At 64.8% G+C, this 115,343-nt stretch carries 92 protein-coding genes, 1 pseudogene and 1 riboswitch (2 of these 94 cut by a window edge); of the genes and pseudogenes, 52 read left to right on the forward strand and 41 right to left on the reverse strand.

Annotated elements, in window-relative coordinates; translation table 11 throughout:
- Together CH274_RS09120 and CH274_RS09125 are read left to right on the forward strand one after the other, a co-directional pair.
- A protein-coding gene (locus CH274_RS09120) for a non-ribosomal peptide synthetase (RefSeq protein ID WP_094657173.1) crosses the window boundary here: on the forward strand, positions 1 to 13,271 show its final stretch. 13,504 nt of this gene lie to the left of the window's left edge; 13,271 of the gene's 26,775 nt are visible here — the last part of the coding sequence; its start codon lies beyond the left edge, outside the window; its stop codon occupies positions 13,269 to 13,271.
- A 100-nt stretch (positions 13,272 to 13,371) separates the two neighbouring features.
- Positions 13,372 to 13,968: a hypothetical protein gene (locus CH274_RS09125; RefSeq protein WP_094657174.1), complete on the forward strand. Its 597-nt coding sequence runs from the start codon at positions 13,372 to 13,374 to the stop codon at positions 13,966 to 13,968.
- A gap of 53 nt (positions 13,969 to 14,021) precedes the next feature.
- Here CH274_RS09125 and pabB read toward each other — a convergent pair whose 3' ends face one another.
- The 3 genes from pabB to CH274_RS09140 all read right to left on the reverse strand — a co-directional run bounded on the left by pabB (position 14,022) and on the right by CH274_RS09140 (position 17,120).
- Complete coding sequence (pabB, locus tag CH274_RS09130; protein ID WP_094657175.1) at positions 14,022 to 16,094, reverse strand: aminodeoxychorismate synthase component I; 2,073 nt, start codon at positions 16,092 to 16,094, stop codon at positions 14,022 to 14,024.
- A gap of 10 nt (positions 16,095 to 16,104) precedes the next feature.
- Positions 16,105 to 16,500, reverse strand: coding sequence for a chorismate mutase family protein (locus CH274_RS09135; RefSeq protein ID WP_230597022.1), 396 nt, complete (start codon positions 16,498 to 16,500; stop codon positions 16,105 to 16,107).
- 281 nt (positions 16,501 to 16,781) lie between these two features.
- Positions 16,782 to 17,120: an RNA polymerase-binding protein RbpA gene (locus CH274_RS09140; protein WP_027497120.1), complete on the reverse strand. Its 339-nt coding sequence runs from the start codon at positions 17,118 to 17,120 to the stop codon at positions 16,782 to 16,784.
- Between the two features lie 192 nt (positions 17,121 to 17,312).
- On the opposite strand from CH274_RS09140, the gene CH274_RS09145 reads away from it, so the two are divergent.
- From CH274_RS09145 to CH274_RS09160, 4 genes are all read left to right on the forward strand, one after another.
- Complete coding sequence (locus CH274_RS09145; protein ID WP_032398096.1) at positions 17,313 to 17,645, forward strand: hypothetical protein; 333 nt, start codon at positions 17,313 to 17,315, stop codon at positions 17,643 to 17,645.
- 90 nt (positions 17,646 to 17,735) lie between these two features.
- Positions 17,736 to 18,191, forward strand: coding sequence for a tellurite resistance TerB family protein (locus CH274_RS09150; RefSeq protein ID WP_032398482.1), 456 nt, complete (start codon positions 17,736 to 17,738; stop codon positions 18,189 to 18,191).
- A gap of 195 nt (positions 18,192 to 18,386) precedes the next feature.
- Entirely contained in the window at positions 18,387 to 20,060 is a 1,674-nt protein-coding gene (locus CH274_RS09155) for a cation:proton antiporter family protein (protein ID WP_082322663.1), read from the forward strand.
- Positions 20,057 to 20,554 carry a DUF6328 family protein gene (locus CH274_RS09160; RefSeq protein ID WP_032398097.1) on the forward strand — a complete coding sequence of 166 codons (498 nt, stop codon included), beginning with the start codon at positions 20,057 to 20,059 and terminating at the stop codon, positions 20,552 to 20,554. Before CH274_RS09155 ends, CH274_RS09160 begins: the two co-directional genes overlap by 4 nt.
- Positions 20,555 to 20,590: 36 nt before the next feature.
- On the opposite strand, the gene CH274_RS09165 is transcribed toward CH274_RS09160, so the two are convergent.
- The 3 genes from CH274_RS09165 to CH274_RS29125 all read right to left on the reverse strand — a co-directional run bounded on the left by CH274_RS09165 (position 20,591) and on the right by CH274_RS29125 (position 23,538).
- The gene (locus CH274_RS09165; protein WP_179275672.1) at positions 20,591 to 21,097 is read right to left on the reverse strand and encodes a GGDEF domain-containing protein; all 507 of its coding nucleotides are present in this window, start codon (positions 21,095 to 21,097) and stop codon (positions 20,591 to 20,593) included.
- A 1,079-nt stretch (positions 21,098 to 22,176) separates the two neighbouring features.
- Entirely contained in the window at positions 22,177 to 23,328 is a 1,152-nt protein-coding gene (locus CH274_RS09175; RefSeq protein WP_094657293.1) for a GNAT family N-acetyltransferase, read from the reverse strand.
- Positions 23,329 to 23,370: 42 nt separating this feature from the next.
- Positions 23,371 to 23,538, reverse strand: coding sequence for a hypothetical protein (locus CH274_RS29125; protein WP_179275673.1), 168 nt, complete (start codon positions 23,536 to 23,538; stop codon positions 23,371 to 23,373).
- A 284-nt stretch (positions 23,539 to 23,822) separates the two neighbouring features.
- Between CH274_RS29125 and CH274_RS09180 the strand changes: the two genes are divergently transcribed.
- Together CH274_RS09180 and helR are read left to right on the forward strand one after the other, a co-directional pair.
- Positions 23,823 to 26,018, forward strand: a complete 2,196-nt coding sequence (locus tag CH274_RS09180; RefSeq protein WP_094657178.1) for a sensor domain-containing protein — start codon at positions 23,823 to 23,825, stop codon at positions 26,016 to 26,018.
- Between the two features lie 134 nt (positions 26,019 to 26,152).
- Positions 26,153 to 28,330: an RNA polymerase recycling motor ATPase HelR gene (gene helR / locus CH274_RS09185; RefSeq protein WP_094657179.1), complete on the forward strand. Its 2,178-nt coding sequence runs from the start codon at positions 26,153 to 26,155 to the stop codon at positions 28,328 to 28,330.
- Here the strand turns inward: helR and CH274_RS09190 are convergent.
- Positions 28,291 to 29,190 (reverse strand): LysR family transcriptional regulator, encoded by a 900-nt coding sequence (locus CH274_RS09190; protein WP_094629452.1) that lies wholly within the window; start codon positions 29,188 to 29,190, stop codon positions 28,291 to 28,293. The two genes, helR and CH274_RS09190, sit on opposite strands and share 40 nt — an antisense overlap.
- Before the next feature lie 72 nt (positions 29,191 to 29,262).
- Here CH274_RS09190 and dapA point away from each other — a divergent pair, with 72 nt between their 5' ends.
- From dapA to CH274_RS09220, 6 genes are all read left to right on the forward strand, one after another.
- Positions 29,263 to 30,207 (forward strand): 4-hydroxy-tetrahydrodipicolinate synthase, encoded by a 945-nt coding sequence (dapA, locus tag CH274_RS09195; RefSeq protein WP_094657180.1) that lies wholly within the window; start codon positions 29,263 to 29,265, stop codon positions 30,205 to 30,207.
- 6 nt (positions 30,208 to 30,213) lie between these two features.
- On the forward strand, positions 30,214 to 32,598 hold the full coding sequence (locus tag CH274_RS09200; RefSeq protein ID WP_094657181.1) for an ATP-binding cassette domain-containing protein: 2,385 nt from the start codon (positions 30,214 to 30,216) through the stop codon (positions 32,596 to 32,598).
- Between the two features lie 4 nt (positions 32,599 to 32,602).
- Positions 32,603 to 33,169: an isochorismatase family protein gene (locus tag CH274_RS09205; RefSeq protein WP_094657182.1), complete on the forward strand. Its 567-nt coding sequence runs from the start codon at positions 32,603 to 32,605 to the stop codon at positions 33,167 to 33,169.
- A gap of 7 nt (positions 33,170 to 33,176) precedes the next feature.
- Entirely contained in the window at positions 33,177 to 33,854 is a 678-nt protein-coding gene (locus tag CH274_RS09210) for a GAP family protein (RefSeq protein WP_094657183.1), read from the forward strand.
- A 23-nt stretch (positions 33,855 to 33,877) separates the two neighbouring features.
- Positions 33,878 to 34,678 (forward strand): HugZ family pyridoxamine 5'-phosphate oxidase, encoded by an 801-nt coding sequence (locus tag CH274_RS09215; RefSeq protein ID WP_094647887.1) that lies wholly within the window; start codon positions 33,878 to 33,880, stop codon positions 34,676 to 34,678.
- 97 nt (positions 34,679 to 34,775) lie between these two features.
- Positions 34,776 to 36,179, forward strand: coding sequence for an NAD(P)/FAD-dependent oxidoreductase (locus tag CH274_RS09220; RefSeq protein ID WP_094647886.1), 1,404 nt, complete (start codon positions 34,776 to 34,778; stop codon positions 36,177 to 36,179).
- Positions 36,180 to 36,281: 102 nt separating this feature from the next.
- Here CH274_RS09220 and CH274_RS09225 read toward each other — a convergent pair whose 3' ends face one another.
- The 8 genes from CH274_RS09225 to CH274_RS09260 form a co-directional block, all read right to left on the reverse strand.
- On the reverse strand, positions 36,282 to 36,950 hold the full coding sequence (locus CH274_RS09225; protein ID WP_094647885.1) for an urease accessory protein UreD: 669 nt from the start codon (positions 36,948 to 36,950) through the stop codon (positions 36,282 to 36,284).
- Positions 36,951 to 36,956: 6 nt separating this feature from the next.
- Positions 36,957 to 37,661: an urease accessory protein UreG gene (gene ureG, locus CH274_RS09230; RefSeq protein WP_032398114.1), complete on the reverse strand. Its 705-nt coding sequence runs from the start codon at positions 37,659 to 37,661 to the stop codon at positions 36,957 to 36,959.
- A 39-nt stretch (positions 37,662 to 37,700) separates the two neighbouring features.
- On the reverse strand, positions 37,701 to 38,357 hold the full coding sequence (locus CH274_RS09235) for an urease accessory protein UreF (RefSeq protein ID WP_094629446.1): 657 nt from the start codon (positions 38,355 to 38,357) through the stop codon (positions 37,701 to 37,703).
- The gene (locus CH274_RS09240; RefSeq protein WP_094657184.1) at positions 38,357 to 40,078 is read right to left on the reverse strand and encodes an urease subunit alpha; all 1,722 of its coding nucleotides are present in this window, start codon (positions 40,076 to 40,078) and stop codon (positions 38,357 to 38,359) included. The genes CH274_RS09235 and CH274_RS09240 overlap by 1 nt, the downstream gene beginning before the upstream one ends.
- Positions 40,078 to 40,710, reverse strand: a complete 633-nt coding sequence (locus CH274_RS09245; protein ID WP_045195131.1) for an urease subunit gamma — start codon at positions 40,708 to 40,710, stop codon at positions 40,078 to 40,080. The genes CH274_RS09240 and CH274_RS09245 overlap by 1 nt, the downstream gene beginning before the upstream one ends.
- Positions 40,711 to 40,795: 85 nt before the next feature.
- Entirely contained in the window at positions 40,796 to 42,076 is a 1,281-nt protein-coding gene (locus CH274_RS09250; protein ID WP_179275674.1) for a DUF6986 family protein, read from the reverse strand.
- A 5-nt stretch (positions 42,077 to 42,081) separates the two neighbouring features.
- Positions 42,082 to 42,543: a PaaI family thioesterase gene (locus CH274_RS09255; RefSeq protein WP_032398118.1), complete on the reverse strand. Its 462-nt coding sequence runs from the start codon at positions 42,541 to 42,543 to the stop codon at positions 42,082 to 42,084.
- Positions 42,544 to 42,767: 224 nt separating this feature from the next.
- A complete protein-coding gene (locus tag CH274_RS09260; protein WP_094657185.1) occupies positions 42,768 to 43,529 on the reverse strand; it encodes a hypothetical protein in 762 nt (253 codons plus the stop codon).
- Positions 43,530 to 43,710: 181 nt separating this feature from the next.
- On the opposite strand from CH274_RS09260, the gene CH274_RS09265 reads away from it, so the two are divergent.
- From CH274_RS09265 to CH274_RS09275, 3 genes are all read left to right on the forward strand, one after another.
- On the forward strand, positions 43,711 to 45,186 hold the full coding sequence (locus CH274_RS09265; protein ID WP_094657186.1) for a FecCD family ABC transporter permease: 1,476 nt from the start codon (positions 43,711 to 43,713) through the stop codon (positions 45,184 to 45,186).
- Positions 45,187 to 45,269: 83 nt separating this feature from the next.
- Positions 45,270 to 46,280, forward strand: a complete 1,011-nt coding sequence (locus tag CH274_RS09270; RefSeq protein ID WP_256993522.1) for a FecCD family ABC transporter permease — start codon at positions 45,270 to 45,272, stop codon at positions 46,278 to 46,280.
- The gene (locus CH274_RS09275; RefSeq protein WP_045195125.1) at positions 46,277 to 47,146 is read left to right on the forward strand and encodes an ABC transporter ATP-binding protein; all 870 of its coding nucleotides are present in this window, start codon (positions 46,277 to 46,279) and stop codon (positions 47,144 to 47,146) included. Before CH274_RS09270 ends, CH274_RS09275 begins: the two co-directional genes overlap by 4 nt.
- A gap of 9 nt (positions 47,147 to 47,155) precedes the next feature.
- On the opposite strand, the gene CH274_RS09280 is transcribed toward CH274_RS09275, so the two are convergent.
- Both CH274_RS09280 and CH274_RS09285 read right to left on the reverse strand, forming a co-directional pair.
- Complete coding sequence (locus CH274_RS09280) at positions 47,156 to 49,723, reverse strand: bifunctional lysylphosphatidylglycerol flippase/synthetase MprF (protein WP_094657296.1); 2,568 nt, start codon at positions 49,721 to 49,723, stop codon at positions 47,156 to 47,158.
- 92 nt (positions 49,724 to 49,815) lie between these two features.
- Entirely contained in the window at positions 49,816 to 51,117 is a 1,302-nt protein-coding gene (locus CH274_RS09285) for an alpha/beta hydrolase (RefSeq protein WP_094629464.1), read from the reverse strand.
- Between the two features lie 200 nt (positions 51,118 to 51,317).
- Here CH274_RS09285 and CH274_RS09290 point away from each other — a divergent pair, with 200 nt between their 5' ends.
- The 4 genes from CH274_RS09290 to gndA all read left to right on the forward strand — a co-directional run bounded on the left by CH274_RS09290 (position 51,318) and on the right by gndA (position 56,325).
- Complete coding sequence (locus tag CH274_RS09290; protein WP_032398122.1) at positions 51,318 to 51,734, forward strand: BlaI/MecI/CopY family transcriptional regulator; 417 nt, start codon at positions 51,318 to 51,320, stop codon at positions 51,732 to 51,734.
- Between the two features lie 23 nt (positions 51,735 to 51,757).
- The gene (locus CH274_RS09295; protein ID WP_045195121.1) at positions 51,758 to 52,714 is read left to right on the forward strand and encodes a M56 family metallopeptidase; all 957 of its coding nucleotides are present in this window, start codon (positions 51,758 to 51,760) and stop codon (positions 52,712 to 52,714) included.
- A gap of 278 nt (positions 52,715 to 52,992) precedes the next feature.
- On the forward strand, positions 52,993 to 54,714 hold the full coding sequence (locus CH274_RS09300) for a DEAD/DEAH box helicase (RefSeq protein WP_045195119.1): 1,722 nt from the start codon (positions 52,993 to 52,995) through the stop codon (positions 54,712 to 54,714).
- Between the two features lie 159 nt (positions 54,715 to 54,873).
- On the forward strand, positions 54,874 to 56,325 hold the full coding sequence (gene gndA / locus CH274_RS09305) for an NADP-dependent phosphogluconate dehydrogenase (RefSeq protein ID WP_094657297.1): 1,452 nt from the start codon (positions 54,874 to 54,876) through the stop codon (positions 56,323 to 56,325).
- A 66-nt stretch (positions 56,326 to 56,391) separates the two neighbouring features.
- Here gndA and CH274_RS09310 read toward each other — a convergent pair whose 3' ends face one another.
- Entirely contained in the window at positions 56,392 to 56,862 is a 471-nt protein-coding gene (locus CH274_RS09310; protein ID WP_094657187.1) for a DUF4262 domain-containing protein, read from the reverse strand.
- A 145-nt stretch (positions 56,863 to 57,007) separates the two neighbouring features.
- On the opposite strand from CH274_RS09310, the gene CH274_RS09315 reads away from it, so the two are divergent.
- The 9 genes from CH274_RS09315 to CH274_RS09360 all read left to right on the forward strand — a co-directional run bounded on the left by CH274_RS09315 (position 57,008) and on the right by CH274_RS09360 (position 69,533).
- Positions 57,008 to 58,312: a DEAD/DEAH box helicase gene (locus tag CH274_RS09315; protein WP_045195113.1), complete on the forward strand. Its 1,305-nt coding sequence runs from the start codon at positions 57,008 to 57,010 to the stop codon at positions 58,310 to 58,312.
- Positions 58,309 to 59,205: a DMT family transporter gene (locus tag CH274_RS09320; protein WP_094657188.1), complete on the forward strand. Its 897-nt coding sequence runs from the start codon at positions 58,309 to 58,311 to the stop codon at positions 59,203 to 59,205. The genes CH274_RS09315 and CH274_RS09320 overlap by 4 nt, the downstream gene beginning before the upstream one ends.
- Before the next feature lie 11 nt (positions 59,206 to 59,216).
- Complete coding sequence (locus tag CH274_RS09325; protein ID WP_032398129.1) at positions 59,217 to 60,653, forward strand: GuaB1 family IMP dehydrogenase-related protein; 1,437 nt, start codon at positions 59,217 to 59,219, stop codon at positions 60,651 to 60,653.
- A 347-nt stretch (positions 60,654 to 61,000) separates the two neighbouring features.
- Positions 61,001 to 62,380, forward strand: a complete 1,380-nt coding sequence (locus CH274_RS09335; RefSeq protein ID WP_032398130.1) for a hemolysin family protein — start codon at positions 61,001 to 61,003, stop codon at positions 62,378 to 62,380.
- Positions 62,373 to 63,509 (forward strand): hemolysin family protein, encoded by a 1,137-nt coding sequence (locus tag CH274_RS09340; RefSeq protein ID WP_094657189.1) that lies wholly within the window; start codon positions 62,373 to 62,375, stop codon positions 63,507 to 63,509. Before CH274_RS09335 ends, CH274_RS09340 begins: the two co-directional genes overlap by 8 nt.
- Positions 63,510 to 64,421 (forward strand): 3-methyladenine DNA glycosylase, encoded by a 912-nt coding sequence (locus tag CH274_RS09345; protein WP_094657190.1) that lies wholly within the window; start codon positions 63,510 to 63,512, stop codon positions 64,419 to 64,421.
- Positions 64,422 to 64,486: 65 nt separating this feature from the next.
- Positions 64,487 to 66,661 carry a malate synthase G gene (locus CH274_RS09350; protein WP_094647995.1) on the forward strand — a complete coding sequence of 725 codons (2,175 nt, stop codon included), beginning with the start codon at positions 64,487 to 64,489 and terminating at the stop codon, positions 66,659 to 66,661.
- A 67-nt stretch (positions 66,662 to 66,728) separates the two neighbouring features.
- Positions 66,729 to 68,390 carry a substrate-binding and VWA domain-containing protein gene (locus CH274_RS09355; protein ID WP_256993510.1) on the forward strand — a complete coding sequence of 554 codons (1,662 nt, stop codon included), beginning with the start codon at positions 66,729 to 66,731 and terminating at the stop codon, positions 68,388 to 68,390.
- A 3-nt stretch (positions 68,391 to 68,393) separates the two neighbouring features.
- Complete coding sequence (locus CH274_RS09360) at positions 68,394 to 69,533, forward strand: metallophosphoesterase (protein WP_094657192.1); 1,140 nt, start codon at positions 68,394 to 68,396, stop codon at positions 69,531 to 69,533.
- Between the two features lie 60 nt (positions 69,534 to 69,593).
- Here CH274_RS09360 and gcvP read toward each other — a convergent pair whose 3' ends face one another.
- The 12 genes from gcvP to idi all read right to left on the reverse strand — a co-directional run bounded on the left by gcvP (position 69,594) and on the right by idi (position 80,151).
- The gene (gcvP, locus tag CH274_RS09365) at positions 69,594 to 72,446 is read right to left on the reverse strand and encodes an aminomethyl-transferring glycine dehydrogenase (RefSeq protein WP_094657193.1); all 2,853 of its coding nucleotides are present in this window, start codon (positions 72,444 to 72,446) and stop codon (positions 69,594 to 69,596) included.
- A 193-nt stretch (positions 72,447 to 72,639) separates the two neighbouring features.
- A riboswitch (glycine riboswitch) is annotated at positions 72,640 to 72,737 on the reverse strand.
- 11 nt (positions 72,738 to 72,748) lie between these two features.
- Complete coding sequence (locus CH274_RS09370) at positions 72,749 to 73,306, reverse strand: MerR family transcriptional regulator (RefSeq protein ID WP_052050517.1); 558 nt, start codon at positions 73,304 to 73,306, stop codon at positions 72,749 to 72,751.
- Positions 73,307 to 73,703: 397 nt separating this feature from the next.
- Positions 73,704 to 74,177 carry a bifunctional nuclease family protein gene (locus CH274_RS09375; protein ID WP_045195099.1) on the reverse strand — a complete coding sequence of 158 codons (474 nt, stop codon included), beginning with the start codon at positions 74,175 to 74,177 and terminating at the stop codon, positions 73,704 to 73,706.
- A gap of 89 nt (positions 74,178 to 74,266) precedes the next feature.
- Complete coding sequence (gene ftsR / locus CH274_RS09380) at positions 74,267 to 75,004, reverse strand: transcriptional regulator FtsR (RefSeq protein WP_032398137.1); 738 nt, start codon at positions 75,002 to 75,004, stop codon at positions 74,267 to 74,269.
- On the reverse strand, positions 75,001 to 75,498 hold the full coding sequence (gene odhI / locus CH274_RS09385; RefSeq protein ID WP_032398138.1) for an oxoglutarate dehydrogenase inhibitor Odhl: 498 nt from the start codon (positions 75,496 to 75,498) through the stop codon (positions 75,001 to 75,003). The genes ftsR and odhI overlap by 4 nt, the downstream gene beginning before the upstream one ends.
- A 213-nt stretch (positions 75,499 to 75,711) precedes the next feature.
- Positions 75,712 to 76,116 carry a glycine cleavage system protein GcvH gene (gene gcvH / locus CH274_RS09390; protein WP_032398139.1) on the reverse strand — a complete coding sequence of 135 codons (405 nt, stop codon included), beginning with the start codon at positions 76,114 to 76,116 and terminating at the stop codon, positions 75,712 to 75,714.
- A 41-nt stretch (positions 76,117 to 76,157) separates the two neighbouring features.
- On the reverse strand, positions 76,158 to 76,907 hold the full coding sequence (locus tag CH274_RS09395) for a DUF881 domain-containing protein (RefSeq protein ID WP_094657194.1): 750 nt from the start codon (positions 76,905 to 76,907) through the stop codon (positions 76,158 to 76,160).
- A gap of 3 nt (positions 76,908 to 76,910) precedes the next feature.
- The gene (locus CH274_RS09400; protein WP_094657195.1) at positions 76,911 to 77,339 is read right to left on the reverse strand and encodes a small basic family protein; all 429 of its coding nucleotides are present in this window, start codon (positions 77,337 to 77,339) and stop codon (positions 76,911 to 76,913) included.
- Positions 77,336 to 78,151, reverse strand: a complete 816-nt coding sequence (locus tag CH274_RS09405; protein ID WP_254923954.1) for a DUF881 domain-containing protein — start codon at positions 78,149 to 78,151, stop codon at positions 77,336 to 77,338. Before CH274_RS09405 ends, CH274_RS09400 begins: the two co-directional genes overlap by 4 nt.
- Positions 78,152 to 78,216: 65 nt before the next feature.
- The gene (locus CH274_RS09410) at positions 78,217 to 78,819 is read right to left on the reverse strand and encodes a CDP-alcohol phosphatidyltransferase family protein (protein WP_094629433.1); all 603 of its coding nucleotides are present in this window, start codon (positions 78,817 to 78,819) and stop codon (positions 78,217 to 78,219) included.
- A gap of 60 nt (positions 78,820 to 78,879) precedes the next feature.
- A complete protein-coding gene (locus CH274_RS09415) occupies positions 78,880 to 79,515 on the reverse strand; it encodes an NUDIX hydrolase (protein ID WP_094638040.1) in 636 nt (211 codons plus the stop codon).
- Positions 79,516 to 79,542: 27 nt separating this feature from the next.
- Entirely contained in the window at positions 79,543 to 80,151 is a 609-nt protein-coding gene (gene idi / locus CH274_RS09420; RefSeq protein WP_094657196.1) for an isopentenyl-diphosphate Delta-isomerase, read from the reverse strand.
- A gap of 44 nt (positions 80,152 to 80,195) precedes the next feature.
- On the opposite strand from idi, the gene CH274_RS29130 reads away from it, so the two are divergent.
- The 3 genes from CH274_RS29130 to CH274_RS09430 all read left to right on the forward strand — a co-directional run bounded on the left by CH274_RS29130 (position 80,196) and on the right by CH274_RS09430 (position 81,977).
- The gene (locus CH274_RS29130) at positions 80,196 to 80,354 is read left to right on the forward strand and encodes a hypothetical protein (RefSeq protein ID WP_179275676.1); all 159 of its coding nucleotides are present in this window, start codon (positions 80,196 to 80,198) and stop codon (positions 80,352 to 80,354) included.
- Between the two features lie 103 nt (positions 80,355 to 80,457).
- Positions 80,458 to 80,718, forward strand: a complete 261-nt coding sequence (locus tag CH274_RS09425) for a BatC protein (protein WP_094657197.1) — start codon at positions 80,458 to 80,460, stop codon at positions 80,716 to 80,718.
- Positions 80,715 to 81,977, forward strand: coding sequence for a cupin domain-containing protein (locus tag CH274_RS09430; RefSeq protein WP_094657198.1), 1,263 nt, complete (start codon positions 80,715 to 80,717; stop codon positions 81,975 to 81,977). The genes CH274_RS09425 and CH274_RS09430 overlap by 4 nt, the downstream gene beginning before the upstream one ends.
- A gap of 6 nt (positions 81,978 to 81,983) precedes the next feature.
- Here CH274_RS09430 and CH274_RS09435 read toward each other — a convergent pair whose 3' ends face one another.
- On the reverse strand, positions 81,984 to 82,745 hold the full coding sequence (locus CH274_RS09435; RefSeq protein ID WP_032398146.1) for an SDR family NAD(P)-dependent oxidoreductase: 762 nt from the start codon (positions 82,743 to 82,745) through the stop codon (positions 81,984 to 81,986).
- A 27-nt stretch (positions 82,746 to 82,772) separates the two neighbouring features.
- On the reverse strand, positions 82,773 to 84,569 hold the full coding sequence (locus tag CH274_RS09440; protein ID WP_094657199.1) for an acyl-CoA dehydrogenase: 1,797 nt from the start codon (positions 84,567 to 84,569) through the stop codon (positions 82,773 to 82,775).
- 341 nt (positions 84,570 to 84,910) lie between these two features.
- Between CH274_RS09440 and car the strand changes: the two genes are divergently transcribed.
- Positions 84,911 to 88,438, forward strand: coding sequence for a carboxylic acid reductase (gene car, locus CH274_RS09445; RefSeq protein WP_094657299.1), 3,528 nt, complete (start codon positions 84,911 to 84,913; stop codon positions 88,436 to 88,438).
- A 42-nt stretch (positions 88,439 to 88,480) separates the two neighbouring features.
- On the opposite strand, the gene CH274_RS09450 is transcribed toward car, so the two are convergent.
- Genes CH274_RS09450 through CH274_RS09465 form a run of 4 tightly spaced genes read right to left on the reverse strand, consistent with a single transcriptional unit; the run spans position 88,481 to position 93,347 of the window.
- Entirely contained in the window at positions 88,481 to 90,061 is a 1,581-nt protein-coding gene (locus tag CH274_RS09450) for a regulator (protein ID WP_094647869.1), read from the reverse strand.
- A gap of 8 nt (positions 90,062 to 90,069) precedes the next feature.
- Entirely contained in the window at positions 90,070 to 90,783 is a 714-nt protein-coding gene (locus CH274_RS09455; protein ID WP_045195078.1) for a cysteine hydrolase family protein, read from the reverse strand.
- Positions 90,780 to 92,615, reverse strand: coding sequence for an allophanate hydrolase (gene atzF / locus CH274_RS09460; protein ID WP_094657200.1), 1,836 nt, complete (start codon positions 92,613 to 92,615; stop codon positions 90,780 to 90,782). The genes CH274_RS09455 and atzF overlap by 4 nt, the downstream gene beginning before the upstream one ends.
- A gap of 57 nt (positions 92,616 to 92,672) precedes the next feature.
- Positions 92,673 to 93,347, reverse strand: a complete 675-nt coding sequence (locus CH274_RS09465) for a GntR family transcriptional regulator (protein WP_045195076.1) — start codon at positions 93,345 to 93,347, stop codon at positions 92,673 to 92,675.
- 102 nt (positions 93,348 to 93,449) lie between these two features.
- On the opposite strand from CH274_RS09465, the gene CH274_RS09470 reads away from it, so the two are divergent.
- On the forward strand, positions 93,450 to 93,746 hold the full coding sequence (locus CH274_RS09470) for a DUF503 domain-containing protein (protein ID WP_032398151.1): 297 nt from the start codon (positions 93,450 to 93,452) through the stop codon (positions 93,744 to 93,746).
- 17 nt (positions 93,747 to 93,763) lie between these two features.
- Here the strand turns inward: CH274_RS09470 and CH274_RS09475 are convergent, their stop codons facing one another.
- On the reverse strand, positions 93,764 to 94,327 hold the full coding sequence (locus tag CH274_RS09475; protein WP_032398152.1) for a dihydrofolate reductase family protein: 564 nt from the start codon (positions 94,325 to 94,327) through the stop codon (positions 93,764 to 93,766).
- Between the two features lie 79 nt (positions 94,328 to 94,406).
- On the opposite strand from CH274_RS09475, the gene CH274_RS09480 reads away from it, so the two are divergent.
- The 5 genes from CH274_RS09480 to CH274_RS09500 all read left to right on the forward strand — a co-directional run bounded on the left by CH274_RS09480 (position 94,407) and on the right by CH274_RS09500 (position 97,147).
- The gene (locus tag CH274_RS09480) at positions 94,407 to 95,558 is read left to right on the forward strand and encodes an NAD(P)/FAD-dependent oxidoreductase (protein ID WP_094647865.1); all 1,152 of its coding nucleotides are present in this window, start codon (positions 94,407 to 94,409) and stop codon (positions 95,556 to 95,558) included.
- 19 nt (positions 95,559 to 95,577) lie between these two features.
- The gene (locus CH274_RS09485) at positions 95,578 to 95,868 is read left to right on the forward strand and encodes a hypothetical protein (RefSeq protein ID WP_032398153.1); all 291 of its coding nucleotides are present in this window, start codon (positions 95,578 to 95,580) and stop codon (positions 95,866 to 95,868) included.
- A gap of 50 nt (positions 95,869 to 95,918) precedes the next feature.
- Entirely contained in the window at positions 95,919 to 96,338 is a 420-nt protein-coding gene (locus CH274_RS09490) for a hypothetical protein (RefSeq protein WP_094629423.1), read from the forward strand.
- The gene (locus CH274_RS09495; RefSeq protein WP_094629422.1) at positions 96,335 to 96,628 is read left to right on the forward strand and encodes a transcriptional regulator; all 294 of its coding nucleotides are present in this window, start codon (positions 96,335 to 96,337) and stop codon (positions 96,626 to 96,628) included. The genes CH274_RS09490 and CH274_RS09495 overlap by 4 nt, the downstream gene beginning before the upstream one ends.
- 96 nt (positions 96,629 to 96,724) lie before the next feature.
- A complete protein-coding gene (locus CH274_RS09500) occupies positions 96,725 to 97,147 on the forward strand; it encodes a VOC family protein (RefSeq protein WP_032398156.1) in 423 nt (140 codons plus the stop codon).
- Between the two features lie 15 nt (positions 97,148 to 97,162).
- Here CH274_RS09500 and CH274_RS09505 read toward each other — a convergent pair whose 3' ends face one another.
- From CH274_RS09505 to CH274_RS09520, 4 genes are all read right to left on the reverse strand, one after another.
- Positions 97,163 to 98,434, reverse strand: a complete 1,272-nt coding sequence (locus tag CH274_RS09505) for an MFS transporter (protein WP_094657300.1) — start codon at positions 98,432 to 98,434, stop codon at positions 97,163 to 97,165.
- 13 nt (positions 98,435 to 98,447) lie between these two features.
- Positions 98,448 to 99,083 carry a GyrI-like domain-containing protein gene (locus tag CH274_RS09510; RefSeq protein ID WP_094657201.1) on the reverse strand — a complete coding sequence of 212 codons (636 nt, stop codon included), beginning with the start codon at positions 99,081 to 99,083 and terminating at the stop codon, positions 98,448 to 98,450.
- Between the two features lie 118 nt (positions 99,084 to 99,201).
- Positions 99,202 to 100,746 (reverse strand): alanine/glycine:cation symporter family protein, encoded by a 1,545-nt coding sequence (locus tag CH274_RS09515; RefSeq protein WP_094657202.1) that lies wholly within the window; start codon positions 100,744 to 100,746, stop codon positions 99,202 to 99,204.
- Positions 100,747 to 100,838: 92 nt separating this feature from the next.
- Positions 100,839 to 102,056 (reverse strand): EAL domain-containing protein, encoded by a 1,218-nt coding sequence (locus CH274_RS09520; protein ID WP_256993511.1) that lies wholly within the window; start codon positions 102,054 to 102,056, stop codon positions 100,839 to 100,841.
- 186 nt (positions 102,057 to 102,242) lie between these two features.
- Here CH274_RS09520 and CH274_RS09525 point away from each other — a divergent pair, with 186 nt between their 5' ends.
- From CH274_RS09525 to CH274_RS09580, 12 genes and pseudogenes are all read left to right on the forward strand, one after another.
- Positions 102,243 to 103,637, forward strand: coding sequence for a serine/threonine-protein kinase (locus tag CH274_RS09525; RefSeq protein WP_094657204.1), 1,395 nt, complete (start codon positions 102,243 to 102,245; stop codon positions 103,635 to 103,637).
- Between the two features lie 30 nt (positions 103,638 to 103,667).
- On the forward strand, positions 103,668 to 105,002 hold the full coding sequence (locus tag CH274_RS09530; protein ID WP_094657301.1) for a flavin monoamine oxidase family protein: 1,335 nt from the start codon (positions 103,668 to 103,670) through the stop codon (positions 105,000 to 105,002).
- Positions 105,003 to 105,316: 314 nt separating this feature from the next.
- Positions 105,317 to 107,380 carry an AMP-binding protein gene (locus CH274_RS09535; protein WP_094657205.1) on the forward strand — a complete coding sequence of 688 codons (2,064 nt, stop codon included), beginning with the start codon at positions 105,317 to 105,319 and terminating at the stop codon, positions 107,378 to 107,380.
- Between the two features lie 492 nt (positions 107,381 to 107,872).
- On the forward strand, positions 107,873 to 108,310 hold the full coding sequence (locus CH274_RS09540; protein WP_094641690.1) for a carboxymuconolactone decarboxylase family protein: 438 nt from the start codon (positions 107,873 to 107,875) through the stop codon (positions 108,308 to 108,310).
- 107 nt (positions 108,311 to 108,417) lie between these two features.
- On the forward strand, positions 108,418 to 108,633 hold the full coding sequence (locus tag CH274_RS09545) for a response regulator (protein ID WP_373453919.1): 216 nt from the start codon (positions 108,418 to 108,420) through the stop codon (positions 108,631 to 108,633).
- Positions 108,609 to 108,701: pseudogene (locus CH274_RS29965) on the forward strand (alpha/beta fold hydrolase); the annotation flags it as partial. The gene CH274_RS09545 and the pseudogene CH274_RS29965, both read left to right, overlap by 25 nt.
- A gap of 18 nt (positions 108,702 to 108,719) precedes the next feature.
- Entirely contained in the window at positions 108,720 to 110,387 is a 1,668-nt protein-coding gene (locus tag CH274_RS09555; protein ID WP_373453915.1) for an MFS transporter, read from the forward strand.
- Positions 110,388 to 110,549: 162 nt separating this feature from the next.
- A complete protein-coding gene (locus CH274_RS09560; RefSeq protein WP_094657208.1) occupies positions 110,550 to 111,974 on the forward strand; it encodes an APC family permease in 1,425 nt (474 codons plus the stop codon).
- Positions 111,971 to 113,206 (forward strand): ROK family transcriptional regulator, encoded by a 1,236-nt coding sequence (locus CH274_RS09565; protein WP_179275677.1) that lies wholly within the window; start codon positions 111,971 to 111,973, stop codon positions 113,204 to 113,206. The genes CH274_RS09560 and CH274_RS09565 overlap by 4 nt, the downstream gene beginning before the upstream one ends.
- A gap of 72 nt (positions 113,207 to 113,278) precedes the next feature.
- Positions 113,279 to 114,169 (forward strand): 6-phosphogluconolactonase, encoded by an 891-nt coding sequence (locus CH274_RS09570; protein ID WP_218829199.1) that lies wholly within the window; start codon positions 113,279 to 113,281, stop codon positions 114,167 to 114,169.
- Complete coding sequence (locus tag CH274_RS09575; protein ID WP_094657210.1) at positions 114,166 to 115,209, forward strand: carbohydrate kinase family protein; 1,044 nt, start codon at positions 114,166 to 114,168, stop codon at positions 115,207 to 115,209. Before CH274_RS09570 ends, CH274_RS09575 begins: the two co-directional genes overlap by 4 nt.
- Positions 115,206 to 115,343, forward strand: partial view of an aldose epimerase family protein gene (locus CH274_RS09580; RefSeq protein ID WP_094657211.1) — the start only. Its footprint extends 966 nt past the window's final position; 138 of the gene's 1,104 nt are visible here — the first part of the coding sequence; it begins with the start codon at positions 115,206 to 115,208; its stop codon lies off the right edge, out of view. Before CH274_RS09575 ends, CH274_RS09580 begins: the two co-directional genes overlap by 4 nt.

Below are 115,343 nucleotides of genomic sequence, written 5' to 3' on the forward strand. Positions count from 1 at the left end.
ATCACGACGACACGCGCGCCGACATCGCCGGTCACTCGACCGCGCCGGTTCTCGACGGCGACCGTATCCGCCCGATGCACATCGATCAGGTCGCGTACCTGATCTACACCTCCGGCTCGACCGGTGTCCCCAAGGGCGTCACCGTCACTCACCGGGGATTGGCGAACCTGGCGGAGGAGGAGCGCACTCGTTTCGAGGTGACCCCGGACGCTCGGGTTCTGGCGTTCGCGTCTCCGAGCTTCGATGCCTCGATTCTCGAACTGCTGATGGTGCTCTCCGGTGCCGCGACGATGGTCATCGCGCCGACGTCGGTCTACGGTGGAGCCGAATTGGCTCAGCTGCTCGCTGCACAGCAGGTGACGCATGCGTTCGTCACCCCAGCCGCGCTTGCATCGGTGGATCCGGAGGGCCTGACGGAGCTGCGAGTCGTCGCGACCGGTGGCGACGTCTGTCCGCCGGAACTCGTCGCCCGCTGGGCACCGGGCCGCCGGATGTTCAACGCGTACGGTCCGACCGAAGCGACCATCTTCTCGTCCGTCAGCGATCAGCTGCATATCGATTCGACGATCGACATCGGTTCGCCGACAATCGGGTTCAGCGAGGTCGTCCTCGACTCGCGACTGCACCCGGTACCCGTCGGTGTTGCGGGTGAGCTCTATCTCGCCGGTCCGGCGCTCGCCCGGGGTTACCACTGCCGATTCGGCCTGACGGCCGAGCGTTTCGTGGCGAATCCCTTCGGCGAACCGGGTGCGCGGATGTACCGCACCGGCGATGTCGTCCGGTGGACCGAGTCGGGAACGCTCGAATACGTCGGGCGCAGCGACTTCCAGGTCAAGGTGCGCGGTTTCCGCATCGAACTGGGCGAGATCGACGCCGTCCTGACCGATGATCCTTCCGTCGAGTTCGCGACCACCGTCGGTGTCGACGGTCCGGCCGGTAACACCATTCTCGTCGCCTACGTCCTTCCGCGGTCCGGCGAGCAGATCGATGCGGTGTCTCTGCGCAGTCATGTGTCGAATTCGCTACCGACCCACATGATCCCGACGGCCTTCGTCGCCCTGGAATCGATTCCGCTGACACCGGCCGGCAAGCTGGACCGCAACGCCCTGCCCGCACCCGATCTTCATCTCGGGGACGATTCGCGTGCACCGCGCAACGACACCGAGCAGGTCATTGCCGACATCTTCGGCGAGGTACTGGGGATCGACGGCGGTGTCGGAATCGATTCGAGCTTCTTCGACCTCGGTGGGGACTCGCTCAGCGCCACCAGACTCACCGCTCGGGTCAATGCCGCCCTGGACACCACGATCAGCGTGCGTGCACTGTTCGAGGCTCCCACCGTCGAGTCGCTTGCGGTGCGCGTACACAGCGATCCGACCGGCACCGAGCGCCGTCCCGCACTCGTGGCCAAGCCGCGACCGGATTCGATTCCGTTGTCGCTCGCGCAGCAACGGATGTGGTTCATCAACCAATTCGACGTCGACTCTGCGGCCTACAACATCCCGCTTGCGGTCCGGCTGACGGGTCGACTCGACATCGACGCGATGAGTGCGGCGGTCGGGGACGTTCTCGAACGGCACGAGTCGCTGCGCACGGTGTTCCCGAGCCACGGTGAGCGCCCCGAGCAGAAGATCCTCGATGCGCAGACGGTGAGAACCGATCTCGCCGTCGTCGATCTGGACGCCGACGAGATCGTTTCGGCCATCTCTGCCTCTGCCGCAACAGGTTTCGACGTCACGACCGATCTACCGTTCCGCGCGGTGCTGTACCGGGTTGCAGCGGACGAATTCGTGCTGTCGATCGTCGTGCACCACATCGCCGCCGACGGTGCCTCCATGGCACCCTTGGCGCGAGATGTCATGGTCGCCTACGGTTCTCGCGTAGCGACCGGCGCTCCGATGTGGGCACCACTCGACGTTCAGTACGCGGACTTCGCGATCTGGCAACGCACCGTCCTCGGCGACGAGGCCGATCCCGCGTCCCTCGCCGCGCAGCAGTTGGATTTCTGGAAGACCGCTCTCGCGGATCTTCCCGACGTACTGCCGTTGCCGCTCGATCACCCGCGGCCCACTCGGCAGTCCATGCGCGGCAACAGTGTTCGGTTCGAGATCGACCGAGCAACCCATTCGGCACTGGTCGAGTCGGCGCGCGCCAACGAGGCGACCGTCTTCATGGCCGTGCACGCGGCATGGTCGATTCTGATGGCACGCATCAGCGGCACCGAGGACATCGCCGTCGGAACGCCGATCGCCGGTCGAGGCGAGGCCGCGCTCGACGATCTGATCGGCATGTTCGTCGGCACGCTGGTTCTGCGTACCCAGGTGACACCGGGGCTCTCGTTCAACGATCTGCTCCGTGCCACCCGCACAGCAGATCTGGCGGCGTTCGACAACACCGATGTTCCGTTCGAGCGACTGGTCGACGTTCTCGATCCCGCGCGTTCGACGGACCGTTCGCCGCTGTTCCAGGTGCTGGTCGAATTCCAGAACAACACCTCGGCCGCGCTCGAACTACCGGAGCTCACGGTCGAGGCCGTCGACATCGACGCGCACGTCGCGAAGTTCGATCTGCAGCTGACCGTCGCCGAGCAGTACGACGAGTCCGGTGCGCCGGCCGGGATGACCGCCGCGATCACCTACGCGGTCGATCTGTTCGAGGAATCGTCCGTCCGGGAGTTCTCGGCACGATTCGGTGCTGTGCTCGCCTCGGTGACAACCGATCCCGAGCGCGCAGTCGGCGACATCGACCTCTTGCTCCCGGGCGAGCTCGATGCCATGACGGGTGAGTGGAACCACGCAGGTCTCGTGGCATCCGACGCGACGTTGGCCGATCGATTCGCCACCGCAGCAGCGCAATTCCCCGACTCGCGTGCGGTCGTCTTCGGCGATCACATGCTGACCTACGCCGAGTTGGACGACCGGTCGAGCCGACTCGCGCGGCTTCTGGTCCAGCGCGGTGTGACATCGGAATCGCTCGTGGCGGTCGCGATGCCGCGCAACGAGCAGCTGATCGTCGCTCTGCTCGCGGTGATCAAGTCCGGTGGAGGCTACCTTCCGATCGACGTGTCCTACCCAGCGGATCGGCTCGCGTTCATGCTCGAGGACGCCTCGCCCGTCTGTGTGATCTCCACGGTTGCCGACAGTGCGGCAGTGCCCGCCTCGGATCTCGATGTCCTCGAGATCGATTCGCCCGAGCTGATCGCCGAACTGGACGTCATGTCGGGTGCCCCGCTGACCGATGCGGACCGCTCGGGTGGCACCAGCGCCGATTCGATCGCGTACGTCATCTACACCTCGGGCAGTACCGGTCGCCCCAAGGGCGTGCAGATCGCGCACCGCAACGTGGCGACGCTGTTCGCGAACACAGCCGATCTCTTCGATTTCGACGATCGCGACGTCTGGACGATGTTCCACTCGTATGCGTTCGACTTCTCGGTATGGGAGCTGTGGGGACCGCTGCTGCACGGCGGAACACTCGTCGTCGTCGACTACTACACCGCGCGCTCCCCGGAGCTGTTCCGCGAGTTGCTGGTACGCGAGAAGGTCACGGTTCTCAACCAGACACCGACGGCGTTTTACCAGTTCGCGGAAGCGGATCGAGTTGCGACCGGAAACCTCGCCGGAACCGCGGACTCCGATCTGTCGCTGCGGTACGTGATCTTCGGCGGAGAAGCACTCGATCTCGGTCAGTTGGCTCGCTGGTACGCCCGGCACGACGAATCCGCTCCGACTCTGGTCAACATGTACGGCATCACCGAGACGACCGTCCACGTGAGTCACCTGGCCCTGACAGAACAGTTCGCCGCCTCGGCCTCGGCCAGCGTCATCGGTCAGGCGATTCCCGCGCTGCACGTCGCGGTTCTCGACACCCGTCTCAATCCGGTGCCGCCGGGCGTGACCGGTGAAATGTACGTCTCGGGGGCACAGCTCTCTCGCGGTTACCTCGGCCGGGCCGGGCTGTCGGCCACCCGTTTCGTCGCCGATCCGTCCGGAGACCCCGGTGCCCGGATGTACCGCACCGGCGACACCGCGCGATGGAATCGCGACGGTGCACTGGAATACCTGGGCCGCAGTGACATGCAGGTGCAGTTGCACGGCTTCCGCATCGAGCTCGGCGAGATCGAGAGTGCTCTGCTGGCGTACGACGGTGTCGCGGCCTCCGTGGTCTCGGTCCGTGACGACGGATCCGGTGATCGCCTGATCGGATATGTCGTCGCCGAGGCGGGTCGAACCCTCGACCACTCCGCCGTTCTGGATTTCGTCGGGCACTCGCTGACGTCCTACATGGTTCCGGCTGCGCTGATAGTGCTGGACGAGCTGCCGCTCACTGCCAACGGAAAGCTCGATCGCCGTGCACTGCCGGCTCCGGACTTCTCGGCCAACGTGACCGAAAGCCGTTTGCCTGCAACCGAAGTCGAGTCGATCCTTGCCGGATTGTTCGCCGACGTGCTCGGCCTCGACACCGTCGGCGTCGACGACTCGTTCTTCGCGCTCGGCGGCGACAGCATCATGTCCATCCAGCTGGTCTCACGTGCCAAGGCGGCCGGTCTGGTCCTGGCTCCGCGCGACATCTTCGAGCGCAAGACCGTTGCGGCGCTGGCCGAGGTCGTCGTTCTCGGGGGCGACGCCGTCGTGCTGGAAGAGCTCGACGGTGGGGGAGTCGGCTCGCTGCCTCTGACACCCGTCGTTCGCTGGATGCTGGACCGCAGCACCGACTTCGGCCGCTACACCCAGACCGCCCTGCTTCAGCTTCCGGTCGGCATCGAGACCGAGACGCTCGAGCGCACCGTCCAGGCGGTGCTCGATCGTCACGACATGCTCCGGTCGAGGCTGTACCAGGATGCCGACGGCATCTGGCACGAGGAAGTATCTCCGATCGGCACCGTGTCCGCCGCGTCGGTCATCCATGCGGTCTCGGTCGATTCCGTGGACGGTGCCGCATTCTCTTCCCGCGCCGCAACGGAGCTCGACGCCGCAGCAGATCGACTGATCCCAGCCGACGGCGTCATGGTTCAGATGGTGTGGTTCCAGGGCCCGAACGGGTCCGGCCGACTGCTCGTCGTCGCGCATCACCTCGTGATCGACGGCGTGTCCTGGCGCATCCTCGTGCCGGATCTCGCAACGGCATGGAGCCAGATCATCGCCGGCGACGCGCCTGCGCTGGCACCGATCGGCACATCGATGCGGCGGTGGTCCACCGGTTTGGCCGAGGTCACGGCGAGCCGCGCCGACGAGATCGGGCTGTGGCAGCGCATTCTGAGCGGTGCCGATCCGACGATCGGTTCGCGACCACTCGACAAGCGCATCGACGTCGACGCCACCGTGCAGCGCATCCGCACATCACTTCCCGTCGAGGTGACCGAGCGCTTGCTGACCACGGTGCCGAACGTCTTCCGTGGCAGCGTCAACGACGGCCTCCTGGCCGGCTTGGCGTTGGCACTGACCGCGTGGCGTCGTGAACGGGGAGCCGCTGTCAGCAGCGCCCTGATCACGCTCGAAGGCCACGGCCGTGAAGACGCCGTGGTTCCCGGAGCCGATCTCGGCAGAACCGTCGGCTGGTTCACCACGATCTTCCCCGTGCGACTCGACCTCGGTTCGGTGGACGTCGCCGACGCGTTGTCGGGTGGCGACTCCGCCGGTGCACTGATCAAGGCGGTCAAGGAACAGCTGCTCGAGATCCCGGATCACGGAATCGGCTACGGCATGTTGCGGTACCTCGATTCGGCTGGAACCGAGGCGCTTTCCGGTTTCGCCGCGCCTCAGGTCAGTTTCAACTACCTCGGACGATTCTCGACCGGCTCCACCGAAGGCATGGCCGACGTTGGTTGGATTCCCGTCGCCGATGCCGAGCTCGGCGACGCGCAGAATCCGGACATGCCCGTGCCGGCTGCGCTGGACATCAACGCCGTCACCACCTCGACGCCCGACGGTCCGCAGCTCGACGCCACCTTCGCGTTCCCGGCGGGCATCCTCGATTCCGACGAGGTCGATCGGTTGATCGAACTGTGGACGCAGGCGCTGACCGCGATCACCGAGCACGCCTCGGTGCAGGGTGCGGGAGGCTTGACCCCGTCCGACCTCGAGCTGGTGGACATCGATCAGCGCTCCATCGAGGTGCTCGAGCAGCAGTTCCCCGACCTCGACGACGTGTGGTCGCTGTCGCCGCTGCAGGCCGGCTTGCTGTTCCACGCGCGCCTCGCCGGCGAGGTCGGCAGTGACACTGCGGGCGTCGACGCCTACATGGTGCAGCTCGGCCTCGAGCTGCGTGGCGTCGTCGATGCCGAGCGGATGCACTCCGCCGTGAACAAGCTCGTCTCTCGCCATCCGAACTTACGAGCAGCGTTCGTGCACAACAGCGCCGGCGAATCCCTGCAGATCGTGCAGAATTCGGTGACGGTTCCCTGGGCCGAGGTCGATCTACGCGGTGAGGCCGACGTCGACTCCGCGCTCGAGGCCGTGCTCGCCGCCGATCGCGGTGTGCGGTTCGAGATGGACTCGGCGCCGCTGCTTCGATTCACGCTGATCACCCTCGCCGACGATCACTGGCGACTGTTGCTGACCAACCACCACATCCTGCTCGACGGTTGGTCGACGCCTCTGGTCGTCAAGGAACTGATCACGCTCTACGTCACCGAGTCCGACGATTCGATGCTGCCGCGTGTGCCCGCATACCGGGACTACCTCGCGTGGATGCGGCAACGCGACGTCGCCATCTCCACGGCGCAGTGGGTCAGTGCGATGGCGGGTGTCGAGGAGCCGACACTGCTGGTCACCGGTGATCGGGGCCGACAGTTGTCCACCGTCTCGAGCGAGACGGAAAGGTCGTTGTCGATCGAGACCACAGCGGCACTGCGCGATTTCGCAGCGCGCCGCGGTTCGACTCTGAACACCCTCGTTCAGACCGCGTGGGGCATCGTGCTCGCCACTCTGACCGGACGCGAAGACGTCGTCTTCGGTGCCACGGTGTCGGGTCGGCCGCCCGAGGTCCCTGGCATCGAAGGCATGATCGGGCTGTTCATCAACACACTGCCCGTTCGGGTCACGCTCGATCGGGCCGAGACTCTGGGTGCTCTGGTCGATCGCGTGCAGGCCGAACAGGCAGCACTGCTCGACCACCACTACCTCGGTCTGACCGACATCCAGCGCGCAGCCGGTGCCGGCGTCGCATTCGACACGCTCACCGTGTTCGAGTCGTACCCGGTCGATCGCGCCGGAGCTTCTGCGGCAACGGATTTCGCCGGCATGCAGGTGACCGACATCCTCGGAACCGATGCCGCGCACTACCCGCTCACCCTGGTGTCGTCGGTGGACGAGCGCTTGAACCTCAAGGCCAAGTACCTGCCCGAACTGTTCGAGATCGAGGACGTGCACGCGATCGTCGATCGGGTCGAGCGGGTACTCGATGCGGTACTGGCCGACGAGCAGCAGCCGCTGGCTCGACTCAGTCTGCTCGCCGATGCCGAACTCGGTTCGCTGGCACCGGTATTCGGACTCGAAGGCCGATCGACTCGGTTGCTGCCGGAGATCTTCTCCGACGCAGCTGCCGTCGACCCGAATGCCGTCGCGGTACGCAGCGTCGACGGCGAGCTGACGTACCGCGAGCTGGATCGACAGTCGAACCGTCTCGCCCGCATCCTGCTCGGTCACGGTGTTCGTACCGAGACGTTCGTGGCGCTCGGAATCGCACGATCCATCGAGTCGGTGCTGACCGTCTGGGCCGTCGCCAAGTCCGGTGCCGCGTTCGTGCCGGTCGATCCGAACTACCCGGCCGATCGCATCGAGCACATGCTGGCCGACTCCGGAGCGTCTTTCGGTGTCACCACCCGCAGTCACCTCGACGATCTGCCGTCGACCGTGCCGTGGATCGTTCTGGACGACCTCGCCACCGATGGCCCGAACGCGGTGAGCGACGAGCCCATCGCCGACGACGAACGCCACGGTCGCGTCACCCTCTCGAGTGCCGCGTACACCATCTACACGTCGGGTTCGACGGGTGTTCCGAAGGGGGTCGTGGTCACCCACTCCGGCCTCGACAATTTCGCTACCGAGCAACGCGAGCGCTATCGAGTCACGAAGGACTCACGCACGCTCCATGTTTCGTCGCCCAGCTTCGATGCGTCCGTGCTCGAGTACCTGCTCGCGTTCGGCGTCGGAGCCACGATGGTGATCGTTCCGCCCACCGTGTACGGCGGAGCCGAGCTGGCATCGTTGCTGGCCGAGGAATCGGTCACTCACGGCTTCATCACCCCGTCCGCCCTCGCCTCTGTCGATCCCGCGGGGCTCGACACGTTCGCCGACGTGGTCGTCGGCGGCGAGGCGGTCCCGGCCGAGTTGGTCACCAAGTGGGCTCCGGGCCGCAACCTGTTCAACGGGTACGGACCGACCGAGGCCACGATCATGTCCAACATCAGTGCACCGATGGTGGCCGGCGAGGCGGTCTCGATCGGCGGACCGGTACGGGGTGTGTACGAGGTGGTTCTGGACTCGCGACTGCAGCCGGTTCCCATCGGGGTGGTGGGTGAGCTGTATCTCGCGGGCGTCGGATTGGCCCGCGGCTACCACGATCGGATGGGGTTGACGGCCGAACGATTCGTCGCCGATCCGTTCGGCGCTCCCGGTGCGCGCATGTACCGCACCGGAGACGTGGTGCGCTGGTCGCCGGATCTGACCATCGAGTACGTCGGTCGCAGCGACTCCCAGGTCAAGGTCCGTGGCTTCCGCATCGAACTCGGAGAGATCGACGCAGCGCTCTCTGCTCATCCGGCGGTCGACTTCGCGGCGACATTCGGAACTCCCGGGCCGACCGGTGCCACCGTTCTCGTGGCCTACGTTCGCCTGACGGGGGACGACCCGGCCGAGACGGTCGATACCTTCGACACGGCCGTTCTGCGCGATCATCTCGCCACCGCGCTGCCGGCGCACATGGTTCCGAGCGCCATCGTCGTGCTCGAGTCGATTCCACTCACACCGGTGGGCAAGCTCGACCGCGCAGCACTTCCGGTACCGGAGTTCGGCACGGCCACGTCGTACCGCGAGCCGAGCACGCCTGCCGAGCTGACGGTCGCGGCGGTCTTCGCCGAGATCCTCGAGGTGGGTCGAGTCGGTGCGGACGACGGCTTCTTCGAGCTCGGTGGCGACTCTCTCAGCGCAACGCGAGTGATCGCTCGCGTCAATGCCGAATTCGGTACCTCGATCGGGGTCCGCACGATCTTCGAGACCCCGACGGTGTCGGGTCTGGCGAGCGCAGTCGGCTCGGCCGACCCACGTACGCAGCGGCCGGCCCTCGTTGCCGCGACGCGTCCGGAGCACATTCCGCTCTCGCTCGCTCAGCAGCGGATGTGGTTCATCAACCAGTTCGACACCTCGTCGGCGGCGTACAACGTGCCGTTGGTCGTCAAACTGACCGGACGGCTCGACACCGCTGCGCTGGCCGACGCGGTGGTCGATGTTCTGGGGCGCCACGAGTCCCTGCGCACGACCTTCCCCGACGGCCCCGAGTTCCCGGTGCAGCTCGTGCACCCGGCTGCCGAGGTCGCGCCCGCGGTCGAATCCGAACGGATCGATGCCGCTGTTCTCACCGATCGCGTGGCTCTGTTGGCCGGTCGAGGTTTCGACGTGACCACCGAGATCCCGGTGCACGTCGAGCTGTTCGAGGTGCTCGACGCCGACAACGACGCGTCGGAGGATCCCGTCTTCGTACTCGCCATGGTGGTGCACCACATCGCCGCCGACGGCGCGTCGATGGCACCTCTCGCTCGCGACGTCGTGCTCGCCTACTCGGCGCGCAGTGCCGGTCAGGCACCGAACTGGCAGCCGCTGCCCGTCCAGTACGCCGACTACACGATCTGGCAGCGTTCGCTGCTGGGTGACGAGCAGGACGCGTCGAGTGTGGCTGCGGCTCAGCTCGAGCACTGGTCCACCGCGCTTGCTGGTCTTCCCGATCTGTTGCCGTTGCCGACGGACCGACCGAGGCCGACCACTCAGGACTTCCGCGGCGGCCGAGTCCGGTTCACCGTCGATGCCGACATCCATCGCGCCCTCGTCGCCGTCACGCGCGAACAGAACGTCAGCATGTTCATGGTTCTGCACGCCGCGTTCGCGGTCGTTCTGGCACGCCTGAGCGGCACCGACGACATCGCGATCACCACCCCGGTGGCCGGGCGCGGTGACGCGGCGCTCGACGACCTCGTGGGCATGTTCGTCAACACGCTCGTGCTGCGCAGCCGAGTGGACGAGTCCGCGACGTTCGACGATCTGCTGAACCAGGTCAAGACACACGACCTCGACGCATTCGATCACACCGAAATGCCCTTCGAGAGAATCGTCGAGGTTCTCAATCCCACGCGTTCGACGGCTTACGCTCCGCTGTCACAGGTCGCGCTGTCGTTCCAGAACAACGAGAAGGCCTCGCTCGAGCTGCCGAACCTACGTGTCGAAGGCTTCGACTTCGACGTTCCGGTGGCCAAGCAGGATCTGCAATTGCTGCTGTCCGAGACCTTCGACGACCAGGGGCGTCCGTCCGGCTTCGAGGCCGCATTCGACTACGCCACATCGCTGTTCGACGCGTCCAGCGTCGAGGCCATCGCGGCGCGACTGATCCGAGTTCTCGATGCCGTCGGACGCGACCGACACACGGTGGTCGGAGACATCGAACTTCTGGGTGCCGACGAGCAGCGCACGTTGGTGCCTGCGCGAGGAAACGCCGACGCGGCAGTTCGGACGTGGCCGGAGTTGCTCGCGGCGGCGGTCGCGCTCGATCCGTACGCAGTGGCCGTGACCTACCGAGGCATCAGCCTGTCCTACGCCGATCTCGACAGCTGGTCCAACCGGATCGCTCGGATGCTGATCGACTACGGGGTCGGTCCCGAAACGTTCGTCGCGTTGGCGCTGCCTCGATCGATCGAGTCGGTGCTGTCGGTGTGGGCTGTGGCGAAGACCGGTGCCGCGTTCCTGCCTGTCGATCCGAACTATCCGGCGGACAGAATTGCGCACATGCTCGAAGATTCCCATGCCGCAATGGGTCTGACCGACATCGACAACAGGGCTTCGCTGCCCGACACGGTCCCGTGGCTGGTTCTGGACGATCCGGAAACCTCCGCGGAGCTATCTCGCTACCCGGCGGACGCGGTGACCGATGCCGATCGCACGGCCACCCTGCACATCGACCACCCGGCCTACCTGATCTACACCTCGGGCTCGACCGGTCGGCCGAAGGGCGTTGCGGTACGGCACCGTGGCCTGGCCAACCTCCAGGCCGAGGTGATCGAGCGATTCCGCCCCACTCGGGATTCGCGTGTTTCGCACATCGCGTCGCCGAGTTTCGACGCATCGATCTACGAGCTGACGATGGCGTTCGGCGTCGGTGCCACCGTCGTCATCGTGCCGCCGGGAGTCTTCGGCGGCGGCGACTTGGCCGACCTGCTCGAATCCGAGCACGTCACGCATGCGTTCCTGACGCCGGCGGCGCTGTCGTCGATCGACGAGACACGTCTGGGCACCGTTCGGGTCCTCGCGGTCGGCGGCGAGGCCTGCACTCCCGAGTTGGTGGCGAAATGGGCACCGGGCCGAACGATGTTCAACGGCTACGGTCCGACCGAAACCACCATTCAGGCAAGTGTCGGTGGACCTTTGGTGCCCGGTGGCACGGTGGACGTCGGCAGGCCAGGAACCGGATTCCGGTTCCTGGTGCTCGACGCACGACTCCGACCGGTCCCGGCCGGAGTGTCGGGCGAGCTCTACATCGCCGGTCCAGGCACCGCCCGCGGATACCTCGGTCGTTTCGGACTGACATCCGAGCGTTTCGTCGCCGATCCCTTCGGCACTCCGGGCGATCGGATGTATCGAACGGGCGACGTCGTGCGCTGGGGCAGTGCCGGGGCCGTCGAGTTCGTCGGGCGCAGTGACTTCCAGGTCAAGGTGCGCGGTTTCCGTATCGAACTCGGCGAGATCGATTCCGCTCTCACCGAGCACGAACAGGTCGGATTCGCCGCCACGATCGGTCACACGGCTGCGTCCGGTGACACCGTCCTCGTGTCCTACGTTCTCGCGGCCGACGGCGAATCGGTCGACACCGAGGCACTTCGCGATCGCGTGGCCAAAGTGCTCCCGCGGCACATGGTTCCGTCGGCGATCATCGAGCTCGACGACATTCCGCTCACTCCGGTGGGCAAGCTCGATCGACGGGCGCTGCCGGTTCCCGAGCTGACCGTGTCGACAACTCCGTACCGGGCACCGGGCACCGATGTCGAAGCCGCGATCGCCGACGCGTTCGCTCAGGTTCTCGGGGTCGAACGGGTCGGCATGGACGACAACTTCTTCGAGTTGGGCGGAACGTCGCTGGTGGCCACGAAGATCGTGCCTGCCATCGAGAACGCCATCGGGGTTCGGGTGCCGCTGCAGGCACTGTTCGTCGATCCGACGCCGGCAGGGTTGGCCGCGCGGGTCGCCGCGGATGCCGACGCGGGGGGCGCCGACCTCGATTCTGTGTTCGGAGTCGTGATTCCGCTGCGCGGCAGCGGGTCCAAGGCCCCGTTGTTCTGTGTCCACCCGGGAATCGGATTGTCATGGGGATACGCCGGTCTCGTCTCACACCTGAGCGACGACCGTCCCGTGTACGGCCTGCAGCTGCCGAGCATCGTGGAAGGGTCGAGCTTCGGATCCATTCGCGATCTCGCCCACCGGTACGCCGACGAGATCCGCGCCGTCCAGCCGGTCGGTCCGTACCACCTTCTGGGGTGGTCGCTCGGCGGCTCACTGGCTCATGCGATAGCGGTGGAACTGCGCAGCACCGGCAGCGACGTCGCCACCCTTGCTCTCCTCGACAGCTACGTGGACGGACACGACGGCGAACAGGCCGAGGGAGCGTTGAGCGTCGAGAATCTGCTCGCCGGATTGGGGCTCGACCTGTCGGCTCAGGCGTCGACAGAGCCACTGACCTACGAACGGGGGGTCGAACTGCTCGACGAGTCGTTGGGTCAGACGACCGGCGTCTCCGCCGATCACCTCCGTCGTATCAATGCGGGATTCGAGAACTCGACTCGAATGATGGCCGAGTTCATCCCGGACGTCTTCGACGGAGATGTTTTGTTCTTCTCGGCAACGAAGGGCGCGAGCGATGGAATTGTTCGATCCCCGCAGGAATGGCGACCGTATGTCACAGGAGATATCGTCATCCACGATGTCGACGTTTTCCACAACGAGATGACCAATGCGGACGCTGCCGACGTGATCGGGCCTGTCGTCGATTCTCATCTCGGAAATACACCCGAATAACGATTGGTGTGTTCTTCACGTCGAAGAGCACATCTGCGAATACCATCGGCATTCGGCACGAATGCCGCCGAAGGCGAATAACCAACACCAGGGGACATAAGTGAAACTGATCAGAACAGCAACGGTAGCGGTGGCGTTGACCGCTGCGGTGGCCACCGGAGCGGGCCATGCTGTGGCAGACCCGTCGTCGGACACGGTGAACTACGAGACGTCGGTCAACCCCGACGGAACGGTCACCACCATCCTCGATGCCGGACTGTTCCGGGTCGACGCCACGAACGAGACCGTGTCCGTCATCGACCAGGCCGGTGCCACGCTTGCATCTGTCCCGCTGGAATACACCGTCAACGGCACCGTCTACTCGATCGCACCGCTGATCGGTGCCGAGGGTCGCGAACTGACATTGACTCCGCAGACGGTTCCCGTCGCCGATGTCGCCGGTCCGCGGACCAAGCAGCAGGCGTTCGACAACATGGTCAACCAGCTCGCGATCGGCTGGAACAACGGTGGTGGTGTCGGCACGGCGATCGGCGCAGGCCTCGGTTTCGCCATCGGCTGTGTGTCGATCTTCCCGAACTTCATCTCCGGGTGCATCATCGGAACCGTCATCGGTACGGTCGCGGGCGCAGTCATCGGTACCAGCAACGGAAACCCCCAGGCTCAGCCTGCAGTGTTCGAGTACTTCACCACTCCGTAGGCACGTCGACCCCGAGTCGGGGAGTGTCGAACAGCGGGTAGGGCGTCAATGCCCTACCCGCTGTTTTCGGTTCTTCCGGTCAGCGCGCGGCGCATCGACACAGCCTTGACCATCGTCTCCTCGAACTCCTCGTCGGGATCGGAGAGAGCGACGATCGCGCCGCCGACGCCGTACGTCACTTCGTGTTCGGTGGCCACGATCGTGCGGATGACGATCGAGAAATCCGCGGTGCCGGTGATCGAGAAGTAACCGATAGCACCCGAGTACACCCCCCGCGGTCCGTCTTCGAGTTTGTCGATGATCGCCATCGTGCGGATCTTCGGAGCTCCAGTCATCGATCCACCCGGAAACGCAGCGCGGATACAGTGCGCGGCCGACGCGTCGTCGCGCAGGCGCCCACGAACCGTCGAGACCAATTGGTGTACGGGAGCATAAGTTTCGACATCGAACAGCTTCGGCACGTGCACCGACCCCGGCACGCAGACCTGGGCGAGGTCGTTGCGCACCAGGTCCACGATCATCAGGTTTTCGGCCTTGTCCTTCTCGTTCGCGACGAGATCGGCCTTCAGTGCGTTGTCTTCCTGCGCGGTGGCTCCGCGAGGACGAGTTCCCTTGATCGGCTTCGACTCGACTATGCGGTCGGCGTCGATGCGCAGGAAGCGTTCCGGAGACGCACTCAACACCGACAGCTCGGGGAACTTCAGCAGGGCGCTGTACGGAGTGGGGTTGATTTCGCGCATGTACGAGTAGGTGGCGGTCGCGTCGATGGAACCGGCCACGGTCGCCGTGTTGGTCAAACAGACCTCGTACGTCTCACCGGAACGGATCTCGGCAAGGCACTGGGAAATCAGATCGAGGTAGTGGGCACGGTCGTGGCGTAGGCGGGGTTCGAGCGACCGATCGGCTCCGAGCAGGGGAGTGCCGGAGGCGGGCACACCCGGACGGTTGTCGGGGGCGACCTTTCGGGACAGACCATGCAGGGTATCGGTGACCGAGTCGAACCACGTCGCCAACACAGGATCCCCGGGGGTGGTCGCCAACCCCATCAGATAGAGGGTGCCTGCCTCGTGGTCGAACACCAACGCGCGGTCTGCGAAGACCATCGACGCGTCGGGAGTCGCAGAGGTGTGCACCAGTTGCCCACCGGTGTCGGCCTTGAGTTCGTAGCCCAGGTACCCCACGTAACCGAGACCGAAAGCGAACGGTAGGTCGTGCCGAGGGGGAGTGGCCCGCTCTCGTAAACGGTCGTCGATGTAGTCGAAGAACGTCGAGTGAATGCGCTCGGTCGTACCGTCTGAACCTTGCACGGTCACCGTGGTCTCGGCAACCGAATAGGTCACGTACTCCGCATGGGGACCCGAGCAGTCGCCCATGACGGTGAATCTGCAGTCGGGTTCGAGAGCCGCGCTGCCGTCCAGCCAGAAACTCTTCGAGCCGTCCGCGAACAGAGCTTCGAAGACCTGCTCGGAGTCGAATGCTCCTTCCAGCGAACGTGTTTCGATGGTGAACATCGAATCCTGAGTACGCGCAGCACTCGATGCGCTCGATCGAGCCAACGTCAGATCGCGGAAATTGGCGAGTAGTTCGCGGCCGTATTCGGTGCTGATCGACTCGGGATGGAACTGAACTCCCCACATGGGCTTGCTGCGGTGACGAACAGCCATGACCAGTCCGTCGGGCGTCCACGCGACTTCCTCGAAGTCGGCAGGGGTGCGGGTCACGACGAGCGAGTGATATCGCACCACGGAGTACGGCGACGGAATCCCTTCGAACAGATCCACACCCGTATGGGTGATGTCGGTGATCCTGCCGTGCATCGGCGCGGGCGCGAGATCGACACTGCCACCGAACAGATGGCACAGACCCTGATGCCCGAGGCACACGCCGAGTATCGGTAGACCCGACTCGAGTATCACGCGGGCACTGATCCCGAAGTCCTGCTCCACATCCGGACGCCCGGGACCGGGCGAGATCACGACGTTGTCGTAGGCGTCGAAATTCAGCGACGTCCACTCGACGTCGTTCTTGACTACAGTGGGCGGTCGGCCGTTCACCTCGGTCAGAAGGCTGTACAGGTTGTAGGTGAACGAATCGTAATTGTCCACCAGGAGCGTATGGATCGTCATCGGAGTGCTTCTACCGTTCACTGTCGAGGCCGGGCCCGGGCGTCGGAGAATCGATGATCGAATCCTCGACGCGACATGCCTCTGCAATCATCGATCGATACAGATCTTCGAGAAAATCGGGAGACAGTCCATTGGCCGACGCGAATTCTCGTGCTCGTTCGGTCACCAGTCCGACGCGGCCTGGTTGCATCATCGGAATGTCATGTTCACGTTTTACGTGTGCAACTCGTACACACACATCGATGCGGTCTCGAATTGCAGCGCGCAGAACCTCGTCGATTCCGTCCAACTCGCGCCTCAACTCCGCAAGCTTCTGCTCGCCGACTGCGCGATGACCTTCCGATTTCGCATCGGAGGCCGCCGTACGCAAGGCGTCGGTCGAGCGCTGATCAGAATCCTGGCTCACGTGTTGATGCCCCCTGGTTTATTCGACTCCGGTGCCTGCTGTTTATCGATATTGTCCGATAACTGTTACGGCAACCGTTCACGAATCGTCCACTTGTGTGACAACCGATACTCGATGATGTCACTTCGGACTCTGACACCGCCAGTCGATCGTATTGGAATCCTCGTTCGGTGGACAATTAATGCGACAAAGCACATCGAAACATTCAGCAGGTTCGAATAGCACAAAAAAACTGCACCGCCGGATTGTTTCCAATCAGGCGGTGCAGTGAGCGGCGACGGTCATGCCCCGCGGCGCTTCACCTTCAGCAGGTCCAAGCGTTCCTTGAGGAGTTCTTCGAGCTCGTCGACCGAGCGACGCTCGAGCAACATGTCCCAGTGGGTGCGGGGAGGCTTGACCTTTTTGGCCTCCGGCGCGGTGCCTTCGATCAGCGACCCTTCCAGGCCGTTGCGGCATGCCCAGGTACCCGGAATCTCGGCATCGTCGGCGAACGGTACGTCGAACTCTTCGCCGTTGTCGCACCGGTAGCGCGCAACGCGGCGGGGTGCCAGGTCGTGATCACGGTCGGTCTCGTAACTGACCGCTCCCAGCCGACTACCTCGAAGTACACGATCTGCCATGGTGAAGTCCTCTCCATCGATAGTAGGTACGTGCGCCAAAGCCATCCGTCGACTTCGAACTACACCGTCTACCCACTGATCTACAACGTCGCCGCACGCCGGTTCGTTCCCGAGCCGATGGTTCCAGGCGCGGTCCGATCGGCGCAGCTTATCGGGCGATCTTACCTCGCGGCCGCAGTAGGCTGAACGACCATGTCCGTCAGAACCCGCCGCGACCAGACATGCACCTGGTGCGGACGCCCGGTCGCCGATTCCGGAACCGGCCGGAAGCGGCGGTACTGCCGTCAATCGTGCCGTCAACGCGCCTACGAGCAACGCAGCGCGACCAAAGGGACATCGATTCCCGACGACGCTGTCGTGTTGACCGCCGAGGAGGTATCGGCGGCGGCCGACAGAGCGTTCGAAGTTCGGTGTGCTGCCGAGGACGTCAGCACTGCGGTGACGGAGGGTGCCGACGCCGCCGAATTGCACCGACTGTGCGTCGAACTGTTGGCCAAGGCGCACGATGCAGAACGGCTGCGCTGAGCTGGAGTTCCTCTCCAGTTCACGGACTACGTGGACAATGGTCGAAGCCCGCGCGACTGTGCGGGCGAGTACCACCTAGTGAGGAGCTCCATGGCGTTCTGGGATCAACTCAAGTCCAAGGCACAGGAATTGAACGGCCAGCTGCAGACGAAGACCAGCCAGTTCAAGAACAAGGAATTCGCCAACGGCAGCATGGCCATGTGCGCCCTGATCGCGGCGGCCGACGGCACCATCGATCCTGCCGAGCGCCAGAAGACGGCATCTCTCATCGCCGGTAACGAGGCACTGCGAGTGTTCGAGCCCGACGAACTTCGGCAGAAATTCGACTGGTACTGCGACAAGCTGCAGGGAGATTTCGATTTTGGGAAGGTCGAGGCGACAGCCACGATCGGCAAACTGAAATCGAAGCCCGACCAAGCACGAGCCGTCATCCAGATCGGCATCATCATCGGCGGCGCAGACGGCCATTTCGACGATCACGAGAAGGCCGCAGTGCGCAACGCGTGCTTCGCGGTCGGAATCGATCCGGCCGAGTTCGAGCTCTGAGAGTTCCCAGCCGAAGTATCACGTAGGAACGGCGGTCGACGAAGCAATCCGCTTCGTCGACCGCCGTTCCCGTCGAGCCTCGTGCGCTGTGAAATCGCGGTCTTGCCGGGATACTGAGGACACTCCGACGGCATGTGCCGATGTCGAACGATCCGTTGGAGATCCGGTTGCAGCCCACCAGCAAAGGGACCGTGCATGACAGTTGCCGCGATCTACCTCGTCATCGCCTTCGGTTTGGGTGGACTTGCCATGGTGGTACGGCTGCCTCCACTGGTCGGATTTCTGGCTGCCGGTTTCGTCATCAATGCACTCGACGTCGGTGAGGTGCCCCAGCTCGAGCTGCTCGCTGATCTGGGTGTGACGCTGCTGTTGTTCGCCATCGGTCTCAAGCTCGACGTTCGTATTCTGCTGCGCCGGGAAGTGTGGCTGACCACCTCGGTGCATCTGGTGATCAGCGTCGTGGTCGGTACCACCGTTCTGTGGCTGGCTGCCGTGGCGGGGTTGGCCATGCTGTCCGGGCAGAGCCTGACGACGATCGCATTGCTCGCCTTCGCCATGTCGTTCTCGAGCACCGTCTTCGTGGTCAAGGTTCTCGAGGAGCGAGGGGAGTCACACGCCCTCTACGGACGGGTGGCGATCGGTGTCCTGGTGATGCAGGACATCGTCGCCGTAGTGTTCCTGACCGTCACCAGCGGCACGCTGCCCAGTCCCTGGGCGCTGATGCTGGTGCTGCTGTGGCCCGTCACTCGCATCCTCCGACGAGTATGGAGCGGACTGGGTCACGGTGAGATGCAATCCCTCTTCGGCATCGTGATGGCGCTGGTGCCCGGTTACGCGCTGTTCTCCGCACTGGGTCTCAAAGGAGACCTGGGTGCACTGATCATCGGTGTGCTGCTGGCGTCGCATCCGGCATCGTCCGAGCTGTCTCGATCGTTGTTCCACATCAAGGAACTGCTGCTGGTCGGCTTTTTCGTCTCGATCGGTCTGTCCGGTCTACCCGACCTGCCCAGTCTCGGCGTCGCACTGCTCATGGTGTTTCTGTTGCCGCTCAAGTCCGTGCTGTATCTCGCGCTGTTCGCCCTGATGAAGTTGCGATATCGAACAGCTCTCCTTGCCGGGTTGAGCCTGATGAACTATTCGGAATTCGGATTGATCGTCGTCTCGGTCGGAGTGACGACCGGCCTGCTGGCACCGGCATGGCTGGTCGAGATGTCGATAGCCGTGGCCCTGAGCTTCGTGGCGTCGGCGCTGGTCAACGGACGAGGGCACCTGATGGTCGAGAAGATTGCAACTCGTTTGCCCGAGCAGGACGAGAACAGTCTGCATCCGGAGGAACGTTCCGGTGACGCCGGCGATGCAGAGGTCGTCGTGATCGGGATGGGGCGTGTCGGGTTCGCGGCGTATCAGCGGCTGACCGACCACTACCGCCTCGGTGTGGTGGGTGTCGACTACGACGGGCCACGCATTCGCCGACTCGCCGACCAGGGCCTGCGAGTGATCGAAGGCGACGCGACCGACCTGGACTTCTGGAACCAACTACGCCACTCCGAGTCGGTTCGAATCGCGGTGCTGGCGATGCCGCGTCACGGCGCCAACGTCACTGCCCTCGCCTGTCTGCGCGAATCCGGGTTCAGTGGCACGGTCGCTGCTGTCGCGCGCTACGACGACGAAGTGCAGTGGGCCAGGGATCACGGTGTCGACATCGCCTTCAACGTCTACGCGGGAGCGGGCTTGGAGCTGGCGGACCAGGTTGGCCATGCGTCCCCGGTCCAGGGCAACGACGCTCTCGCCGACGATCGTGGTACACCCGCCGTCGACGGCGTCACCCGACCGGTGACCGAACCGGCAACACACAAGGAGAGCCCGTGACCGATCGGTCGATACCTCCCAATGCCGAGTGGAATGCACGGGCCAGGGGAGAGACGCCGACTCAGCAGCTCGACAGGAACTGGCTCGGGTTACTTCAGGAACTGCGCGTCGAACAGACCGGGGTTCAGCTGTTGACCGGATTTCTCCTGACCCTGCCGTTCCAACAACGGTTCGACGACGTGTCCACATTCGGCCGAGCGGTGTATCTGATCACCGTCAGTGCGTCGATCGTTGCAACCATCCTGCTGATTGCGCCGGTGGGAATGCACCGAATTCTGTTCCGTCACAAAGAAATCGATGTACTCGTACGGGTCGGCAACCGACTCGCGATCGCAGGCCTGTTCATGCTCGGCATCGCACTGGTGGGAGTAGTGGCTCTCACGTTCGACTTCGTGGTCGGTCCGCTCGTCGGCATCGTAGCGGCACTGGTCGCTCTGACCCTTCTCCTCACGTTGTGGGTGGCACTCCCACGGTGGTATCTGAAAACTCGATGACGTTGCGGTGACGACGAATTCGCTCGGTGTCTGCTCTCACGCCGGCCAGCGACTGCGTTTCGCTCGATACATCTCCGAGTCCGCGATGCGGAGTACGTCGTGTGCGGACTGCCGCACATCACTGTCCGCGTCGACGGGTACCACTGCCGACCCGACACTGACGGTGAGTCCGGACAACATCCGGGCCCGTCCGAGGCGCTCCACGAGCTCTGCAGTTCGGTCGGTGAGGTCGGCAGGTCGCCCGACGGCGATGCACGCGAACTCGTCACCGCCCAGTCGTGCGACGATCCAGCGGTTGGCCGCCAGCGCTCGCATGTGCTGGGCCACATCGACGAGAACCGCGTCGCCGGTGTGATGTCCGTAGCTGTCGTTGACACCCTTCATCCCGTCGACATCGGCGGCGACGGCGCATATCACCTTCGGTTCCACATCCGGCGTCGTGATCGCGGTGGCAGCTACTGCAGCGAACAGCCCGCGACGGTTGTGCAGGCCGGTCAGCGGGTCCACCAGCGACTCCCGTGCCCGAGATCTGAGCTCGCTCACGTACACCCTTCAGAATGAGCGGAGACGCGAACATCAACAGCATGGTCATACTGTGTGCGGCAACGACCCAGCCGCTGGCGACGTCCGCGTGCACGGTGAGCACGGCCACCACCGCAAGGACGCCGGTGGCGAAAACGATGTGCACGAGACAGGGGAGTAGCGGCACCGCCACCACAGCCAGAGTGGTGATGACGGCGAAGAGTACCGTGCCGCCGATCGCAGTCATTGTCGTGTCCTTCAACAACAGACCGGCGGCGATCGATACATCCGAATACACGATGAATGCAGTCAGCAGACGCGGTCCCGGCCATCGACCGAAGAACCAACGCAAAGCGACCGGAAACGCGGTCAGGCTGATTGCTACCACCGCAGGTACTCGCCAACCGCTGTATTCCTCGGACGGTGCGCTCAGTAAACCGATGAGACCAATCGACAACGTCCCCGAGCCGACGAGTAATCGAATGACGCGAGTTCGAGTCGCGTCCAGATCCAACAGCCCCGCCACCGAACCGTCCGCGCGCTGTTGCGACGACACACGTCGACCCGAGGCCGAGATGAACGGACGAACGGCGAACATCGGGTGACCTTCGGCTGGTATCTGCACCGAGCAATTTCACGGACAGTAGCAGAAACGTGCTCTTCGACCACTCGTTCAGCCAATACCGATCGAAATGACCGTTTTCGACATGATCACCGTCGCACTGAGAAGATTCGCGTTCCCACCGCATCACCTCGAAACGTCACTGTGACGTTTCGTAGTAGTGAAAACGGGCCGACCCAGGAGCGGCCCGAGAGGTGGCCTGGATCAGGTGGGATACGCACGTCATCCAATCACAGCGAAGAGCCGAGCCGGCCAACGGCGGATGGCCGACGCGACGCTCGAAAACTGCGCGCACGCCGGTGGAAGAGTCGACGCAGACACACCCGTACATTTCGACTCACACGAATCGGACTGCCGTGCCGACCGGCCAGTCAGCTTCCGAGCTGCGCCATCTTTTTGCCGATAATCAACATTATGTCAAGTAGTCGCAACTGGACCGAGTGCAGGCGCTGCCCCGTGACTGTTCATAGGGATCCGTCTAGACGGATCGAAGAAAACACCGCGCAGCCTCGAGTCGATGGGCGTCGTAGTCATCCCATTTCGCCGCAGGGACATCCCGGTGCCCTACTTCGACAAAATTGCGTTTGACGAAGAACTCCGCGGCTTCACTGCTGACGGTGACCGCAAAAAGGTTTGCGATGCCCCTCGTGCGGCACTCCTCCAACAGTCCGTCCATCAGCAGGCCACCCGCTCCCAGTCCGGAGAACTCGGCGACCGTGATCAGACCCGACACTTCAGCGAATCCCGTTCCTGCGTAACGGTCTATCTCCAGCCCGACGATACCGGCGAGGTGCCCGGTACGCAGTACCCGCGCACCGAGTCCTCCGACCGCCATCCTGGCAATCTCTATCCGACTGCGCTGCTTGAGAACTCCTTCTCGCACTCCCTGTGCGACCAACGATTCGATTGCAGGGAAATCGTCGACCTGCAAGGACGCCAAGTGGAGGTAGCGGCCCTGGGTGAGGACGGTCCCCCGGCCGTCGAATGTGAACAGCTCGAACTCGAGATCCTCGCCGCGGCAAAGGTTTACGCTGTATGCACCGCCGGCAAGTGCCGCCTCGGCCGCGGACGGAAAGTCGTCGAGACCCCGTTCGGCCAGATGAGCGACCAGTCGCTCGCGGTGCAGGTCCATGTCGGCGAAGCTGCGAGGAGGATCGCCCCAACCTCCTCCCGGGTCGGTCAGAACCATCTTCGAAGCCCGCACGCTCGCAGACACGGTGCCTGCGGTGCGCGCGACCGCGGTTGCCTCCGCCCCGATCACGACGCATTCCGAGTCTGCGATAGCGAGCCACAGACGGGCGACGGACTCGTCGTTCCAGACAGTCCCACTCGCCATGGCCACACCACCGACTGCGGCGGCGACTTGCGGAACGTGGTCGACCGGAACCACGAAAATGAATCGCGTATCGCCAGGACCGAACTCCCCGACCGTTCGTTTCACTGCCTCGAGCGCAGCGATGCTCAACACGGGAAGGGCAATCACGATCGTGACCCCGCGGAACTCCTCGATGAAGAAGTCACGCTCGGAAACAGGCACCCCGCTGGACGTCAGTTCGATCGCCGCCTCGCGCGGGACCGCAGGACGCGGCCGCAGTTTTCGTGGATTCGCGCGCAGATCGTAGTTCGTCATGATGGGTCCCAGTTTGGACTGCAGTCTCGCCCCCTGCAACGCTCACGAATTCTCGGGCGTCATGACACTCGACAGCGCGAAGCGCACCGTCAGTTCGACGTCGGCGTCCACCCAGGTGATCGACACCGTGAGCCCGCTCGGCCACCGACCGTGTGGGGCGACTGCGAGATCGTTGTCACGATCAGCTGCGTTCCTCTCCGGGGACGACATCGATTCTTCGGTCGCGTTCGTGTCGAGTACCGGACGATGGTGTGGTGACCGTTCCGCCGTCCGACAGACTCGAGCGGGTCGAGGTCACGATGGCGGCCGACGTGGCGATCTTCGTCGATGAACGTCCCTCGACGCCCACGGTGGACAGACCGACGAGCGGCGACGAGCGAATCCGTCCGCCCCGCCCACACAGGTCTACGTCGTGTTCGTACCCTTGGAACGTGAACCACGAATAACATGGGTGCGATGCGCTCGTATCCCGAGCGAAACGGATCGGAGGGCCGATGTTCGATCTCCCGGACGATCCGGTGAGTCTTCGATCCTTCCTGGAACGTTCTCCGGACTTCGTTGCACTGTCCGACTTCACGGGGAGAATTCTGTACATCAATCCGGCAGGTTCGGAACTGATCGGCGTCGAAGACGTGGCGGATATCGGCCAAGTCTCCGCCTTGGATCTGCTGACTTCCGACGGACTCGATCTGACCGACGACATCGCCGCCGGTCTGCTCTCCGAGGGCAAGTGGGAGGGCTACTGCGAGCTGCGCCATCAGGTGACCGGTGCCGGCATGCCGGTCGTGGTCTCTTCCTATGTGATCAGTCGCGCCGATGGTGGCCCCGACGTGGTCGCATCCACCATTCGGCACCGACACACGGTGGAGCAGCGCAGTGCCAGGATGGCGGCCGACGCAGTCATTGCCGGTCGTCACGCGCTCGAGCAGAAGGCTCTCGCCGATCTGAGCCGATTCGCCGTCGTCGCCGAGCTACCCAGATTGCTCACTGCAGCAACCGACACCGCCGCCACCCTGATCGGCGTGGGAAACTCCGCCATCGCCCATCTCGAGCACCCGACCGACCCGTACTTGACCATGGACGCCGCCAGCGGTGCACTCGGCATGCGTCAGGACATTCCGTCCGGGGACGGTTCTCTGGTGGGATTCGTACTGACTCTCTCGGAGCCTGTCGTGTGCAGCGACAGCCACGCGGAGAAGCGTTTTCGCACCGACACGATGATCTCACTCGGCCTCCGCAGCGGCGTCGGAGTTCCCATCTTCACCGCGGCCGGAAAAGCGTGGGGAGTTCTCTCCATTCACAGCGTCGAGGCCCGTCTCTACCGCGACGAAGAGGTGTCGTTCCTCAGTTCGGTGGCCGGCATCGTATCCGCGGCGATACGACGCATCGACCTCGAACTTCAACTGCGACGACGCAGTACGCACGATGCCCTGACCGGTCTACCCAACCGCACCCTCGCATACGAGGTCATCGATTCGGCACTGAACCGCGCGAGACAACAGTCCGGCACCGTGGCTCTTCTGCTGCTCGACATCGACGACTTCAAGATCATCAACGACAGCTTGGGACACGACGCCGGAGACAGGGCGCTGGTCAAGTTCGTCGAACGGCTCGCCTCGGCGATCCGAGACGCCGACACCATCGCGCGCCTGGGCGGCGACGAATTCCTGATCGTCTGCGAGGGTGTGGACAGCGTGGCTCATGCGGAGGAATTGGCGCGACACATCACGAGTTCCATTGCGGTTCCCTTCTCGGCCGAGGACGTGCCCATTCCATTGAGCGCCAGCATCGGTATCGCGGTGTCCGAACCGAATTCGACTCGGCACGAGCTGATCCACCGCGCCGACTTGGCCATGTACCGCGCGAAGGACAGTGGGACCGGCGGGCATGCCGTTTTCGATCCCACCGATCTCTACGACGCGGATCGCATCAGGTCACTGTCGATAGATCTGCGAGCGGCGCTGCGCGCCGACGAGCTCACTCTCGCGTACCAACCGTTGGTGGACATCGCGTCGCGGAAAATCGTCGCGGTGGAGGCACTCGCCCGCTGGAATCACCATGAGCTCGGGCCCATCGAACCGAGCGAGTTCGTCGGCGTCGCCGAAAGAACAGGTCTTGCAACACCATTGGGCGCATGGGCGCTGCGTACCGCATGCACGGCTGCGGCGCGATGGCGGACGTTCTCCGACATCGTGGTTCGCGTCAACGTCAGCGCGCTCCAACTCCGCGATCCCGACTTTCCCGCCGAGGTCGCTTCCATACTCGCAGAGACGGGACTGCCTGCCTTCGCTCTCGGACTCGAAGTGACCGAGACCGTGTGGGTCGCGGACACCGAGCGCGTGGCCGACACCGTCTCTGCCCTGCACGCGATGGGTGTGGCTCTGCTGCTCGACGACATGGGTAAAGGCCATAGCTCCATGTCGTATCTCGACCGCTACCCCATGTTCGAGTGCTTCAAGATCGACAAGTCGTACATAGCTCGGCTGCCCGCTCCCAGGGCTCGCGCGATCGTCTCGGCGATCGTGGCACTGGCACGCGCATTCGACGTCACCGTCGTCGGCGAGGGCGTCGAGACCGAGGAGCAACTGGAGGCACTGGCCGCTACCGGCTGCGACTTCGCGCAGGGATACCTCTTGGGCCGGCCGGTCGGTGCCGGTGCCATCGCCGATCTGCTTCTCGGTGCCGGATGAATCGCGGAGGAATCGGAAAGCGACGATCACGCCTTTCCACTTTCAACATATAGCGCAACCCGGGGCTTGCGGCAAGACCCCGTGCAGGGCTCAGAATGGCTCGCTGCAACCGAGAACCATTCGATCGGAGTCCTGTGAAGCATGTGCACCCAAGCATTTTCGCCCTACCCGACAGCCTCGCACGCAAACGTGATCCAGCGCTGATCGGCCACGACGAACGACACTTCTCCGCGATACGCTCGAGCATCGAGAAGTCTCGATCCGATACCGCGGCGCAGCTCGCGGCCGCGCAGAAGTCGTCGGGCCGAATGGGCCGAGAGGTGATGGAGCGGGACTTCGAGATTCTTAGGTTGGGCGGACGTCTCCGTTCACTTCGTCGGTACGGGGTGGATCTGTGCCTGGGTCGAGTCGTGGCCTCCGATACGGACGAGCCGGTATACATCGGACGACTCGGATTGTTGGGGACATCGGGTGAACAACTCCTCGTCGACTGGCGCTCCCCCGCGGCCGAACCCTTCTTCGGTGCCACTCACGCCAATCCCATGGGGCTGCGGAGTCGTCGACGATATCGGTGGACGAACGGCACCATCACCGACTATTGGGACGAGGTGTTCGACCTGACCGGACCGATCACCGACGCTGCACTCGACGATCAGTCTGCCTTCATCGCCAGTCTGGGTACGGCACGTTCACCGCGAATGCGTGACGTGCTGGGCACCGTTCGAGCAGATCAGGACGCCATCATTCGAGCGGACGCCCGGGGCGCGCTGGTCGTCGACGGTGGCCCGGGAACCGGGAAGACCGTGGTCGCACTCCATCGCACCGCGTATCTGCTGTACACGCAGTCGCGTCTGGGACACAGCCGCGGCGGCGTGCTGTTCGTCGGCCCACACGAGCCGTACCTCGCCTACGTCTCCGACGTCCTTCCGAGTCTGGGTGAGGACGGTGTGCGGACCTGCACGCTCCGGGATCTCGTCGCCGAAGGCACGGACGTGGTCGAAGAGCCGAATCCTGCTGTCGCGCAGCTGAAGGCATCCGCCGACATGAGCGTGGCGGTAGAGGCGGCCGTTGCGTTCTACGAGCAGCCGCCGACTCGGAACATGATCGTGGAGACGGAGTGGGCCGACCTGAGGCTGACGCCGGACGACTGGGCCGAGGCGTTCGAGGCACCCGATCCCGGCACTGCGCACAACGAGGCTCGCGAACAGGTCTGGGACCTGCTACTGACGATTCTGTCCGACCGCTACGACGGTGACGAGGACCCAACCGAGATACGGAAGTCGTTGCAGAACAACGAGCCTCTGCGCACGGAGCTCGAACGATCCTGGACGATCATCGACGCTGCCGACCTCGTCGCAGATCTGTGGAGCGTTCCGGCGTATCTCCGTAGGTGCGCACCCTGGCTCGGTCCCGAGGAGATTCGTTCACTCCAGCGACCCGATCCGACGCGGTGGACGGTGTCCGATCTGCCACTGCTCGACGCCGCACGAATGCGGCTCGGAGATCCCGAGCATTCACGCCGCACTCGACGTCACGAGTTGGCCGCGGCTGCGGAGCGTGCGCGAATGGACCGCGTGGTCGACGAACTCATGGCCGCGGACGACGACGAGATGATGGCTGCACAGTTGCGGCAGGAGGGAATTCGCGATGCACTCGTCGATTCGGCGGGCTTCGAGGAGATCCCGACGGATCCCTCGGCGGGGCCGTTCGCACACATCGTCGTCGACGAGGCGCAGGAGTTGACCGACGCGCAGTGGCAGATGGTCCGTCGACGATGCCCGTCGGGCAGCATCACCATCGTCGGAGACCGGGCGCAAGCGCGGCAGGGGTTCGCCGAGTCCTGGGTCGAACGGCTCGGACGGGTCGGACTCGACCGGGTGAGAATCGCCACCCTCGGTGTCAATTACCGCACCCCGCGGGAAGTCATGGCCGCGGCCGAGCCGGTGATTCGCGCGGCGCTGCCGGACGCCAATGTTCCGGTCTCCATCCGCAGCACCGGTGTGCCCGTCGAATACGCAGACACGGCAGATCTGGCATCGATTCTCGACCGATGGCTGGACTCGAATCCCTCCGGAATCGCTTGCGTCATAGGCAATCCCGCATTTCCGGAGTCGGAGCGAATCCGATCCCTGACTCCGCAGTTGTCGAAGGGACTCGAATTCGATCTGGTCGTTCTGATCGACCCGGATTCCTTCGGGACAGGAATCGAGGGTGCCGTCGACACGTACGTGGCGATGACACGCGCGACCGGACGGCTGGTGCTGCTGACCACTCAGCGCGAGGCCGCATCGAGGACGTCCAGCACGGCATGAATGGCCGGGCTGGCGTCGGCGCTGCGCCGCCACGCAGCCTGCACCTCACGAGCGGGAGCGTGCTCGAGCGGCACCGCGACGAGACCGGCTCCGAGCAGCGGACGCGCGAGGCGAGGTACCAGAGCGAGAACATCGTCGGCTTCGACCAGCGCGAGTTGCGTGGAGAAGTCGTCGACGAGATGGCGAACGTCGACCTCGGCGGACGCCTCGGCGAACAGCCGACGAAACCACTGGTGACATACCGTCCCGGCCGGGCTCGTCACCCACGGGTACCGAGCGAGGTCGGCATGGGTCAACGCGGTCTTCCGTCGAGCGAGGGGGTGAGTTCGCTTCATGATCACGTCGCCGAAGTCCGTGTGAATCGGTTGCCGAACGACCGAGGGAGGAGCGGGCACCCATACCCCGTCTGCGTCGTGCACCAACGCCAGGTCTGCGGTACCGGAATACACGCTGTGCAGTGCACGATCCGGATCCTCCTCGCTGATGTGCACGGTCAGATCCGGATACCGTCGATTCAGCTCGACCAGCGCGGGCGCCAGCAAGCCGCGCACCGCGGTCGAGAATCCGACCAGCCGAACTACCCCACGTGGTACGCCCTCGTCTGCGGATCGAGCCGCCTCGACGCACCGTTCGAGAGCGTCGAACACCTCCCCCGCGGACTCGACCACCGCCCGACCTGCGGGGGTGAGCACGACTCCCCGACCGGCCTGCGCCAGCACCGGGGTACCGATCTGCCGTTCGAGTCGTTTGATCTGCTGGGAGATCGCCGAAGAGGTGTAGCCGAGCTCGTCGGCCGCCCGCGCAAGAGTGCCCAGGGCTGCGACGGCCCGCAGGGCGTGCAGAGCACTGACATCGATCATGAAGCAAAAATACGCAGTATTACGGAAAATGCATCGCTGGACCTCATCTATCGGGCGGTCCACACTCGGACCATGATCACCACTGCGTCGCCGGCCTCGACGAGCTTCGGCACGAACGTCGTCGCCATGGCGACCCCCATGCACCCCGATGGATCGCTCGACCGAGGGGGCGTCGATGCCCTTCTCGCGCATCTGTCGGCAACACGGTGTGATGGCGTCGTCGTCGCCGGAACGACCGGTGAAGCACCTACCCTGACGCGCCACGAAATCTCGCAGCTGATTTCCCGGAAACGTCGTCATCGCCATCACGCTCTTCGTGTGACCGCGGGAGTCGGCACCAACGACACCTCCACGGGGATCGGGATGGCTCGGTCCGCAGCGGCAGCCGGTGCCGACGCACTGTTGATCACCGCTCCGTACTACTCGCGCCCCACCCAGACCGGCATCGCAGAGCACATCGTCGCCATCGCCGAGGCAGGTGGGCTGCCCGTCATGGTCTACGACGTCCCGGCGCGCACAGGTGTGGCCATCGAGGCGTCGACGCTCGAGGCACTCTCCCGTCACCCCCTCATCGGTGCCGTCAAGGACGCGAAGGGTGATCTGTACGAGGCCATGACCGTCATGTCCTCGACGAACCTCGCCTACTACTGCGGAATCGACGAACTCGCGCTCCCCTACCTCGCCTCCGGTGCAACAGGACTGGTCAGCGTCACCGGCAATGTGGTGGCAGACCGCTACGCCGAGCTGATCGATGCGGTCCGCGCGGGCGACCTGCTCCGGGCGAACGCAGTACAGCGATCACTGCTGCCGTTGACCGATGCCGTCATGCGCACGACGCAGGGAGCCGTCATGGTCAAGGCCGCGCTCGCCAGGATCGGCGTCATCTCCGACGCGACCGTGCGACGCCCACTTCTGGAGTCCTCCGCGGCCGATCTGAGACGACTCGACGCTGCCCTCTCGGCCACCGAAATCGATCAGGAATCGAGAAGCAGGCACGTTCCGGTACGACTAGCCTGACTGCTCATGGCGACGAAGAAGGTCACGCAGGGCTCGGCACCGCATGCTGCCGACAGTCACGATTTGATTCGTGTGCGGGGGGCGCGGCAGAACAATCTTCAGGACATCGATGTCGAATTACCCAAGCGCCGACTGACCGTGTTCACCGGCGTCTCCGGCTCCGGCAAGAGCTCGTTGGTCTTCAGTACGATTGCGGCCGAATCACAGCGCATGATCAACGAGTCCTACAGTGCCTTCGTTCAAGGATTCATGCCCACGCTGGGCAGACCGGATGTCGACGTCATGGACGGACTCACCACGGCCATCATCGTCGATCAACAGCGCATGGGCGCCAATCCCCATTCCACCGTCGGCACTGCGACCGACGCCAACGCCATGCTCCGGATCCTGTTCAGCCGAATCGGAAAGCCGTATATCGGCTCCGCACAGGCCTTTTCGTTCAACGTCGCATCGGTGTCCGGTGCAGGCGCGTACAAGGTGGACAAGGGCGGCAGGCAGACCACCGAGAAGAAGTCCTTTTCCGTGACCGGTGGCATGTGCCCGCGCTGCGAGGGCAGAGGCGCCGTCAGCGACTTCGACCTCACCGCGCTCTACGACGCGAGCAAGTCATTGAACGAGAGCGCGATCACGATCCCCGGTTACAGCATGGAAGGCTGGTACGGGCGCATTTTCCGCGGCTGTGGGTACTTCGACCCGGACAAGCCCATCTCGAAATACACGAAGAAGGAACTCGACGATCTGCTCTATCGCGAGCCGACGAAGATCAAGGTCGAGGGCATCAATCTGACCTACTCGGGTCTCGTGCCTCAGATCCAGAAATCGTTCCTGTCCAAGGACGTCGACGCAATGCAGCCGCACATCCGCGCATTCGTCGAACGCGCGATCACCTTCACGACATGTCCCGACTGCAACGGCACCCGACTCAACGAGGGCGCTCGGTCGTCGAAGATCGACGGCATCAACATCGCCGACGCATGTTCCATGCAGATCAGCGACCTGGCGAAGTGGGTCGGCGGCCTGAAGGAACCGTCGGTGGCACCACTGCTGACCACGCTCGGCGAAACCCTCGACTCGTTCGTCGAAATCGGACTCGGCTACCTGAGCCTGGATCGGCCGTCGGGAACACTGTCCGGCGGAGAGGCCCAGCGCACCAAGATGATTCGCCACCTCGGATCGTCGTTGACCGATGTAACGTACGTGTTCGACGAACCGACCACCGGTCTGCATCCCCACGACATCGAGCGAATGAACAATCTGCTGCTTCAGCTGCGGGACAAGGGAAACACCGTGCTGGTAGTGGAGCACAAGCCCGAGACGATCTCCATCGCAGACCACGTCGTCGATCTGGGTCCCGGTGCGGGAAGCGCAGGCGGGCACGTCTGTTTCGAGGGCACCGTCGACGGTTTACGGCGGAGCGACACCGTCACCGGTCGGCATTTCGACGATCGGGCAGCACTGAAGAAATCCGTACGCGAATTCTCCGAGGTGCTCGAGATTCGCGGCGCGAACTCCCACAATCTGCGCGAAGTGGACGTCGACGTTCCACTCGGTGTACTGGTCGTCGTCACCGGCGTCGCAGGCTCGGGCAAGAGTTCGCTCATTCACGGATCGCTCTCGGGGACAGACGATGTGGTCTCGGTCGATCAGGGGGCGATACGTGGATCGCGGCGAAGCAACCCCGCGACGTACACGGGCTTGCTCGAACCGATCCGCAAGGCGTTCGCCAAGGAGAACGCCGTCAAACCCGCGCTGTTCAGCTCGAACTCCGAAGGCGCGTGCCCGACGTGCAACGGCGCGGGCGTCATCTACAGCGACCTCGCGATGATGGCCGGGGTCGCCACGGTGTGCGAGGAGTGCGAGGGCAAGCGATTCCAGGCATCGGTACTCGAATACCACTTCGGCGGTCGCAACATCGACGAGGTGCTGTCGATGTCGGTCGCCGAGGCCGAGGAGTTCTTCTCCGACGGCGCAGCGAAATTGCCCCCGGCACACAAGATTCTGCAGCGATTGAACGACGTCGGGCTGGGCTACCTGAAGATCGGCCAGCCGTTGACCACACTGTCGGGTGGAGAACGCCAACGCCTGAGACTGGCGACGCACATGGCCGACAAGGGTGGGATCTACGTGCTCGACGAACCCACCACCGGACTGCATCTCGCCGATGTGGACAAGCTCCTCGGGCTGCTCGACCGGCTGGTCGACTCGGGCAAGTCGGTGATCGTGATCGAGCATCATCAGGCCGTCATGGCCCACGCCGACTGGATCATCGATCTCGGACCGGGTGCCGGCCACGACGGAGGCCTCGTCGTGTTCGAGGGAACACCGTCCGATCTGGTGGCAGACGGTTCGACCCTGACCGGCCGGCACCTGGCCGCGTACGTAGGGAGCTGAGTTCGTGACCACCCTGGCCCACCGGAACGCCACCGCACTGGTCATCGTCGACGTGCAGAACGACGTGATGGTCGCCGTCCACGACCGGCAGCCCGTCGTCGACAACATCGTGACCCTGGTATCGCGAGCCCGAGAGACGAGCACGCCGGTGATCTGGGTGCAGCACTCCGCCGAGAAGGAGATGCGCTTCGGGACGGACGGGTGGAAGCTTCTCGACGCTCTGCCCGTGGTTCCAGGCGATCGAATAGTCCACAAGAAGCACGGCGACGCCTTCGAGGACACCGGTCTCGAAGCCGACCTCGCTTCGTTCGGCGTGGGGCACGTCGTCATCGCCGGCGCGCACACGGACTTCTGCATCAGGTCCACGCTGCACGGAGCCTTGGTCCGCGGATACGACGTGACGCTGGTGAGCGATGCCCACACCGCCGAGGACCTGACCGAGTGGGGCGCGCCGCCACCTGCCCAGGTCATCGCGCACACGAACATGTACTGGGACAACCAGACCGCTCCCGGCCGCACTGCCGAGGCCGTCGTCACCGAGAAGGTCGATTTCACCCGACCGATACCCTGAACGCTCCATGGTGACCTTGCTGCTCGCTCTCGTCGGATTCGCGATACTCGATTCGCTCGACGTGTTGTTGATCGGCGTGACCGCAGCCATCGCAGTGCACGCGAGAACCACCCGCCGGTCCCCGTTCCGAGCCGGGCTGGCCTTCGTCGGCGGAGTGTTCACGGCGACGACCACATTCGGCATCCTCACCGTTCTCGGCATCGACTTCTTCACCGATCTGTTCGATATCACCATCACTCCTACGGTCCGGTATCGCACAGAACTCGCGGTCGGGCTGGTACTGATCACACTCGGTGCTCTGCGCACCACCGAGCGCCGCCCACCGGAGTGGGCGGCTCGAGCCGGCTCCAGCATCCCCGTCGTCGCCTTGACCGGACTGACGATCGGTCTGGTGCAGGGCCCGACGGCAGTGCCGTACATCGCGGGGCTGACGATGCTCTCGACCTACGATCCGCGTCCGCCGTGGTGGCCGGCCATCGTGGTCGTCTACTGCCTGATCGGGCTCCTGCCACCCGTCCTCGTGCTGATTCTGGCGTCGAGGAAGAGTCGACGCTCGAGGCGCGCGTTCATTGCGACCGTCCGAGCCCTGATGCGGTACGGCCCTCCGACGGTGCGCGTCGTCTTCGTCGTGCTCGGCGTCGCACTCGTCGCCGACGCCCTGATTCATGCCGGAGACCTCCTGTAGGTCGCCGTCGTAAGCTTCTGCGCATGGCACTCGATCACGGCGATCCCGGTGACGCCCCGTCCGTTCCCCCTCCCCTGGCCCCGGTCGTCGACGACCGTCGTCCCTCCGCGGCCGAAGAAGCGCGCACGATCGCTGCGTCCACCAACACCGCAACTCTCGCGAGCCTGACCGCGGACGGTGATCCCTGGGCCTCGTTCGTCACCTACGGATTGCTCGACGGCGCGCCGGTTCTGTGTGTCTCGCGCATGGCCGAGCACGGACGCAACCTCGCAGGCGATCAACGAATGAGCCTGTCGATCGTGGCACCGCAATCGCAGACCGATCCGCTGGCATCGGGCCGAATCACGCTGGCAGGCGTGGTCGAGCGGCCCGAGGGGGACGAACTGGCCGCGGCCCGCGCAGCGCACCTCGACGGCGTACCGGCGGCGAAGTACTACCTGGACTACAGCGACTTCACGCTGTGGATCATGCGCGTGCATCGTGTCCGGTGGGTCGGCGGATACGGCCGAATGGATTCGGCAACTGCCGAGGCGTATTCCCAGGCTGCGCCCGATCCGGTGTCGCCGACCTCGGGGTACGCGATAGAGCACCTCAACGCCGACCACTCGTCGTCCTTGACTGCGATGGCCCGCGAACTGGGCGGCTTTCCCGATGCCACGTCCGCCGAGTGCACGGCCGCGGACCGCTACGGACTGGATCTGAAGGTGTTCACTCCGCGCGGAATCGCGTACACACGGGTCGGTTATGCGACTCCGATCGACTCGGCCACCGAACTGCGGGCCGCGACCGTGGAACTTGCGAAGCGCGCAGCAGCCGCCCGATAGGTGTGCACTGCCATCAACGACACGACGACCTTGTCGAGACGTCGCGATGGATGGCGACTACCGTTGACCTCACACCGCAATCGTTAGGGAGCAGGTAATGAGCATCCAACCGCTCGAATCGAAGCGTCACCGCGTCGTCGTCATCGGTTCCGGGTTCGGAGGTCTGTTCGGCGTCAAGGCCCTCAAGAAAGCCGACGTCGACATCACCCTCGTCGCCAAGACGACACACCACCTTTTCCAACCTCTCCTCTATCAGGTCGCGACAGGCATCCTGTCCGTCGGCGAGATCGCTCCCACCACCCGCGTCATTCTGCGCAAGCAGAAGAACGCAGAGGTGCTGCTCGGAGACGTGCTGAACATCGATCTCGAGGCCAAGACGGTGACGTCCAAGCTTCTCGAACGCATCACCGTCACCCCGTTCGACAGCCTGATCGTCGCAGCAGGCGCGCAGCAGTCCTACTTCGGCAACGATCACTTCGCCGAGTTCGCACCCGGCATGAAGACCATCGACGATGCACTCGAGCTGCGTGGACGCATCCTCGGTGCGTTCGAGCAGGCCGAACTCTCCGACGATCAGGAGGAGAAGGACCGCCTCATGACCTTCGTGGTCGTCGGCGCGGGCCCCACCGGCGTCGAGCTCGCCGGGCAGATCGCCGAGCTCGCCGATCGCACCCTCGACGGTGCCTTCCGCAACATCGATCCCCGCGACGCCCGCGTCATCCTGCTCGACGCCGCCCCCGCCGTACTGCCGCCGATGGGCGAGAAGCTCGGCCGCAAGGCCGCCGAACGGCTCGAGAAGCTCGGCGTCGAGATCCAGCTCAACGCGATGGTCACCGACGTCGACAACGACGGCCTGACGGTCAAGGAGAAGGACGGCACCACGCGTCGCATCGAGGCGCAGTGCAAGGTCTGGTCCGCAGGCGTGCAGGGCAGCCCGCTCGGCAAGCAGCTCGCCGACCAGTCGGGATCGGAGACCGACCGCGCCGGACGTGTGCTGGTGGAACCGGACCTCACCGTCAAGGGCCACCCGAACGTGTTCGTGATCGGCGACCTGATGTCGGTCAAGGACGTTCCGGGCATGGCGCAGGGTGCCATTCAGGGCGCGACCTACGCTGCCAAGCTGATCAAGGCATCGGTCAAGGGCCAGGACGATCCCGCCCAGCGGGCCCCGTTCAAGTACTTCGACAAGGGTTCGATGGCAACGGTGTCGCGATTCAACGCGGTCGCCAAGGTCGGCAAACTCGAATTCGGCGGATTCATCGCCTGGCTCATGTGGCTCGCTCTGCACCTGTACTACCTCGTGGGCTACCGCAGCCGCATCACGACCGTCATCTCGTGGTTCGTGACGTTCCTCGGCAAGGGCCGCGCGCAGATGGCGTCGACCGAGCAGCAGGTGTTCGCGCGACTGGCCATCGAGCAACTCAATTCCCTCGAGCGTGCGGGGGCCGTCGAGGCAGCCGCGGACGAGTCGGAGCAGGAACGCGAGAAGGCGGCAGGCTGATCGACCCCGAACCGGGAATCGACCGAAACAAGCTCTGACACAACGCATCGGTCGACGGGATACCGTCGACCGATGCGTTGCTCGTTGTCCGAGCGGCCGGTCTCACATCCCCGGTTCGACGGGCAGCAGACGACGCCCCACCGAGGTACTCAGCGAGCCGCCGCCGGCCAACGCCAGCCGGACGGTGCCGTCGGCCAGATCGACCTCGGACGCCCGGGTATCGGGATAGCGCAGAGTACTGGACATCGACAGCGGGGCCGACAACGCGTCGTGCGCAACCGATCCCGCGCCCAGTTCCACTCGATGGCGTAGGAGCGGGCTACCCCCGACATCGCATCGAATCGCACTGCTCCAGTGCCCCGACGCTTCCTCGAAGCGGCCGATCTGGGTACGCTCACGCAGCCGTAGGGTCGAATCCTGTTCCAGTACAACGGTGTTGATCACCGAATGCGAGGCGTCGGAGACGACGACCATCGGTTCGGGATCGAAGATCAGCGACGCGCCTGCACCGACCTCGAAGTGCCACTGCGCGGACGAGTGACGGTGCACCCCACCCGGCATCGCCAACGAGGCTGCGACACTGCGCACCTCCAGATGCGCCCCGGCCGCCACCGAGATTCTCACCACGATGGTGTCACCGCCGAGAGGAGTTGCCGCCGTACCGATCAGGTGAACTGTGTCCGGTCCCGTCTGGCGGCCTGCGAGTCCGCCCACCGAGGTGATACGAGGGCTCCGGCTGCGGCTCGCGTCGATGCAGAGCTCTGTGTGCATCGACGCTCAGTGCGTGTGGGCATGCGCGTCGGCGTCGGCGATCACCTTCAGCTGCTCTCGCACCCACTCGAGCACGGTGGTCGCCGCGGGATCGTCGGTGAGAGAGATCAGCGCAGTCGGCCGCCCCTCGCGCACCTGGGCCGCGTCCCGTTCCATGACACCGAGATCGGCTCCGACGTACGGGGCGAGGTCGGTCTTGTTGACGACCAGCAGGTCGGAGAACGTCACACCGGGACCGCCCTTGCGTGGCACCTTGTCTCCCCCGGCCACGTCGACGACGAATATCTGAACGTCGATCAGACCGGACGAGAACGTCGCCGTCAGATTGTCGCCACCGGATTCCACGAGAATCAGATCGAGGGGCGGGTTGTTCTCGATCAGATCGTCGATGGCGTCGAGGTTGGCCGTGATGTCGTCACGAATCGCCGTGTGCGGGCAGCCACCGGTCTGTACTGCGGTGATCCGCTCGTCGGGCAACACCGCGTGCCGACGCAGGAAGTCCGCATCCTCGGTGGTGTAGATGTCGTTGGTGAGCACGCCGAGTGAGAGCTCGTCGCGCAGCTGGCGGCACAACGCGGCCACCAACGCCGTCTTGCCGGAGCCGACGGGCCCACCGATTCCGACTCTCAGCGCGTCGCCTGCCGCCCGTGCGCGCTTGGGGCGATCCAAACCGTGGTCGTGGGGCTCACCGTCGATCAGGTGCGGGGGCATGTCGAACTCCTTGTCACTAGAGGAAAAAAGGATCCGTGTTCAGGATACGAACAACGGCCGATCGCGGATGGCGTGGGCTTCGGCGAACATGTCCAGCAAGGGATCCGACAACTCCATCAGCTCGGGCAGGCAGTCGCACACCGCGGCGGTCACGTCGTCGCAGAAGTCACCCAACCGGATGGTGGTCGCCGCTACTTCGGCCGGGTCGAGGGCGAGCAGACGCTGCGCGGCGATCGCCGACCCGGTCATGGTGATGTAGACCTGCACCGCGGCCGTGTCCGCCACCGACAGACCCGCCGCGAGTCCGACATGCCCTGCGGCAACAGCGAGGTGCGGCTTTCGTCCGATCGACGACCAATCATGGTGCGGCCAGGCGGACTTGGCCAGCCGGAGCAGTCCGCGACCTTGAGCGCGGGAGGCAGATCTGGCGGCCGGAGACGGGGTTCGTGCGTCGGATTCGGCATCGGCCCGGTCCGTACTCGACGACCCGTGCACCAGCGATGCGGCAATGGACGCCGTCGTCGCTCCGGAGGTTCGGATACGGCGTCGCAGAAACGCTTCGAGCGTCGTGATGTCTCGAACGAACCCCGAGGCGATCGCTTCCTCGACGCCGCCCGAGTGCACGTGGCCACCGGTGGGGAGGCGTGAATCGGCAAGCGAGAGAAGCGTCGTCACCTGGAGGCGGGCATCGGGCATCAGAACAGGAAGTATCGCTGCGCCATCGGCAGTTCGGTTGCCGGCTGCTCGGTCCACACGTCACCGTCGATGCGGACGGTGAAGGTGTCGGGATCCACTCGGATATCGGGTAGAGCGTCGTTCAGTGCCATGTCCGACTTCCTGACACCGCGCACGTTCTTGACCGGAACGAGCCGGCGATCACAGTTCAGACGCCCAGCCAGTCCGTCCTCGATCGCCTGCGGGGCAACGAAATGCAACGACGTCGCGGCCGCAGCCTTGGGTGACGCCCCGAACATCGGACGAGGTAGTTCCGGTTGCGGGGTCGGGATGGACGCGTTCGCATCGCCCATGGCTGCCCACGCGATCATGCCGCCCTTGACGACCATGTGTGGACGGACGCCGAAGAAGGCCGGATCCCACAGCACCAGGTCGGCGAGTTTGCCCGGTTCGATCGAACCGATCTCGTCGTCGAGGCCGTGTGCGACGGCCGGGCAGATGGTGTATTTCGCGACGTAGCGCATGACGCGGTTGTTGTCGGCTCCGTTGTCGCCGGCCAGGAATCCGCGACGAGATTTCATCACGTGCGCCGTCTGCCACGTACGCAGGACGACCTCACCTATCCGGCCCATGGCCTGAGCATCGCTGCCGATCATCGAGATCGCACCCATGTCGTGCAGCAGATCCTCGGCCGCGATGGTCGACGGCCGAATCCGACTCTCGGCGAAGGCCAGATCCTCCGGAATCGATGGACTGAGGTGGTGGCACACCATGAGCATGTCGAGATGCTCGTCCAGGGTGTTGACGGTGTGCGGACGCGTCGGGTTGGTCGAGCTGGGGAGGACGTGCGGCTGTGCCGCCACGGTGATGATGTCGGGTGCGTGCCCGCCGCCCGCACCCTCGGTGTGATAAGCGTGGATTCCGCGTCCCTTGATCGCACCGAGGGTGGTCTCGACGAATCCGGCCTCGTTGAGGGTGTCCGAGTGCAGTGCCGCCTGAACGCCTGCGTCCTCGCACACTCGCAGGCACGCGTCGATCGCGGCCGGGGTGGATCCCCAGTCCTCGTGCAGTTTGAATCCCGATGCGCCGGCGCGCAATTGCTCCCACATCGAGTCGGGATTGACAGTGTTGCCCTTGCCGAGGAGCACGATGTTCATCGGCCAGTCGTCCAGCGACTCGAGCATCCGGGACAGGTGCCATGCGCCCGGGGTGACGGTGGTGGCCTTGCTCCCTTCGGCGGGGCCGGTACCGCCGGCGATCACGGTGGTGATGCCGCCGCCGAGAGCCTCCTCCTTGATCTGCGGGCAGATCAGGTGGACGTGACAGTCGATGCCGCCTGCCGTGACGATCTTCCCGTTGCCCGCGATGATCTCGGTGGACGGGCCGATGACGAGATCGGGATGCACCCCGGTCATGGTGTCGGGATTGCCTGCCTTGCCCAGTGCCACGATGCGTCCGTCGCGAATACCGAGATCGGCCTTGATGATTCCCCAGTAGTCGACCACGACGACCCCGGTGATCACGGTGTCGGGCGCACCGTCGGCGCGGGTTGCCCTGGACTGACCCATCGACTCTCGAATGACCTTGCCGCCGCCGAAGACGGCCTCCTCACCGGCGTTGCCGGGTCCGCCACTGCGGTCCTCGGTGACCTCGATCAGAAGATCGGTGTCTGCCAAGCGGATTCGATCACCCGTGGTGGGGCCGAACAACTGGGCGTATCGACTGCGACTCATGCGCGCCATCAGCTGTCCAACTTTCCGGGAGGTGTCATGCTCAATCCGTGTACCTCGCGCGTGCCACCGAGGGGCACGAGCCGAATCGTCTGTTCGATGCCGGGCTCGAAACGCACCGCCGTGCCCGCAGGGATGTCGAGGCGGCAACCGTGCGCCCTCTCGCGGTCGAACTGCAGCGCAGCGTTGGACTGCGGGAAATGTACGTGACTACCCACCTGCACCGGGCGATCTCCCGCGTTGACGACGGCCATGGATATCACCTCGGCACCTTCGTTGATCTCGATGTCGCCTGCGACGGTGATGATCTCGCCCGGAATCAGGTGACCGTCACCCCGCTTGGGGGAGATCGGCTCGTGCACGGTGATCAGCTTCGTACCATCGGGGAAAGTCGCTTCCACCATCACCTCGGGGAGCAACTCGGGCACACCGTCGAGCACGTCGTCGGCACCGAGAATCTCGCGTCCCGAGGACATCAGGTCGGCGACAGATCGTCCGTCGCGGGCACCCTCGAGGAGGTGATCGGTGATGACCGCGATCGCCTCGGGGTGATTGAGTTTGAGGCCGCGTGCCTGGCGACGCCGAGCGAGTTCGGCCGCGTAGCTGACGAGCAGTCGGTCCTGCTCGTGCGGAGACAACCGCATTGGAGTTCTCCGTCCCGATCGGTGATGGTGCTCGGCAATTCTGACACGCTTGCGACCCGTCGGCAGCGGAGCGCGCCGACGTCTCTCATCCGAGCGGCACGGTCACCGATCGATCGAGCAGTCCCCGCAGCACGTCTCGGTCGATGCCGGCAGCGACGTTCTGCAGCTCGGTGATGCCGAACGCGCCCGAATCCAGGCCTCGGACCACAACGCCTGCCAACGCCTGCGCCGTCGCCGGTTCGTCCATCACCTCACCACCCTGGCGATCGAGATAGCTGCCCAGCCGAGCAGCAGCGACCGGCATGGCCTGACGGAAGAAGCCGAAGGTGGCAAGCCATCGCGTCACCAGATGCCCGGGATGCATGTCCCAACCCTGATAGAAGCCGCGTTCGAGCGATCTGGTCACCAGCTCGAAGTGTCGACGCGCGGATGCCGCCACCTGTGTGGGATCACCGGTCGGCACCACCTGGGTCGAACCGTCGCACACCCACACCCCGGTCTGTGCCGCTGCCACCAACATCACGTTCTTCGCGTGGTCCGCCACCGGATGGGCCAATGATTGCTGCGCAGAGGTGATTCCGCAGGCGGCACTGTAGTCGTAGGTCCCGTAGTGCAGGGACGTACAACGACCGTCCGCCCTGGTGATCGCACGCGCGAGTGTCACCGTTCCGTCCGCCCCGATGACCGCCTGCGGGCTCTCGATCTGCAGCTCGAATCGCAGGGCTCGATCGGGAAGCCCGTGCGCACGCTCGAGTTCTTCGCACAGGGCGACGACAGCAGCTACCTGCGCCGCGGCACGGAGCTTGGGCACGGTGAACACGAAGCCGTCGGGCACTCCCCCGGCCCCGTCCAGGACCAGCTCCAGGGTGCGGATTCCGCGCCGACGCTCATGTGCGGCAAGCCCTTTGGCACGAATCCCCAGCCACGTCGGATCGGCCGCATCCTCTGCCAAGGCGGACAGTGCCGCGCCGACCGCCCTCGCATGGCTGTCCTCGACGGCATCCGATCGCCACCCGTAGCCGTCCTCGAAGTCGAATCTGAGGTCCTGGATCGGCGCACTGCCGAGCCGGTCCCGCACCAGGGGTAGTGCATCCTCGGTGTCGAGTTCGGCGAACGCCTCGGGCTGAGCGTCCAGGATTGCCAGGGCGGCGGCACCCCATTCGGCGGGCACGGAGGCCGACGCATCCGAGGCCGATACGTAGACAGTGTGAGAGGGCTGGCCGCCGACTCGGTCACCCGGATACTGCTGTGCGAGTTCGTCGTCGATGGGACCGAACAGTGATTCGAGGCGATCGAACGCGTCGGAAGTCAGTGCGGTCTCCGTCGACCGTAAGGAAGAGTCGGCGCTGTCGCTGTGTCCCGTCATGGGCATCACTGTCCCAGATGCGCCGTGTTTTCGATATTCGCCAGCCGGACCTTGCCCTGAGCAACCAGGCGTCCGTTCTCGTCCGTCATGTCGACCTGCCAGAGCTGCTGCGTCCGTCCCCGATGAATCGGATGTCCGTGCGCGCTCAGGGTTCCCGACCGAGTCGCGCGCAGGAAGTCGGTGTTGTTGTTGGTTCCGACGACGTGGCCGCGCGAGCCGAACCACGCCGATCCACCGATACTCGCCACCGACTCGACCACCGAACACAGCACACCCCCGTGCATGATTCCGGCCGGTTGGTGGAGCTGCGGGGTGACGGTCCATTCCGCGCGCACCTCGTCGCCGGTCACCTCGAGGTACCGCAGGCCGAGAACCCCGTCGAACCCTCGTGCACACAATTCGGTGAGCTGTTCCGGCGTCATGGTGTCGAAGGTGCTCTCCCCCGTGGTGCCGTTCGAGTCCGTCATAGCTGTGCCTTCCGGTTGCGTCGAGATAATCCGGCCGACTCGGCTGTCGACTCTCGTTCAGAGATACACGACGATCGACCCACGAAAATCGGTGGGCCTCTCGTTCGTCGAGAACGAGAGGCCCACCGTGGCAAGGACCGGGAGTCACTGCAGCCCTCAGGACTCCGGCGCGGTCCGTTGGTACCAAGTCAGCATAGGCATACCTTAGTTCCGGCGCAAGACCGTCACGATGCCCGGAGTCTCGCTCGCCCCGGAACCCCGACTCGCGCGCGGACGGGAGCCCCGGCCGCGACCATGGCGTCGAGCAGCATCTGTCCCCGGCGGGCACCTGCCGACGCGCTCGCTCCCGCCAGAATCGGCACGTATGTCGAGGCCCCGAGGATGGCATCACCGACCAGAGCCCAGAAGACACGCGCATCCAACGGTGCGCGTTCGGCGATCGCACGGAACACCGCGCCGAGCGAGGTCGTGCAGCGATGCGCAGTCCAGACCAACAGTGCTCGTTCACACGGCAGTGTGACCGTGCCGTGCTCACCCGCGGCAGGGTCCTCGGGAAGCACTCGCAGGATCGGCGATGCCACTCCCGCCCAATCGATCCCGCCGTCACTGTCCATGTGGATCCACAGGTTGTCGATGCCCGGGTCCCAGGCTCGTGCCTCCAGGACCAGCAGCGCGGCCACGCGTCCGACGACGGCATGGATCAGGGCCGTGGCAACCTGCACCGCCGCGGCCTCGGGAACGTCGAGATCCTCGAGCGATCGTCGGTACATCTGCTCGACGCGGCCGTCGTCGAGTCCCACCGCCAACTGCCACCAACGGCGTTTGCCCTCGTTCGCCATGGTTGCCACCGCGTACATCCGCGGGTAGTCGGGGTTGAGTGCACGCAGGGTCGCGCACGAGTCGGTCAACAGCGCCGCTCCGCCGGATCGGTTCGAGAATCGATGCACATCGGCCCAGCCCGTGTATGACGCTGTTGCAACTGACACCTGATCGCTCCTTGGGTTCTCGGCGGGTGCTCACGTCGCACCCCTTGCAATCAATGTAGGTTAGCCTAACCAGATCGTAAAGCGGGTCAGGCACCGCTACCCTTACCTCACCTCACATGTCGAGGAAGGGTTCCGTAACCTAAACCGAGTCCCTTCGAACCAGCGAGGAGTCACGAGCACTGTGACCACAGCTCCGCTACTCGGCCCCCACGGCGCACGCCGGTCTTCCGACGAGCCGTACGGGACCGAAGACGTGCCCACCGGGCCGCCGCCGCGTAGCTCCCGCATCGCTGCAGCCGCTATCGACGCACTGATCGTGCTGGTCCCTCTGTTCGTCGGCTGGTCGATCGTCGACGCGCTTCGCGACGACAACGGCGGCGGCCAAGCGGACCGAATCGTGTTCGGCACCATCGCGGTGGGCGTCGCCGTAGCCCTGTTCGTCTGGAATCGCGGCTACCGCGACGGCAACGAAGGCCAGAGCACCGGCCGCCGCTGGATGGGTCTGACACTGCGGGACAGCGCAACGCACGGTCCCATCGGTGTTCGCCGTGCCCTCCGGCGCCAGTTCGGGATCGACGCTTCGTCGTCCGAGATCGTTCGAGAGAAGACCGCGGCAGCGGAGGGATTCGAGCCGATTCCCAAGGACGGTTCGGTCGCCGCGATTCGGCGCCGAAGATTGCTCGGCTTGGCCGTCCTGGTCGCCGCTCTCGTCGCCGGAATACTCGCCAGCATCGCCATCGGCGCGCGACCACTGACCTTCGCCGAAATCGCCCACGCCCTGCTGAATTCGACGGGCACCGACACCGACATCATCGTGCGCACACTGCGAGTTCCCCGCACGGTGCTCGCGTTGGTCGTGGGAATTGCGCTCGGCATCGCAGGCGCTCTCATCCAGGGGCACACCCGCAATCCGTTGGCCGACGCCAGCCTGCTCGGCCTCAATTCCGGGGCGGCGTTCTTCGTCGTCATGGCCATCTACCTGTTCCGGTTCACCTCACCGAGTCAGTACCTGTGGTTCGCGTTCGCCGGTTCGGCGGTGGCGAGCATCGTGGTGTTCGGCCTGTCGTCGATCGGGTCCGGCAGATCGAGTCCGGTCAATCTCGCGCTGGCCGGAGCCGGCGTCGCATTCTTTCTCTCGGCCATGACCAACGCCGTCGTACTGCTCGATCAGACCAGCTTGGACGGCTACCGCTTCTGGGTGGTCGGATCCGTTGCAGGACGCGGCCTCGACGTACTGTGGCAGGTTCTGCCGTTCCTGGTGATCGGCGTCCTCATCGCGTTGGCGAGCACACCCGGCCTCAACGTCATGAGCCTCGGCGAGGACGTCGCACGATCGCTCGGGACCAACATCGCGGTCACCCGCACCGTCGGCATCCTCGCCATCACCCTGCTCACCGGCGCAGCGACCGCAGCATGCGGGCCCATTGCGTTCGTCGGCCTCGTCGTTCCGCACATCGCCCGCGCGGTGACCGGTCCCGACTACCGCTGGCTCGTGCCCTACGCGGGCCTCATGGGCGGAGTGATGCTCATGATCGCCGACGTCATCGGGCGAGTCGTGGTGCGCCCTGGCGAGCTTCAGGTCGGCATCGTTCTGGCACTGATCGGAGCGCCGTTCTTCATCGCTCTCGTCCGACGCCGGAAGTTGGTCAGCCTGTGACCGCCGACCTGCAGTCCCCCACACCGGCACCCGGCCCCGGCGTCGTTCGCACCCGGCCTGCGTTCCGCCTCGGTCCGATCTCGATGGTCCGACGGCCACTGATGGTCCTGACGACCATCCTCCTGGCTGCGGCGCTCTTGCTGGTCATGTGTGTGAACATCGGACGAGGCGACTTCCCGCTGTCGATCACGGCGGTCCTCGACGTGCTGCTCGGCGGCGGTTCGAGAATCGAACGGTTCATCGTGATGGACCTGCGACTGCCCCGTTCACTGACCGGGCTGTTGGTCGGGGCCGCCCTCGGTATCTCCGGCGCGATCACACAATCGATTTCTCGCAATGCCCTTGCCAGCCCCGACATCCTGGGGATCACCGCCGGTTCCAGTGCCGCGGCCGTCGCGCTGATCGTGCTCGGCGGAGGCAGCTTCAGCGGGCTGCTGGCCACCCTCGGTCTTCCTCTCGCTGCACTGATCGGCGGGCTGCTCACCGCGATAGCCATCTACGCCCTCGCCTGGCGAAAGGGCGTAGACGGGTTCCGCCTCATTCTGGTCGGCATCGCCGTCAACGCCATGCTCACCGCCGTGATCGGCTGGCTGCTGATCAGCGCCGACATCAACGACGTCTCCCGCGCTCAAGTCTGGCTCAACGGGTCGCTCAACGGAGCGGACTGGGCCGCGGTCTGGCCGGTTGCCATTGCCGTCGTCCTGGTCGGTGGCGGCACCGTCGTCGCGACGTTCACGCTCGGTGCCCTGCGACTCGGCGACGACAACGCACGATCTCTCGGAATTCGACTGCAACACAGTCAGGCGATGATGCTGCTCGCTGCCGTCGCACTGGCCGCGATCGCCACCGCCGCCGCGGGACCCATCGGGTTCGTGGCGCTCGCCGCTCCCCAGATAGCGCTGAGGGTGCTGCGAACGCCCGGCCCCCCGATCATCGCGTCGGCACTGCTCGGCGGATTGCTCGTCGTGGGAAGCGATCTGATCGCTCGCACGATTCTGCCCGTCGAGCTCCCGGTCGGCATCGTCACCTCGGCCCTCGGCGGACCGTTCCTGCTCTACCTACTCGTTCGCAGTAATCGAAAGGCCTCCGTATGACAACCAGCCACACCTCGCGTCTGATCGCGAACGATCTGAGCCTCGGTTACGGCGACCGCACCATCGTCGAACACCTGGACCTCGAAATACACACCGGTGTCATCACCACGGTCATCGGACCCAACGGCTGCGGAAAGTCCACGCTGCTGCGCTCACTCGGCCGCCTGCTCAAACCCAAGGCCGGCAGTGTGATGCTCGACGGACGAGCGATCTCCTCGATGAAGACCAAGGAGGTCGCCCGCACCCTCGGAATGCTGCCTCAGGCACCGACCGCCCCCGAAGGCCTCACCGTCGCAGATCTGGTCTCGCGCGGTCGTCACCCACACCAGTCGTGGATCAGGCAGTGGAGCTCGGACGACGAGGCCGAGGTGGCGAACGCACTCGAACTGACCGGAGTCGGCGACCTCGCCGACCGACCCGTCGACGAGCTGTCCGGGGGCCAGCGGCAACGCGCCTGGATCTCGATGGCACTGGCACAGGGCACCGATATTCTGTTGTTGGACGAGCCGACCACCTACCTCGATCTGGCGCACTCCATCGAGGTCCTCGATCTCGTCGACCGCCTGCACGACGAACTGGGCCGCACCATCGTCATGGTCCTGCACGATCTGAACCTGGCGATTCGCTACAGCGACCGGTTGATCGTGATGAAGCAGGGAGAGATCATCACCGCGGGTCGGCCGCAGGATGTCATCTCCGAGCAGCTTCTGCTCGACGTGTTCGGCCTGGAGGCCGCAGTCATCGACGATCCGATGTCCGACCGTCCCCTCATCGTTCCGATCGGAACCCGGCACGTGTACGGATCGGTCGGCGGGCCTGTGAGATCTCGGAATCGTTCTGCCACAGGCCCGTTCACCGCTATCTGACGACGCTGCTCACCGCTCGATCATCGTGCGCACCAGCTTGAAGCCCTGACCGATCGACACGTCCGGCAGATACGCCCGACCGATTGCATTACCGATGCTGGGAAGTGCGGCCGGATCGGCGAACGTCATGTGCATCGGTTCGTAGCGAGGCTGGAACTTCGACTTGAACGCCAGTAGTGAACGGAATCCGTATACAGGTTCGAGGGTGCGTCCGAGGACGTCGAGCAACCGTTCGAGCAAGCCCGACAGCGTCGACTGCTCGGCACTCGAGACATGTTCGGGTTGCTTCTCGTCGACCTTGGCCAGGGGTGCTCCCGACAGACTGAGGAATCGAGCCCCCTCCTGTTCGAGCAGCAGAGCGGCCGAAGCGATGAGGAACTCCATCGTGGGCCGGAAGCCCTCGGATCTCCGTCTCATGAAATCGAGTGTCCATCCGACGATGACGCCGTCCTCGTACACCGGCATCCACGAGGTCACGCCGTGCACGGTCCGGTGCTCGTCGACGGCGATCAGGCACCGCACGTTCTCGTCGTCGACCTCCTCGAGACCGCCGAGAGTGAAGCCCATCTCGGGCATGCCCTTGTCCGCGACCCATTCCTCCGAGATCGCCGTGATCTGGTCCGTGATCGCCAGCGGAGCAGAAGGAAAACGAATCCACTCGGCGACGACGCCGGCCTTCTTCGCTCTGTTCAGCGCAGTCCGCACGTCCTGGAATCGCTTACCTGTGAACGCAATTCCGTCCAGGTCGAGAACCGTTTCCTCACCGACCTGGATTCCACCCCAACCGAGGGAGTCGGTGATGCGGCGGACCTCGGGAGTGACCGAGTAGAAGCACGGTATCCATCCGTTCTCGGACGCGAACTCGGCGAAGTCGACGACGTTGTCCCGCAAGGACTCCCGCGGACCGACGGGATCCCCGGTGGTCAGCGCCACGCCGGAGATGACCCGGTAGGCGACATAACTGCGGCCGTCCGGACCGAACCAGTACTTGTTGCCGCGCCAGGTCGTCATCCACGACAGAGCAGACCCACTGCTCGACATGAGCAATCCGCGAGCGCGTTCGGTGGCGTCGGTCTCGCTGCCGTACACCGGGGTCAGGAAGGTACTCGCGGCGAGCACACAGACCACCACCCAGAACACCACGCCGGTCCACTCGAAGAGCAGAGTGGTCGGCGTGTTCTGCGGTAGCAGGGAGGGCTCGAGCCACTGCAGGTAGACCGGGGGAATCAACCGTTGCGGGAAGTCCGCCAGCAAGCCGCCGAACGATGGCGAATCGGCGAATCCGCCTCGTGCCAGATACCCACCGATCGAGTAGATCAGAGCGAGTCCGACCGCCACCCCGACCACCGAGGCCGCCCATCGCCGATAGGTTCCCGAAGGTGCCGACACGTCGAAGAACTTCCGGGTGACGAACAGGACCAACAACACGATCAGCGGCAGCAGGAACGGCACCGCAGTGCGGTACGCCGTCGGCGACTCCAAACCGTAGAACAGGGACTGGTCGTCACCGGACTCGAGGAACCGGATCGCGAAGTTGGCCACCGACAGCGCGAGCAGAATTCCCTGCGAGACCACCGCCATCGCCCACGCGAATCGCCTGCCTCGGCGCAGGCCGTCACTGACCACCAGCAGGAACAGCGACGGCATGATGCTCAGGATGGTCGGGCCGACTCCCCCGAGTCTGAGATCGAGCAGACCACGACGGCATTCGACCGGGTCGGTGGTCGCGTCGGCGCAGATCTCGCGCACCTCCGCCGCCGTGTACGGAACCCCCCGCACCACATCTCGAAGTACCGCGAACGGCCCGACAGCGTTGGGGCTCAGTGCCGCCAGCACCGGGCCGAGGGCACTCGCGGCGACGATCAACGCAACCAGCACCCGACCTTCGCGTTGGGTACCGGCCAATCGTGGGCCACGCGCCGACCGACCGACGATCCACGGGCCCACGATCAGACCGATCACCGCCGCGGCGAGCCGAACGACGTCCTGCAGGTGCCCACCGAACAGAGCCAACGTCACCAACAGGGCCAGCACACCGACACGAATACGCCTGCGCCACAACGTATCCATCCGCGAGGTCGCGACCAGGACGACGCCGAAGATCCAGGTCGTCGGACCCACAGCGGTTCCGACGTGCAACCGGAACCCCCAATCCGCGTCGAAGGTCTTGGCCAGGACCGCAAGACCGAGGCCGAACAGCGAACCGGCCACCTGCGTCACCAAGGCCGCGACGGCGAAGCGACGGGATCCGATCCGGCGCTCGATCGGAGCGGCGGCGACCAACACCCCGATCGTGGCCACCACGCACCCCGCGATGTTGGGTGCCGCCAGACCCGAGGTGAGCGGGGTCCACAGGTGCCAGTGCTCGAAGGGCATGATGCCCACGGCGAAGTACCTGTCCATCTCGCCCCGGTCGTCCACGACAGCGGCGACGATGCCCATCACCCAGACGACGGCGAGCAACGCGAAACTGACCGGTGCTCCCACGGCACCGAACACGATGAGCGACCACAGCCGGCGAAGCTGGCGCATCACCGCAGACGCACCCGACCTCAGAGACTCGGTGCGCGTGCGCATCCAGGACGGTTCGCCGGGATCGTGCGCGCCTGCCACACCCGAAGCCGGTGCCTCGGCGTCGGCCGCGGACGGTCGTTCCGGATCGGTCACGTTCACGAAATCAACCCTGTCCTCGTCGCCAACCATGGGAGCTCACGTCGGAGGCCCTCCGACCACACAGCGAAGCTGTGCCCGCCCGGTACCTCCACGTACTGCACATCCATTCCGGCGGCCTTCGCCGCGTCGTACATTTCCTGTTGGCCCGGTTTGTAGTCGTTGTCGTCCGACCCCACGACGAAAATACCGGCCGAGTCGGGGTACCGACGTGATTTCAGCAGGTCGAGCGGATTGACGGCAGTGAACGCCGCGGAGTTTCCTCCGAAGGCCTGCTGCACCGTTCGGTCTCGATCGCCGAGAGTCGGCTCGCGCTGACCGGACAGGTCGAGAAACGTGGGATAGACATCGGGATGATTGGTCGCCATCTGTATCGAACACGTACCGCCGTAAGACAATCCACCGATCGCCCAGTGCGCGCGATTCGGATCGACCTGCAGCGCAGTGTCGATCCAGTCGGGAACGTCGCGGGAGAGATACGTGTCAACGTTGCCCAGGGGTGAGTCGACACAGAGCGGATTGGCCATCGACGACCCGGTTCCGTCCGCGACGACGACGACCGGCGCGAGACCCGCGTGATCGCGAGCGAAGTTGTCCATGGTCTCGGCGAGCTTTCCACCGTTGAGCCAATCCTCGGGTGCTCCCGGCTGACCGGCGAGCAGCACGAGGACCGGAAGGAGCGGACGAGGATCGGCGAAGTAGGCGGGCGGCAGGTAGATCTGCGCATCTCGTGCGGAGAAGTTCGACGCAGTGGCCGGAATGGAGGCGGAGGTGATTCTCCCGGCGGACGCCAGGTCGGCGGGCGCGGTCCAGACCGAGTCGAGCGGCGTGCCGGTGACGGTCTGTGCCACCGCAGCGGGCACATCCGAGAACTGAATGCGCGCCGCGGACTCGGCCCCGAGAGCGTTGCCCACGGTGGGGTAGGCGTCGAACTCCAGGTTGACGTGCAGGGCCGACGCCGCCACCACGAACACCGTCGCCAGCACGGACGCCGAGGTGCCCAGCACCCCTCGAGCGGCCAACGACCTGGGAACCATCGTGAACAACGCAGCGAGACCGACGCCGATCCACACGTAGATCGCGGTCTCTATCGGGTCCGGGAACGGTCGCCACACCTTCTCGACCACCACGTAGCCGATCGTCGTGGCGACGATCGATGCCGTCGCGGCGATCGGCAGCGCACGCGTGGCGTATCGCCGCGATCTCGACAAGAGCAACCACAGACCACCGAGGGCACCGAGAACGGACACGATCACCGGTACCGGGCCGTCGATCAACGACAGGGAATCGAACCAGTCCACGCCTTCGTCTCCGCTCACTTCTCGAAAGTCGGGCCGAGGGGCGGCACGATCACAGCACAGAATATTCGCCGCCGGATTCCCGCGGTCGAGACCCGCCGATTCGTCGCGACACCGCCTATGACCGATCCCACACCTGCCGACAGGTCGGTACTACCACGAGTAGTACGCATCCGCGTCGGAGTAGCCGTAGACTCGGACGAATGGCTGGTCTTGGTGAACTAGAGCGTGCAGTGATGGACCATCTGTGGGAGTCGTCGGATCCCCAGACCGTTCGACAGGTGCACGAGGCGCTGGCGACGCATCGCGAACTCGCGTACACGACAGTGATGACGGTGCTGCAGCGGCTGGCGAAGAAGAAGTTGGTCGTGCAGCAACGCGACGACAGAGCGCATCGCTATGCCCCGTTGCACGGCCGCGACGAGCTGGTCGCGAGCCTGATGGTCGACGCGCTGTCGCAGGCACCGGCATCGGGTGGACGCGCAGCGGCACTCGTCCACTTCGTCGGACAGGTCGGGGCCGACGAAGCCGCCGCCCTCCGTGAGGCGCTCGCCGCTCTGGAAGTGGCACAATCGACATCGAAGTCCCCTTCGGCTGGAGATGGCCGTCCGACGGACTGACGCTCGCGGCAGTAAGTGAGGACATGAACTCGACGACTGCGCTGGTATTCGCAGTACTCGCGCTGATCCTGGCTGGGCCGGTTCCGGCAGTGCTCGCCCGCGCGAGCTGGCCGTACCGGTCACCACGCGCGGCTCTGGTGCTCTGGCAGGCAATTGCCCTCGCTGCTGTGCTCTCGGCCTTCAGCTCGGGCCTCGCGATCGGCGGACTGCTGCTGGTCCCCGGTCCGGACGGTCGGCCCACGACGGCACCGACCGACGAGATCGACGCTCTCGGCCTGCCCCTGTGGATCCTCTACGTCGTCGTCCTCGCCATCACGCTCGGCATCGGCGCCAAGCTCATGTTCTCCGTCGTTCAGGTAGCGGTCAGAACCCGTCGTCGACGTTCCAGGCATCGCGTGCTCGTCGATCTGCTGGATCGAAGCGATCGGGGCGAGAACCCTTTCCGTGGTCTCCGCGATGCAGACATCCGCGTGCTCGACGCGGCGGAACCGATCGCGTACTGCCTACCGGGTCTGCGTCAGCGGGTGGTGCTCAGTCGTGGAACGTTGGCCAGTCTCTCCGAGGCGGAGGTCACTGCCATCCTCAGTCACGAGCGGTCACACCTGCGCGCCCGCCACGACCTGGTCCTCGAAGCATTCACCGCCGTGAACGAAGCGTTCCCTCGGATCGTCCGCAGCAAGTCGGCGCTCGGCAGCGTGCAGCTGCTGGTCGAGCTGCTCGCCGACGACTCGGCGGTCAAGGTCACCGGACCCACGCCGTTGGCCAGGGCCCTGGTCACCTGCGCCGGGTCAACTGCACCGCGTGGTGCGATGGCGGCCGGAGGGCCGCACACCCTCATCCGTGTCCAGCGCTTGAGCGGCCCGGGTGCCGATGTGCGCATCGCTGCGGCTGCCTACGCTGCGGCCGTGGTGATCCTCGTTCTTCCCACGATCTACGTCGCCATGCCGTGGCTGGAGGAATTGAGCAAGCTCGTCGGGTGAGTCCCGCGGGCGATCGGGGTCGCACAGGTCACATCGACTCGAGTCGAACAATCGGCGGTACGTCCCGTACAGTAGAGACCGGTCGCCATCGCGGCCTAGCAATCGAAATGGCACAAACAGCCCCACTTTATGCAGTTCTCGTCTGCATTCTGATGGCCAGGTGACAGTGCCCTGGCTCGTATCAATGTGTTCTGGCTGTTTTTTGTGTTTCCCGGTTCTTCGGGTGCTCTCAGCTTCGGGCTTATTGGCGTGCCCGCAATCCGGAGAGGCTTTACTGCGTGACCCACGCTGTTTCCAACACACCCGTTTCCACCGCTTCCGACACCACGGCAGTCCCGACGCCCGCAGCGGCACCGGCATTCACGTTCGCCGATCTCGGACTGCCCGAGGCAGTCGTCGCCGCATTGGCGCGCAACTCGATCACCGTGCCCTCCCCCATCCAGGAGAAGGCACTCCCCGACGCCATCGCCGGTAAGAACGTCCTCGGCCGTGCGCAGACCGGCTCGGGCAAGACCCTCGCCTTCGGCCTGCCGATCCTGCAGCGCCTGTCGTTGCACACCGACCGCCCGGCGGCCAAGCGCCCCCGTTCGCTCGTATTGGTCCCCACGCGCGAGCTCGCTTTCCAGGTTGTCGAATCCCTCGCTCCCTACGCCAATGCGCAGGGCCTGCGCGTTATGCCCGCCGTCGGCGGCACCCCGTTCAACAAGCAGGTCGAGCAGCTCCGGCGCGGAGTCGACGTCCTCGTCGCCACCCCGGGTCGCCTCGCCGACCATCTGCGTCAGGGCACCTGCATCCTGGACTCCATCGAGATCACCGCGCTCGACGAGGCCGATCAGATGGCCGACATGGGCTTCCTGCCCGAGGTTCGTGCCGTCCTCGCCGACACTCCGGCAGATGGACAGCGCATGCTGTTCTCGGCCACCCTCGACCGTGAGGTTCAGTCGCTGGTACGCCAGTTCCTGCCCGATCACGTCGAGCACTCCACCCAGGACGGCAAAGCCAGCGTCCGCACCATGGATCACTACGTGCTCATGGTCGACCGGGGTCAGAAGGATCTCGTTCTGTCCGAGATCGGTGCCCGCGAAGGCGGTCGCACCATCATGTTCGCGCGTACCAAGCTGGGCTGCGACGGAATCACCGACCGCCTGCGTGCGCTCGGTATCGCCGCGGAGTCACTGCACGGTGGCAAGGCTCAGAATCAGCGCACCCGCGTTCTCGAGCGCTTCAAGAACGGCCGTACACCCGTCCTCGTCGCCACCGACGTTGCTGCTCGTGGAATCCACGTCGACGGTATCGACCTGGTCGTCCACGTCGATCCGCCCGCAGACCACAAGGACTACCTGCACCGCGCGGGACGTACGGCACGCGCGGGAGAGAAGGGCACCGTTGTCGCGATCGTGCTGCCCAACCAGCGTCGTCAGGTTCTGCGTCTGACCGGGATGGCCGGCGTCAAGGCCACCGCCGTCAACGTCTCGCCCGGTTCGGCCGAGCTGAACAGCATCACCGGAGCGAAGAAGCCGACCGGTGAGCCCCTGCGCGCCGAGTCCGCTCCCCGCGACCGGAACAGCCGTCCCGGCTACCAGGGATCCAACCCGCGCAGCGGCGGCGGATACCAGGGCTCCAACCCCCGCAGTGGTGGCGGATACCAGGGCTCCAACCCCCGCAGCGGTGGCGGATACCAGGGCTCCAACCCCCGCAGCAGCGAGGGCTACCAGGGCGACCGTCCCCGCACCGGCTACCAGGGCTCCAACCCGCGCAGCGGCGGCGGATACCAGGGATCCAACCCCCGCAGCAGCGAGGGCTACCAGGGCGATCGTCCGCGTCGCTCCGATTCGGGCTCGTACCGCGGCTCCGAGGGTCGTGGATACGAAGGCCGTGGCTCCGACAATCGCCGTCCGGCATCCGGTCCCCGCCAGGACGAGCACCGGTCCGGTGGCTTCCGCAGTCGCACGGAACGGCGTTCGTACGACGGTTTCGACGGTCCGGCTCGCAGCCACTGATCGGTTCGTCACCGTGAGGTCGTGATCCGACCCGAAATGCACGAACGGGTGCCGCATTCTTCGCGAATGCGGCACCCTTCGTCGTTGGCGGTGGCCGGCTTCGACACCGGCCGGGGGGGTTGGCTCGCGCGAAATCTCGCGGCAAGGAAAGCTGTCTGTATGACCTCAGCAGCAGAACCGACAGAACTGGCTCAGATCGGAGTCACCGGACTCGCCGTCATGGGCTCCAACATCGCCCGCAACTTCGCCCATCACGGTCACACCGTCGCATTGCACAACCGCAGCGTGGCCAAGACCGATGCCCTGATCGCCGAGCACGGCACCGAGGGCAACTTCATACGCACCGAGACCATCGAGGAGTTCGTCGCCGCCCTCGCGAAGCCGCGCCGAGTGCTCATCATGGTCAAGGCAGGCGACCCGACCGACGCCGTGATCGAGGAACTTGCAGGCGCGATGGAGGAGGGCGACATCATCATCGACGGTGGCAATGCCCTATACACCGACACCATCCGGCGCGAGGCAGCCATGAAGGAGCGCGGACTGCTCTTCGTCGGTGCCGGTATCTCCGGCGGCGAAGAAGGCGCGCTCAACGGACCGTCGATCATGCCGGGCGGACCCGCGGAGTCCTACAAGGCCCTCGGACCGCTGTTGGAATCCATCGCAGCGCAGGTCGACGGCACGCCGTGCTGCACCCACATCGGGCCCGACGGCTCCGGCCACTTCGTCAAGATGGTCCACAACGGCATCGAATACGCCGATATGCAACTCATCGGTGAGGCCTACAACCTGTTCCGTGACGCGCTCGGATACACGCCCGCTCAGGTAGCGGACGTGTTCACCGAGTGGAACAACGGAGACCTCGAGAGCTACCTCGTCGAGATCACCGCCGAGGTTCTCCGCCAGGTCGACGCCAAGACCGGTCAGCCTCTCGTCGACGTGATCGTCGACGCTGCAGAGCAGAAGGGCACCGGTCGCTGGACCGTCAAGGCGGCTCTGGACCTCGGCGTTCCCGTCACCGGTATCGCCGAGGCCGTGTTCGCTCGGGCTCTGTCGGGGTCACGCGCTCAGCGCAAAGCAGCCGTCGGACTCGCCTCCGGAACACTCGCCGACAAGCCGACCGACGCAGAGCAGTTCACGCACGACATCAGTCGGGCTCTCTACGCGTCCAAGATCGTCGCCTACGCACAGGGCTTCGATCAGATCTCCGCGGGCAGCACCGAATACGACTGGAATCTGCATCCCGGTGACCTCGCCACGATCTGGCGTGGTGGCTGCATCATTCGCGCTCGGTTCCTCGATCGCATCAAGGACGCGTACGACGACAACGCCGAACTGCCCAGTTTGATCCTGGCCCCGTACTTCCGTGATGCCATCGAGAACGCCATCGACAGCTGGCGTCGAGTGGTCATCACCGCGGCTTCACTGGGCATTCCGGTCCCTGCGTTCGCGTCCTCGCTCTCCTACTACGACGCGTTGCGGGCAGAGCGTCTACCTGCCGCTCTGACACAGGGTCAGCGGGACTTCTTCGGGGCGCACACCTACGAGCGAACCGACTCGGAAGGAAAGTTCCACACCCTGTGGAGCGGCGATCGTTCCGAGATCGAAGCCTGACCGAGAAGCTTCCGCCGGTGGCGCTGCGTTCACCACGCAGCGCCACCGGTACAGCACGGGAACCGGTCAGCCGGGTACCGGCCCGAGAATCGGTTGGACCACCGTCGACGGGATCCCTTCCCACGGCAGTGCACCTTCCAGGTCCTTCCACACCGCCTGCACCGCACTGAAGCACCCCTGGCCGTAGACGTCGGAGGCTGCGTACAGAATTTCCGCACAGTCCGGTACGTCGATGGTGAAAAGCTCGAATCCTGCTGCAGTGCAACCGATTCCGGATTCGAGCTCGATCATTCCCGAGGCCACCGCGGCGCCCAGCGAATTGAGAATTCGCGAGGACTCATGTGGCCCGCGTCCGGTCATGACGATCTCCGGGCTGCCGAAATTCGTAAGACCGACCGTGTAGCAGAACGCCGGATGGATACCGTCGAGATCGATTTCCGATTCCACGTACTGCAAGGCCCACCCACACCTGTCGATGGTGCGTTTCACACCTTCGATGTACTCGTCGACGCTGTAGCCCTGACACATCTTGCACATAGCTCCCCCACACTCTGCGTGCGATCGCCCCCTCGGCGATCACGGTGCCGAACGCCGATCGAACGTGCGTTCTACTCGAAGTATTGCGCGGGGCACCGACAAGAAGATTCCGACGGGTGGTCGACGCAGCGGTAGGGTCACAGCCATGCCGGGTCAATCCGTTCGATCGTTCGCAGAACTGGGACTGCCCGTGGTTCTCGTCCACTCGCTCAGGAAAGCGGGTGTCTCGGAGCCGTTTCCGATCCAGTCCGCGGCCCTGCCCGATGCGCTCGAGGGCCGCGATGTACTCGGCCGTGCTCCGACCGGATCGGGAAAGACTCTCGCGTTCGGGCTTCCGTTGCTCGTGCGGCTTGCCGGTCGTCGCAGTGAGCCAGGTGCTCCGCGTGGACTCGTGCTTGCTCCCACTCGCGAACTCGCGCTCCAGATCCAGGAAGTCCTCGACATCCACGGTGCGACGTTCGGCCTACGCAGCGTCGGTGTGGTCGGCGGCGTCCCGCTCGAGCGCAATGTCCGAGAGATCCAGCGCGGAATCGACATCGTGGTTGCCACCCCCGGGCGCCTCAACGACCTGCTCGCCCGACGCTCGATCACGTTGAATCGCGTGGAGGTGACCGTGATCGACGAGGCGGATCGCATGGTGGACATGGGATTTCTGCCCCAGGTCGATTCGCTCCTCGCCGCGACACCGGCCGGCGGGCAGCGACTGCTGTTCTCGGCGACCCTGGACGAGGACGTCGACCGCCTGGTCGAGAAGTTCTTGAACGATCCGGCCGAACATTCGACGGCGGAGTCGGTCGGCGAGCCCGACATCGCGCACTACGTGTTCAGGGTCGACGCTGCCCGCAAGACCGAAGTAGCTGCCGCACTTGCCAACAGGGACGGTCGCACGCTGCTGTTCGTCCGGACCACTCACGCGGTCGACCGACTCACCGACGACTGTCGCCGTCTGGGTGTATCGGTATCGTCGTTGCACGGCAACAAGACTCAGGCTCACCGCACACGCTCGCTGGCCGCTTTCGGCGACGGCGAGTCGACCGCGCTGATCGCCACCGATGTCGCAGCACGGGGGGTTCACGTCGACGACGTCACCCTCGTGGTTCACGTCGACCCACCGTTGGACTCCAAGGACTACGTGCACCGCGCGGGCCGCACTGCGCGCGCCGGAGCCAGCGGAACCGTCGTGACGTTGGCCACCGCCGATCAGCTCGATCACGTGCGTGCGATGGCCGGCGACGCCGGTGTCTCGGCGACGGTGATCGACACCGAGACCGATCCCACCTCGTGGCGTCGGTTGACGGGGGCGCGTACCCCCATCGGCCGACCGCTCCCGGCCGAGGCGGCGGAATCACCCGCCCCTCGTAGTTCGCGGCGTGGTGCCGCACCCGCCCGACACGAGCGACCCGGGCGTTCCGGAGGCAGGCGAGGCGGCACCCGAGGACGACGCGGGTGACCGCCTCCTGGTTGTCGATCCTGCTCGCGCTGGTGTCGGCATTCCTGTTCGCCTCTGCGTCGGTGGCACAGCAGAGCGCCGCCGCGTCGGTTCCGGAGGGAACGTCGCTGCTCTCGGCTCTGATCCGAAGCCCGAGATGGTGGGTGGGCGTACTCGGGGACGGCGGCGGCTACGCGGTTCAGATCGCTGCACTGTGGGTCGGTTCGGTGTTGGTCGTGCAGCCGTTGCTCGTCACCGCCCTGCTGTTCGCACTCCCGATGTCGGCGAAATTGGCGGGCCGGGCACTCCCGGTTTCGACGTGGGCACTCGCCGTTCTCCTGGCCACCGCTCTTGCGGTGTTCATCGTGGTCGGCGATCCCAGTGAAGGCAATACCGACGCCCCGCTGGCCGATTGGATCATTCCGCTGATCATCGCCGCGGTCGTGATCGGTGGCGCCGCGGTGGGCGGGCTCGTACTGCGAGCGCCCGGCGCGCGGGCTCTGTTGCTCGGAGCCGCGGGAGGGCTGCTGTTCGGTCTGGCTGCGGCTCTGACGAAGTTCGTCGCCGATCTGGTGGAGAGCGACCTGCTCGGGACCCTGGCAGCCTGGCAGACCTACGCGCTGGTGGGATCCGGAGTTCTCGGGTTCTATCTGCAGCAGCGAGCCTTCCAGGTCGGTCCGCTGTCCGCGTCACTACCGGCGGTCACGATCGGCGAACCACTCGGCGCGGCGTTCATCGGCATCACGGTCCTGGACGAGCGAATCAGAACCGACGGGACGTCCCTCGCCGTCATCGCCGTAGCGGTGTTCGTCATGGTGGTGACGACGATTCGACTGTCTCGGACCCAGGCGTCGACCCGCATCGAAACGGAGACAGGGGACGGGGCTTCGGCCCCGAATGCGCCCGACCGGTAGTCTCGATCAACGTGCAGTTCCTCGATGGTCACCTTCCGCCCTACGATCTCACCTACGACGACGTCTTCCTCGTCCCCAACCGAACCGACGTCACGTCCAGGTTCGACGTCGACCTGAGCACGGTCGACGGTTCGGGCACCACCATCCCGATCGTCGTGTCGAACATGACCGCGGTGTCGGGACGGCGGATGGCAGAGACCGTCGCACGTCGCGGAGCGATCGCCGTGATCCCGCAGGACCTGCCCACCGAGGCCGTCGCCGAGACCGTCGCATTCGTCAAGAGCCGTGACCTGATCGCGGACACACCTGTCGTCCTCGGCCCCAATGCGTCCGTGTCCGACGCCTTGGCGCTGGTGCACAAGCGCGCACACGGGTCGGTCGTGATCGTCGAACACGGCAAGCCGATCGGAGTGGTGACCGAGAGCGCCTGTGCCGACGTCGACCGATTCGCTCGACTCAGTTCCGTGGCGTCGGCCGATTTCGTGCGCGCTCCTCGCCATGCGTCGCCCCAGGAAGTCTTCGAGCTGATGGAAGCGGCACATGCCCATCTCGCCGTTGTCGTCGAGAACGACGGCTCCCTGGCCGGTGTCGTGACCAGGACCGGTGCCGTTCGGACCGGTATCTACGCGCCCGCGGTCGACGCGTCGGGACGCCTGCGCATCGCTGCCGCCGTCGGTATCAACGGCAATGTGGCGGAGAAGGCGACCGCACTGGTCGAGGCCGGTGCCGATGTGCTCGTCATGGACACCGCGCACGGCCATCAGCAGAAGATGCTCGAAGCCCTCGCTGCTGTGCGCTCTCTCGATCTCGGCGTTCCCCTGGCGGCCGGCAACGTGGTGTCCGCCCAGGGGACACGCGATCTGGTGCAGGCCGGCGCGGACATCGTCAAGGTCGGCGTAGGACCGGGCGCGATGTGCACGACGCGAATGATGACCGGCGTCGGACGCCCCCAGTTCTCGGCTGTGGCCGATTGTTCGGCTGCGGCAGCCGAACTCGGGGCTTCGGTGTGGGCCGACGGCGGTGTGCGCCATCCCCGTGACGTTGCTCTCGCGCTGGCCGCCGGTGCTGCGAACGTCATGATCGGCTCGTGGTTCGCCGGCACCTACGAGTCGCCCGGCGACCTGCGAGTCGACGCATCCGGCAATCGGTACAAGGAGAGCTTCGGCATGGCGTCCAAGCGAGCCGTTGCCGCCCGCACCGCCACCGACGGCGCGTTCGACCGGGCCCGGAAAGCCTTGTTCGAGGAGGGCATTTCCAGTTCGCGGATGCGCCTCGATCCCGATCGGCCGGGTGTCGAGGATCTGATCGATCACATCTGCGCCGGAGTTCGCAGTACCTGTACGTACGCGGGAGCCCGTTCGCTCCCGGAGTTGGCCGAACGAGCCGTTCTGGGAGTCCAGTCCGCCGCCGGATTCGCCGAGGGGCGGCCCCTGCCCTCCGGGTGGTGACGATCGGACACGGTTAGACTCTCGCCTACAGCAGACACAGTTGTTCGCGCTCGTCACTCGTCGACAATTCGAGCAATCGATTCTCGGCGTGTGGCCTGACGTCGGCTTCCCATGAACATGGACCGCAACGCGAACCGACAGAAGGGAATCAGGTGCCCGAGGCACCCACTATCTCGGTTGCCGTCACGGCAACCGCAGAACAACACGACGACGGTTCCACTTCGGAGGGATCCTCTATCGAGCCGGGAGAGAAACCCGGCGAACACGATTTCGGCAGCCACGTGCACTCCGGCGGCGCAATGCTCCTGTCTCAGCTTCGACGGCCTCGGCTCAGGCGGAGTTGACGCGTGGAACTTCTCATCACCATCGCCAGCCTGCTCGGTTTCGTGGCCTTGACGGCCGGCACCGCGCTGTTCGTCGCGGCCGAGTTCTCCCTCACTGCCCTCGAACGCAGTGCGGTCGAGTCACAGGCCGACAACGGTGACCTCCGCTCACGCCAAGTTCTGCACGCCCACAAGACTCTGTCGTTTCAGCTGTCCGGTGCCCAACTCGGCATCACCATCACCACGCTGATCACCGGTTATCTCGCCGAACCGGTGCTGGCCGGTTTCATTCGGCCGGTGGCCGACGCACTGGGCGCATCCGAGACCCTCGCCGCCGGCATCTCGCTCGCAGTGGCGCTGATCCTGGCGACCTCGTTCTCGATGATCTTCGGTGAGCTGGTTCCCAAGAACATCGCCATCGCTAAACCGATGTCGACCGCTCGCGTCACCGCCGGTGCGATGGCCGGGTTCTCACTGGTGTTCAAGTGGGCCATCAACGGACTCAACGGCTCGGCGAACTGGCTGGTGCGCCGGCTCGGAATCGAACCGGCGGAGGAACTGAGATCCGCTCGGTCGCCGCAGGAGCTGGGTTCGCTGGTCCGCACGTCGGCGCGGCAGGGGTCGATCGACGAGAACACCGCCCGACTGGTGGACCGGTCGTTGCAGTTCGGCGATCGCACGGCCGAGGAACTGATGACGCCGCGAGTGAAGATAGAAACACTCGCCACCGACGCGACCGTGGCCGATCTGATCGAAACGGCTGCGCGGACCGGCTTCTCACGTTTTCCGGTGGTCGACGGCGACCTGGACGACACCGTCGGCGTCGTTCACATCAAGCACGCGTTCACCGTCGCCGGGGCGCACCGACGGTCGACGACGGTCGAATCCCTGGCCCGCGACGTTCCCGTCGTACCGTCCAGTCTCGACGGCGACGCAGTGATGGAGCGGGTACGCGCCGACGGTATGCAGGTCGCGCTCGTCGTCGACGAGTACGGCGGCACCGCGGGCATGGTCACCATGGAGGATCTCATCGAAGAGATCGTCGGTGACGTGCGCGACGAACACGACGAGCCGGAACTCGATGTCTCCAGATCGGGCGACGGATGGGACTGTGCAGGGCTGCTGCGTATCGACGAGGTCGCGTCGGCCACGGGGTATTCGGCACCCGAGGGCGAGTACGAAACCATCGGCGGTCTCGTGCTGACGGAGTTGGGTCGTATTCCGACCGAGGGGGATGCAGTTCTGTTGCCTTCCCCGGCGAACGAGGATCCACTCGAACGAGACGGCGGCTGGGTGGCCCGGGTGCTTCGGATGGACGGCCGCCGCATCGACCGGGTGGTTCTTCTGCCCGTCGACGCGGCTGCGGTGGCTCGGATGAGGTCGGAGGGTGAGATCGATGGGTGATCTCCTCGGCGTCGGTCTAGCCGTCCTGTTGCTCGCCGGCAACGCATTCTTCGTCGGGGCCGAGTTCGCCCTGATCTCGGCCCGGAGGGACCGCCTCGAAGCCTTACTCGCGCAGGGCAAGAAGCGTGCGCAGAGCGTCATCGAGGCCGGTCAGAACCTGTCGCAGATGCTTGCGGCGGCCCAGCTCGGCATCACGATCTGCTCGATTCTTCTCGGACGCGTGGCGGAGCCTGCGGTGGCACACTTGATCGAGGTGCCGCTCGAGGCAGTCGGTATTCCCGAGTCCTTCCTGCACCCGATCGCCTTCGCCATCGCGTTGACGCTCGTGGTCGTTCTGCACATTCTCATCGGCGAGATGGTGCCCAAGAACATCGCCATCGCGGGTCCGGAGAGCACTGCCATGGTTCTGGTGCCCATCCATCTGCTGTTCATCAAGGTGGCACTGCCGCTGATCTCGTTCTACAACATGTGCGCCAACCTGACCCTTCGGCTGCTGCGGATCGAACCCAAGGACGAGCTGAGTTCCTCGGTGTCTGCGGTCGAGTTGTCGCAGATGATCGGCGAATCACGATCCGAGGGGCTGATCGATGCCGAGGAGCATCGACGACTGCGGCAAGCCCTCGAGACGTCCGGACGGACCGTGGCCGAGGTCCTGATTCCCTCTCACCAGGTTCGCAGCATCGAGTTGTCCGGACCCGAGCACACCCTCGGACCCACACTGGGCTCCGTCGAACGCGCCGTCATCGAAACGGGATTCTCTCGTTATCCGGTCCGCGACGCCTCGGGGGCACTCGTGGGCTACCTGCATCTGAAGGACGTACTCGAAGCCATGGCCGACGAATCGGCAGGACCGGACACGGTCATTCCGCGCAGCGACGTGCGAGCACTACCGGTGGTCTCCATCGACACCGTGCTCGACGACGCACTGACCAAGTTGCGTCGGGCCAGCAGCCATCTCGGTGCCGTGCACGACGCGACGGGTGCCACGGTCGGCATCGTCGCGCTCGAGGACCTGGTCGAGGAGTTCGTCGGAACGGTTCGGGACGGCACGCACCGGGTGGCCGGTCCGCGTCCGGGTCAATCGTCGTCCAGCTTCAAGTCTGCGGCCGCTCCCCCACGGAACGTGTGAATGCCCGACTCGACGATGAGCGAAGGACAGTGGACCTCCCGCCGTGCCGCGCACGCGGCACGGGTGGAGGACCTCGTCGGTGACTATCTGACGGACCGGGGCCACGGCGGCGTGCATCCGGTACTCGATTTCCTGTTCACCTACTACAGCCACCGCCCGGGTCAGCTGCGTCGATGGAATCCAGGTCACGGCGTCGTCCTCACCGGTGATCGCGCGCAGGATTTCGCGGCGTTCGCGTCCTACGAGGAGGTCGACACCGACGACGGACCGGGCTTTCGGGTGCGGTCGGATCTGGTGGAGCGTCGACGATCGAGCATCGAATTCACCCTCGGCCTGCTCGCCGCAACCCGAGACAGGCAACCGGTGCTCGGCTGTTTCGGACTGCACGAGTGGGCGATGGTCTACCGCGGGGGCACCTCGGCACAGCGGCACGAGCAGGTGCCACTGCGCCTGGGGCACGAGGGAACCGACGCCGTGGTCGATTCGATGACGTTGCGCTGCACCCACTACGACGCCTTCCGGTTCTTCACCCCCGATGCAGCGCCGCGCAACGCTCTCCCGCTGTCACCGGAGTCGCGTCTGACATCCGAGCAACCCGGTTGTATTCATGCCTCGATGGATCTCTACAAGTGGTGCTACAAGCTGGGGCCACTGATCGATTCCGAGTTTCTCACCGATTGCTTCGAGCTGGCCCTGCACGCGCGAACGATCGACATGCGCGCGAGTCCGTACGACCTGAGCGGCTTCGATCTCGAACCCATTCGGATCGAGACACCGGCCGGACGAGCCGAATACGTGCGCGCGCAGGGAGAACTGTCGAGCGAAGCGGCACCTCTGCGCTCGGCGTTGATCGCTCGATGCCAGAATTTACTGGTCGGCGGCGAGTTCGGCGTCGGACCTACCGCCGAGTAACATCGACAGCGTTGTCGTGGGGACACCGGTCACCGGTGTCCGTGACCGGAAAGAGTGAGGAATTCATGACCGATCGTGTGCAGGCTGGTGGACTTCAGGTCGCCAAGGTCCTATTCGATTTCGTCGAGAAGGAGGCGCTGCCGGGTACCGACGTAGAGTCCGATGCCTTCTGGGCCGGTGCCGCGTCGGTGATCGCCGATCTCGCTCCCAAGAACAAGGCACTGCTGGCGGTCCGCGACGAGATCCAGGGCAAGGTCGACGCCTGGCACGGCGAACACGCGGGCCCGAACTACGATCGCGCCGCCTACAAGGCATTCCTGAAGGAGATCGGCTACCTGCTCGACGAGCCGGCAGACTTCCAGATCAGCACGTCCGGTGTGGACACCGAGATCACCACGACCGCAGGCCCGCAGCTGGTGGTGCCGGTCCTCAATGCCAGGTTCGCGATCAACGCGTCCAACGCACGGTGGGGCTCGCTGTACGACGCTCTCTACGGAACCGACGCCATCCCCGAGACCGACGGTGCCGAAAAGGGCACCAGCTACAACAGGGTCCGTGGCGACAAGGTCATCGCCTTCGCGCGGAACTTCCTGGACGAGGCGCTGCCCCTGAGCTCCGGCTCGCACGTCGGTACCACCGGATACGTCGTCGATGCCGCCTCGCTTACGGTGACCCTCGCCGACGGCAGCACGGTCGGGCTGAAAGATCCGGCACAGCTGCTCGGCTACCAGGGCACCCCGGACGCACCGTCGGCAATCCTGTTCGTGCACAACGGCTTGCACTTCGAGATCCAGATCGATCCCGAGAGCCCGATCGGCGAGACCGACGGGGCAGGCGTCAAGGACGTCCTGCTCGAGTCCGCTGTCACCACCATCATGGACTTCGAGGACTCCGTCGCGGCCGTCGACGCAGACGACAAGGTTCTGGGGTATCGCAACTGGCTCGGTCTGATGAAGGGCGATCTGACCGAGGAAGTCTCCAAGGGAGGCAAGACCTTCACCCGTGCGATGAACAAGGACCGCACGTACACCTCGGTCGACGGTTCGGAACTGACGCTGCACGGTCGCTCGCTGCTGTTCGTCCGCAACGTCGGTCACCTGATGACCTCGGATGCGATCCTCGATGCCGACGGCAACGAGGTGCCCGAGGGAATTCTCGATGCTCTGTTCACCTCGCTCGCCGGCATGCACTCGCTGACCTCGGACAATGTGCTGTCGAACTCGCGCACCGGTTCGCTGTACATCGTCAAGCCCAAGATGCACGGACCGGACGAGGTCGCGTTCACCGCGGAGCTGTTCGGCCGTGTCGAGCAGGTTCTCTCCCTGCCGGCCAACACGCTCAAGGTCGGCATCATGGACGAGGAACGCCGCACGACGGTCAACCTCAAGGCGTGCATCCAGGCTGCGTCCGAACGAGTCGTGTTCATCAACACCGGCTTCCTCGACCGCACCGGCGACGAGATCCACACCTCGATGGAGGCAGGTCCCGTCGTACGCAAGGGAGCAATGAAGGGCGAGAAGTGGATTGCCGCCTACGAGGATTTCAACGTCGACACCGGTCTCGCCGCAGGCCTCGAGGGCAAGGCGCAGATCGGTAAGGGTATGTGGGCCATGCCCGATCTGATGCACGACATGCTCGAGCAGAAGATCGGCCACCCCAAGGCCGGGGCCAACACGGCGTGGGTTCCCTCGCCCACCGCTGCGACCTTGCACGCCCTGCACTACCACAAGGTCGATGTCTTCGCCCGTCAGCACGAAATCGCACAGGCCAAGCGCGCCACCGTCGACGACATTCTCGAAATTCCTCTCGCACCGTCCACCGACTGGACCGACGAGGAGAAGCAGAACGAACTCGACAACAACTCGCAGTCGATCCTGGGCTACGTCGTGCGGTGGATCGACCACGGCGTCGGCTGCTCGAAGGTTCCCGACATCAACGACATCGCACTCATGGAAGACCGTGCGACGCTGCGCATTTCGAGTCAATTCATCGCGAACTGGCTGCGCCACGGCATCGTCACCGAAGATCAGGTGCGCGAGTCGCTGAAGCGGATGGCCCCGGTGGTGGACCGTCAGAACGAATCCGATCCGACGTACAAGCCGTTGGCTCCCGACTTCGACACCAACATCGCTTTCCAGGCTGCCAGCGACCTGATCTTCCAGGGCACCAGCCAGCCCAACGGCTACACCGAGCCGATCCTGCATCGTCGCCGACGGGAGTACAAGGCCGTCAACGCCTGACGGACTTGTCGATCACGTGGGTGAACATCGGAACACAGGGCGCGGGCGTTCGATAGCCGCCGGACCCGTGATCGTCGTGATCACGATCGCGGTGCTCGCTGCGGCCGTGTTCGGATGGTTTCAACTGCGGGATCGAATCCTCGATCAAGGGGTCGAAGCTGCCGACACCTGTGTGGAGGGATCGGCGGTGCTCACTGTCGCCGCCGATCCCGACATCTCCGGGCCGGTCGAACAATTGGCTGCTCGGTTCAACGACACCGCACCGGTGGTCCGTGATCACTGTGTGACGGTGCAGGTTCGAGCCACGGCCTCCGATGCCGTCCGGATGGCCTTGAACGCCGGTATCGACAACTGGGACGTCGGAGCACTCGGCGCTCGGCCGGGCCTGTGGATACCTCAATCGTCGGGCGACGTCGCGGCCGTGACCGACCGAGGAGCCCTCGACGGCACCCCGCGGCCACTCGCGGCGAGTCCGGTGGTACTCGCGGTGCCGTCCGCCCTGGCCGACTCTCTCACGTCGGTGAGTTGGGCCGACCTGGTCCGCCTGCAACGCGACCCACAGGCGCTCGGCCTCGGCGAGTGGGGCGCACTCCGTCTCGCACTGCCGACCGGATCCGATGCCGGCGCAACCACACTCGCGCTCGCCGCCATCGCTGCCGGGGTACGCGGCGATCCGGCCACTGCACTGACCGTCGACCAGGTCTCGTCGAGAGAACTGGTCTCGGCCGTGTCGGAGCTTGCCGTCACCGACACCGGAGCCTCCGCAACGTCTGCATCCACAACCTACGACTCACTCGCCGCCCTGGAGAGTTCGCCCGGCCCCGACGCCCCCGTCCACGCTGTTCCGGTCACCGAACAGCAACTGGCGTCGACCGATTCGTCGACGTTGACCGCCGTTCGACCTCAGGGCTTCACTCCCGTTGCCGATCATCCCGCGGCCGTACTCTCGGGCGACGAGACCTCGACCAGGGCGGCCGCCGCATTCGTCGCTTTCGTCCGCCAGCCGGACGGCGCGCAGCTGCTCACGGATGCGGGCTTCGGCGTCGGCGAAACACAGAACTCCGGCACCGTCGCTGCTCCCTCCGGACCGGTTGCCGACGCGCTGCTGGACGTGCTGCGAAATCCGGTCCTGCCGCGTCGAGCCACCGTATTGCTCGACGTGTCCGAGTCGATGGGCACGAGCGAGGGCAGTGCGACTCGGCTGCAGAACACGGTTCGCGCCCTCGGCGAGCAGTTCCAGCGAGTACCCGATTCCACCGAGCTGGGCCTGTGGAGCTTCAGCGAGGATCTGGACGACTCGCTCCCCTATCGCGTCGACGTTCCGACCGGCCCGATGGCGGCTCAGGTCGCGGCGGCTTCCAGGCGCGACGCGCTGAATTCCGGTGCAGCGGCGTTGACACCGGAATCCGCGTCGTATTCCGCCCGGTCGTTGCTGGCCGCCTATCGCGATGCCGTGGCCGGGTTCGTCCCCGGACGCGTCAATTCCGTGGTGCTGATCACCGACGGTCCCAACGACGACCCATCGCTGTCCACCCAAGACCTGCTCACCGACCTGAACTCGGCATCCGATGCCGAACGTCCGGTCGCAGTGAACGTGGTGATGATCGGCGACAACACCGACGCGACCGCGTTCACCGACATCTCGGCCCGGACGGGCGGCACCGCGACGACCGTGCCGACGTCGGATTCTCCGGATTTCTTCGATCTACTCGGAAAGTTGTTGTACTAGAACATGTCTCGCGTAATTTTCGTCGGTGTCTTCTTGCTCCTCGTCACCCTGTTCCTACACTGGCGATTCCTTTCCGTCACCGGAATGCCGACACGTCCCAAGAGGGCTGTCGATGCTGTGCTGGCGCTGTTGTGGCTGTGTGCGGTGATCGGCTTCGGCAGCGGCGTCGCATTCGATCCGTCCTGGGCACGGGGCCCCGCGTTCGTCGGGCTCACGTGGCTCGCCGTGGTGCTGTACCTGTTCCTGGGAACCGTACTGGTGGCCGTGATCTGCACCGTCGTGAGAGTGGTTTTCGCGGCGCGGCATCGCGATTCGTCCACGGCTCGACTGCGTGTGTCGAGGATCGGCTCAGCGGCGGTGTCACTCGTCAGCGTGGTCGCAGTGGGGTACGGACTCGTCGAGGCGGCAACTCCGCGGGTGACGAACACCGCCGTTGCGCTCGACAGGCTACCGGCCGAATTCGACGGCGTCCGAGTGGCATTGGTATCGGACCTGCACGCGGGCCCCTCCCGCGGTGCGGGGTTCGTACGGAAGGTCGTCGATTCGATCAACGCTCGAAATCCTGATGTCGTGCTGCTCGACGGCGATCTCATCGACGGCACGGTTGCTCTGGTGGGAGAAGACCTGGAGCCGCTCCGCGACCTCGACGCCCCGCTCGGTGTGTTCGCCGTCAGCGGCAACCACGAGTTCTATGCGGGTGACGGCGGCGAATGGCTCGACTTCTGGTCCACGCTCGGCATCGACGTTCTACGCAACGAGCGCACGACGATCACTCGTGGTGACGCCGCGATCGATATCGCCGGCATCAACGACGCCACCGCACCGGCACCGTACGAACCCGATCTCGCCGCGGCATTGGACGGGATCGACCCGGATCGATTCGTATTGTTGATGGCGCATCAGCCGTTGCAGGCGGTGGAGGCGTCCGACTTCGGAGTCGACATGCAGGTGTCCGGGCACACGCATGGGGGTCAGATCTGGCCGATTCGGTACCTGGTGCCGCTCCAGCAGCCGAGTGTCGAAGGGCTGGACACGATCGGCAACACCACGCTGTACACCACCAGGGGTGCGGGCGCGTGGGGTCCACCGGTTCGCGTCGCCGCTCCGCCCGAGATCGCGATGCTCGAACTCACCCGGGGCTGAAGCCTCCGACACGGGTAGAACAGAGCCCGCCACGTCGACGTGGCGGGCTCTGTTCCAGGCTCAGGCGAACGCCTCGATCGGTGGGCACGAGCACACCAGGTTGCGATCACCGTGTGCACCGTCGATGCGTCGCACCGCGGGCCATACCTTCGGACGGTCGTAGCCCGCGGGGTAAGCAGCGAGTTCCCGTGAATACGGGTGATCCCATTCGACGGCCAGGCTCCGAGCGGTGTGCGGTGCGCCTCGAAGTGGGTTGTCCTCGACGGTCCATTCGCCCGATCCGACGCGATCGATCTCTCCCCTGATGGCGATCATCGCGTCGCAGAACGCGTCGATCTCCTCGAGGTTCTCGCTCTCGGTCGGCTCGACCATCAGTGTTCCGGGCACCGGGAAGCTCATCGTGGGCGCGTGGAAACCGTAGTCCGCCAATCTTTTCGCAACGTCGTCGACAGTGACTCCGGTGTCCTTGGTCAACCCTCGCAGATCGAGAATGCACTCGTGGGCGACCATGCCGTTGTCGCCGGTGTACAGAACCGGGAAGTACTCGTCGAGGCGGCGGGCGATGTAGTTGGCCGACGCGATGGCAGTCAACGTCGCCTGCCGAAGTCCCGTCGCACCCATCATCGCGATGTAGGCCCAGGTGATCGTCAGGATCGAGGCACTGCCGTACGGGGCACCGGACACAGTCGGTCCCGAACCGAGCTGTGGGGCCAGTGGATGCCCCGGCAGGTACGGCTGCAGATGCGACCGCACACCGATCGGTCCCACACCGGGCCCGCCGCCTCCGTGTGGGATGCAGAATGTCTTGTGCAGGTTCAGGTGGCTGACGTCGCCGCCGAATCGGCCGGGGCGCGCCAGACCGACGAGGGCGTTGAGGTTGGCACCGTCGACGTACACCTGACCGCCTGCGTCGTGGACCGCTGCACAGATCTCGGAGATCTCGTGCTCGTACACGCCGTGGGTCGAGGGATAGGTGATCATGATCGCGGCGAGGGTGTCGGCGTGCTCGGCGATCTTGGCGCGCAGGTCGTCGACGTCGACGTCACCGTTGGGACGGCAGGCCACGACGACGACGCGCATACCCACCATCACCGCCGAGGCTGCGTTGGTGCCGTGGGCACTCGACGGGATCAGGCAGACGGTGCGTTCGGCGTCGCCGTTGCCGAGGTGGTAGCGACGTATGGCGAGCAGTCCCGCGTATTCGCCTTGGCTGCCGGCATTCGGCTGCAGGCTGACCGCGTCGTAGCCGGTGATGTCCACCAGCCACCGTTCCAGGTCGGCGATCACCCTCAGGAGACCGGGCACGTCCGAGGACGGAGCGAAGGGGTGCTGACGGGCGAACTGCGGCCAGGTGATGGACTCCATCTCCGCGGTTGCGTTCAGCTTCATCGTGCACGAACCGAGTGGAATCATGCTGCGATCGAGAGCGATGTCCTTGTCGGACAACGCGCGCAGGTAGCGCAGCATGGCCGTCTCGGTCCGGTACCGGGTGAATGCCGGGTGCGTGAGGTATTCCGAGGTGCGCGTCATGTTCGCCGGCAACGACTCGGCTCCGGCACCGGCGGTTTCTGCACCGAACGCTGCGAGTGCGTTCGCGATGTGCTCGGGTGTCGTCGCCTCGTCGCACGCTACGGCGACGTGGTCGGCGTCGACCAACCGCAGATTGATGCCGCGTTGCTTGGCATCGTCGACGACGGCCTCGGCCCTGCCCGGGATCGACGCGAGGACGGTGTCGAAGAATTCCGAGTGCACCACGTCGATGCCTGCCTCTCGCAGACCTGCGGCCACGTTTCGAGCATGCACATTCACCCGAGTCGCTATGGCCCGCAATCCGTCTGCGCCGTGGTAGCTGGCGTACATCGCGGCGACGATGGCCAGCAGGACCTGAGCGGTACAGATGTTGGAGGTCGCCTTCTCGCGGCGGATGTGCTGCTCGCGGGTCTGCAGCGCCAGACGGTAGGCGCGGTGGCCGTCCGCGTCGAGCGAGACCCCGACCAGTCGGCCGGGTAGCTGACGGGAATGACCTGACCGCACTGCGAGGTAGCCGGCGTGCGGTCCGCCGTATCCCATCGGGACACCGAACCGCTGGGTGGTTCCGAAGCAGACGTCCGCGCCGATCTCACCGGGCGGAGTCACCACGGTGGCGGCCAGCAGGTCCACTCCCACGGCAACCAACGCGCCACGTTCGTGCGCGGCCTCGATCGTCGCCGTGTGATCGACCAGACGGCCCGATGCTCCCGGCAGCTGCGCCAGCACACCAAAAAATTCCCCGTCGGGCAGGCCGTCGGCCAGATCGGCGTAGACCAGTTCGATCCCCAACGGCTCGGCGCGAGTGGCCAATACGGCCTCGGTCTGCGGAAAGATGTCGGAATCGACCAGTAGCCGAGGGGACTTGGAAGCTCTGTTCGCGCGCCGCATCAAGGTCATGGATTCGGCGGCGGCCGTCGACTCGTCGAGCATCGACGCATTCGCCACGTCCATGCCGGTGAGGTCGGCGACCATGGTCTGGAAGTTCAGCAGTGCTTCCAGCCGCCCCTGGCTGATTTCGGGCTGATACGGCGTGTACGCGGTGTACCAGGCCGGATTCTCCAGAATTCCCCGGGTCAGCACCGGCGGGGTCAACGTGTCGTAGTACCCGAGGCCGATCATCGACGTCGCCACGGTGTTCTGCCCGGCGAGCTCGGCCAGTTCGGCGAGTACCTCGTGCTCGCTCAGGGCAGGCGGCAGTGTTGCCATGCCCTCGGGAACGCCGTCGACCACGGTGTCGAGGATGGACGACGGAACGGCCTTGCGGGCCAGCTCGTCGAGACTGTCGACGCCGATCGTGTCGAGGATGCGGACCAACTCGGTGGCGTCGGGGCCGATGTGGCGGTCGACAAAAGTGTGTGCGGACGAGGCGGTTCGGTCGGTCACGATGTGCTCCCAGGTGCCGGAAAGACGAGGCGTCGGACGACCGAGGCATGCGCTCCGGCCGCTCCTCCCCCTCTGTCGTGTGCCCGCTGACGCGCGCGCCTGAGAGATTCGGTCGGACACGGCGCGCCAGACAAGCGCGCCGGCACCTTTCCCCTTGGGCGGGTGGGTGCTCCCACCACTTTCCAGAGTTGTCGAAGCCCACACGGTCCGTGTGCCTGAGAGATTGACGGGGAGGTGTTGCTCCTTCGGCGTCCGAGACTGGGTGCCTCGGAACTCTCCCGCGCGGGCGCGACGAGGAAAGTCTAGCCGGTCTTGCGGCTCGCGCGATTCTTGCGGCGCGACGCCAGCTCGTCCTCGGGGCTCGACTGGCTTTCACCGCCGTCGGCTCGTTCGGCCGGGAAGTCGGCGATGGTGCCGGTGAGCTCGCGCATCGCGCCGTTCACGGCGATACCGAACACGCCCTGCCCGCCTTGGAGGAGGTCGACCACTTCTTCTGCCGACGTGCACTCGTACACGGTGGTGCCGTCCGAGAACAGCGTGATGTTGGCGAGGTCGCCCACACCGCGCTGGCGAAGGTGGTCGACGGCGACGCGGATGTTCTGCAGCGAGATCCCGGTATCGAGCAGGCGCTTGACGATCTTGAGGACGAGCATGTCCTTGAACGAGTACAGCCGCTGGCTTCCCGACCCCGCTGCGCCGCGGATGGATGGCACGACCAGCCCGGTGCGGGCCCAGTAATCGAGCTGGCGGTACGTGATGCCGGCGATCTGGCAGGCACTCGGCACGCGGTAGCCCACGAGTTCGTCGGGCACGGAGTCGTCGGGGAACAATCCCGGTTGAATGTCCTGGGGCGCTTCGATTCGGGCGTTCGACGCCTGGTCGGAGGTGTCGACCCGAGCATCGGCACCGACGGGCGTGTCCTCGGTCCGGCCTGCGGCTGCGGACTCTCGACTGCCGTGATGCTGCTGCGGCTGATCTCCCACTGACTGCTCCCTCTCGGATGTCTCACTGCGTTCGGATCGAGTCAGTACTGCGATCCGTCCGAGACACTGGAGATGTCTCGGTGTACTCGCGTGAAGTCATACCGTGTACCAGGCCAGAGTACGCCTCGGCAGCTGTCGAAGAGGCGTGAACTGCACCGGATCGGACCAGCAGCGGCGATGAACTTCACTGGCACGAACGTTATGGGGACGATCGTGCAGATTCAACGCAACGCGCCGTAAACCTGAACCTAAAGTTGAGGTTGAGACTCTTCTGTTACCCGTCGGTGGCTTTGAAGTCGTCGGGAGACACGGATTCGAGGAACTCCTTGAACTTCTCGACCTCGTCCTCGCGCTCGTCGGGCATGATCAACCCGGCTTCGGCCAACACGGGCTCCTCGGCGAAGATCGGCACCCCGGCCCGAAGTGCGATGGCAACCGAATCCGACGGCCGAGCGGAGACTCTGATGTCCTTGTCGAACACGAGATCGGCGTAGAAGGTGCCCTCCTGCAGATCGACGATGCGCACCTCCTTGAGCTGGTGCCCCAGTGCCGAGATCAAGTCCTTGACGAGATCGTGGGTGAGGGGCCGAGCAGGTTGGACGCCCTGCTGCTCCAAAGCGATTGCAGCAGCCTCTGTTTGACCGATCCAGATCGGGAGGTACCGGTCGCCGTCGGCCTCACGCAACAGCAACACGGGCTGGTTCTGCGGTTGTTCGACACGAATACCGACCACACGCATCTCACTCATCGTGTCTGCCTCTCAACTCGAGAAATCCGGACTGCGCTGAAGACCGGCTCAGCCCAGTCTATTGGAATTCGAAACGACACGAGAGCGCGTCACCGGTCGAGCGCACCGCGCACCGCCGCTTTGACGAGACAGGTGTGCAAGGTCAAGGACAGTGCGGCCAACTCACGGATCATTTCCTCCGCGCGATCGCGCGCACCGGCGTCTCGGCCCTTGGCAACGGGTCCGGCGATCTGCGCAACCAACCCGGCTTCGCGGTCCGCCGCGAGCTTGAACGCTCGAAGGTGGCGCACTTCGAGACCGAACTGCAACATCGCGTGTGCGGTTCGGGCGAGCGTCACCGCTCCGTCGTCGTAGAAACCGGCCTGCCCGGGAGTGATCAAACCGGCTCGCAGCAGCTCGGTCAGAAACGCATCGTCGATCCCCGCCTGAGCGAGGAGGTCTGCCTTGGCGATACGAACCTCTCGATCGGGCAGGAACTCCTCGGGCGACACCTCACCGGCAGCGACCGTGAGCGACCGCGGGCGCTTGACCGTCGCGTCGGCCCGTTCCACGGTGGCGACCCCGTGGTCGATGGCTTCGAGCTGTTCCTTGATGACCTTGAGCGGCAGGTACTGATCGCGCTGCGCGGTCAGTACGAAGCGCAGACGCTCGCAGTCCGCGATGGAGAACCGTCGGTACCCCGAGGGTGTGCGCTCCGGCGAAATCAGACCCTCGGCTTCGAGGAATCTGATCTTCGAGATGGTGACATCAGGAAAGTCGGGCCGAAGTCGATCGAGGACGGAGCCAATCGACATCCCCCCGTTGGACTGCTGCCCGACGGCGGTCACTGGCTTCCTGCACCCGCAGACGTGTCGCCGACCTGAGATCCGTTGCCACCGCGCGGTCCGGTGAGGAACACCAGCCGGAACTTGCCGATCTGGACCTCGTCACCGTTTGCCAGCACGGCCGAGTCGACCGGCTCCCGGTTGACGTACGTGCCGTTGAGGCTGCCGACGTCCACGACCTGGAAGTCGTCCTCGTCCTGCCGGAACTCGGCGTGCCGACGGCTGACGGTGACATCGTCGAGGAAGATGTCACTGTCGGGGTGCCGACCGGCCGAAGTGGTCGGCTGGTCGAGCAAGAACCGTGACCCGGCGTTGGGTCCCCGCTTGACGACGAGCAGCGCGGCACCGACAGGCAACCCCTCGACACCCGATACCGGAGCTTCGGTGCTCTGGGTGGCCGCGGAGTTGTCCAGCTCCTGCAGGAAATCTGCGCGGAAGACCGAGGTGGTCTCTGCCGGTGACTCCCCGTAGTTGCTGTCGTTGTCGTTCTGGCTCACCGTTACTCCTTCTCAGTCCGTTCACCCGAGGCAGCGATCGCCGCGGGTAACGCAGTACATGGTCTTCACATCGGGTGTTGCTTGGCGTTCGGTGGTGCGTAGCGTCGTACAGCTTGCTGGACCTTCGCCCCGACAGGGTATTCGCTCGGTGTCGACCGTACCCTGCGCGGCGGGGGCCGTGTGGCCTGTTGGCCGGTGTCGACAGCCGGCCGATCACTCGGCCGTGATGAGAGCATATCCGGCGGCATCGAGCATCTGCGCCAGTGCCGCGTCCAACTCCTCCGGTGTCGAAACCTCGAGGTCGATCAGCCAGCCTCCGGTGTAGGGGCCCGAATTCACCTTCTCCGGCTCGCCGTCCAGATCCTGGTTCACGGCAACCACTTTCGCGGTCAGAGGGCTGAACACGTCGGAGACACTCTTGGTGGATTCGACCTCGCCGAGAGACTCGCCCGCGGTGACGGCGTCGCCGATGGAGGGAAGCTGAACGAACACCACGTCGCCCAACTGCGACTGCGCGAAATCGGTGATACCGATCCGCACCGTTGCAGGCCCCGTGCGCTGCACCCACTCGTGCTCGGGGGTGTAGTACAGATCAGCTGGTGTGTCGATGTCGCTCAACGCGGCATTCCCTTCGATCGTGGCCCGGGGCAACCAGGCGGTCAGTTTCCGGGCTGAGCGTATTGACGCGGGCGCGGGTCCCGCAAGGCGGACACCGTGACCTGGTCCGACTGCGCGATGTTCGTCGTTGCACCGTTGCGAGTCACCGTGTCCACGACCCCGCCGGGAATGTTCAGTGCCGATGCGAGAGTCGGCGGGTCTCCGATGGCAGTGAAGGTGTACGGGGCACGCAGTTCTCGCCCGTCGACCACCACCCGACCCGCAGAACCGGCGATCCACGAGTCGACACCGATGCGCACGGCATTGCCGCCGCCCTCGAGCTGGAGTGCTTCGGCACCGGCCGCGCGCAACTCCTGCATCGCGTCGAGCAGCACGTCCGATCCGACGCCCGAATTGGGGTCCTCGATCACCAGTGTCACCCCCGGCCCCTGGGCCGCGACGGTGCCGACTTGAATCGACAACGCGGACAGTCGCTCCTGCGCTTCCGCCACTGCTGCCTCCGATCCCGAACCGGACTGACGCAGTGTCGCCAAGGTGGCCTGCAGGGTGCCGATCTCGTCCCGGATGGACGCCTCGCGTCGGGTCAGGGTGTCCAGGACGACCAGAAGGTCCTCGGGCCGGGAGTTCTCCAGGCCATCGGTCGTGCTCGTCTCTCGTACCTGCGTTGCGAGGCCGATTCCCAGGACGCACAGCAGCGCGAGCGCCAGAAAGCCGAATACCGCTCCGCGCCTTCGCCCTTCTGCCTCGGGACGCCGCGCACGCCATCCGTGTCGACCGCCGCCTGCCGTCATGGTCTAGGCACCGAACAGACGTCGGCGTAGGGCGGCAGCATTGCCGAAGATACGAATTCCGAGGACGACGACGATTGCCGTGGACAGCTGAGTTCCCACTCCGAGCTGGTCACCGAGCCACACGATCAAGGCCGCGACCAGGACGTTGAACACGAACGAAATCACGAACACCTTGGCGTCGAAGATTCCGTCGAGGAAAGCCCGTACACCACCGAACACTGCGTCGATGGCCGCGACGACGGCGATCGGCAGATACGGCGCAACCACAGCGGGAACCTGAGGACCCGCGACCGTCCCGATGACGACGCCGACCACCAGTGCGGCGATCGCTGCGAGGGCATAGATACCGTGGGTCGGAGTGATCGGCGCATCCGACGGCCCCTGCGCCTCGGACTCGGCCGGTACGGCATTCGGTGGATCGTGCTCCGTCATCGTGGGCCTGCCTCCTCTGCCTCGAACGACTCTCTCACAGCAGCGGGACCGAGTTCGAGATCGGTGGCCGGGCGCACCGTGAATCCGACGCCGTACAACTGCGCCACCGTACTCATCCGCAGATAGGCGTCGCTGACGACGAACTGGACCTGAATACGCTGCGGCGGCCCGATCGCGTCGATCTCGTACGGTGAGTCGATCGGGCGATTGTCCAGCAGCATCGCCCCACCCGCCTGCCGGATGGTGACGTTCGGTCCGACTCGAACACCGTCCACCGATACCGCCTCCGCCCCGCTCGCCCACAACGAATTGACGATCGCAGCGATGTCCCGATCGAGCACGGCTGCGCCCGAACCCCGGCGAACCGACCGATCCGACGTGTCGTCCTCGACAACCGGTTCGGTGACGACGACCGAGAGCCCAGGTCCGGACACCCGATCGATGCCAGCAGCGGACTCGACAGCACTCAACCGTTCCAGCAGCGCACTGCCCGAGACATCGGACCGAAGGGCTCTCTCACGCTCCGAGGACACTTCTTCGGCCAGGGCCTGCTGCGTCACTTCCAAATCGGCGCTGCGATCCTGCGCGGCTCGAACAGCAGCCGACGCATCGGCACCCGCACGGTCGACATCGGCTGCACCGGACGCCAGTTGCGAGAACGCGATGCCGAAGATCACCCCGACGACGACGGCACCCCCCAACAACCAGAACGCCGCAGGAACCCGCGGCTTGCGGGTGTGCTGCGCAGTACGTTCGGCGGCCGCGGCGTCGTATCCCGGGTCCAGATGGTCGGTCAGCAACGACGTCAACAACGACGGGACCGGATTCCTCCTGACCTGTGAACTCGACCGCCCTGGTCGTTCCGCGGGCTCCACCGTCAGGTGCCGGCAACAGTCGGATCGATTGCCCTGGCGACGGCGATCGCTTTGCCGAGATACAGCAGACCGGTCCAGGTGTACAGCGCCGTGCCCCAGATCAGCAACGCGTATCCGAGCGGTCCCGCGGCGTCCGCCACCGAATTGCTGCCGGCCGATACCAGCAGGACCGGCAGCGCGATCATCACCACGAACGTGGCGGCCTTACCGAGATAGATGACGTCCGGAGGCGGAAGAGACCTGCGGCGGTAGACGAACATCGTCAATCCGAGCACGGCGTCGCGCCCGATGAGTATGGCCGCAACCCACCAGGGAATGATGCCGCGCAGAACGAACGCCACCAGAGTGCTGACGACGTAGAGCCGGTCGACCAGCGGATCGAGAATGGCACCGAGCTTCGATGCCTGGCCGAGCATGCGAGCCAATTTGCCGTCGAGCCAATCGGTTCCACCGCTGACGAGCAGTATCACCAACGCCCACCCATCGGCCTCGGGGCCCAGCATCAGGTAGAGGAACAGCGGAACGCCCAACAGACGGATTGCGCTGAGCAGGTTGGGAATGGTCGCGATGCGATCCGATACCTCGAGCTCACGGTCGTTCGTCATCGGCGATCACCTCCTTGTCGTCCTGCTCGCCGCGGTGTGCGCACCGGGCCTGCGGCCACGTTAGCGCCACGCGAACACCGGCTGCTCGAAGTCCGCGACTCGGGTGTGTCGACCGTGCAGCGCCACCTCACGAAACTGGTGGACGATCGCACCGGTCGGAGCGTGGATGGCCCCGGTTCGGTACGGCCAGCGAATGACCGGACGCGTCGATTCCGGAATCGACACGAACTGGGCGTCGACGTCGAGTTCGTCGACCGTCACCTCGAACACTTCGGCCACCTCGTCCTCACTGGGCAACAACGTGGACGAGTAATCGCCGACCCACACCACGAACGGAGTGATGACATACCCGGATCGAGTGACGTAGTCGTCCAACCTTCCGAGAACGTCGGTCTCCTCGGCTCGAATCCCCAACTCCTCGGCCAGTTCCCGCAAACAGGCCTGCATCGTGGATTCGCCCGGGTCCACCCCGCCGCCGGGCAACGCGTACTGGCCCGGATGCGCGCGCAACCGATCCGGCCGCCTCGTCAAGAGCATGCGCCTGTCCCCCGGCGGTCCACCGACCGCAACGGCGACGGCAGCGGCGCGCAGTCCGCCGGATTCGGCGGTGCGATGAGAGAAACGGCCGAGTTCGCGCGCGATGGACGCCCGATCGAGCAGGTCCTCGTTCGGCCTACCCGAATCGTCGTCAGTCACAGTACGAACCCTAGAGGCCCGACGAGATCAGCGGGTATCGGCGGGCCGGGCGGCGGGTGGTAGCAGGTCGTCCGGCGACGCAGGCCAGCCGAGTGGCTCGTCGGCCAGAGCGGCCAACTGCTCCACCTGCGTTCGGCACCAAGGTGATACATCGATCGTGCCGCCGAGCACCCCTGTGGAGAACTCACGCCACGACACCCACCGAGTCTCGTCCACCTCGGCCGGATCCGGATCGAGTGTCGCGTGCTCGTCGACTTGCACTCGGTACACCGGACATATCTCGTTCTCGACTATTCCGTTGTCCATGACGGCCCGGTACCGGAAGTGCGGCAGTACCAACTCGGCGGATTCCGCACGAAGGCCGAGTTCTTCACCGATCCGGCGCAGTACGGCATCGTCGAGCTTCTCTCCCGGAGCCGGGTGGCCACAACACGTGTTGGTCAGCACCCCGGGCCACGTTGTCTTGCTCGACGCCCTACGCGTGAGAAGAACAGCGCCGTCCGCTCTGACCACGTAGCTGGAAAATGCCAGGTGAAGTGGCGTGTCCAGCGTGTGAACGGTGGTCTTGTCGTGTGTGCCGACGGCACGGCCTTCGTCGTCGAGCAGCACCACGTGCTGCGCTCGGGATCGATCCATCGTTCCATGGTCCCACGGCCTTGGCGGCGGTCTACTGTCGAACCATGGGACGCGACGACAACACCGACAACGAGAACCCGACCGAGTCCGAGAAGACCTCGGACACGCCGAAGGGCGGCCGACCAGGGCCCGTCGACGGCGGCGGCGGAGGCGGGATGGCGACGCGGGAGAACGCGCCCGAGATCGCCGACGACTCTGCCTGAGATTCACGGCGCGACCGCTGTTTGAGAAGCAGAGTTTGCGTCAATACCCCCGGTGTTCTCGCGCTGCGCGGGTACACGAACCGTTACGACCGGAAGGACTTCGATGAGCATCAACGACGACGACATCACCACCACCACGGGCGGAGCCGCAGGCGAAGGACCCGCAGACGGCGGATCGAACCCCGGTGGTCATGACGGCGGAGCAGACGGCCCCGCCGGAGCCGGTGAAGGGCCGGCCGACGGTGGATCCAATCCTGGCGGACACGACGGCGGAGCAGACGGCCCCGCCGGTGCGGGCGAGGGCCCGGCCGACGGCGGATCCAACCCCAATGGGCACGACGGCGGTGCGGACGGCACCGCTTGAGCACTGAGCCGAGCGGCGAGCGCGGATCGGGAAACCGGTCCGCGCTCGGTCGTCTCACCGGTACCGACTTCGGGGAGTTCGCAGACCGGTTCTGGGGAGTCGCACCCAAACTCACCCGATCCGCCGCACTGCCGGGGTCGTTCGACGATCTGATGACACTCGACGCAGTGGACGAGCTGATAGCCGAACGCGGTGTGCGTACCCCGTTCGTGCGGATGGCCAAGGACGGCCGTCTGCTGGACAAAGCGCAGTTCACGGCCTCCGGCGGGTTCGGAGCAGAGGTGACCGATCAGGTGGATTCGGGTGCGGTGCTGGCTGCGTTCGCTGCCGGGAACACACTGGTTCTGCAGGGCCTCCACCGGCTGTGGCCACCGCTGATTCATTTCGTCGGCGATCTCGTTCGCGAGCTGGGTCATCCGGTGCAGGTGAACTCGTACGTCACACCGGCTGCGTCCCAGGGCTTCTCACCGCACTACGACGTGCACGATGTGTTCGTCGTCCAGATCGCGGGGACCAAGCGGTGGAGCATTCACTCGCCGGTGCACGTGCATCCGCTCAACAATCAACCGTGGTCGGATCGACGGTCGGCCGTCGAAGACCATGCATCGAACACTCCCGAACTGGACGTCGTCCTCGAGCCCGGCGACGTGCTCTATCTGCCGCGCGGGTGGATCCATTCTGCGCAAGCGCTCGGCGACACCTCCGTGCACTTGACCATCGGCGTCGCGTCGTACAACGACTACGACCTCGCCCACCACGTGCTGAAGGCGCTCGGCGACGTCGAGAGTCTGCGTGCTCCCCTCCCTGCCGGCCTCGACCACTCCGACCCGGAGTCCATCGTCCCGCATGTACACCGAGTTGTGGACGCCATGCGCGCCGCGCTCGACGAGATCGACCGAGACCCCGACGCGGTACGTCGTCTCGCCGAACGCGTCGCAGATCGTCACGACGACCTCGTCAGACCGGAACCGGTCCGTCCACTGGCGAGCGTCGCAGCGATGGGTGCGCTGCGGGGCGACAACTCGATTCGATTGCGGCCCGGCATCTTCGCGCGGATCTCGCACACGAACGACGGCGTATCGATGGTGCTCAGGAACAAAACGATCACGCTGCCGTCTCAGTGCGCCGACGCGATCGAGAGCCTGATGAAGGGCGCTCCGTGCCGCCTCGATTCGATGCCGGGCCTCGACACCGAGGACGCATGCGTGGTTGCGCGCAGACTGATCCGCGAAGGGATCGCGGTGACGGCAACGTCGTAGCGGCGGTCAGGTGATCGTGATCCCGCCGTCGACCGCGATGGTCTGACCCGTCACGTATCCCCCGGCGTCCGAGGCGAGCCAGATCGCGGTTGCGGCCAGCTCCTCTGGATCACCCTTGCGTCCGAGGATCATTCGCGGAGCCATCGAGTCGAGGTATCCAGGCCGGTACGAGTCCGTCATCTCGCTCTGGAAGAATCCTGGCGCAATCGCGTTGACCCTGATGCCTTTACGTGCGCCCCACTGCTGTGCGAGATCGCGGGTGAGGCCGACGATGGCCGCTTTGCTGGCGCTGTAGGCCGCCTGCGGTAGGCCCGCCGTCGTCAGCCCCAGAATGCTCGAGATGTTCACGATCGAACTGCCGGGTGCCATCACCCGTCCACAGGCCTGAGCTGCCCAGTACGAACCGTTCAGGTTGATGTCGATCACCGAGCGGAACTGCTCGGGCGTCTCACGAGTTGCCGGATAGGCCGTGCCGACTCCGGCGTTGTTGATCAGCACGTCCACCTTCCCGAACTCCGCCATCGCGGACTCGACCATCGCGGTGCACTGATCCGGGTCGACCACGTCGGTGGCGACCGTGATCGAGCGCCCTCCGACGCTGTCGATCAACTCGGCGGTCTGCGCCAACTTGTCCACTCTCCGTGCGGCGAGCACCACATCCGCTCCCGCCTCGGCGGCTGCTTTGGCGAAGGCCACGCCCAGTCCGGAGGATGCACCGGTGACGATGACGACGCGACCGTCCAGGCGGAATTTGTCCAAGATCGACATATGTGTGAATCTCCTTGTGACTGTTGATCAGAACCAAGCGGGCGACATATCGAGGGTGGTGCGGTCCAGCTTCGCCAACAGGTCGAGTTGGACGTCCACCTTCGGCAATTCGTAGACGTAGAAGTATTTAGCTGCGGAACGCTTTCCGTCGTAGAAGTCTCCGGTCTTCGTGCCGACGGCCAGCAACTGCTCGAGCCACATCCAGGCGATGACCGTGTGCCCCATCGCCTCCAGGTACGCCGTGGAATTCGCCAGTGCCACAGCGGCATCGCCGGTGCCCCACACCGCAGCGGTGACCTCGACGATTCTGCCGACGCGTGCGTGTAGTTCGTCCGCGTAACGAGCAGCGTCACCGCCTCCCGAGTGCGCACGATCGACTGTCTGCCCGATGTGTTCGGCCAGCAGAGCCAATCCAGCGCCGCCCTGCATGATCACCTTCCGTCCGAGCAGATCCAGACCTTGAATACCGTGTGTGCCTTCGTGAATCGGGTTGAGTCGATTGTCGCGGTAGTGCTGTTCGACGTCGTAGTCGCGGGTGTATCCGTAGCCGCCGTGCACCTGAATGGCCAGACTGTTGGCTTCGAGGCACCACTGCGACGGCCAGCTCTTGGCGATCGGCGTCAGTACGTCGAGCAGCAACGTCGATCGTGCTGCTTCGGCGTCGTCGGACGCAGAGTCCTGATGATCGACCAGGCGCGAACAGTAGAGTCCGAGCGCCAGCGCCCCTTCGACGTAGGACTTCTGCGCCAACAACATTCGCCGAACGTCGGCGTGTTCGATCAGCGCGACCGCAGGTGCAGCCGGATCCTTGGCGCCGAGTGGTCGGCCCTGCGTACGGGTCTTCGCATACTCCACCGACTTCAGGTAGCCGACGTAGCCGAGGGCTATCGCAAGGAATCCGACGCCGATCCGCGCTTCGTTCATCATGTGGAACATGTACGACAATCCGCGGTTCTCCTCGGCGACGAGGAAGCCGACCGCTCCGGGTTGCCCACCGGGAGAGTGGGTTCCGTCGCCGAACGCCAGCAGCGTGTTCGTGGTGCCGCGGTTGCCCATCTTGTGATTGAGTCCGGTGAGCACGATGTCGTTGCGCTCGCCCGTACCCCCGTTGCCATCGGGAAGGAATTTGGGAACGATGAACAGGGAGATTCCCTTGACCCCCGGCGGTCCGCCCGGCGTCTTGGCGAGCACCAGGTGAACGATGTTCTCGGTCAGTTCGTGATCTCCACCCGAAATCCACATCTTGGTGCCGGTGATTCGGAAGCTACCGTCGTCCTGCGGTACTGCTTTGGTCGTGATGTCGGCCAGTGACGAGCCGGCCTGCGGTTCCGACAAACACATGGTGCCGAACCAGCGCCCGTCCAGCATCGGACGGACGTAATCTCGCACCTGATCCGGCGTGCCGTACGTCGCGATCAGGTTGGCGTTGGCCATGGTGAGAAACGGGTACGAGGAGGTCCCGGCGTTGGCGGCCTGGAAGAACGCCATCGCTGCCCGGGAGACAGTCGCTGGCAGTTGCATGCCGCCGATCGACTCGTCGAACTGCCCGGCGATCAAACCCGCCGACGCATAGACATCGAGCGCTGCCTTCACTTCCGGTATCAGCTCCACCGAACCGTCCGCGTTCATCGTCGGCTCCTGCGCGTCCGCCTTCTTGTTGTGCGGCGCGAAGTGCTTGCGGGCGATATCCGCGCTGAGATCGAGGACCGCGTCGAAGGTCTCCTTCGAGTGCTCTGCGAACCGAGGTCGAGCAGTCAGTGCCGCCACGTCCAACCATTCGTACAGCAGAAAATCCAGGTCGCGTCGCGAGAGGACGTCCGACATTCACTTCTCCGATCGAGAGGGGGCACCGCCACCGCATGGGTCGTTCCGAAGGTTCCACTCCTGCGTGAGCGCTGTGACGCACGTGACTACTTTCCTCACCATACAAGTCGCGTTGCGACGGCCACGCCGAGCGTCGCGACAAACGGTCCTGGCTGCGGGCGGTCGACCGGGGCAATGTCGAAAGCCGCAGCCGGGCAGACATTTACGGCGAATCGGACTATGAGCAGCATCACGATTCAAAAAAGCCACATCGGCATATGCTTACCTTTGATAACGATATTTGATCGAGCAATCGACAGCGCCCGGCTGTTCCGGTGCGCATCGTCGGAGGGGAGTCGAGCATGACGCACACACTGGCCGTCGACAGCGAACGTGAGCGAGAGATCAGAGGGCGCGATCGCTTCACCGAGCTCCACCGGATCGATGACGAGTTCCGAGCCGCCGAACCGGACAGCGCAGTGGCCGACGCCGCCCAGGAGTTGTCGCCCAACCTGGCCCGCGTGGTTGCCGAGATCATGACGCGCTACTCCGATCGGCCGGCACTCGGCCGCCGGGCCCGGGAGATCGCACGAGTCGACGACACGACCACTCTCCGCCTGCTCCCGCGCTTCGAAACCGTCACCTACGGCCGAGCCTGGAACGACGCAGGTGCACTGGCATCGGCATTGACGCACGACGCATTCGGTATCGCTTCGGGAGACTTCTTCGCAACCCTGGGATTCGCGAGTGCCGACTACGTCGTCGCGGAATTGGCCACGATTCGGCTCGGCGCAATCGCCGTTCCGCTGCAGGCCGGTGCCACCGCGGGCCAACTCTCGGCCATCGCCGCGGAAGTCGAGCCCGTCGTCCTGGCAGCCGATGTCGACAATCTGTCCGTCGCGGTCCAGGTTGCCACGCATTGTCGATCCATCCGACGAATCGTCGTCCTCGATTACGACGGTGCGATCGACGCGCACACACAGATCATGGAGACCGCGCGCAGCGATGCCGAACAGGCGGGAGTCTTCGTTCGTCCGCTCACCGAGTTGGTTCGCGACGGGGCGCAACTACCGTCGGTTCCCCTACCCGATGCCGAGGATCCCGACCGACTCGCGACACTGATCTACACCTCCGGCAGCACCGGAACCCCCAAGGGAGCGATGCACACCGAGCGAATCGTGTGCGGAGCCTGGACCGGCGCCTGGCACCACACCGGAGCATCCTCCGAGTCCACGGACGGGCCTGCCTTCCCGGTCATCACTCTCGACTATCTTCCGATGAGTCACCTGGCCGGCCGTGGCCTCGTCTTCTCGACTCTTGCAGCAGGCGGCACCGTCCACTTCGCCGGGGCGAGCGACCTGTCCACCCTTTTCGAGGATTTCGCGCTCGCTCGGCCCACGATGGCACTGTTGATCCCGCGGGTCTGCGAGATGATTCGGCACAACGTTCTCGCCGAGATCGACCGGGAAACCGAACGCACTGCCGGTGGCGACGCCGACAGGACGCGACGAGAAGTGCTGGAGCGCACCAGGATCGAACAGTTCGGCGGTCGCGTCCTCGCAGCGATGGTCGGTACCGCGCCGATTGCCGACGAAGTGAAGGACTTCGTCTCCGAGCTGCTCGATATTCGGGTGCGCGACAACTACGGCTCCACAGAAGCCGGAATGGTGTTGCACGACGGCGTCGTCCAGCGGCCGCCGGTGATCGAATACAAGCTCGACGACGTACCCGAACTCGGCTACTTCTCCACCGACACACCGCATCCGCGCGGTGAGCTCCTGCTCAAGACGACCTCCATCATTCCCGGTTACTACAAGCGCCCGGACGTCACGGCCGACGTCTTCGACTCCGAGGGCTTCTATCGCACCGGGGACGTCGTCGCCGAGATCGAGCCGGACCGACTCGCCTACGTCGACCGACGCAAGAACGTTCTGAAACTGGCTCAGGGCGAGTTCGTCGCGCTGGCGCGCCTGGAAGCCCTGTTCGGCACCAGCGAGCTGGTGAATCAGATATTCGTGTACGGCAACAGCCAGCGGGCATACCTTCTGGCAGTTGTCGTACCGGCCGACCCGGACACGACTGCGGGTTCGGTCATCGAATCGTTGCAGCAGATCGCACGCACGGAAGCGCTGAATTCGTACGAGATTCCACGTGAAGTAGTCATCGAACACGACCCGTTCACGCAGGAGAACGGACTCTTGTCCGGGGCAGGTAAGCAACTGCGACCCAAACTCGTCGAGCGCTACGGAAAAGAACTCGAACGTCGCTACGCGGAACTCGAGACCGGTCAGAACGATCGCCTACGCGAACTCAGGCGTACCGGTGCCGATGCACCCGTTCTGACCACCGTCGGCGACGCGGCCCAGGCCCTGCTGGGATGCGCCGGGTCCGATATCCGACCCGACGCGCACTTCAGCGACTTGGGCGGAGATTCGTTGTCGGCGTTGACGTTCTCCACGCTTCTCCGTGAGATCTACGATGTCGATGTTCCGGTCGGAGTGATCACCGGGCCTGCCATGGACCTGGCAGCGCTGGCCGAGTACATCTCCTCGGCCCGCGACAACGATTCCGACACAGCGACGTTCGCCTCGGTGCACGGCCGCGGTGCCGCTGTGGCACGAGCCTCCGACCTGCGTCTGTCGGCTTTTCTCGACGATGCCCTTCTCGACGCCGCACACCGAATTGCCGGCCCGCGAGAACGGACCGGCACGGTCTTGCTCACCGGCGCCAACGGATACCTCGGTCGTTTCCTTTGCCTGGAATGGTTGGGGCGCATGGCCGAGACCGGCGGAAAGGTGATCTGCCTGGTGCGCGGGCGCTCCGATTCCGACGCGCGAGCTCGACTCGATGCGGCGTTCGACAGTGGAGACGCACGACTGTCGGAGCGCTATCGAACCTTGGCCGACGCCGCACTCGAGGTCGTGGCGGGCGATCTCGGGACACCTCACTTCGGCCTGGACCGCGACGTGTTCGAGGCACTGGCCGAACGGGTGGATCGCATCGTCCACCCGGCCGCGCTCGTCAACCATGCCCTGCCGTACGAGCACCTCTTCGGACCCAACGTCGTCGGCACGGCCGAGATCATCCGGCTGGCGCTGACCGACCATGTCAAGCCCGTGACCTATCTGTCGACGGTGGCCGTCGCAGCGGGCGTCGAGGAATTCCGAGAGAACGGCGACATACGCGTCGACAGCCCATCGCGGGCGGTGGACGATTCGTACGCCAACGGCTACGGCAACTCCAAGTGGGCCGGTGAAGTGCTGTTGCGCAATGCGTTCGACGAATTCGGACTGCCCGTCTCGGTCTTCCGCTCGGACATGATTCTGGCGCACAGCACATGGACGGGCCAGCTCAACGTGCCGGACGTGTTCACGCGTCTGATCCTGTCGGTCGTTGCAACCGGTCTGGCTCCACACACGTTCTACGCCACCGACACCGGCGCGCCCACCGACGAGAAGGGGCGCCCGCTGGCCCACTACGACGGGCTGCCGGCCGATTTCAGTGCGTCGGCCATCACGTCGATCGCAGGTGGTGATACCTCGGGCTACCGAACCTTCGACATCCTCAACCCACACGACGACGACATCTCACTCGATACGTTCGTCGACTGGATCCGGGATGCAGGTCGCGACATCGAGATCGTCGAGAACTACGACGAATGGTTCGAGCGTTTCAACGCTGCAGTCGAGGCTCTGCCGGAGAAGCAGCGTTCGCACTCGCTGCTCCCGTTGATCGACTCGTACGCACGTCCGCAACACCCGTCGTCCGGAGCGATTCTGCCTGCCGACGAGTTCGCCTCCGCCGTCGGGGACATTCCGCATCTCGGACGCGAACTGATCGAGAAATATCTCTCCGATCTGGTGGCGCTCGAGCTCGTGAGCACACGCTAGAGCAGTTCCCGGTGCGGGCCGTACGGCCCGCACCGGGAAGCACTACTCGCCGACCGGTTGCGGCTCGCCCGTCGGCTTCGAAGCCGGAGTCAGCCGCGAGTACGCCAGACACACCAGTCCGAAGAACAGATAGCCCAGGGCGACTTGGGGATTGGCTGCCCACCCCACCTCGTGTGAATGAATCAGACCGACCCACGACAGTGCCGCGGCCACCCCACCTGCTGCGGCGGCAGCGAGAAACCGTTTGTCGAGAACGAACGTGACGATGGTGCCCAGCATCAGTCCGGCGAGTACCGCGCCGGATCCGAACGTCTTCAGCCCGTCGTACACGACACCCGCCTGACCCAGTGCCTCGCTCCCCACTTCCGTCGCCGATGTACCTGCGGCGCTGAGCGCGTTGTCGATCAGGCCCACCGCCCACTCCGCGAGGTTGGGTAGCAGTGCCACCACCACCGCGATGGCGTGCAGCTTCGGCACCGACTGAAATGCCTGGGCACCGATCAGCAGGCCGATGTACAGCAGAATCGGGACGATCGCGGGTATCGGAAGCAGCGTGGCCAGTAGACCGAAGAGCCCGAGAAAACACATCAGGCCGATCGCGATGCCCGACGCGAGCGAGTAGCCGGTCCGTCCGCCTGCGTCTTTCCAGCCCGGATGGCCGATGTAGACAGCGGGCGGGAACGGCGATCCGAAGGCAGATCCGACGACCGCTCCGAATCCGTCTGCGAGCAGCACACTGCGGAGGTTGTAGTTGTCTCCCGCAGCGGACGCGCTCTCGACGTTGCTCATCGCCTCGGTGAAGTTGTAGACACCCAGAGGAATTGCGGTCGCGAGCAGCGGAGCCAGGTTACCGAGACCGTCGAGAAGCAGATCGAGGCGCAGATCGGGAAGCCCGAGTGCGATATTGCCGGCAGCCTCGGTCACGTCCGGCACCGACATGTATCCGCCGATCCAGCCGATAGCCGTGCCTACCAGAAGCGCGGCGAGACCGACCGGAATGTTGCCGGGCAGTTTCACGTCCGTGAAGAAGCCGATGAGAATGATTGCGAGAACGGGCAACCCGATCCAGGCGGCCTCCCACATCTGCGCGGCCGGGCGCATCGCGATGAACGTGATCGAGATGCCGGCGAGTGTGCCGAGCATCGCCGCGCGGGGGGTGATCCTGCGAATGTAGGGTCCGACGAACGCTCCGATCATGACGATGATGCCGATCATGAAGGCCCAGGCGAGCCCCGCCGCCCAGGCCTGCACCGCGTCACCCGTCGCCAGGTAGACCGGGAGCATGACCACGAACACGACGATGAACATGTGCGGAACGCTCGGACCGTACGGAAGCGCCGTCACATCGGTTCGGTTCTCGCGCTTGGCGAGCCGACGAGCGAGAACCATGTAGTAGAGGTTCCCCAGGATCAGGGCGATCCCGAGGGCAGGCAGCAGGGTCCCGAGGACGTCGGTTCCTGGAATTCCGACCACCGCGATGCTCAGGGTGGTCAGGGTGAGCACGTTGACGAGAATGTTGAAGCCGAGTCCGAAGAATGCGTTGGTGTCGCCCTTCGTCCACCACGGGAGGGTGAACGAGGACGAAGAGCCTGCAGCGGGTGAGTCTTTCACGTCCATGGTCATGTTCGGTCCTATCGACTTGCCGAGGTGGGGACGAGTGCAACCAACGCGGCCTCGACGTCCTCCGACGGCGCGGTCCAACCGAAAATGCCGCCTTGAGCCGAGATCATCTCGAGGCCCACGCGCTGAAACTCCGGGAAGTACGAACCGACACAGTCCGTCACGACGAGGCATTCGTAACCTCGATCGTTGGCCTCGCGAACCGTGGTGTGCACGCACACCTCGGTCGTCACACCGGTGACGAGCAGGGTGGTGATTCCGGCGCTCGTGAGGATCTCGGAGAGCTCGGTGGCGTAGAACGCCCCTTTGCCGGGCTTGTCGATGACGGTCTCACCTTCGAGTGGCGCCAGTTCGTCGACTATGTCGTGACCGTACTCACCGCGAACGAGGATGCGACCGAACGCTCCCGGATCGCCGATGCGCTGCGATGGTGTGCCGCGGCGTAATTTCGCCGGCGGGCAGTCCGAAAGGTCCGGTAGGTGCCCCTCCCTGGTGTGGATCACGGGTATCCCCGCTTCCCTGGCCACTGCGATGAGACCTGCGAGTGGTTCGATCACGGATCGGAGCAGGCCGACATCGTTGCCGAGGCTCTCCCCGAACCCTCCGGGGAGCAGAAAATCCCTCTGCATGTCGATCACGAGCAGTGCCGTCGTCGTGGGATCGATGGTGAACTCCGACGGAGACGCCGACGGTATCGACGTTTCCGGTGTCTGTGCTGAGGTCATGAGATCTCCTGTGCTGCAATGGAAGTATCGTGAGCAGAATTGATCGCCCGGGAATATGCCCGCCAGCCACCGAACTCGCTGATGTCGTCGACGGTGTGCCGATGCGCGCCGGTCTGGACAGTCGCGTCGCAGACGTAGCCGAGAACGTCGGAACCGTCGGCCAGCAGTACTCGTCCCAGAGCGAGCACCGCTGGCATTCTGCCCGCGAGTACCGCAAGAGAAGCGGCGGGCAGACGCCACCTCTCCACGTCGATTGCGCTGCCGCCGAGAGGAACTCGCAACAGTCCGGGTGTCGGGTCGGTGGTTCCGATCCGAAGCAGTGTGTACGTCGGCGCGGTGGACGTCGCCTCGACCAGGGCCCCACCGAGCTCGAGCAGCTGCGGGTTGGCGCGCTCCCCCGACAGGTGGTGCCCGGCAACGACGATGTCGATGGTCTCGAGGGTCGACCCTTCGGCTGCTGCGGGATGCGGTGGAACGGCACGCCGTTCTCCGAGCAACCGGGCCGCGACCGCGAGGATCGTATCGTCGGCCAGCGCAGGCCCGATCACCATGAGGCTGACCGGTCGACCGTCCTGGATGAGCCCGACGGGAACCGCTACGGCCGTCAGATCGAGAAGGTTTCCGAAGTGGGTGTAGTGACCGAGCTTCGTATTGCACGCGACGGGGTCTGCGAGTACCTCCGGCACGGTGAAGGTGGTGCCGATGGTCGGCACGATCATCACGTCCATCGACGTCCAGAGCCGAGAGACACGAGCGCGAAGGTCTTGCAATCTCTGCAGAGCACGGAAGGCATCGACAGCGGTGTAGTTCCGCCCTCCCAGAAAGATCTCGCGGACGACCGGGACGATGGAATCGGGCTTCTCGCTCAGGAATTCGTCGAATTCGACCAGTCGCTCGGCGACCCACGGTCCTTGATACAGCAGCGAGCCGGCGTCGAGGAAGGGTGTGAGATCGACTGTGGTGGTCCGTAACCCATGATCGGGAAGCGACAGGCGCGCCACCGAATGCGCATCGAACATGGCCGCGTCGCCGAAGAAGTCCAGCTGCTGCAGGTCCGGTAGCCCGACGGTGATGTCACGCCCGTCGTACTCTTCTCCGCGCGGACGTGACCAACCGTCCGCTGGATCCTCGGCGCACATGATGTCGAAGACGAGTTCGAGGTCCTCGACGGTGGACGCCATCAGGGTGATGCAGTCCAGCGACTTGCACGCGGGGACGAGGCCGACGGTGCTGATCAGGCCGCGCGACGGCTTGTAGCCGACGATCCCGTTGAGCGCGGCAGGCACACGACCCGATCCTGCAGTGTCGGTGGCCACACAGAACGGCACCTGCCCGAGGGCGACGGCCAGTGCCGATCCGGAACTGGAGCCACCGGAGATCATGTCGTTGCCGTAGACGCTCCGCGGAATCGCATGGGGCGTGCGAGTTCCGTTCAGCCCGGTCGCGAACTGGTCGAGGCTGGTCTTGCCGACGAAAATGGCGCCCGCGTCGACCAGTGCCTGCACTGCCGGGGCCGTCGAATCCGACGTGTAGGCGTAGTCGGGACAGGCGAGCGTGGTCGGGTATCCCGCCACATCGATGCTGTCCTTGACTCCGAAGGGAATTCCGTACAGGGGTAGCGACACTGCGTCGGGTCGCGCTTCGAGTGCAGCGGCGGCCGCGAGCAATTCCGAACGGCCGACAACGGTGATCCATGTTCCGTCGTCGCCGCGTGCAGCCACGGCGGTCGAGAACGCCTCCACCGTTGCAGTGGGAGTCGATGTGCCGTTTCTGTACGACGCGAGCATCTCGGTGACGGTCGGGCCGAGTGCCGGTCCCAGGTCTGAAGTCATACCGTCGATTGTCGACAGTTTTCTGTTAATGCAGGTTGTTGCCGTGTTTCGAGTCTGTTAGGAAATACTCTCGAGATGCAGGTAGGTCAGCTCGCCATGCTCCTTCAACGCAGCGAGCGCGACCGAGAGGTCGTTCGATTCGATGGCGTCGAGCAACCACTCGTGACGCCTGATCCCATCGATCGGATTGGCGACTCGGGCTTCTTCCCTGAGGTTGCGGGCCATCGGTAGCTGTAACTTCAACAGGATCGGCGCATAGGCCACATCGAGCTGGCGGCTTCCGGCCAACGCCACGATTGCCTCGTGGAAACGCCGGTGAGCGTCGTCCTTCTCGAGAGTGTCCCCCCGCGCATCGGCGTCGCGCATCTCGTCGAGCGCCGCTCTCACCGGCGCGAAAGCACTGTCGGGAGGCGACGCGAGTGGGAGCGCACGCTCGAGCGCATGTCGTTCGAGAACCTGACGCAGCTCGAAAAGTTCGAGAATGTCCTCCGCCGACCACACCGTCACTCGAAACCCGCGACGTGGGAGATGCTCGACCAGACCCTGCTGAGCCAACAGGCGCAACGCCTCACGCACGGGTGCTCGGCTGATCCCGAGTCGCGCGCACAGTGTTTCCTCGACCACGCGCGATCCGGGCTCGAGCGCACCGCTGAGCACCTCGGATCGGACCTGGCGAGTCGCCATTTCGACAAGGCTCGGCGGCAAGGAACCGTGTCCCGCCGGTGCAGCCATGACGCCAGTGTACGAACATGCGCGCCGAATGGCGTGCATCCACGGTATTGCCGGGCCGAGTCGGGGGCCGCTCGCCCACCCCGGCGTTAGACTGGCACGCCTATGTGGATTGGATGGATAGAATTCGACTTCCTTCTCGGAGATGTTCACTCACTCAAAGAGAAGCGCTCCGTGATCCGGCCGGTGATCTCCGAAATGCAACGCAAGTTCGCGGTATCGGCGGCGGAAACCGATCATCGCGAGTTGCACAGGCGAGCAGGTATAGGCGCGTCCGTCGTAGCAGGCGATCGCGACCACGTCACCGATGTTCTCGACCGAATCGAGCGCGTCGCGGCCTCGCGGCCCGAGCTGCAACTCGTCTCCGTTCGGCGGCGCACCATCCGAAGCGACGACATCTGAACACTCGCCCCGCCGGGTCATCGACGTACGTCGAACACCTGCTTCTGAATTCCGTTGCCGTAGACCTCGTGTTCGATCAGTTCGAGATGCGTGGTGTCCTTGTCGGCCGCGCTGAACAGTCGCTTTCCCGCACCGAGCAGGAGTGGAAAGACGAGCAGGTGGTACCGATCGACCAGCCCGGCGTCGGCGAGACTTCGGCCGAGGGTGGCGCTGCCGTGTATCGAGATCGGCCCACCCTCGGAGTTCCTGAGCTCGGCAACGTCGTCGATACTGCGCAGAACGGTTGCAGGCCATCGTGAGTCGTCCTGCTCGAGCGTCGTCGACACCACATACCTCGGCATGGCGTTGTACCCCGCGAAATCGTCCATGGTGGGCCAGATCGGCGCAAATGCTTCGTAGGAGGTGCGGCCCAACAGCAGCGCAGTGGCTTCTTCCTGCTCACGTCCTTTGATCTCGTACGCTGCCGGATCGAAGTCGATGCCCTGAAACGTCCACCCGGAGTTGCGATAGCCCACCTCGCCGCCCGGCCCCTCCATCACGCCGTCGAGCGACACGAACGCGGTCACGATCACAGTGCGCATGGACGGTCCTTACCGGTGCTGGGGTGGGTGCCGGAATCGTAAACCATCCTCGCGCCGAATCCGTCGATACCATCGACCGATGATCGCCAGCGACATGTCCCGCCCGGCGTGGGACGACGATCCGATCGTGTCCGGCTGGTCGGGACTGCCCGCACTCGACCATGACCGCACCGCCGACGTCTGCGTCGTCGGCCTGGGAGGCTCGGGTCTGGCCGCCGTCGCAGACCTCCTCGACCGCGGTGTCGATGTGGTCGGAATCGACGCAGGGCGAGTCGCAGCCGGCGCTGCGGGCCGGAACGGCGGCTTCCTGCTCGGTGGTCCTGCGACCTTTCTGCACACAGCACTCGCGACATGGGGTCCGTGCGCGGTGGATCTGTATCGAGCGACTCTGGCGGAGATCGACAATCTGGAAGGGCTTCTCGGACCCGACGTCGTCCGACGCACCGGATCGATCAGGCTCGCGGGAGTCCCCGGTTCTCCGAGCGAGCTCGCCGATGCGGAGGACTGCGACGCGCTGGCACAGTGCTTGCGCGAGAACGACGTTGCCGTCGAGCACTATTCCGGCGCGTTGGGAAACGGCATCTTCCTACCGGACGATGCGGTGATGAATCCTGCGCGTCGCGCGCTCGGGCTGGCATCGATTCTCGCGGGACGCGCTCGACTGTACGAATACACGCCCGCAATCGCCATCGAGCCGGGCGCGGTCACGACGCCGAATGGAGTGGTTCGATGCGGCCTGGTTCTCGTAGCCGTCGACGGTCGACTCGAACAGGTACTCCCCCAGCTCGACGGACGGGTTCGGACCGCCCGTCTGCAGATGCTCGCGACCTCGCCCGTCACCCCGGGGCGACTGCCGTGCCCCGTGTACGGACGATGGGGGTACGACTACGCGCAACAGGACGCGTCTGGACGGCTGTATGTCGGGGGCGGTCGTGACCTCTTCGCCGAGCACGAATGGACACCGTCCGGCGAACCGACCGCTCAGGTTCAGCACTACATCGAGTCGGTCGCGGCATCGTTTGCAGGAGAACCTGTCTCGGTCGATGCACGGTGGGCCGCGTCCGTCGGATTCACCACCGACGGTCGGCCGCTGTGCACATGGGTCGACGACACCGTGATCGCATTCGGTGGCTACAACGGCACAGGCAATCTGGTCGGACCGGTCACCGCTCGCGCCGCCGTGGCGCTCGGGCTCGACGCAAGTCCAGTACCGCAGTATCTGAGCAGCTGACGCATGGCAGTCTGGACCCATGGCCGAAGAACCGGAACACACCGAGGACGGTCACTACATCGTGATCAAGGGTCGCCGTTGGCGCGCAACGGATCCTGATATCCCGGAGGATCGCAATGCCGAATTGCGGTCGATTCTGATGGCGTGGCGCAGGGAGGTCAAACGCACGTCGGGTGCACCGGAATCTCGCGCAGGCGTGCAGGCCACCAAAGTCGCCCTCGGCGAGCGAGGAACCCCGTGGTGGGAGCAGTCGGACGACGAGCGACGGGCCCGATGGGAATCGGAAGTGGCGAGGCCGTCCGACACCTGACATCCGCCTGATGGTTGCCGTAGTGGAAACTATCCAATACAGTTTCCACTATGGAAAGCATCGGAGAACCCACACCTGCCGAAGCCCGAACGGCTCTCGACGACATCGATCGAGTTCAGCGCGCAGTACGAGACACTCCGTGGCCGGTATGGCTGTATCCGGTCAACGCCGCGCTGCTCGCGATGTTCGCACTGACCGCCCTTCTCGACAGCCGGGTCGCGTTCCTGGGTGTCGCCGCGGTGATCATCGCGGTCAACGTCGTCACCGGATATCGGATGGGGACGCCGTGGGCCCTACCCACCGACCGCGGCTTCCTCACCTGTGTCGCGCTGTCGGGTTTCTCCGTCGCGCTGGCGCAGGCTGTCGGTGATCCCAGCGGACCGGCCTGGCCGGTTTTTCTGCTGGCGGCAGCAGCCGCGTCGATCTACTCGATCGGATCGATTCTGCACTACCGCAGTACGCGTCGATGAGCGATCTCGATCCGATCATTCACCCGGCCCACCGGCTCCGAATCTGTGCCCTTCTGGCCGCTGCGACAACGGTGGAACTGGCGATCGTCAAGGAACACAGCGGGTTGAGCGCATCGGCGCTGAGCAAACAGGTCGCTGCTCTGGTCGATGCGGGATACGTCGAGCAGCAGCGATCACGGACGGACTCGCGGCGACTGTGGTTGTCGTTGACCAAGGACGGTAGAACGGCCTATCGACGTCACGTGGCCGCACTGCGCGCCATTGTTGCCGACACCGACGCATCCATCTGATCTTCTGCGGTGACTTTCCCCCGCGGTGCGGGTCTACTGATTCGACGGATCCCGTCGTAGTTCAGCCCGCTCGTTCATCAGAAGAAGGAGACTTCGATCATGTCCATTCTCAACCCCTATCTGTCGTTCCGAGACAACGCGCGCGAGGCGATGGAGTTCTATCGGTCGGTCTTCGGTGGCGAGCTGACCGTCACCACGCTCGGCGAGGCCAACGCCAGCGAGGATCCCGCTGACCGGGACAAGATCATGCACGGCCAGTTGACCACCCCGAACGGGTTCACTCTGATGGGAGCCGACACGCCGTCGTCGATGGAGCACACGCCCGGGAACACCATGAGCGTCTCGCTCAGCGGCGACGAGGAGGACGAACTGACGAGCTACTGGAACGCGTTGGCCGTCGACGCGCAGTTCACGATGGGTCTCGACAAGGCCCCGTGGGGCGACACCTTCGGTATGTTGACCGACAAGTTCGGTGTGCAGTGGATGGTCAACATCGCCGGATCCCCCAGCGAGAGCTGAGTACGGCTTCCGCCGCTACCGGACGAGGTTCTTCGGCGGGACCACCTGTCGGAGACCGTCGGGCCCCCAGCCTCGATCGAGTGCCGTCAACAACAATGCACAGCCGATACCGGACAGGACGAGCGCGGAGCCGAACATCGCCGTGTAGCCGAACAGGTCGCCGACCACACCGGCTGCGATCCCGGCTGCGCCCTGCGCGAAGACGATTGCGCACGCCATCAGCGTGTAATCGCTTCCCGCGAAACGCTTCTCGGACGCGTCCATCATCAGGGCGAACACCGCCACCGTGGCCGCACCACCGAGGACGTGTTCGGTGATGTTGGCGGTGACCAGAAGTGGGAAGCCGCCGACTCCCAGGGAGGCGACGACATACAGGGCAAGGCTGAGCGTTTGACTCACCCCGCCGACCAGCAGCGCCCGACGCCGTCCGTGTCGAAATGACAACCATGCCCCCAGTGCGGCTCCCCCGAGCGCAGCCACCGACGACAGACCGCCCTCGACCAGCGCTATCTGGGGCAATGACAGTCCACTGTCCGACAGGAACGGACCCACGAGGGCCGAGCCCATCGAGTTACCGAACTTGAAGCCGATGATAAGCAGGATGAACGCAACCATGCCGGGCCTACGCAGTCGGGACCACCAGGTAACCGCCAGCCGCACCGGCGTTTCCGGCTCGGCCGCTCGGTCGGATTCGGCGTCTGCAGCGTCCAGTTGCGTCCGCATCCACCACACCGGAACAGTCGTCAGCACGATGAGCAGTGCCATCGCGACGAACAGCACCCGCCATCCGGCAAAGGTGAACAGCCACAACAGCAGTCCGCCGCCGCACACCATCCCGATGCGGTAGGCACCGACCTGCAGACCGTTGCCCAACCCGCGCTGCGCCGCGCTGAGCGTACGCACCGCGATACCGTCGGTCGCGATGTCCTGCGTCGCCGAGAGAGCATTCATGACGAAGATTCCGACGAACAGCCAACGCAGTGTCGAGGACAGATCGAGGAACGACAACGCCAGTGCCACCGCCGCGGCCGAACACTGCAGCGACAACAGCCACCGTCGCCTCGATCCGTACCGATCGACGTACGGAGCCCAGAGAAATTTCAGCGCCCACGGGAGAAACAGCACACCGGTCGCGCTGATCTTCACCAAGGAGAAGCCCGACTCCCGGAGGACGACAGGTAGGGCCTGGGTGAAGAATCCGAACGGCAGTCCCTGTGCGAAGTAGAGCGCACCCAGGAGAGTCATAGTCCCGGCGGTGAACGATGCCGGACGCACCGCATTGGTCATGCCGGTCATCGTGTCAGAGCGACGCCGACTCCGCCGAACGCGCCACCGGCTGGCGGAGGATGGTGCGCAGCTTCGTCGGCTCCATCCTGCGCGGATCGCTGAGATAGATCTCGTGATGTTTGCCGGTCATCGTCATTCCAGAACTGGGAATGTATCGGTGATGGAGTTCGTCGAGTACCGGCGTCTCGTCGTCGTAGGACCCGACATGCAGCGTCTGCACGCACAGCCCCTCGTCGAGAGTCTCCAGTCGAATTCTGCTCGACGCATCCGAGGTGCTCTTCGCTTCCGCGGACGCCTTCGCCACGTCGAACATCCGACGGTCGATCCAGTCGGGCACCATGATCATGGCCGTCCAATTCCACTCGGCCTTGTTGCGGGCGGTCGTGAACGAGGCCATGTTCTCGGCCCACCACAGAGCCTCGAGCGGCGGGACGACATAGTCGCGGTCGAGGGTGTTCTTGCTGGCGAACTTCAGTGCATAGGCCACGGGGTAGAGCGCCCCGATTGCTTCGGTGTACTGCGGAGCGGTGTTCGGATCGCCGTGTCCGTCGATCATCAGGAAGGTCAGCGGCGGAACGACAAGGGTACGAAAGATGTTGTGCTGCGCAGAGTATGCGTCGAACGTTTTCTTGAAATCGACTTTCGTCATTCGGCCCCCGGTTACCACCACTGTCGAATACTGCGAAACATCTCCAAGAGATACCCGACAACGGACATCGACGAGACCGATACCGCCCGGTCTCGTCGATGTCGGTTCGTCCGATCTGTCACACCCCGGCGTCGACCTTGTCCGGCTCGCCTCGGCGCATCGCCAGGTACTCGGAGAGTTCGCGCTTGACCACCGGCAAGAGCAGGTACAGGCCCGTGATGTTGACCAGCGCCAGCAGGAACAGCGTCGCATCGGCGAAATCGAGCACGGAACCGAGGGACAACACGGTTCCGATGACGGTGAACATGCAGAACATCACGTTGAAGAAGGTGCGCGAGAAGCGGCTGCGTCCGAACAACGACGTCCATGCCTGCAGTCCGTAGTAGGCCCAAGTGATTGCAGTGGACAGAGCGAACAGAGCCACCGCAAGAGTCAGCACGTACGGGAACCACGGCAGCACGGTCTCGAAGGCGTCGGAGGTGAGGGTGACACCTCCGGCGGGTAGCTCGCCGGTCTCGGCGACGATCGCGCGCTGGTCCTGCCAGGTGACGGTATTGGCGATCACGATGGTCAGCGCGGTCGCGGTGCAGATGACGACCGTGTCGATGAATGGCTCGAGCATGGCCACGAAGCCCTCGGTGACCGGATGCCTGGTCTTGACGGCCGAGTGCGCGATGGCCGCGGAACCCAATCCGGCCTCGTTCGAGAATGCGGCGCGCTGGAATCCGATGATCATGACGCCGAGGACGCCGCCGGCCACGCCCTCGGGCGAGAACGCGCCCTCGAAGATCGCGGTGAACGCCGTGGGGACCGAACGGAAGTTGACGGCGATGACGACGCCGCACGCGACGATGTAGATCAGCGCCATGGTCGGCACGAGCTTGGCGGTCACCGCCGAGATCGATTTCATGCCGCCGATGATGACCAGTCCGATGATCAGCGCGACGACGATACCGAACACTGCCTTGGCTCCGTCGGAAGCGAGGAACCCATCGTCACCGCCGGTGACCGAACGGACCTGTGCGTACGTCTGATTGGCCTGGAACATGTTGCCGCCGCTGATGGCGAAGAACGTGATGACGATGGCGTAGAAGACGGCCATGACCTTGCCGACCTTGGCGAGTCCCCGCTCTGCGAGACCCTTGGTCAGGTATTTCATGGGTCCGCCGGAGACGGTGCCGTCCTCGTTGATGTCTCGGTACTTCACGCCGAGCGTGCACTCGACGAACTTCGATGCCATGCCCAGCAAGCCGGCGAGGATCATCCAGAGTGTGGCACCGGGTCCACCGAATGTCACGGCGACGGCGACACCGGCGATGTTGCCGAGCCCGACGGTTCCGGACACCGCGGCAGTGAGAGCTCTGAAGTGGCTGACTTCACCGGGCGCGTCCGCCTCGTCCTCCTTGCCGCTGACGAGAATCAACGCTCTCTTGATTCCGCGGACCTGGATGAACTTGAACGCCACCGTGAAGACGACGGCACCGACGATGAGCCAGAGGACGATCAGCGGAACGGCGGCTCCACCGATATTCACGGTGAAGAAGACGACATTCGACACGGCAGCGGAGATCGGATCGAAGGCATTGTTGATCGCCGTCTCGATAGAGCTGATCGTGCCTCCGTCCGCGGCCAGTACATCGGTTGTGAGGGGGTGAGAGCTCATGGCTTCGAGTGAACAGCACGTGGACGGCAGAGGACGTGATTTACCGAATTTCTAGCACCAATTTACTTGATCTTGACCGAGAGCCGGTGGGTTCACACCGCAGATCGGGCGGGTATTCGCCTCAAAAGCACTGTTGCAGCATCCAGTACGACATGTCGGTCGTAGGTGAGGCGGTAGTCGTACATCGGGGTACCGTCCTCGGCCGTTCCTCGCTCCACGGCAATGAGCGCCACGCTCGACATCGGAGCCACGATCACGATCGAACGTTCCAGCGCCAACGGCTCGTCCGCGCCCACGGCCACAGTCCGGAAGCCGGAGGCAGGCGGCGCGGCGTGCGAATCGAAGACAGCCGTCAGCGCAGTACGTGCGGCAAGGTCGTCGAAGATCGCACGCCGCGCAGGCGTAAGGCCGGTGGACGCGCTCACTGTCGCCAGTACGACGGTCGAGGAACCGGTGCCGTACGCACTGTGCAACAAGCTGTTCTCGATGGCGTCGAGCAACGTCGAATCCGCTTGTCTGCGGGCACCGAGTGAGTGGGTGAGCCCGTACGGAGTGACTGCAACGGGGGCACGCACGGTCACCGTTCCATCCAGATCGAGCGAACGGGCCGGCTCGAGCACCTCACCGAAATCCGGGAGAGCGTCCGGTGCGCCGTAGAGATATCCCTGCCCCAGAACCGCGCCCATGGCTCGTGCAGAACTCTCGTGGCGCTCGGTTTCGATCCCTTCGGCCAGAACCAGGGCACCGGTCCGTTCGGCCTCGGAGGCAACGGCAGCAACGATGGCGGCGGTCTCGCGGCTCGAACGCCCCTGCACGAGAGCCATGTCCAGCTTGATCACGTCGGGACGCAGCAGTGGAATCAGCGCCAGGCTGGACGAATCTGCCCCCACATCGTCGACCGCGACTCGCCACCCCAGGTTTCGAGCGTGCTCGGCCGCTCGCAGCAGACCTGCCGGATCACCCATCAGGTCTCGTTCGGTGATCTCGACGATGATGGACAGCCGCGACGCGTCCGCGAGCATCGGTAGGCAGTCCCGAGGAGGCGGTGCATCGAGGGCGACGGGTTCGGCATTGACGAACAGTGCGAGCCGGTCGGGATAGCCGGACTCGACGGCACCGCGCAGCGCGCTGAGTCGGCACCGCCAATCGAAATCTGCAGCGACGCCTTGTGCACGTGCCACGCCCAACAGTTCCGGTGGCGGAATCGGCGGACCGTCTCCGCAGGTCCGCACCAACGCTTCGAACCCCACGACGGCGCGTCCGTCCAGTGTGACGATCGGCTGGTAGACCGACGTGATATCGATCGACATCGGCGAATTCTCGGCACTCGTCGTACGTCGACGCATGGGTGGAACCTCCCTCGATACCGATCGATAGGTCCCCACCCGCGGCATCATCATGCCCGACCGCACCGTGATGTCGTTACGCGACTGCGGTCTGTGCGTCGATCGACTGGCTATAAGGTGCTCGAAGGACTCGACGAACGGCGGTGACCGATGGTGGGAACGGACTCTCGCGCTCGTGCCCCTCTCGACAACCTCTTCGCGGGTCGATACCGACTGGGCACCGTATTGGGACGCGGCGCGATGGCCGACGTCGTGCACGCCCACGACCACGTTCTCGGCCGATCCGTAGCGGTGAAGATATTCCGCCACGACGAGCCGCCGGACACTGCCCGGCGCATCGATGCAGAAATTCGGACTCTTGCGTCGCTGTCGCACCCGGGTCTGGTGACGCTGTACGACGCGGGCACTGCACTCGATGCCAGCGGGGTGCCGGTGCCGTACCTGGTGATGGAGCTGATCGACGGTCCTACTCTGAGTGCGTATCGCCAGGGCCGAGCGATGGACGGCTCCCACGTCGCGCGGATCGGGTTCGAGCTGGCGGAGGCTCTCGCCTACATCCACGGTCAGGGTGTGGTGCATCGCGACATCAAACCGGCCAACATCCTCGTTGCGCAGTCTCCGGACGTCGGCGTGGGACAGTGCGCCAAACTTGCCGATTTCGGCATCGCCCGCATCCTCGATTCCGAACGACTCACCGAGCACGGCACCACAGTCGGTACTGCGCACTACCTCAGCCCGGAGCAGGCGACGGGTACGTCCGTCGGTCCACCGACGGACGTCTACACGCTGGGGCTCGTTCTCATCGAGTGCCTCACCGGCACAATGGTATTCGAGGGAAGCGCCGTGGCAGCAGCGGTGGCGCGCCTACACCGCGATCCTGACGTCCCCGAGAGGCTCGGATCGGAATGGCACGCACTGTTGACGGACATGACGTCCAGACGCCCGGAGAATCGGCCGGCCGCAGCCGCCGTCGCCCACCGACTGCGCGGGCTCTCGCGCAGCACGACATCTCTTCCCCGCACCGCCGCGATTCCAATGGAAACTGTGAACACGGTTGCGCCCCCAGCAGTTTCAGCGTCGACCGAAGCGGAACCTCCACGCCGTCGATGGATCGTTCCGGGAGCAGCGGCTCTGTTCGTCGCGCTGGGCGCAGCAATCCTCTGGGTCGCAGTCGGCACGGGCGAGGAGCCGGAGCCCCTGTCACCGTCGACGCAGGAGCCCCTGTCACCGTCGACGCCGACGCCGACGCTTGTGCAGTCGCCCGCGGCGGCGCCCACAACGCCCGCGCCCGCACCTGCGAGCCCGATTCCAGTGCTCTCGAACCCACCTGAGCCTGCTCCCGGACCCACGACGAATTCGCTTCCGACCGAGCCCGCTGCGCCGGCCCCGCTACCGCCGGGTGACGACAGAGGAAGCTCGGGGAACGGCAGCGGGAACTCGGAGAAGGGCAACAAGAGCCCCGGCAATTCGGGAAACGGCAACGCGAACGGGAACAGCAACGGAAACAGTGGCAACGGCAACGGCAATTCCGGCCGAGGGAACTGACCCCGCGGCCGTCGACAGACAGGAGTGACGGTGACACACGTCGATACCCTCGTGGTGGGAGCAGGTATTTCCGGCTTGGTGGTTGCGACACTCCTGCATCGCGCCGGTCAGCGCGTCGTCGTTCTCGAGGCCAGAGATCGCGTAGGCGGTCGCGTCCGGACACTGCGCACCGACGAAGGCACCCTCGACGTCGGAGCGTCCTGGATTCACGGAACAGACGACAACCCCCTCGCCGATGCAGTAAACGCTTTCGGAATGCGGACCGTCGAATTCACCGTCGGTAGCTACCAGCCGGACGGCAGGCCCATCGCGTACTACTCCCCTACCGGGACCAGGTTGAGCGATGCGGCCGCCGCCCAGTTCGGTGCCGACGTTCACCACTTCGACGAACTGTTCGCGACGACCATCGCGAATTCGCCCCCCGGAACGCCGTTCGGTGACGCGGTGGAAGCAACTCTGACGCAACTGGATTGGAACGACGACCGACTCGAACGAGTTCGTGAGTTTCTCGGACATCGAGCCGAGGAGCAGTTGGGTGTAGGAAAGGACCTCCTCGACGCGCACGGCTTGGACGACGACGCCATCGAGGGCGACGAGGTCGTGTTCCCCGACGGGTACGACGAATTGGCCGTTCGGCTGGCCGAGGGGCTCGATGTTCGACTCGAACATGTTGTGACGCAGGTCCGTTGGGGTCGAGACGGAGTTCTCGTCGATACCGGTTCCGGGACGTTCTCGGCCGAGCGCGCTGTGGTGACGGTGCCGATCGGAGTACTGAAGTCGCCGGAGTTCACTGTGGAACCCCCCCTGCCGGAACCTGTTTCGGGTGCACTGGAACGACTCGAGATGAACGCCTTCGAGAAGGTGTTCCTCCAGTTCCCCAGCAAGTTCTGGGACGAGAACGTCTATGCAGTACGCCAGCAGGGCGAAGCCGGGCGCTGGTGGCACTCCTGGTACGACGTGACCATGCCGCAGGGCCGTCCGACGCTTCTGACGTTCGCAGCGGGCGCGTGCGCTCAGCAGATCCGGCACTGGTCGGACGAGCGCATCGCGGACTCGGTTCTCGAGGCACTACGTGGCCTGTACGGTGACCGTGTCGCTACGCCGGACAGCGTGTATGTCACTCGCTGGCAGGACGATCCGTTCTCGTACGGCTCGTACTCGTACATGACGGTGGGCTCACGCACGCGCGATCACGACGACCTTGCCACTCCGATCGGAGATGTACTTCACCTCGCCGGTGAGGCGACCTGGACCGATGATCCGGCAACGGTTACGGCGGCATTGAAGTCGGGACATCGCGCAGCTGAACGCATTCTGGGGCGTCCGGTACCGTTCGGAGACATCTGGGGTCCTACGGAGCACTGACAGGATGCACCGCCATCACGATCGGTCAGATGATGCGAGGTGGTTTCTGGCTCGATCGGATCGCCATCTCACTGATCACCAACGCCGCGTACACGGTGTTCGCGTGGTCTCTGGGCATTCAGTTCTGACGCAGTGGGCTGGAGAAATCGGTAATCTCGCACCCACTTCGGCCGATTCCGCCCAGACAACCGTGCTTCGGGTTTACGATGACGTCTTCATCCAGGCGGATGACCCGTTCCAAGTGCTCGCCGCCATCCCCTGGTCGGTGCTGAGTCGGCGTTACTGTCGACTCGGCAAGGTACGGGGGTTGGGGCATGGTCTCGGACGTCATCGACTGCAGCACGGTCTTCGCACACGATATCGAGCAGGTGTGCGGGGTGTTGAGCGCGGTCGAGCTGTACCCACGCTACTTTCCCGGGCTCGACTACTGCATGCTTCGTGAAGCCACGGCCGGCTACCGATGCGGAGTCGGCGGTGTCGAGCATGCCCTCGACCTGGTGGTGAACAGACGAAACCGGCCGATCATCACCATCGAGCACGTCGAGTCCGGCGGGTTCATCAGATTCACCCTCACTGCCCGCTCGGCAGGCGAGACGAAGATCGATGTCACCGTGTTCCGAGCGGGACTCGGCGGGTCCTACTCACCCCAACCCGAACACAACCGGGCCGTGGTCGAATGGGTGATGGGTGGTCTGCGTCGACTGGACAACTCCCTGTCCGGAACCTCGACGTCGATCGTGTCCAACACCGGGGATTCGCGGTCGCTACCGCTGGCGATCATGAAGACGATGGTGGGAACCGGCGTCATTCGTGCTGCACGTCCCGACCGCGCGTACAGGCAGTTGAACTCGCTGGCGAAGTGGGGCTTCACCCTTGGTGGCGGTTTCGCTGCCGCAGCAGCGAAGTCCCCGAACGAGATCGCGTTGATCGACGACAGAGGGACCCGGACCTTCGCAGAGATCCACCACCGTTCGCACCGCATCGCGGCAGGTCTGCACGCGTCCGGAATCAGCCCTGGAAGCACCGTCGGAATTCTGGCCCGCAACCACTCGGCGATGATCGAGTGCACCGTCGCGTGCGGCATGCTCGGAGTCGAGGTGGTTCTTCTCAACACCGGTCTCGCTGCCCGCCAGATCGAGACGATCGCTGCCCGCCACCAGCTCCGAGTACTGTTCGTCGACGACGAGTTCGACTCGATGGTGCGCTACCTGCCCGACGATGTCACCCGTGTGAGCCTGTCGTCCCATACCGCCGTTCCGCGTCGGCGCACGCTCGAACACTTCGTCGCACCACCGTCCGCCACATTCACCAGGCCGGATCGGCCAGGATCGGTGGTCGTGTTGACCTCCGGAACCAGCGGGTCGCCGAAGGGTGCGGTACGTCCCACACCGAAGGGCTTCGGAACAGTGGCAGCCATGCTGTCTCGCATGCCCCTTCGGATGAACGAGAGGATGCTGATCGCGGCGCCGATGTTCCACAGCTGGGGACTCGCGGCACTGCAGATCAGTACTCCGCTGCGCGCCACGGTGGTTCTGCAGGATCGGTTCGATCCGGAAGATTGCTTGCGGGCGATCGAGGCGCACCGTTGCACCTCGTTGATCGCAGTTCCGATCATGCTGCAGCGAATACTCGACCTGCCCGACGAGGTCCGATCACGCTACGACACCTCGAGCCTGCGAGTCGTCGCGTGCAGTGGGTCGGCATTGACCGGATCGACCGTGAGCCGCTTCATGGACGTCTTCGGCGACGTCCTCTACAACTTCTACGGTTCCACCGAGGTCTCGTGGGCCACGATCGCCACTCCTGAAGACCTGCGCGCAGCCCCCGCCACCGCCGGACGCCCTCCGCTGGGTACGACGGTCGCGGTTCTCGACGCGAACGGTACTGCCGTTCCGGTGGGAACCCTGGGCCGAATTTTCGTCGGCAACGACATGTTGTTCGACGGGTACACCAACGCCGAACCGCCGTCGACGGCGTCCGCCCGTGGCGCTGCCCTGATGGACACCGGCGATCTCGGGTACATCGACTGCAACGGTCGGCTGTTCGTCTGCGGCAGGGACGACGAGATGATCATTTCCGGAGGCGAGAACGTCTTTCCCGGCCCCGTCGAGGATGCGATCGCCAATCTTCCCCAGGTCGGCGAGGTCGCGGTCGTCGGTGTGCCCGACCCTGAATACGGGCAGCGTTTGGCCGCATTCGTCGTCGGCCGCGGATCGGCAGGCCTCGATGCAGACATGGTGCGCGCCTACATCCGAAATCGGTTGAGCCGCTTCTGCGTTCCACGCGACATCACGTTCCTCGACGAGCTGCCCCGAACGGCGACCGGCAAGGTGATCAAGAGGATGCTGATCGAGCCGCCCACCGCCGCTGGGATGTAGCCCTCAACCCGAAGGCACGGGCAGCGATGGCCAGCCCCCTCTGCCGACGCGTTGCAGCTTGGGCACCCTCGACGCCCACACACACCGTTAGGATTTGATCGATCGACACCTCTCCCCGTTCGTCCCTTTAGTGCCGCGCTTTGTACCTACTGTCTCAGTTGCTTAACTATTCAGAACCTGAGACTGTTGTTCGCGACACGGGAGGAACGCGAATCGCTATGTCGAAGGCATCGGAAGACCCCCGAGAGGGAAGACCCGCGCAGGACCGAAGCGCGCATTCTTCCTTCCTTCAACTGTTTCTCGAAGCAACTCGCGCAGAACAATTCTCCGACAACACACAGCCTTCGCGCAACGACGGTGACGGTGGACCGGTTTCTCTGCGCTGAGCCGGTCCCAGGCCCGATAGTCGTGGTCGAGTTCGCCTCCGCCTGCGGTTCCGATGAAATCCCCTGCCATGATCTGTCGACACCGCAGACAAGGGAGAGGGACGCCATGATCGACGAAGAATCCACGAATCGGAACAGGGGACCACGCTTCGAGGACGGACTCGAGGTCCGCCAGAACGTGATGGGCGAAGACTACGTCGACAAAGCGTTCGCCAATGCCGCCGACACCGACTCCGCTGCACTGCAAGACTTCGTCACCGACACCGTGTGGGGCAGCGTGTGGACGCGGCCCGGACTCGACTACCGCAGCCGCAGCCTGCTCAACCTCGGAATCCTCATCGCGCTGCGCGCCCACGAGGAACTGGCAGGACACGTGCGCGGAGCTCTCCGCAACGGCCTCACCCGAACCGAGATCACCGAAACCGTCATCCACACGGCGGGGTACTGCGGTGCGCCTGCCGCGCTGGCGGCGATGCGCGTCGTACAGAAGGTGCTCGACGCCGAACTTGGGCCGCTCCACACACCCGCGTCGAACGACCGATGACGGCACATACTTTCGCTTAAGATATTTCGATTCGATGCGGTCCGGGGAGCAAGATGTCCGACATTCGAGTGGTGATCGCAGACGACGACGTGCTGCTGCGCGAGGGCATGTCCAGCCTGCTCACCGACGCAGGTCTGAGCGTTGTCGGCCGAGCAGGCGATGCCGAGGAACTGCTTGCGCTGCTCGCCCGAGACCAGCCCGACCCGGCGATCATCGACATCAGGATGCCGCCGTCGTACACCGCTGAGGGGCTCGATGCGGCATTGCGTATCCGGTCCGAATTCCCGGACGTGGCGCTGTTGCTGTTGCCTACGATTGTGTGAAGGCCTTCTCGGAGACCGACTTCACCGAGGATCTCAAAGCGCTCACCGTTCCGATGTTCATCGCGAAGTAAACACAGCCGCCCAAGGTGGCGACCACTGTCGCCACCTTGGTCCGACTCGAAAGAGAGCGAAGATCATTGAACACGATTGCTGGTACATCGGCATGGGCTCCGCCACGAAACACTATGTACCGCAGCCTGTTCATCGCGCAGTTGGTCTCCAACATCGGTGGGTGGATGCAGACCGTCGGTGCCCAGTGGTTCCTTGTCGAGCGAGAAGCGTCGACCACCGTCATCGCAGCTGTGCAAACGGCCAGTCTGCTCCCCACCCTGATGCTGGCCCTGTTGGCCGGGGCGTTGGCGAATGCGCTCGATCGCCGGGTCCTCCTGATCGTCGTCGGATTCGCTTCGATGCTCACCGCAGGCATTCTCACCGCACTCGCGTGGACCGACACCTTGTCGCCGTGGGGATTGCTCGCATGCACGTTCGTTCTTGGTTACTGGTCGTCTCTGTCCGCTCCTGCATGGCAGGCGATTCAGCCGGAACTGGTCCCGCGTGAGCAAATTCCGGCGGCGTCCGCGCTCGGGGGTGTCACCGTGAACGGTGCGAGAGCGATCGGGCCGGCACTGGCCGGAGTCCTGGTGGCCGTCGCCGGTCCGACGTTCGTGTTCGCTATCAACGTGGTGTCCTTCCTTGCCACGCTGGGTGTCTTGATCGCGTGGAAGCGCCCCCGCGACGTCGTCGTGGATCGAGAGGGTTTGGCAGAGTCGATCGTCTCCGGGCTGCGCTACATCCGATCCGGTCCGGTGATTCGGCGAATCATCCTGCGCTCGGCGCTGTTCGCATTTCCGGCGTCCGCGCTGTGGGCGCTTCTACCGTCGGCTTCGTCGGCGGTCCTCGGGCTCGGGGCCGTCGGGTACGGCGTTCTGTTGGGTGTCCTGGGTGTCGGAGCCATCGCGGGCGTCGCGCTGACGCCCGTGTGGAGGAAGAACTTCGGTGCGAACACCCTTCTCATCGGTTCGGCTGTCGGATACGCCGTCGGGACAGCGGCAGTTGCGTGGCTACCGTTGTGGTTGGTGGTGCCGGCGCTGTTGCTCTCGGGCATCGCGTGGATCACTACCTTGACCGCACTGAACGCATCGATCCGACTGTCGCTTGCGTCATGGGTGCGTGCTCGCGGTATGTCGGTGTACCTGCTGGTGTTCATGGGCACGCAGGCTGTCGGCTCACTGGCGTGGGGTTGGCTGGCGTCCAGAATCGGCATAGTCGATGCACTGGCGGTGGCGGTCGGTGTACTCGTTGTGGTGGCGGCCAGTGTTGCGGTGCTCCCCTTGCGCCCCGAGACGGGGACTCTCGACCGAGCTGTCTCCGTTGCATGGCCCACCCCGACGGTCCTGCTCGAACCCGTGCCCGAGGACGGTCCGGTGCGCGTCGCGATTACCTATCGAGTCACCAAAGACGCTGTCAGCGAGTTCATCTCGTCGATGGCACCGGTGGGCGCTGCACGGAAACGAACGGGCGCGTATTCCTGGAACCTGTACCGCAGCCCGGACGTGGCCGACACGATGGTCGAGCAATTCACCATCCCGTCTTGGAACCAGTATCGGCGTCAACGAGAAGAGCGATGGACCGGATCCGACCACGAGGTGACGCAGAACGCGATGGGCCACGTGGTCGGAGGCACTACCCAGTCCGAGACACACGACATCGCGATTCCAGTGCGAACCGGAACTTCGGGGTGGCACCGGCGGTAGCCGATCGCGTGTCGCACCGGTAGGACTGCGCTGAATCTTGAATGTCCGGTTCGAGAAATTTCGTAACTCATTAGTAACGCCTGCGCTATTGCTGCAGGTCATGGCGTGGAATACGTTCTCCAATGTTAAGTACGGACAGTGTCCGATCTAATTGGGAGCGACATGACAGAAGCAACACCTCACCAATCTCTGAACACCAACTCGATCGGCCTCGTTCAAGGAGTCTTCCAAGCACTGACGCACATGGGACCGGCATCGGGGGTGGCGTCGTCACTGCTGATCGCAGTGTCGTTCGCCGGACCTGCGACACCCCTGGCGGTCCTGCTCGCTCTGGTTGTCGTGCTCCTCGTCGGCGTGGCCGTCGGCTCGTTGGCCCGCGTGTTCAGCTCGGCAGGCGGCTTGGCGGACTACGTCGAACAGTGCCTCGGTCGGCGCGCAGGCACCTTCGTCGGGTGGCTGTACGCGCCGCTCGAGCTCATGATCTCCCCCATCGTCTTCGTGTTCTTCGGCCAGTTCGCGTCGGGAACGATCAATTCGTCCCTGGGTGTGGACATCCCCTGGTGGGCCTTCGTCATCCCTGCTGCGCTGCTGGTGTGCTTCCTGAACGTGCGTGGGGTCAAGCAGTCGACTGCCACCGGTGTCGTGTTCGGAATCGCCGAGATCGGCATCATCGCCGTGCTGGCTGTGTGGATGATCGTCGACGGAGGAGACCAGAACACCCTCGCCGTCTTCGATCCGTCCAATGCCCTCGAACCCGGCTGGTCGGGCATCTTCAAGGCCGTGGTGTTCTCGATCCTGGCATTTCAGGGATTCGAGACCGCCGCCCCACTCGCCGAGGAGACGAAGGACGCGCGCCGAACCATTCCGCGCACGATCATGTACTCCGCGTTGGCATGCGGGTTGTTCTACTTCCTGTGCTCGTACAGCGCAGTGATCGGTTGGGGTCCGAACAACATGGCCGACTTCGCGTCCGCAGACAGCCCGTGGATCGATCTGGCGCACAAGTTCTGGGGTCCACTGTGGGTGCTCGTCCTGTTCGCTCTGGTCAACAGTTTCATCGGAAATGCGAACGCCGGGACAATCGCCGCCTCCCGAATCGTGTTCGCGTTCGGCCGAATGGGTCGACTACCCGCTCGATTCGGTCGAACTCATCCCACCCACGCGACACCGACCTTCGCCATCTACTTTCAAACCGGCCTGACGATCGTCGTTGCGCTGGTGCTCGGACTTGCACTCGGTCCGGTGGCCGCCTTCAGCGTGCTCGGGGCCATGATCACGGTCTTTGCTATCATCATCTACATCATGACCTGCATTGCATGCATCGCGTACCACACCCGCGATCGTGCATCGCGAGGCACCAATCTCGTTGTCCACGTGGTTCTGCCGTCCCTCGCGGTTCTCATTTTGCTCGCGCCGCTCTACTACCAGTTCTTCCCGTGGCCGTCGTACCCCGGCAATCTGGGGAACATCGCGGCGATCTGCTTGGTCACCGCCGCTGCGGTAGCTGCATTCCTCTCCACCGGGCCGACTGCGGTCGAGGGGACAGTCGTCGAACCTCTCGCGGTCGATTCGAGGGACCGCGGGTGAGCACAGCTCCGTTGTTCGACAGTCCGCAGCGTGCGAGAGTGCGCAACCGCCGTTCGATTCTCGATGTGGTGCACAGTAATCGCGGCATCACCAGAACGCAGCTGGGCTCGATCATCAAGCTGTCCAAGACTTCCATCAAGGAGATCTGCGACGACCTGATCGCCGAGGGTCTGCTGGAGGAATTTCAGCCCAAGTCCGCGGAGCGTCAACAAGGCCGTCCTGCACTGTCTTTGAGAGTCACCACGCATCACGGAGTGCTACTGGGGATCGATATCGGTGCCGACAAGGTGAGCGCGCGCTCGTCTACTTTCGCCGGTGACGTACTCGCCTCTTCCGAGGTACGAACTCGCCGCGAAAAGCCCGATAGGGGTTACCTTCTCGGACTGGTCGAGCAAGCCGTATCGGCGATCCGCCCCACCGGTGACGGTACTGCCGAACAGTTCCACACCGTCGTCGTCAGCACCCCCGGCGTGGTGGATCCGCAGACGAATGTCGTCAGCCTGGCTCCGCAGATCGCCGGGTGGGACGGACTCGACCTTCGTGCTGCAGTGGCCGAATGCATCGGCTGCGATCCGACAAGGGTGTTCGTCGAACGCCAGACGGACCTGTCGGTGCTCGCGGAATCCATTGCGGGAGCGGCGAAAGGGATCGATACCGTCCTGTACGTCCATCTCGGGATCGGCATCGGCGGTGGAATCATCGTGCGAGGCGAGTTGAGTCGAGGTGCCTCCGGTGCAGCAGGTGAGCTCGGCTATCTACCGCTCAGCTTCGGCGACGAACCACCCGCAGGCAGCCGGATAGGTGCCTGGGAATGGGCCGCGGGTGGTCGTGCGTGGGCAAGACACGGCCGTGCCGCAGCACTGGAGCCCGGTGGCGCTCGGTTGTTGGAATTGGCAGACGGTGACGCCGACAGTGTCGACGCCGAAGTGATCTTCCGCGGCGTTCGCGAAGGTGATACCGCCTCTGTGGATGTCTTCGACCGGATGGCCTATCGAATCGCGGCCGGTATCGCTGCGGCCGTATGCGTCATCAATCCCGAACGCGTTCTCGTTGCCGGTGGATTGTCCAAAGGCGGAGAGCTGCTTCTGGATTCGCTGCGAGACGATCTGAGCACACTCGTTCCGATCATGCCGGACATCCAGCTGGCGACGTTCGGCGGCGACGGCGGCGTTGTCGGCGCGCTACACAAGGCAACTGCGCGCGCGTTCGACGCGCTCAATCCCCTGCCCTGATCCAGGGCTTTCGTTCACAGGGCGGGCTCTCTGCCTGCTCACATCACTCGTCTTCATCCAAGGAGAACTGCTGTGCAAAAAATCTCGAAGTCGTCCCTGCTCGAATGGTGCTCCGTTCCCGCGGCCGAGCTGGAGAATCACCCCGACCGCCGGGTCCCCTTCCGCATGGTCGAGGACTCGAATGCCATGGGCCGCATCATGGCTCGAGAATTCGTCGATTCCGTCGCGGCCGCCCAACAGGCCGGCCGCATGTATCGAGTGATCCTCCCGTGTGGACCGACCGCGTGGATGGCACCGTTCGCCCAGATGGTCAACAGCGGCAGGGTGAATCTCCACAACCTGGAGGTGTTCCACATGGACGAATGCCTGGACTGGCAGGGCCAGGAGGTGCCTTCGAATCACCCCTACAACTTCCGCGGAACAATGGAACGCGACTTCTACGGCGCGATCGACAGTGACCTCCGCCCACCGATCGAGCAGCGTCACTGGCTCAACCCGGATACTCTGCTGCACATCTCAGCGGCACTCATCGCCGAGCCTGCGGACCTGGCGTACGGCGGCTGGGGACAGGACGGCCATGTGGCCTACAACCAAGCTCGACGCAATGCATTCAGCGAAATCAGCGTCGACGATCTGAAGAACTCCGTGGCACGTATCCAGGACAACAACGTGGACACCATCATCGCGCTCTCACAGCGCACACTCGGTGGTGCCTATCAGTTCGTGCCGCCCATGTCCGTCACGTTGGGTATGCGGGAGATACTGGCAGCACGCAAGATTCGACTGTTCAGCGACACAGGTGCGTGGAAGCAGACCGCATTGCGGGTTGCGCTGTTCTCCGATCAAACCCCCGAATACCCGGTCACCCTGCTCCAGGACCACCCTGATGCCCTCCTGACTGCCACCGTCGCAACCGCGGAGCACGTCATCTCGCTCAACCCGGCGTGGGACCTCTCTCAGTGACCGGCGAACAGCTACATCCGTACGACATCGTCATCGGCACGGGTGGTTTGGGAACCGGCACGTCGTTGGCGCTCGAGGGCAATCACACCCTCGGGCGCGAGGAGAGCAGAACCGTCCGAATGCTCGATGTGCAGGACCGTTGCAAGCTGCACATCATCACCCATTACATCGCTCGGCTGGCACCCGCGTCTCTTCGCGTCGTGCCGGTCGGGCGGGTCGGCAACGACGCGATGGGCCACTCAGTTGTCGCAGAACTCGCCGCCGAGGGAATGGACGTCACTCACGTCGGTGTCGACGAGAGCCGTCCGACATTGCATTCCGTCTGCTTCGGCTACCCGGACGGCGACGGTGGGAACCTCACTGTCGGCGACTCTGCCAGTTCCGCCGTCACCTCGGCGGATATCGAGTCCGCGGAAGCGCTCTTCGCGGAGCACGCAGGGCGCGGCATCGCCCTGTCCGCACCCGAGGTCACCCTCGACGCACGTGTTGCACTGTTACGTAGCGCCACTCGACACGGATTCCTTCGATTCGCGTCCTTCCTGTCCGGAGAGATCCGACAGGCGGCAGCGGACGGAGTACTCGATCTCGTCGATGTGCTGTCGATCAACATCGACGAGGCCGCAGCACTGTCCGATCACAGTGCACCGGCCGATCCGCAGCGCGCCGTCGATCGAGCCTGCACCGATCTTCGGCACGCCAATCCGAATCTGAGGTTCTGCATCACCGCAGGTCGGGCCGGAAGCTGGGTGTGGGATGGCGACACTCTTCATCACCAGGAGCCCGTCACCGTGGAGGCATCCAACACCGCGGGTGCGGGAGACGCCCACCTCGGTGGACTCATTCTGGGGTCCGCCGCAGGCCTCGATCTCGTCACCGCCAACGAGGTTGCCACGGCGCTGTCTGCACTGAGCGTGACGAGTGCCGACACCATCAACACCGAGATCGACCACGACCTGCTCAAAAGGTTCGCACGGCGACGAGGACTGTCCGGGACCGATTACCTGGGCACGGTTGTCGACGGAGGGGCGGTGGCCCGATGAGCACTGTCGAGCTTCGACCGTTCGGGACCACTCATGACGGACACACAGTGCAGCGCGCCGTCCTGTGCAACGACCGTGGAATGACGGCCTCGATCCTGTCCTTCGGTGGAATCCTGCATACTCTCGACGTTCCG

Origin of the sequence: Rhodococcus sp. 06-418-5 (assembly GCF_002258285.1) — a bacterium.
GTDB lineage: Bacteria > Actinomycetota > Actinomycetes > Mycobacteriales > Mycobacteriaceae > Rhodococcoides.

What these genes read in the sequence shown, in the direction of transcription:
- CH274_RS09200 (WP_094657181.1), top strand. Translation starts at nt 30,214, where the DNA reads ATGGCGACGAAGAAGGTCACGCAGGGCTCGGCACCGCATGCTGCCGAC.
- CH274_RS09425 (WP_094657197.1), top strand. Translation starts at nt 80,458, where the DNA reads ATGAGCATCAACGACGACGACATCACCACCACCACGGGCGGAGCCGCA.
- CH274_RS29125 (WP_179275673.1), bottom strand. Translation starts at nt 23,538, where the DNA reads ATGTCGTCCCCGGAGAGGAACGCAGCTGATCGTGACAACGATCTCGCA.
- CH274_RS09540 (WP_094641690.1), top strand. Translation starts at nt 107,873, where the DNA reads ATGATCGACGAAGAATCCACGAATCGGAACAGGGGACCACGCTTCGAG.
- CH274_RS09455 (WP_045195078.1), bottom strand. Translation starts at nt 90,783, where the DNA reads ATGACCTCAGCACAGACACCGGAAACGTCGATACCGTCGGCGTCTCCG.
- CH274_RS09520 (WP_256993511.1), bottom strand. Translation starts at nt 102,056, where the DNA reads ATGTCGATCGATATCACGTCGGTCTACCAGCCGATCGTCACACTGGAC.
- CH274_RS09480 (WP_094647865.1), top strand. Translation starts at nt 94,407, where the DNA reads ATGATCGCCAGCGACATGTCCCGCCCGGCGTGGGACGACGATCCGATC.
- CH274_RS09140 (WP_027497120.1), bottom strand. Translation starts at nt 17,120, where the DNA reads ATGGCAGATCGTGTACTTCGAGGTAGTCGGCTGGGAGCGGTCAGTTAC.
- dapA (WP_094657180.1), top strand. Translation starts at nt 29,263, where the DNA reads ATGATCACCACTGCGTCGCCGGCCTCGACGAGCTTCGGCACGAACGTC.
- CH274_RS09545 (WP_373453919.1), top strand. Translation starts at nt 108,418, where the DNA reads ATGTCCAGCCTGCTCACCGACGCAGGTCTGAGCGTTGTCGGCCGAGCA.
- CH274_RS09435 (WP_032398146.1), bottom strand. Translation starts at nt 82,745, where the DNA reads ATGTCGATCTTGGACAAATTCCGCCTGGACGGTCGCGTCGTCATCGTC.
- CH274_RS09485 (WP_032398153.1), top strand. Translation starts at nt 95,578, where the DNA reads ATGGCCGAAGAACCGGAACACACCGAGGACGGTCACTACATCGTGATC.
- CH274_RS09525 (WP_094657204.1), top strand. Translation starts at nt 102,243, where the DNA reads ATGGTGGGAACGGACTCTCGCGCTCGTGCCCCTCTCGACAACCTCTTC.
- CH274_RS09465 (WP_045195076.1), bottom strand. Translation starts at nt 93,347, where the DNA reads ATGGCTGCACCGGCGGGACACGGTTCCTTGCCGCCGAGCCTTGTCGAA.
- CH274_RS09280 (WP_094657296.1), bottom strand. Translation starts at nt 49,723, where the DNA reads ATGCGCACGCGCACCGAGTCTCTGAGGTCGGGTGCGTCTGCGGTGATG.
- CH274_RS09255 (WP_032398118.1), bottom strand. Translation starts at nt 42,543, where the DNA reads ATGACGGACTCGAACGGCACCACGGGGGAGAGCACCTTCGACACCATG.
- CH274_RS09180 (WP_094657178.1), top strand. Translation starts at nt 23,823, where the DNA reads ATGTTCGATCTCCCGGACGATCCGGTGAGTCTTCGATCCTTCCTGGAA.
- CH274_RS09245 (WP_045195131.1), bottom strand. Translation starts at nt 40,710, where the DNA reads ATGCGGTTGTCTCCGCACGAGCAGGACCGACTGCTCGTCAGCTACGCG.
- CH274_RS09290 (WP_032398122.1), top strand. Translation starts at nt 51,318, where the DNA reads ATGGCTGGTCTTGGTGAACTAGAGCGTGCAGTGATGGACCATCTGTGG.
- pabB (WP_094657175.1), bottom strand. Translation starts at nt 16,094, where the DNA reads ATGACGATCCATACGCTCCTGGTGGACAATTACGATTCGTTCACCTAC.
- CH274_RS09470 (WP_032398151.1), top strand. Translation starts at nt 93,450, where the DNA reads ATGTGGATTGGATGGATAGAATTCGACTTCCTTCTCGGAGATGTTCAC.
- CH274_RS09340 (WP_094657189.1), top strand. Translation starts at nt 62,373, where the DNA reads ATGGGTGATCTCCTCGGCGTCGGTCTAGCCGTCCTGTTGCTCGCCGGC.
- CH274_RS09360 (WP_094657192.1), top strand. Translation starts at nt 68,394, where the DNA reads ATGTCTCGCGTAATTTTCGTCGGTGTCTTCTTGCTCCTCGTCACCCTG.
- ureG (WP_032398114.1), bottom strand. Translation starts at nt 37,661, where the DNA reads ATGCCCCCGCACCTGATCGACGGTGAGCCCCACGACCACGGTTTGGAT.
- CH274_RS09150 (WP_032398482.1), top strand. Translation starts at nt 17,736, where the DNA reads ATGGCGTTCTGGGATCAACTCAAGTCCAAGGCACAGGAATTGAACGGC.
- CH274_RS09450 (WP_094647869.1), bottom strand. Translation starts at nt 90,061, where the DNA reads ATGACCATGGACGTGAAAGACTCACCCGCTGCAGGCTCTTCGTCCTCG.
- CH274_RS09495 (WP_094629422.1), top strand. Translation starts at nt 96,335, where the DNA reads ATGAGCGATCTCGATCCGATCATTCACCCGGCCCACCGGCTCCGAATC.
- CH274_RS09345 (WP_094657190.1), top strand. Translation starts at nt 63,510, where the DNA reads ATGCCCGACTCGACGATGAGCGAAGGACAGTGGACCTCCCGCCGTGCC.
- CH274_RS09235 (WP_094629446.1), bottom strand. Translation starts at nt 38,357, where the DNA reads ATGCCCGATGCCCGCCTCCAGGTGACGACGCTTCTCTCGCTTGCCGAT.
- CH274_RS09215 (WP_094647887.1), top strand. Translation starts at nt 33,878, where the DNA reads ATGGCACTCGATCACGGCGATCCCGGTGACGCCCCGTCCGTTCCCCCT.
- CH274_RS09310 (WP_094657187.1), bottom strand. Translation starts at nt 56,862, where the DNA reads ATGTGCAAGATGTGTCAGGGCTACAGCGTCGACGAGTACATCGAAGGT.
- CH274_RS09175 (WP_094657293.1), bottom strand. Translation starts at nt 23,328, where the DNA reads ATGACGAACTACGATCTGCGCGCGAATCCACGAAAACTGCGGCCGCGT.
- CH274_RS09475 (WP_032398152.1), bottom strand. Translation starts at nt 94,327, where the DNA reads ATGCGCACTGTGATCGTGACCGCGTTCGTGTCGCTCGACGGCGTGATG.
- CH274_RS09145 (WP_032398096.1), top strand. Translation starts at nt 17,313, where the DNA reads ATGTCCGTCAGAACCCGCCGCGACCAGACATGCACCTGGTGCGGACGC.
- CH274_RS09395 (WP_094657194.1), bottom strand. Translation starts at nt 76,907, where the DNA reads ATGACGGCAGGCGGCGGTCGACACGGATGGCGTGCGCGGCGTCCCGAG.
- CH274_RS09350 (WP_094647995.1), top strand. Translation starts at nt 64,487, where the DNA reads ATGACCGATCGTGTGCAGGCTGGTGGACTTCAGGTCGCCAAGGTCCTA.
- CH274_RS09225 (WP_094647885.1), bottom strand. Translation starts at nt 36,950, where the DNA reads ATGCACACAGAGCTCTGCATCGACGCGAGCCGCAGCCGGAGCCCTCGT.
- CH274_RS09220 (WP_094647886.1), top strand. Translation starts at nt 34,776, where the DNA reads ATGAGCATCCAACCGCTCGAATCGAAGCGTCACCGCGTCGTCGTCATC.
- CH274_RS09400 (WP_094657195.1), bottom strand. Translation starts at nt 77,339, where the DNA reads ATGACGGAGCACGATCCACCGAATGCCGTACCGGCCGAGTCCGAGGCG.
- CH274_RS09250 (WP_179275674.1), bottom strand. Translation starts at nt 42,076, where the DNA reads ATGACGGGACACAGCGACAGCGCCGACTCTTCCTTACGGTCGACGGAG.
- CH274_RS09490 (WP_094629423.1), top strand. Translation starts at nt 95,919, where the DNA reads ATGGAAAGCATCGGAGAACCCACACCTGCCGAAGCCCGAACGGCTCTC.
- CH274_RS09375 (WP_045195099.1), bottom strand. Translation starts at nt 74,177, where the DNA reads ATGAGTGAGATGCGTGTGGTCGGTATTCGTGTCGAACAACCGCAGAAC.
- CH274_RS09515 (WP_094657202.1), bottom strand. Translation starts at nt 100,746, where the DNA reads ATGAGCTCTCACCCCCTCACAACCGATGTACTGGCCGCGGACGGAGGC.
- CH274_RS09155 (WP_082322663.1), top strand. Translation starts at nt 18,387, where the DNA reads ATGACAGTTGCCGCGATCTACCTCGTCATCGCCTTCGGTTTGGGTGGA.
- CH274_RS09410 (WP_094629433.1), bottom strand. Translation starts at nt 78,819, where the DNA reads ATGACGAACGACCGTGAGCTCGAGGTATCGGATCGCATCGCGACCATT.
- CH274_RS09535 (WP_094657205.1), top strand. Translation starts at nt 105,317, where the DNA reads ATGGTCTCGGACGTCATCGACTGCAGCACGGTCTTCGCACACGATATC.
- CH274_RS09240 (WP_094657184.1), bottom strand. Translation starts at nt 40,078, where the DNA reads ATGGCGCGCATGAGTCGCAGTCGATACGCCCAGTTGTTCGGCCCCACC.
- car (WP_094657299.1), top strand. Translation starts at nt 84,911, where the DNA reads ATGACGCACACACTGGCCGTCGACAGCGAACGTGAGCGAGAGATCAGA.
- CH274_RS09510 (WP_094657201.1), bottom strand. Translation starts at nt 99,083, where the DNA reads ATGACGAAAGTCGATTTCAAGAAAACGTTCGACGCATACTCTGCGCAG.
- CH274_RS09275 (WP_045195125.1), top strand. Translation starts at nt 46,277, where the DNA reads ATGACAACCAGCCACACCTCGCGTCTGATCGCGAACGATCTGAGCCTC.
- CH274_RS09295 (WP_045195121.1), top strand. Translation starts at nt 51,758, where the DNA reads ATGAACTCGACGACTGCGCTGGTATTCGCAGTACTCGCGCTGATCCTG.
- CH274_RS09210 (WP_094657183.1), top strand. Translation starts at nt 33,177, where the DNA reads ATGGTGACCTTGCTGCTCGCTCTCGTCGGATTCGCGATACTCGATTCG.
- CH274_RS09315 (WP_045195113.1), top strand. Translation starts at nt 57,008, where the DNA reads ATGCCGGGTCAATCCGTTCGATCGTTCGCAGAACTGGGACTGCCCGTG.
- gndA (WP_094657297.1), top strand. Translation starts at nt 54,874, where the DNA reads ATGACCTCAGCAGCAGAACCGACAGAACTGGCTCAGATCGGAGTCACC.
- CH274_RS29130 (WP_179275676.1), top strand. Translation starts at nt 80,196, where the DNA reads ATGGGACGCGACGACAACACCGACAACGAGAACCCGACCGAGTCCGAG.
- CH274_RS09190 (WP_094629452.1), bottom strand. Translation starts at nt 29,190, where the DNA reads ATGATCGATGTCAGTGCTCTGCACGCCCTGCGGGCCGTCGCAGCCCTG.
- CH274_RS09560 (WP_094657208.1), top strand. Translation starts at nt 110,550, where the DNA reads ATGACAGAAGCAACACCTCACCAATCTCTGAACACCAACTCGATCGGC.
- CH274_RS09270 (WP_256993522.1), top strand. Translation starts at nt 45,270, where the DNA reads ATGGTCCGACGGCCACTGATGGTCCTGACGACCATCCTCCTGGCTGCG.
- atzF (WP_094657200.1), bottom strand. Translation starts at nt 92,615, where the DNA reads ATGACTTCAGACCTGGGACCGGCACTCGGCCCGACCGTCACCGAGATG.
- idi (WP_094657196.1), bottom strand. Translation starts at nt 80,151, where the DNA reads ATGGATCGATCCCGAGCGCAGCACGTGGTGCTGCTCGACGACGAAGGC.
- CH274_RS09505 (WP_094657300.1), bottom strand. Translation starts at nt 98,434, where the DNA reads ATGACCAATGCGGTGCGTCCGGCATCGTTCACCGCCGGGACTATGACT.
- CH274_RS09440 (WP_094657199.1), bottom strand. Translation starts at nt 84,569, where the DNA reads ATGTCGGACGTCCTCTCGCGACGCGACCTGGATTTTCTGCTGTACGAA.